The sequence below is a fragment of the Wolbachia endosymbiont (group B) of Eupithecia inturbata genome, assembly GCF_964030915.1.
In the GTDB taxonomy this organism is placed as follows: domain Bacteria; phylum Pseudomonadota; class Alphaproteobacteria; order Rickettsiales; family Anaplasmataceae; genus Wolbachia.
On the sequence record NZ_OZ034987.1, the window covers coordinates 517,919 to 633,261 of the forward strand.

95 protein-coding genes, 1 other RNA gene, 14 pseudogenes and 1 riboswitch (2 of these 111 running past the window's edge) are annotated in these 115,343 nt (G+C 34.0%); of the genes and pseudogenes, 48 read left to right on the plus strand and 62 right to left on the minus strand.

Translation table 11 applies throughout. The features are described 5' to 3' along the window. The 4 genes and pseudogenes from ACQH21_RS02525 to ACQH21_RS02540 all read right to left on the minus strand — a co-directional run. Positions 1-1,129: pseudogene (locus ACQH21_RS02525) on the minus strand (IS256 family transposase) (it extends 102 nt beyond the left edge of the window). A gap of 105 nt (positions 1,130-1,234) precedes the next feature. Next, positions 1,235-1,609 carry a holo-[acyl-carrier-protein] synthase gene (locus ACQH21_RS02530; protein ID WP_007302804.1) on the minus strand — a complete coding sequence of 125 codons (375 nt, stop codon included), beginning with the start codon at positions 1,607-1,609 and terminating at the stop codon, positions 1,235-1,237. After that, positions 1,606-2,865 carry a proline--tRNA ligase gene (gene proS / locus ACQH21_RS02535; protein ID WP_425384432.1) on the minus strand — a complete coding sequence of 420 codons (1,260 nt, stop codon included), beginning with the start codon at positions 2,863-2,865 and terminating at the stop codon, positions 1,606-1,608. The genes ACQH21_RS02530 and proS overlap by 4 nt, the downstream gene beginning before the upstream one ends. Positions 2,866-2,920: 55 nt before the next feature. Next, positions 2,921-3,562 carry a WH2 domain-containing protein gene (locus ACQH21_RS02540; protein ID WP_425384433.1) on the minus strand — a complete coding sequence of 214 codons (642 nt, stop codon included), beginning with the start codon at positions 3,560-3,562 and terminating at the stop codon, positions 2,921-2,923. Here ACQH21_RS02540 and ACQH21_RS02545 point away from each other — a divergent pair. Further along, positions 3,549-3,746 (plus strand): hypothetical protein, encoded by a 198-nt coding sequence (locus tag ACQH21_RS02545; RefSeq protein WP_425384434.1) that lies wholly within the window; start codon positions 3,549-3,551, stop codon positions 3,744-3,746. The genes ACQH21_RS02540 and ACQH21_RS02545 overlap by 14 nt on opposite strands. Positions 3,747-3,840: 94 nt before the next feature. On the opposite strand, the pseudogene ACQH21_RS02550 reads toward ACQH21_RS02545, so the two are convergent. Together ACQH21_RS02550 and ACQH21_RS02555 are read right to left on the minus strand one after the other, a co-directional pair. Further along, a pseudogene (locus ACQH21_RS02550) lies at positions 3,841-4,994 on the minus strand (IS3 family transposase). Between the two features lie 29 nt (positions 4,995-5,023). Further along, positions 5,024-5,503, minus strand: coding sequence for a hypothetical protein (locus tag ACQH21_RS02555; RefSeq protein WP_425384435.1), 480 nt, complete (start codon positions 5,501-5,503; stop codon positions 5,024-5,026). Between the two features lie 319 nt (positions 5,504-5,822). On the opposite strand from ACQH21_RS02555, the gene ACQH21_RS02560 reads away from it, so the two are divergent. Both ACQH21_RS02560 and dxr read left to right on the plus strand, forming a co-directional pair. Further along, positions 5,823-6,317: a hypothetical protein gene (locus ACQH21_RS02560; protein ID WP_010406678.1), complete on the plus strand. Its 495-nt coding sequence runs from the start codon at positions 5,823-5,825 to the stop codon at positions 6,315-6,317. 27 nt (positions 6,318-6,344) lie between these two features. Continuing rightward, positions 6,345-7,520, plus strand: a complete 1,176-nt coding sequence (gene dxr, locus ACQH21_RS02565) for a 1-deoxy-D-xylulose-5-phosphate reductoisomerase (RefSeq protein ID WP_425384436.1) — start codon at positions 6,345-6,347, stop codon at positions 7,518-7,520. Between the two features lie 298 nt (positions 7,521-7,818). Here the strand turns inward: dxr and ACQH21_RS02570 are convergent, their stop codons facing one another. From ACQH21_RS02570 to pgsA, 19 genes and pseudogenes are all read right to left on the minus strand, one after another. Beyond that, positions 7,819-8,673, minus strand: a complete 855-nt coding sequence (locus ACQH21_RS02570) for an ankyrin repeat domain-containing protein (RefSeq protein WP_425384437.1) — start codon at positions 8,671-8,673, stop codon at positions 7,819-7,821. Positions 8,674-8,741: 68 nt separating this feature from the next. Further along, positions 8,742-9,500, minus strand: coding sequence for a phosphate ABC transporter ATP-binding protein PstB (gene pstB / locus ACQH21_RS02575; RefSeq protein WP_010401422.1), 759 nt, complete (start codon positions 9,498-9,500; stop codon positions 8,742-8,744). Next, a complete protein-coding gene (dapB, locus tag ACQH21_RS02580) occupies positions 9,497-10,291 on the minus strand; it encodes a 4-hydroxy-tetrahydrodipicolinate reductase (protein ID WP_010401420.1) in 795 nt (264 codons plus the stop codon). The genes pstB and dapB overlap by 4 nt, the downstream gene beginning before the upstream one ends. A 413-nt stretch (positions 10,292-10,704) precedes the next feature. Next, positions 10,705-10,902: a hypothetical protein gene (locus ACQH21_RS02585; RefSeq protein WP_149168885.1), complete on the minus strand. Its 198-nt coding sequence runs from the start codon at positions 10,900-10,902 to the stop codon at positions 10,705-10,707. 125 nt (positions 10,903-11,027) lie between these two features. Next, entirely contained in the window at positions 11,028-12,299 is a 1,272-nt protein-coding gene (locus ACQH21_RS02590; RefSeq protein WP_425384438.1) for a hypothetical protein, read from the minus strand. Between the two features lie 131 nt (positions 12,300-12,430). Then, positions 12,431-13,018 carry a hypothetical protein gene (locus ACQH21_RS02595; protein WP_425384439.1) on the minus strand — a complete coding sequence of 196 codons (588 nt, stop codon included), beginning with the start codon at positions 13,016-13,018 and terminating at the stop codon, positions 12,431-12,433. A 74-nt stretch (positions 13,019-13,092) separates the two neighbouring features. Further along, positions 13,093-14,256, minus strand: a complete 1,164-nt coding sequence (locus ACQH21_RS02600; RefSeq protein WP_425384440.1) for a phage major capsid protein — start codon at positions 14,254-14,256, stop codon at positions 13,093-13,095. A 902-nt stretch (positions 14,257-15,158) separates the two neighbouring features. Further along, complete coding sequence (gene pyrF, locus ACQH21_RS02605) at positions 15,159-15,839, minus strand: orotidine-5'-phosphate decarboxylase (RefSeq protein ID WP_425384441.1); 681 nt, start codon at positions 15,837-15,839, stop codon at positions 15,159-15,161. Positions 15,840-15,882: 43 nt separating this feature from the next. Beyond that, positions 15,883-16,383 (minus strand): hypothetical protein, encoded by a 501-nt coding sequence (locus tag ACQH21_RS02610; protein WP_010401397.1) that lies wholly within the window; start codon positions 16,381-16,383, stop codon positions 15,883-15,885. Beyond that, a complete protein-coding gene (locus ACQH21_RS02615; protein ID WP_425384442.1) occupies positions 16,370-16,894 on the minus strand; it encodes a hypothetical protein in 525 nt (174 codons plus the stop codon). Before ACQH21_RS02615 ends, ACQH21_RS02610 begins: the two co-directional genes overlap by 14 nt. A gap of 353 nt (positions 16,895-17,247) precedes the next feature. Next, positions 17,248-18,478, minus strand: a pseudogene (locus ACQH21_RS02620) (IS256 family transposase). A 266-nt stretch (positions 18,479-18,744) separates the two neighbouring features. Then, a complete protein-coding gene (locus ACQH21_RS02625; RefSeq protein WP_319606746.1) occupies positions 18,745-19,425 on the minus strand; it encodes a thiamine diphosphokinase in 681 nt (226 codons plus the stop codon). After that, the gene (locus tag ACQH21_RS02630) at positions 19,397-19,681 is read right to left on the minus strand and encodes a SemiSWEET family sugar transporter (protein ID WP_017532519.1); all 285 of its coding nucleotides are present in this window, start codon (positions 19,679-19,681) and stop codon (positions 19,397-19,399) included. Before ACQH21_RS02630 ends, ACQH21_RS02625 begins: the two co-directional genes overlap by 29 nt. Continuing rightward, a riboswitch (TPP riboswitch) is annotated at positions 19,670-19,772 on the minus strand. Its footprint overlaps the gene before it by 12 nt. Positions 19,773-19,848: 76 nt before the next feature. Next, positions 19,849-20,718, minus strand: a complete 870-nt coding sequence (locus ACQH21_RS02635; RefSeq protein WP_264687197.1) for an SPFH domain-containing protein — start codon at positions 20,716-20,718, stop codon at positions 19,849-19,851. Then, positions 20,702-21,760 (minus strand): M23 family metallopeptidase, encoded by a 1,059-nt coding sequence (locus ACQH21_RS02640; RefSeq protein WP_425384443.1) that lies wholly within the window; start codon positions 21,758-21,760, stop codon positions 20,702-20,704. Before ACQH21_RS02640 ends, ACQH21_RS02635 begins: the two co-directional genes overlap by 17 nt. Then, the gene (locus ACQH21_RS02645; protein ID WP_264687196.1) at positions 21,757-22,497 is read right to left on the minus strand and encodes a YebC/PmpR family DNA-binding transcriptional regulator; all 741 of its coding nucleotides are present in this window, start codon (positions 22,495-22,497) and stop codon (positions 21,757-21,759) included. Before ACQH21_RS02645 ends, ACQH21_RS02640 begins: the two co-directional genes overlap by 4 nt. 7 nt (positions 22,498-22,504) lie before the next feature. Then, positions 22,505-23,191 (minus strand): outer membrane protein assembly factor BamD, encoded by a 687-nt coding sequence (gene bamD, locus ACQH21_RS02650; RefSeq protein ID WP_264375545.1) that lies wholly within the window; start codon positions 23,189-23,191, stop codon positions 22,505-22,507. A 67-nt stretch (positions 23,192-23,258) separates the two neighbouring features. Next, entirely contained in the window at positions 23,259-24,215 is a 957-nt protein-coding gene (locus tag ACQH21_RS02655) for a hypothetical protein (protein ID WP_006012402.1), read from the minus strand. A gap of 99 nt (positions 24,216-24,314) precedes the next feature. Then, entirely contained in the window at positions 24,315-24,857 is a 543-nt protein-coding gene (pgsA, locus tag ACQH21_RS02660) for a CDP-diacylglycerol--glycerol-3-phosphate 3-phosphatidyltransferase (protein WP_010404788.1), read from the minus strand. 121 nt (positions 24,858-24,978) lie between these two features. Here pgsA and ACQH21_RS02665 point away from each other — a divergent pair, with 121 nt between their 5' ends. The 3 genes from ACQH21_RS02665 to grxD are packed head-to-tail and all read left to right on the plus strand — an operon-like array spanning position 24,979 to position 26,910. Then, positions 24,979-26,298, plus strand: coding sequence for a malic enzyme-like NAD(P)-binding protein (locus tag ACQH21_RS02665; protein ID WP_425384444.1), 1,320 nt, complete (start codon positions 24,979-24,981; stop codon positions 26,296-26,298). Positions 26,299-26,336: 38 nt separating this feature from the next. After that, positions 26,337-26,555 carry a BolA/IbaG family iron-sulfur metabolism protein gene (locus ACQH21_RS02670; RefSeq protein ID WP_264377690.1) on the plus strand — a complete coding sequence of 73 codons (219 nt, stop codon included), beginning with the start codon at positions 26,337-26,339 and terminating at the stop codon, positions 26,553-26,555. A 16-nt stretch (positions 26,556-26,571) separates the two neighbouring features. Next, complete coding sequence (gene grxD, locus ACQH21_RS02675; protein WP_425384445.1) at positions 26,572-26,910, plus strand: Grx4 family monothiol glutaredoxin; 339 nt, start codon at positions 26,572-26,574, stop codon at positions 26,908-26,910. 57 nt (positions 26,911-26,967) lie between these two features. Here grxD and ACQH21_RS02680 read toward each other — a convergent pair whose 3' ends face one another. Then, positions 26,968-28,509, minus strand: coding sequence for an ankyrin repeat domain-containing protein (locus ACQH21_RS02680; protein ID WP_425384446.1), 1,542 nt, complete (start codon positions 28,507-28,509; stop codon positions 26,968-26,970). On the opposite strand from ACQH21_RS02680, the pseudogene ACQH21_RS02685 reads away from it, so the two are divergent. Then, positions 28,490-29,109 (plus strand): annotated as a pseudogene (locus ACQH21_RS02685) (IS256 family transposase); the annotation flags it as partial. The gene ACQH21_RS02680 and the pseudogene ACQH21_RS02685 overlap by 20 nt on opposite strands. A 77-nt stretch (positions 29,110-29,186) precedes the next feature. Here the strand turns inward: ACQH21_RS02685 and ligA are convergent. After that, positions 29,187-31,142, minus strand: a complete 1,956-nt coding sequence (gene ligA / locus ACQH21_RS02690; protein WP_425384447.1) for an NAD-dependent DNA ligase LigA — start codon at positions 31,140-31,142, stop codon at positions 29,187-29,189. A gap of 154 nt (positions 31,143-31,296) precedes the next feature. Here ligA and ACQH21_RS02695 point away from each other — a divergent pair, with 154 nt between their 5' ends. The 5 genes and pseudogenes from ACQH21_RS02695 (at position 31,297) to ACQH21_RS02715 (ending at position 37,187) form a co-directional block, all read left to right on the plus strand. Next, positions 31,297-32,025, plus strand: a complete 729-nt coding sequence (locus ACQH21_RS02695; protein WP_425384448.1) for a hypothetical protein — start codon at positions 31,297-31,299, stop codon at positions 32,023-32,025. Positions 32,026-32,285: 260 nt separating this feature from the next. After that, positions 32,286-33,414: pseudogene (locus tag ACQH21_RS02700) on the plus strand (IS256 family transposase). Between the two features lie 275 nt (positions 33,415-33,689). After that, positions 33,690-34,103: a hypothetical protein gene (locus ACQH21_RS02705; RefSeq protein WP_265022727.1), complete on the plus strand. Its 414-nt coding sequence runs from the start codon at positions 33,690-33,692 to the stop codon at positions 34,101-34,103. Positions 34,104-34,278: 175 nt separating this feature from the next. Continuing rightward, positions 34,279-34,812, plus strand: coding sequence for an HK97 family phage prohead protease (locus ACQH21_RS02710; RefSeq protein WP_264374754.1), 534 nt, complete (start codon positions 34,279-34,281; stop codon positions 34,810-34,812). A 101-nt stretch (positions 34,813-34,913) separates the two neighbouring features. Beyond that, a complete protein-coding gene (locus ACQH21_RS02715) occupies positions 34,914-37,187 on the plus strand; it encodes a hypothetical protein (RefSeq protein WP_425384449.1) in 2,274 nt (757 codons plus the stop codon). Here ACQH21_RS02715 and ACQH21_RS02720 read toward each other — a convergent pair. The 3 genes and pseudogenes from ACQH21_RS02720 to ACQH21_RS02730 form a co-directional block, all read right to left on the minus strand. After that, positions 37,171-38,397, minus strand: coding sequence for a CCA tRNA nucleotidyltransferase (locus ACQH21_RS02720; protein ID WP_425384450.1), 1,227 nt, complete (start codon positions 38,395-38,397; stop codon positions 37,171-37,173). The two genes, ACQH21_RS02715 and ACQH21_RS02720, sit on opposite strands and share 17 nt — an antisense overlap. A 218-nt stretch (positions 38,398-38,615) precedes the next feature. Then, positions 38,616-39,846 (minus strand): annotated as a pseudogene (locus ACQH21_RS02725) (IS256 family transposase). A 97-nt stretch (positions 39,847-39,943) separates the two neighbouring features. Then, positions 39,944-41,269 (minus strand): phosphomannomutase/phosphoglucomutase, encoded by a 1,326-nt coding sequence (locus tag ACQH21_RS02730; RefSeq protein WP_010407162.1) that lies wholly within the window; start codon positions 41,267-41,269, stop codon positions 39,944-39,946. A 129-nt stretch (positions 41,270-41,398) separates the two neighbouring features. Between ACQH21_RS02730 and ACQH21_RS02735 the strand changes: the two genes are divergently transcribed. From ACQH21_RS02735 to ACQH21_RS02755, 5 genes and pseudogenes are all read left to right on the plus strand, one after another. Further along, a complete protein-coding gene (locus ACQH21_RS02735; RefSeq protein WP_425384451.1) occupies positions 41,399-43,255 on the plus strand; it encodes a hypothetical protein in 1,857 nt (618 codons plus the stop codon). A gap of 193 nt (positions 43,256-43,448) precedes the next feature. Next, positions 43,449-44,978, plus strand: a complete 1,530-nt coding sequence (locus tag ACQH21_RS02740) for an actin-bundling T4SS effector WalE1 family protein (RefSeq protein ID WP_425384452.1) — start codon at positions 43,449-43,451, stop codon at positions 44,976-44,978. Positions 44,979-45,212: 234 nt separating this feature from the next. Next, on the plus strand, positions 45,213-45,920 hold the full coding sequence (locus ACQH21_RS02745; protein ID WP_064085243.1) for a uroporphyrinogen-III synthase: 708 nt from the start codon (positions 45,213-45,215) through the stop codon (positions 45,918-45,920). Beyond that, positions 45,920-46,702 carry an exodeoxyribonuclease III gene (locus ACQH21_RS02750; RefSeq protein ID WP_265041715.1) on the plus strand — a complete coding sequence of 261 codons (783 nt, stop codon included), beginning with the start codon at positions 45,920-45,922 and terminating at the stop codon, positions 46,700-46,702. The genes ACQH21_RS02745 and ACQH21_RS02750 overlap by 1 nt, the downstream gene beginning before the upstream one ends. A 92-nt stretch (positions 46,703-46,794) precedes the next feature. After that, a pseudogene (locus tag ACQH21_RS02755) lies at positions 46,795-48,025 on the plus strand (IS256 family transposase). On the opposite strand, the gene ACQH21_RS02760 reads toward ACQH21_RS02755, so the two are convergent. Next, a complete protein-coding gene (locus ACQH21_RS02760; RefSeq protein WP_425384453.1) occupies positions 48,005-49,261 on the minus strand; it encodes a hypothetical protein in 1,257 nt (418 codons plus the stop codon). The pseudogene ACQH21_RS02755 and the gene ACQH21_RS02760 overlap by 21 nt on opposite strands. A 393-nt stretch (positions 49,262-49,654) precedes the next feature. Here ACQH21_RS02760 and ACQH21_RS02765 point away from each other — a divergent pair, with 393 nt between their 5' ends. Both ACQH21_RS02765 and ACQH21_RS02770 read left to right on the plus strand, forming a co-directional pair. Then, positions 49,655-52,324: a 2-oxoglutarate dehydrogenase E1 component gene (locus ACQH21_RS02765; protein WP_425384454.1), complete on the plus strand. Its 2,670-nt coding sequence runs from the start codon at positions 49,655-49,657 to the stop codon at positions 52,322-52,324. A 208-nt stretch (positions 52,325-52,532) separates the two neighbouring features. Beyond that, a complete protein-coding gene (locus tag ACQH21_RS02770) occupies positions 52,533-53,306 on the plus strand; it encodes a hypothetical protein (RefSeq protein ID WP_213863778.1) in 774 nt (257 codons plus the stop codon). Positions 53,307-53,379: 73 nt separating this feature from the next. Here the strand turns inward: ACQH21_RS02770 and ACQH21_RS02775 are convergent, their stop codons facing one another. From ACQH21_RS02775 to ACQH21_RS02785, 3 genes are all read right to left on the minus strand, one after another. Continuing rightward, positions 53,380-53,973 (minus strand): TIGR02217 family protein, encoded by a 594-nt coding sequence (locus ACQH21_RS02775; protein ID WP_425384455.1) that lies wholly within the window; start codon positions 53,971-53,973, stop codon positions 53,380-53,382. 53 nt (positions 53,974-54,026) lie between these two features. Further along, complete coding sequence (locus tag ACQH21_RS02780; RefSeq protein ID WP_425384456.1) at positions 54,027-55,553, minus strand: hypothetical protein; 1,527 nt, start codon at positions 55,551-55,553, stop codon at positions 54,027-54,029. Between the two features lie 191 nt (positions 55,554-55,744). Further along, on the minus strand, positions 55,745-56,485 hold the full coding sequence (locus ACQH21_RS02785) for a DsbA family protein (protein ID WP_425384457.1): 741 nt from the start codon (positions 56,483-56,485) through the stop codon (positions 55,745-55,747). Between the two features lie 338 nt (positions 56,486-56,823). On the opposite strand from ACQH21_RS02785, the gene ACQH21_RS02790 reads away from it, so the two are divergent. From ACQH21_RS02790 to ACQH21_RS02805, 4 genes are all read left to right on the plus strand, one after another. Further along, positions 56,824-58,707: a DUF3857 domain-containing protein gene (locus ACQH21_RS02790; RefSeq protein ID WP_425384458.1), complete on the plus strand. Its 1,884-nt coding sequence runs from the start codon at positions 56,824-56,826 to the stop codon at positions 58,705-58,707. 47 nt (positions 58,708-58,754) lie between these two features. Further along, positions 58,755-60,242, plus strand: a complete 1,488-nt coding sequence (locus ACQH21_RS02795; RefSeq protein ID WP_425384459.1) for a UbiD family decarboxylase — start codon at positions 58,755-58,757, stop codon at positions 60,240-60,242. Positions 60,243-60,282: 40 nt separating this feature from the next. Beyond that, positions 60,283-60,810: a phospholipase D family protein gene (locus ACQH21_RS02800; protein ID WP_007301949.1), complete on the plus strand. Its 528-nt coding sequence runs from the start codon at positions 60,283-60,285 to the stop codon at positions 60,808-60,810. Positions 60,811-60,894: 84 nt separating this feature from the next. Beyond that, positions 60,895-61,437, plus strand: a complete 543-nt coding sequence (locus ACQH21_RS02805) for a hypothetical protein (RefSeq protein WP_064085547.1) — start codon at positions 60,895-60,897, stop codon at positions 61,435-61,437. A gap of 214 nt (positions 61,438-61,651) precedes the next feature. Here ACQH21_RS02805 and lgt read toward each other — a convergent pair whose 3' ends face one another. The 3 genes from lgt to ACQH21_RS02820 all read right to left on the minus strand — a co-directional run bounded on the left by lgt (position 61,652) and on the right by ACQH21_RS02820 (position 63,899). Next, entirely contained in the window at positions 61,652-62,443 is a 792-nt protein-coding gene (lgt, locus tag ACQH21_RS02810; RefSeq protein WP_010402205.1) for a prolipoprotein diacylglyceryl transferase, read from the minus strand. Positions 62,444-62,449: 6 nt separating this feature from the next. Then, positions 62,450-62,899, minus strand: a complete 450-nt coding sequence (gene smpB, locus ACQH21_RS02815) for an SsrA-binding protein SmpB (protein WP_425384460.1) — start codon at positions 62,897-62,899, stop codon at positions 62,450-62,452. A gap of 88 nt (positions 62,900-62,987) precedes the next feature. Beyond that, a complete protein-coding gene (locus ACQH21_RS02820) occupies positions 62,988-63,899 on the minus strand; it encodes an ankyrin repeat domain-containing protein (protein WP_007301945.1) in 912 nt (303 codons plus the stop codon). A gap of 103 nt (positions 63,900-64,002) precedes the next feature. Between ACQH21_RS02820 and ACQH21_RS02825 the strand changes: the two genes are divergently transcribed. Further along, entirely contained in the window at positions 64,003-64,524 is a 522-nt protein-coding gene (locus ACQH21_RS02825) for a Na+/H+ antiporter subunit E (protein WP_425384461.1), read from the plus strand. On the opposite strand, the gene ACQH21_RS02830 is transcribed toward ACQH21_RS02825, so the two are convergent. Then, on the minus strand, positions 64,517-64,933 hold the full coding sequence (locus ACQH21_RS02830; RefSeq protein WP_007301944.1) for a hypothetical protein: 417 nt from the start codon (positions 64,931-64,933) through the stop codon (positions 64,517-64,519). The genes ACQH21_RS02825 and ACQH21_RS02830 overlap by 8 nt on opposite strands. A 266-nt stretch (positions 64,934-65,199) precedes the next feature. Here ACQH21_RS02830 and purN point away from each other — a divergent pair, with 266 nt between their 5' ends. Then, on the plus strand, positions 65,200-65,766 hold the full coding sequence (gene purN, locus ACQH21_RS02835) for a phosphoribosylglycinamide formyltransferase (protein ID WP_007301943.1): 567 nt from the start codon (positions 65,200-65,202) through the stop codon (positions 65,764-65,766). Here the strand turns inward: purN and ACQH21_RS02840 are convergent. From ACQH21_RS02840 to ribF, 4 genes are read right to left on the minus strand one after another with little or no spacing between them, the layout of a single operon-like run. Then, on the minus strand, positions 65,760-67,082 hold the full coding sequence (locus ACQH21_RS02840) for a M16 family metallopeptidase (protein WP_139686396.1): 1,323 nt from the start codon (positions 67,080-67,082) through the stop codon (positions 65,760-65,762). The genes purN and ACQH21_RS02840 overlap by 7 nt on opposite strands. Next, on the minus strand, positions 67,069-68,397 hold the full coding sequence (locus ACQH21_RS02845; RefSeq protein WP_064085260.1) for a M16 family metallopeptidase: 1,329 nt from the start codon (positions 68,395-68,397) through the stop codon (positions 67,069-67,071). Before ACQH21_RS02845 ends, ACQH21_RS02840 begins: the two co-directional genes overlap by 14 nt. A 4-nt stretch (positions 68,398-68,401) precedes the next feature. Continuing rightward, entirely contained in the window at positions 68,402-68,878 is a 477-nt protein-coding gene (lspA, locus tag ACQH21_RS02850) for a signal peptidase II (protein WP_007301940.1), read from the minus strand. After that, the gene (gene ribF / locus ACQH21_RS02855) at positions 68,875-69,807 is read right to left on the minus strand and encodes a riboflavin biosynthesis protein RibF (protein ID WP_064085258.1); all 933 of its coding nucleotides are present in this window, start codon (positions 69,805-69,807) and stop codon (positions 68,875-68,877) included. Before ribF ends, lspA begins: the two co-directional genes overlap by 4 nt. Positions 69,808-69,875: 68 nt before the next feature. Here ribF and ACQH21_RS02860 point away from each other — a divergent pair, with 68 nt between their 5' ends. Then, entirely contained in the window at positions 69,876-70,247 is a 372-nt protein-coding gene (locus tag ACQH21_RS02860; protein ID WP_006015443.1) for a glutaredoxin, read from the plus strand. A 95-nt stretch (positions 70,248-70,342) separates the two neighbouring features. Then, positions 70,343-71,215, plus strand: coding sequence for a hypothetical protein (locus ACQH21_RS02865; RefSeq protein ID WP_007301937.1), 873 nt, complete (start codon positions 70,343-70,345; stop codon positions 71,213-71,215). A 261-nt stretch (positions 71,216-71,476) separates the two neighbouring features. On the opposite strand, the pseudogene ACQH21_RS02870 reads toward ACQH21_RS02865, so the two are convergent. The 4 genes and pseudogenes from ACQH21_RS02870 to ACQH21_RS02885 form a co-directional block, all read right to left on the minus strand. Then, a pseudogene (locus ACQH21_RS02870) lies at positions 71,477-72,707 on the minus strand (IS256 family transposase). A 93-nt stretch (positions 72,708-72,800) separates the two neighbouring features. Beyond that, the gene (lepA, locus tag ACQH21_RS02875) at positions 72,801-74,597 is read right to left on the minus strand and encodes a translation elongation factor 4 (RefSeq protein ID WP_264687177.1); all 1,797 of its coding nucleotides are present in this window, start codon (positions 74,595-74,597) and stop codon (positions 72,801-72,803) included. Between the two features lie 81 nt (positions 74,598-74,678). Beyond that, the gene (locus ACQH21_RS02880) at positions 74,679-75,497 is read right to left on the minus strand and encodes a hypothetical protein (RefSeq protein WP_265042140.1); all 819 of its coding nucleotides are present in this window, start codon (positions 75,495-75,497) and stop codon (positions 74,679-74,681) included. A gap of 277 nt (positions 75,498-75,774) precedes the next feature. Further along, complete coding sequence (locus ACQH21_RS02885) at positions 75,775-77,151, minus strand: malonyl-CoA decarboxylase (RefSeq protein ID WP_425384462.1); 1,377 nt, start codon at positions 77,149-77,151, stop codon at positions 75,775-75,777. Between the two features lie 281 nt (positions 77,152-77,432). Between ACQH21_RS02885 and ACQH21_RS02890 the strand changes: the two genes are divergently transcribed. Beyond that, complete coding sequence (locus tag ACQH21_RS02890) at positions 77,433-78,125, plus strand: TerC family protein (RefSeq protein WP_029237607.1); 693 nt, start codon at positions 77,433-77,435, stop codon at positions 78,123-78,125. 246 nt (positions 78,126-78,371) lie between these two features. On the opposite strand, the gene ACQH21_RS02895 is transcribed toward ACQH21_RS02890, so the two are convergent. The 6 genes from ACQH21_RS02895 to ccmC all read right to left on the minus strand — a co-directional run bounded on the left by ACQH21_RS02895 (position 78,372) and on the right by ccmC (position 84,930). After that, a complete protein-coding gene (locus ACQH21_RS02895) occupies positions 78,372-79,178 on the minus strand; it encodes an ankyrin repeat domain-containing protein (RefSeq protein ID WP_425384463.1) in 807 nt (268 codons plus the stop codon). A 272-nt stretch (positions 79,179-79,450) separates the two neighbouring features. Further along, on the minus strand, positions 79,451-81,013 hold the full coding sequence (guaA, locus tag ACQH21_RS02900; RefSeq protein WP_425384464.1) for a glutamine-hydrolyzing GMP synthase: 1,563 nt from the start codon (positions 81,011-81,013) through the stop codon (positions 79,451-79,453). A gap of 227 nt (positions 81,014-81,240) precedes the next feature. Continuing rightward, positions 81,241-82,716, minus strand: coding sequence for a type II secretion system protein GspD (locus ACQH21_RS02905; protein WP_264377143.1), 1,476 nt, complete (start codon positions 82,714-82,716; stop codon positions 81,241-81,243). Between the two features lie 673 nt (positions 82,717-83,389). Then, positions 83,390-83,671 carry a hypothetical protein gene (locus tag ACQH21_RS02910; RefSeq protein ID WP_425384465.1) on the minus strand — a complete coding sequence of 94 codons (282 nt, stop codon included), beginning with the start codon at positions 83,669-83,671 and terminating at the stop codon, positions 83,390-83,392. Beyond that, positions 83,619-83,879, minus strand: a complete 261-nt coding sequence (locus ACQH21_RS02915) for a hypothetical protein (RefSeq protein ID WP_425384466.1) — start codon at positions 83,877-83,879, stop codon at positions 83,619-83,621. The genes ACQH21_RS02910 and ACQH21_RS02915 overlap by 53 nt, the downstream gene beginning before the upstream one ends. Positions 83,880-84,219: 340 nt before the next feature. Next, positions 84,220-84,930 carry a heme ABC transporter permease CcmC gene (gene ccmC, locus ACQH21_RS02920; RefSeq protein ID WP_425384544.1) on the minus strand — a complete coding sequence of 237 codons (711 nt, stop codon included), beginning with the start codon at positions 84,928-84,930 and terminating at the stop codon, positions 84,220-84,222. A 142-nt stretch (positions 84,931-85,072) separates the two neighbouring features. Between ccmC and ACQH21_RS02925 the strand changes: the two genes are divergently transcribed. The 3 genes and pseudogenes from ACQH21_RS02925 (at position 85,073) to ACQH21_RS02935 (ending at position 87,565) form a co-directional block, all read left to right on the plus strand. After that, the gene (locus ACQH21_RS02925; protein WP_010402159.1) at positions 85,073-85,891 is read left to right on the plus strand and encodes a pyruvate, water dikinase regulatory protein; all 819 of its coding nucleotides are present in this window, start codon (positions 85,073-85,075) and stop codon (positions 85,889-85,891) included. A gap of 69 nt (positions 85,892-85,960) precedes the next feature. Next, positions 85,961-86,089, plus strand: coding sequence for a type B 50S ribosomal protein L36 (gene ykgO / locus ACQH21_RS02930; RefSeq protein ID WP_006015378.1), 129 nt, complete (start codon positions 85,961-85,963; stop codon positions 86,087-86,089). Between the two features lie 245 nt (positions 86,090-86,334). Beyond that, positions 86,335-87,565 (plus strand): annotated as a pseudogene (locus ACQH21_RS02935) (IS256 family transposase). Here the strand turns inward: ACQH21_RS02935 and ACQH21_RS02940 are convergent. Together ACQH21_RS02940 and ACQH21_RS02945 are read right to left on the minus strand one after the other, a co-directional pair. Next, complete coding sequence (locus ACQH21_RS02940) at positions 87,510-88,706, minus strand: hypothetical protein (protein WP_425384002.1); 1,197 nt, start codon at positions 88,704-88,706, stop codon at positions 87,510-87,512. The pseudogene ACQH21_RS02935 and the gene ACQH21_RS02940 overlap by 56 nt on opposite strands. Then, the gene (locus ACQH21_RS02945; RefSeq protein WP_425384003.1) at positions 88,672-89,868 is read right to left on the minus strand and encodes a hypothetical protein; all 1,197 of its coding nucleotides are present in this window, start codon (positions 89,866-89,868) and stop codon (positions 88,672-88,674) included. Before ACQH21_RS02945 ends, ACQH21_RS02940 begins: the two co-directional genes overlap by 35 nt. Before the next feature lie 313 nt (positions 89,869-90,181). Between ACQH21_RS02945 and ACQH21_RS02950 the strand changes: the two genes are divergently transcribed. From ACQH21_RS02950 to ACQH21_RS02990, 9 genes and pseudogenes are all read left to right on the plus strand, one after another. Beyond that, positions 90,182-91,813: a recombinase family protein gene (locus ACQH21_RS02950; RefSeq protein ID WP_425384467.1), complete on the plus strand. Its 1,632-nt coding sequence runs from the start codon at positions 90,182-90,184 to the stop codon at positions 91,811-91,813. Further along, positions 91,743-92,282 carry a magnesium chelatase domain-containing protein gene (locus ACQH21_RS02955; RefSeq protein WP_425384468.1) on the plus strand — a complete coding sequence of 180 codons (540 nt, stop codon included), beginning with the start codon at positions 91,743-91,745 and terminating at the stop codon, positions 92,280-92,282. Before ACQH21_RS02950 ends, ACQH21_RS02955 begins: the two co-directional genes overlap by 71 nt. 36 nt (positions 92,283-92,318) lie before the next feature. Beyond that, positions 92,319-93,191 carry an IS982 family transposase gene (locus ACQH21_RS02960; protein WP_425383942.1) on the plus strand — a complete coding sequence of 291 codons (873 nt, stop codon included), beginning with the start codon at positions 92,319-92,321 and terminating at the stop codon, positions 93,189-93,191. A 14-nt stretch (positions 93,192-93,205) separates the two neighbouring features. Further along, positions 93,206-94,189: pseudogene (locus ACQH21_RS02965) on the plus strand (YifB family Mg chelatase-like AAA ATPase); the annotation flags it as partial. A gap of 77 nt (positions 94,190-94,266) precedes the next feature. Beyond that, on the plus strand, positions 94,267-94,770 hold the full coding sequence (locus tag ACQH21_RS02970) for a hypothetical protein (RefSeq protein ID WP_425384469.1): 504 nt from the start codon (positions 94,267-94,269) through the stop codon (positions 94,768-94,770). A gap of 215 nt (positions 94,771-94,985) precedes the next feature. Continuing rightward, positions 94,986-96,170, plus strand: a complete 1,185-nt coding sequence (gene ftsZ, locus ACQH21_RS02975) for a cell division protein FtsZ (protein ID WP_010406864.1) — start codon at positions 94,986-94,988, stop codon at positions 96,168-96,170. Then, positions 96,170-96,568, plus strand: coding sequence for an EVE domain-containing protein (locus ACQH21_RS02980; RefSeq protein ID WP_064085650.1), 399 nt, complete (start codon positions 96,170-96,172; stop codon positions 96,566-96,568). The genes ftsZ and ACQH21_RS02980 overlap by 1 nt, the downstream gene beginning before the upstream one ends. A gap of 339 nt (positions 96,569-96,907) precedes the next feature. Continuing rightward, the gene (ybeY, locus tag ACQH21_RS02985) at positions 96,908-97,366 is read left to right on the plus strand and encodes an rRNA maturation RNase YbeY (RefSeq protein WP_015587883.1); all 459 of its coding nucleotides are present in this window, start codon (positions 96,908-96,910) and stop codon (positions 97,364-97,366) included. Positions 97,367-97,420: 54 nt separating this feature from the next. Further along, the gene (locus ACQH21_RS02990) at positions 97,421-98,209 is read left to right on the plus strand and encodes a succinate dehydrogenase iron-sulfur subunit (RefSeq protein WP_425384470.1); all 789 of its coding nucleotides are present in this window, start codon (positions 97,421-97,423) and stop codon (positions 98,207-98,209) included. A 3-nt stretch (positions 98,210-98,212) separates the two neighbouring features. Here the strand turns inward: ACQH21_RS02990 and ACQH21_RS02995 are convergent, their stop codons facing one another. From ACQH21_RS02995 to ACQH21_RS03010, 4 genes are all read right to left on the minus strand, one after another. Beyond that, a complete protein-coding gene (locus tag ACQH21_RS02995) occupies positions 98,213-99,349 on the minus strand; it encodes a hypothetical protein (protein WP_019236658.1) in 1,137 nt (378 codons plus the stop codon). Between the two features lie 35 nt (positions 99,350-99,384). Further along, positions 99,385-100,176, minus strand: a complete 792-nt coding sequence (locus tag ACQH21_RS03000; RefSeq protein WP_064085647.1) for a GNAT family N-acetyltransferase — start codon at positions 100,174-100,176, stop codon at positions 99,385-99,387. Further along, complete coding sequence (locus tag ACQH21_RS03005; RefSeq protein ID WP_010406878.1) at positions 100,166-100,591, minus strand: phosphatidylglycerophosphatase A family protein; 426 nt, start codon at positions 100,589-100,591, stop codon at positions 100,166-100,168. Before ACQH21_RS03005 ends, ACQH21_RS03000 begins: the two co-directional genes overlap by 11 nt. Positions 100,592-100,667: 76 nt before the next feature. Further along, positions 100,668-101,645: an NAD(P)H-dependent glycerol-3-phosphate dehydrogenase gene (locus ACQH21_RS03010; RefSeq protein ID WP_064085646.1), complete on the minus strand. Its 978-nt coding sequence runs from the start codon at positions 101,643-101,645 to the stop codon at positions 100,668-100,670. 323 nt (positions 101,646-101,968) lie between these two features. On the opposite strand from ACQH21_RS03010, the gene ACQH21_RS03015 reads away from it, so the two are divergent. Next, positions 101,969-102,739 (plus strand): response regulator transcription factor, encoded by a 771-nt coding sequence (locus ACQH21_RS03015; RefSeq protein ID WP_010406882.1) that lies wholly within the window; start codon positions 101,969-101,971, stop codon positions 102,737-102,739. 355 nt (positions 102,740-103,094) lie between these two features. Here the strand turns inward: ACQH21_RS03015 and rnpB are convergent. The 4 genes and pseudogenes from rnpB to rnhA form a co-directional block, all read right to left on the minus strand. Continuing rightward, an RNA gene (gene rnpB / locus ACQH21_RS03020) (RNase P RNA component class A) lies at positions 103,095-103,444 on the minus strand. A gap of 149 nt (positions 103,445-103,593) precedes the next feature. Then, positions 103,594-104,747: pseudogene (locus tag ACQH21_RS03025) on the minus strand (IS3 family transposase). A gap of 78 nt (positions 104,748-104,825) precedes the next feature. Next, a pseudogene (mutL, locus tag ACQH21_RS03030) lies at positions 104,826-105,128 on the minus strand (DNA mismatch repair endonuclease MutL); the annotation flags it as partial. Positions 105,129-105,167: 39 nt separating this feature from the next. Then, positions 105,168-105,679: pseudogene (gene rnhA, locus ACQH21_RS03035) on the minus strand (ribonuclease HI). Between the two features lie 370 nt (positions 105,680-106,049). Here rnhA and ACQH21_RS03040 point away from each other — a divergent pair. From ACQH21_RS03040 to ACQH21_RS03070, 7 genes and pseudogenes are all read left to right on the plus strand, one after another. Further along, positions 106,050-106,982, plus strand: coding sequence for an Rpn family recombination-promoting nuclease/putative transposase (locus ACQH21_RS03040; RefSeq protein WP_425384471.1), 933 nt, complete (start codon positions 106,050-106,052; stop codon positions 106,980-106,982). 147 nt (positions 106,983-107,129) lie between these two features. Continuing rightward, a complete protein-coding gene (locus tag ACQH21_RS03045) occupies positions 107,130-108,548 on the plus strand; it encodes a cytoplasmic incompatibility factor CifA (protein ID WP_425384472.1) in 1,419 nt (472 codons plus the stop codon). A 13-nt stretch (positions 108,549-108,561) separates the two neighbouring features. Continuing rightward, positions 108,562-111,030, plus strand: coding sequence for a cytoplasmic incompatibility factor CifB (locus ACQH21_RS03050; protein WP_425384473.1), 2,469 nt, complete (start codon positions 108,562-108,564; stop codon positions 111,028-111,030). Between the two features lie 76 nt (positions 111,031-111,106). Continuing rightward, positions 111,107-112,260: pseudogene (locus ACQH21_RS03055) on the plus strand (IS3 family transposase). A gap of 50 nt (positions 112,261-112,310) precedes the next feature. Beyond that, the gene (locus tag ACQH21_RS03060) at positions 112,311-113,282 is read left to right on the plus strand and encodes a hypothetical protein (protein ID WP_425384474.1); all 972 of its coding nucleotides are present in this window, start codon (positions 112,311-112,313) and stop codon (positions 113,280-113,282) included. A gap of 880 nt (positions 113,283-114,162) precedes the next feature. Then, positions 114,163-114,294, plus strand: coding sequence for a hypothetical protein (locus ACQH21_RS03065; RefSeq protein WP_425383990.1), 132 nt, complete (start codon positions 114,163-114,165; stop codon positions 114,292-114,294). A 69-nt stretch (positions 114,295-114,363) separates the two neighbouring features. Beyond that, positions 114,364-115,343, plus strand: the 5' portion of a protein-coding gene (locus ACQH21_RS03070; RefSeq protein WP_425383991.1) for an ankyrin repeat domain-containing protein. The gene runs 469 nt beyond the window's last position; only the first 980 of its 1,449 coding nucleotides appear in the window; the start codon lies at positions 114,364-114,366; its stop codon lies beyond the right edge, outside the window.

A 115,343-nucleotide genomic window follows, 5' to 3' on the forward strand; every position in this document is an offset into this window, starting at 1 on the left:
TTTTATAGCACAATATACCAATTTGTACAAGGCATTTGTACTGGTAAATGAACCTTTGGTTTTAGTAAATTTTCTGATTTGTCTGTGCAACCCCTCAATTGGATTGGTGGTATAAATTAGCCTTCTAACAGGGCCAGAATACTTAAAATAACTAGACAAATTTTCCCAATTGTTTTGCCACGATTTTATGACTAAAGGATATTTTTCACCCCATTTTTCCTCCAGTTCAAGTAAATAATTTTCGGCGATTTCTCTACTTGTAGCACGGTATATTTTTTTCAAATCATTCATAAAAACTTTTATATCTTTGCTGGATACGTATTTTAGTGAATTTCTTATTTGGTGCACAATGCATAACTGTACCTCAGCATTGGGAAATACGCTATTTATAGCTGTAGGGAAGCTTTTCAGACCGTCAACACAAGCTATCAAAATGTCTTCTACTCCTCTCTCTTTTAAGTCATTTAATACGCCTAGCCAGAAGTTAGCTCCCTCACTTTCTGCTAAGTAAAAACCCAGTACTTCTTTTCTGCCATTTTGGTCTATTCCTAATATATTGTACATGCATTTACTTATGCAATGTCCATTCTCTTTGACCTTAAAAAACATCCCATCCATAAATACTATCGGGTATACTGATTGTAGGGGACGACTCCTCCATTCATTGATTATAGGCAGTAATTTATCTGTAATTCCAGATATCTCTGCTGCAGATATTTTATGGTCATAGATTTCTTCCACATAGGATGCTATATCCCTGTATCCCACACCGCTTGCAAACATGTTCAAGACCTTTGTTTCAAGTTCTGGATGTAAGCTTGTTTGCCTTTTTTTCACTATCTGTGGTTCGAAACTTCCCTCTCTATCTCTTGGTGTCAATAGTTCAAATACTCGTCTTCAAAGTTTTGCCATTCTTTCCGTTTCTTCGATTCTTTTCTTCTCTTTCATTGGATAAATGATGCTCTATTTCACCTTCTAGACTTGCTTCCAGCAGCCTTTTTACAAATGGTGTTAATGCTCCATCTCTCCCCATCAATGGTTTACCTTCCCTTATTGATGACAGTATATTTGCTTCCAGCTCTTTGTAATCTACCAGGCCAGTCGTTCCATTTTCTATTTTGTAACTCATATATCAAACCTCTATTTTTTGTTTCTATTTTATTTTTATTTCTCGGTTTGACACACTTTTTTGAACATTCCCAAAATTTTTGAAATCGTATGTACTAAACAATATCTACTCAACGCAAATTACAACAAACGCAGTAGCATAATCTTGATCATCACTTAGAGAAAGGTGTATCTTGTAGTCTTTCGAGATGAAATCCTTTGTGATAGCAAGATGTGGTTTTCCCCTGATATTACTGTATATTTCTATATCTTTCATTATAATTCCTTGGCTGAATCCAGTGCCTAGCGCTTTAACAAAAGCTTCCTTTGCAGCAAAGCGTTTAGCAAAATATTTTGCTCTTACTTCTTGGCTATTATATTTTTTGCTTATCTCTATCTCCTTCTTAGTATAGACTTTATTGAGAAATTTTTCCCCGTATTTTTGTGATATTCTCAATATTCTGGGTATATATACTATGTCAGTGCCAATACCGTATATCATTTTGTGCTAAAGCGATTTATTGCTTCTTCAACTTGTATTTCCTCTACCTTGCCAGTTGCTCTATTTTTTACTTCAACTATATTTGAAGTTACTGCTTTCTTTCCAATAATTATTTGCCATGGCAAGCCTATCAGATCCATTCTGGCAAATTTCACTCCTACACTTTCGTCCGTATCATCATAAAGCACTTCATCGCTTTTCAAAGCTTTGTATATTTTATCTGCAGCCTCCGTTACTTTTGTTTGTAAATTGATCAAACCAACTTTAAAAGGAGCTACTGCCTCTGGCCAGATAATTCCTTTATCATCATGGAAAGCTTCTATTATTGCGCCAACAAGCCTTGAAACTCCAATACCATACGAACCCATATGCATGTTAACATTTTTTCCATCTTGGGAAGTAACACTTGCCTTCATAGGTTTCGAATATTTATCACCAAAATAAAAAATATGCCCTATTTCAATACCCTTGCTAACATTTAACTGTTCTTGCGGTATAGGACAACTTTCAGGATCATGCATATCGTCTGCAACTGCATATATGCTCTTCAGGCTTTCAATATCTTCGCTTTCTAGTAATTCAAAAAGTTTATTGTCATAATATAGAGTGCTCTCACCGGTGTTTGCCAATATATGAAATTCATGACTTAAATTTCCTCCAATTGGTCCTGTATCTGCCCTCACTCCAATTGGAGTAAGCCCCATTCGTTTGAAGATTTTTATGTAAGTTTTATACATCAAATTATATGAATTCAGTGCACCTTCGTAATCTACATCAAAACTGTATGCATCCTTCATCAGAAATTCCCTGCCTCTCATAACGCCATAACGAGGTCTTACTTCGTCACGAAACTTCCACTGAATTTGATATAAACAAAGTGGTAAATCTTTGTAACTTTTTACTGTATTTCTAATCAAATCAGTTACCACCTCCTCATGTGTTGGACCAAAAAGCATATCGCTTTCATGCCTATCTTTAATACGTAGCATTTCTTTGCCGTAATCATCGTAACGTCCTGACTCTCGCCAAAGACTTGCTGGCTGCACACAAGGCATCAACACTTCAATTGCACCAATTTCATCTCTGATAATATTTTCAATATTTTTAAGTACCAAAAGGCCAAGCGGCAGCCAAGAATAAATTCCAGATGCTGTCTGCTTGATTAAGCCTGCACGTAATAAATATTGATGAGAAATAATTTCAGCACCAGCAGGGGTTTCTTTTAAAGTTGGCAGGTAATATTGAGATAAGCGCATTTGATAAATCTGATTGTACTAAGTAATCTTAATACAATCAGACCTGTAGGTAAACTTATTTTAAGAAGGGTGCACTACTTCTCTTACCTCGATCTACGACACTTTGAACTTGAAATGGTTTTGCTTTTCCACCAAACAATGTACACATTGAATCAACAGAATCAGATGATTGTTGCACCTCACTATTCACTGAGTCAACATTATTTGCTTGTGCTGCAGGAGAAGCTTCAGATTTCGTTTGTAAACCAGCAGTCTTAGGCGGTACCAGTGGCTTACCTGCTTTTGGTACAGAATGTAACGGAGATGTAGGTTTAGATTTTTCATTATCATCAGATTCATGACCACTGTCAGGACTCTTGCTTCTTTTGTTACTGTCTGATTGCGGGGTTGGAGACTCATCTTCCCACTCACTATCGGGTGTACGATTTTGATCATCATCTTCGTCATCACTTTTGCTATCTGAGGATTTAGTTCCTTCTCCTAGAAGAGGAGAATTCTTCATTGTGGCCCATGCATTCTTCATAAGATCTCCACCTCCGTTATTACTTGGCTTTTTAGCAGCTTCAGGCTGATCGACAACTTTTTTCAACTTAACACCCTGCTTTATCTGTGCAAGCATAGCATTTTTAGCATCCGATTGATTAGCGTTATTACTAACTTCAGCACCAGGCTTATCAGAACCATTGGTCTTTTTCAATGAATTAATTCCATCTGGAGCTGAAGGAGGAGATGGTGGTGAAACAGCACCTTGTGGCAATGGAGGAGGTGGCGGAGGTAGTAGTGGTACAATGGGTATTCCAGACATTACTGGAAATGATGGTGTAGGAGTATTGCTATGTTCAAGTCCTTTTGCTTTCTGTAAACTACTATCTTGTGATTGATTTTGACATACTTCGTTGTTTTGCTGTTGTACGTCGTCCTCTCCATCAATTGACCTTACCCAGAAAAAGTAGACAGAAAGTTAAGACGTTTTTGCTATGAGAATGATGAATCAAAAAGCTCAGGAATGCAATAGTTAATAGTAGAATGTCTACGCTGTTTATTATAAAAAATTTCTATATATTCAAATATTGCGGTTTTAGCTTGTTGTGCAGAGTGTTGTGAAGTATCAATGAGTAACTCTCTCTTAAGTGAACTAAAAAAGCTCTCTGAAACAGCATTATCATAACAACAACCTTTGTGACTCATACTAGAAGTAATATTTTTTGTACTTAGTAAAAATTGATAATTTTTAGAGGTGTATTGCGATCCTTGATCGCTATGAAATAGTAGATTTTTAGCAGATTTGCGCCTACCAATAGCCATGAATAACGCATCTATAACTAATTGCCTATTTACTGCATTACTCATTGACCAGCCAATCACCATGCGTGAATATAAATCTATTATTGCTGCCAAATATAACCATCCTTCATTAGTTTTTATGTACGTAATATCAGTTACCCATATCTTGTTAGGTTGATCAGCGATGAAATTCTGATTTAATATGTTAGGAGTTATAACTCTATTGTCTATTTGTGGTTTTTTACTTTTAAACTTTCGTCTAAGCTTAGCTTGAATGCCATTTTTCTGCATAACATTTTGCACTGTTTTGATGTTATAATTTTTACCTAAAGCCTTTAATTCAGCGTGAATTTTAGGAGCTCCGTATCTGCATTGTGATGCTCGATATACCTTCTGAATATCTTGTATGAGCTCTTCTCTTATTGATTTTTTGTTGTTTTTTTCCTTAGTAATCCATTTATAATAACCACAAGCAGATACGTTCAAAAATCTGCATAATTCCCGTATTTTATAGCAGTTTTCATGTTCTTTTATAAAAGAATATTTTACTCTTTTTGGTTTGCAAAATATCCCAGGGCTTTTTTTAAAATGTCTCTTTCCCTCGTTACTCTTGCCAGCTCTTTCTTTAAATCAAACTTTTCTTTGTCACAATGAGCTACTTTCCCTTTTCCTGGAAACGCATCTACTCCAGACATTCTATCATTGTATGTTTTTACCCATCTGCTTAATGAATCACCGCTAATACCCAAATCTCTTGCTATTTTTGCTGATGATTGACCTGTTTCTTTTACTAGTCTTATAGCTTCAATTTTGAATTCTGCTGTATATTCTTTTCTTTTTGTCATACCACACCTCTTTGAAAAAACGTTTTATTTTACTTCAAAAACGTCTTAACTTTCTGTCTACTTTTTCTGGGTAAGGTCACACCATTATGTTGTCCAGTCATAGGTTTTTTCGGCACAACCTGTTTAGTATTGCTTCTGTCATTTTTAGTTTTGTCACTCGCATTATCTTCTTCTTTTGACTGAGCGCTATTTCTGGTTTCTGGATTCTTAACATGAATACTATTCTTGCTTCCTTCATCTGCAGTTTCGCTATCCACATTATTTTTTTCTTGTATTTTCTTAAATACTAAACTCTCTTCAAAATTGAAAGGTGATTGTTGAACAGGACTCTTAGATTGAACTTTTTTTAATTGAGTGCTATTGCTGGTTTCTGATGGAGTACTACCAAGAGTGTTTTCATTTTTATCGTTATTTTTCGCTGGCTTCCAATTTTTTCCCCAATCTGCAGGTAGTGGAGGTGGGGGTGGTGGCGGAGCTGATGATGGTGTGTTATTATTATTAGTAAGCATTTTTCTTCCTCATTATTAATATTATATTAATGATAATTAAATTATTAGTACTTGTCAATAATTTATGAGTAAGTTAGTATTAAGATAATAAAATAAAAAGGAAAGAGAGAGGAGCAGTCTTCTAAGAAGAAATAGAAGCTATCTTAAACCTCAAGTCATCACTTTGTTACCACAGCACATCATCGATGTTTTGGTATAGAGTAATCAGAATCATAAAAATAGCTTAGTGTTAGCTATTTTTATGATAACCTCTCTTAAACAATTGATATTTTACAGTGTTTTTGGTAAAATAATAGCTTAAGGCTTAGAATAAAAGTTTATGAGTGAAGCACAAGGTCCAAATATTGCAGAATGGCAGGCACAGCAGCAACACCAGGAAGCCGCTAGTGAGAAAAGTGGTTTCGGTCTTGGTCATAGTGACTCTGTTGCAACAATTGTGGATGGAATGAAGTGGATGTTCAACTTTCATGAAGGAGCAATTGCTGCTTATAATAATGTGTTTGAAGGTTTGGTCAGTGGTAGCAGTCTAGTAACGTTATTTGGGAAATCAGGTAATATGTTTGGCATAAAATTTCTTGAAAGTCTTGCTGAATATTTTTCAGGTGGTGGTGGAGAAGATATGCCATCAGAAGGAATGGGTATGGACTACGGTGATGAGGGGCATCATCCGGATGATTATCCCCACTCTAACAATGAAATAGCTCAAAGTGCCGATGGTTTGCATGATATGCATGATGCAGGTGATCATCATGGCCAATCTTTTTCACCTGGTCCTTCACCATCTGTTGGTGATGATCATGAGCTTGGTTACTAAATAACTAAGAAGATTTTATTGTAATTAGTGAAAAAAGTTTCAGTTTTAGGATCAACAGGAAGCATTGGAAAAAAGACTGTAGATTTGCTCTTAAAGAGAAAGGAAGAATATCAGGTGGAAGCACTAAGTGCCAATTCTAACTTTGCTCTGCTAGCACAACAGGCAAATCTACTTAATGCAAAATATGCTGCCATTTCTTATGAAAGGTTCTACAAAGATTTAAAAGAAGATCTACTTGGTACAAACGTCAAAGTAGAAGTTGGTGCTCCAGGTCTAGCAAATGTTGCTTCTCTACCTGTTGATCTCTCAGTTATTGCAATAGTTGGCATCGCAGGCCTTGATCCAGTTATAAAGGTTATAGAAAGTGGTACTAAAGTTATTGCCCTAGCAAATAAAGAAAGCATTGTTTGTGGTGGCAAGTTACTGCTTGAAAAAGCTAAAGAAAGGAGCGTACAAATAATTCCCATCGACTCTGAACACAACGCAATTTTTCAAGTTTTGCAAAATGATGATAAATGTGTAGAAAAGATTATACTCACTGCCTCTGGTGGACCATTTTTAAATTATAGCCTTGAACAATTAAGAAATATCACAGTAAATCAGGCACTAAGTCACCCTACTTGGAAAATGGGAAAGAAAATCTCAGTTGATAGTGCAACAATGATGAATAAAGCACTAGAAATAATAGAAGCACATCATTTGTTTAATATTAGTCCAAATAGAATTGAAGCAGTAGTGCACCCTGAATCGATAGTACATGGAATTGTCGTTTATCACGATGGATTCAGCTTTGCTGTGCTTGCAGAAACTGATATGGAAATTCCCATTGCATATGCTTTGTCTTGGCCAGAAAGATCAACTTTAAATCATAAATTAGATTTAACAAAGCAAGGAAAATTGACCTTTCAAGAACCAGGTCATAAACGTTTTCCTGCACTAAAGCTAAGCATGGAAGTGTTAAATTCTTCTTCTCCACATACAAATAGTATTGTTTTGAACGCTGCAAATGAGATAGCTGTTAACGAATTTTTGAAGTCACGAATCGGCTTTTTAGAAGTAGTAGAGGTAGTAAAATCAACAATAGAAAACTTTGACAAGTACTCTGATATTAACTCACTATCCGACATAACAAGTATCGATTTTGAAAGCCGTATTCTTGCCAATGAAATCATAAAAAGTAAAGGTATCTGTTCAGCAGAGTGATAAAATAAGGTAGACGAGAAAAGACAACTAAATGGGTGTAGCTATCCAGCAAAATTCATTGCAGATAAGACAACATTTTCGATCAAAAAGCTGTATTCCATAATGTCATTCCAGTAGCTGACACTGGAATACAGAAAAGCAGCTAGTTTCAGCTACTCGAATGACAAGACTAGAAAGAAATGGGTGTCATGCCAGTCTGGCATCCAGTCTTTTAGTCATCAAACATTGTAAGGTATTTACCAAATTAGCTGGATTCCAGCATCAAGTGCTGGAATGACACCTTACCTGAACAGATAAATCACTTAGCATGTTCGAAATCAACCTGAGAGAAATTTACATCATTAAGAACTGTATTTGCTCTATACAGACAACCACACCCTATTGCAAAGAACAGCAATGCAGCTGCAGCAAACGGAACTGGGTTGTCAACTACGAAACATAGACCAACAGCAAGTATTCCAGATAACAAAAAAGTACAAGCATAATTAGTTTGTTTCCTTTTTTGAGCGACTGCTTCTATCTTTAGGAATTCTGGTTCTATTGCTTTCTTGACATGTCCTGCAATACAATTTCTTGGACTTTTGTTTTCATAGTTTTTAATATTAGGTTTGATATTTGGATGTGTAAGTAATATTTCTATCATGTTTACATTTCCCAACTTGCAAGCAATGTGTAGAGCTGTATTTTTTTCCTTCTTGCCGGTCTTAATTTCCTCCTCTGCACGAGCATAATTTTGAGGTATAAATCCTTCATTAACAGGTTGTAAATTGTCAAGGTATACACAACCCCCTCTACCCTGATCTACTACTTCTCTCCCCTCAAATTCGTACACTGGATAACCATCATGTTTCTTTGGTTTTCTCTCAATAACAGCTTGCTTGCTTTTAATATTTAAATCGATTTTTTTATGTTCTACAAGCAACTTAGCCATAAGCTCTAAATATTGATGTTCATCGTTATTACTAGTAACAAAAGCTGAAATAATGCACATCAAAGGTGTCATCCCATCCTCAAAAGCGTTAACATTCGCTCCTTCTTTCAATGCTTGTTGAAAATGATTCCAAGCTTCCTCAGGTGTTATTCTTTCACCACTAGCATTTTGAAATTCAATAGCTTTAAACAACTTTTTTGTTGCTTCACTTGTACTAAACATTTTAACCACCTATCACAACAAACTTGATAAAATTATACATAGAAAAAATTAAAATATCAACTATTAAGCTAATGATCCAGAATATACTCCTTCGTTAAAGGAGACTGAGCATTTTCAAAGATTTCTTGAGTACTTCCGAATTCAACAATCTTGCCATTGCAAAAGAAAACTATGCTGTCAGATAATTTTTTAGCTTGCTTCATCGAATGAGTTACCATAATTATGGTGAACCTCAATTTCAATTCTTGTATAAGATTTTCGATTGCATTGGTTGCCATTGGATCAAGAGCAGAGCATGGTTCATCCATTAATAAAATAGTTGGCTTTACTGCAATTGCACGAGCAATGCATAATCTTTGTTGCTGGCCACCAGATAAATTTAGTGCACTATCTTGCAATCTATCTTTCAACTCTTCCCATAAACCAACCTTAGTTAAACTACTTTCTACTATTTCATCTAATTTTTGCTTATTTTTCACCATGCCATGCAATTTAGGCCCATAAGCAACATTATCATATATTGACTTTGGAAAAGGATTGGGTTTTTGAAATACCATACCAACTTTTGCTCTGAGCAATACAACATCCATATCACGTGAATATATATTACCCAGCCCATCGATTACCAGTTCACCAGTCGCTCTACATCCAGGTACGTAATCATTCATACGATTGAAACAACGCAAAAATGTCGATTTACCGCACCCAGAAGGTCCGATAAAAGTTGTGACTTTCTTTTTGCAAATATTCAAATTTATATCGAATAAAACTTGTTTAGAGCCATACCAAAGATTTAAATTTTTAACGAAAGCGTATTTATCGCTCATACTAAATCCTGCATTGAATAAAGTCCTGGTATTTCCTGTTTATTCTCGCACAACCATATTGCTGCTTGAACCGCCCCTCTAGCAAACGTTGTACGATCAATTGCCTTGTGATTTAATTCTACTCGTTCATCGGAATTGACAAACATGACACTGTGATCTCCTATTACTCCACCTCCACGAGATACTGCAAAGCCTATTCCTCCTTTCCCTCTTATATTTGAATTATTATGTGAATATTGATTGAGCTCAAAATCCACTTTTGCAGCGTTAGCAACTGCTTTACCAAACTCTATAGCTGTTCCAGATGGTGAATCCTTTTTTAAATTGTGATGCATTTCCCAAATTTCAACGTCATACTCATTACCTAAAAGCTTGGCAGCTTCTTTTACCAATTTCAGCAACACATTAACTCCAACACTCATATTTGCTGACCATAATATTGGAACTTTAGCAGCATATTCTTTTAAATTTAGACCTTCTATTCCAGTTGTGCCACTAACTAGCGGTTTTTTAAATTTCACGGCCGCCTTAAGGCATTCTAGCATACATTCTTTAGTTGTAAAATCTATTACAACATCGGACGATTCAAATACCTCACTAATAGAACTTGTAATTTTGATTCCTAAATTGCAATTATTGCCTACAATAGGCCCAATATCTAAGCCTATATACTCACTGCCCAAGCGAGCAACAGCACCTGCTATTTCCACTTTGGTATTCGTAATTAATTCATTGAGTATTTTCTTACCCATTCTGCCTAAGCAGCCTATTACTCCAACTTTGATTTTCATAAAGCTTTTTCCACTATGTTAGGCTTTTTTTGAAGCTTTGTCATCTTTATAAGCTTAGCATATTTAGCCTTACACTGATAAAACTATAGCTATACATCGATGAATCTATTGAAAATTGATACGAGGAAGATACAAATTGTAATTAGTCAATTTTCTCCTATGGAGAAAACTTATAAAGAAAAAAAGAGCACCAACTTTGGTGCTCTTTTGTGAAGGATTTGTTTTAATAATAACCGTTTCCTACTATACTCGGATTAGAGACACAATGTCTTTCTGTTGCTAGTGCTCGAGTTGTTGAACTTGGTTATGTAACTTCTGCATCATAAAACTCCTCTGATTCAGTAGTCACTTCCTCAGAGTAAGATCAGATAAATCTTCTCTAAACTTAGAAAGAGATGCAGTAAAAGCATTTATTAACTCTTGTTTTTTTCTTCAATAGTAGTTTTACCTGAAGATTGTCCTTGCTGTGATATGCTTTGTTTCGCAACACTTGTTTCACTTTTTTTACCACCAAACAGCCGCTTACAGCCTGATGAAATTTTTCTTGCAATCCATGAAATTCCTATGTGATCAGCAATCCACTTAAAAAAGTTTTTTATTTTTTTAAACATATTTTACTCCTTAAATTAATAATTTATATTATTATATACAAAGCATAATCTGTCAACTTTTCTTATAGAGAACATATAAAGAAAAAAAGAGCACCAAAGGAGGTGCTCCTTTTGAAGGGTTTGTTTTAACAAGAACCGTTTCCATTTACACTGGGATTAGTGACATAATGTCTCTCTGTTGATGATACTCCAATTGTTGGACTTGGTTGTGTAACTTCTTCATCATAAAACTCCTCTGATTCAGTAGTCACTTCCTTATTGTTAACCATTTGTTGTGCCGTAGTAGGATTAAGATTATGCTGCTCCAACGCTGTACCTTCAAACGGCTGATTAGATATACTATCTACTTTAACCTTTGTTACACCATTTTCCAATCCTAACATTTTTTTCACATGCTCAATATTATTGTCTTGAACTAATATTCTATCACCATCTATATAATTACCATCTTCTTTCTTCTTTAGTACTGATTGTACAAGTACATATTCAGAAACGCCATTGTAATTATTACCACTACCAGTAATGCGATATTCTCCTTTATCACACCTTAGATATACAAGAAGCTGAGGAGAAAGTCCGTCCTCGGTTAAACTATATTTATAATCCTTAACTTTTGTACCCTTTTCTAAATTTAACCATAAGCAATTATCTTCAAGTTCAATATAACCTACTCCTTTAGGCTCATTAGCAACAAGTTCTGGAAGATTAGGTGTTGTAATTTCAAATGGCTTTTTGGACATTCTAGTTATTTTAACAAGCTTTTTGTTCTCATCCAAGCCTACTTTATACATCATTTCTAATGGGTCTTTTGAAATAGTTCCCTTGTCATGCTGTTTCTTCACTGAAGTTATGGATACAGATTTCTTTCCATCATCTACATCTTGACATGAACTATAAGGGCCAGTAATACAAAACTTGTTACTTTCACACTCTACAAATATACGAAATTCTCCAGGTATAACTTTACCATTTTTGTCTTCATTTTTACATTTTTCTTCAAGACGTTTATAATTCTCGTTTGTTATAACAAATAGTAATTTGTTATCGATAAATTCAAAATAACTCTCTGGCTTTGTGCTTTGTTGAATAACATTAGGTTTATTAGGATTTACGTGCCTTCTTGGTTGTTCTGATTTTTCTGGAAAATTTTCTGCTGGCTCGACGTTTGTACCTGTTTTAGATACAGGTTCTTCAGTCTCATTTTGCATAGGGGTGCTAACAGTTGGACTTTTATTTACATTCTCATCTGAAGGTCTCTTTGGTGATATATTTTCTTGAGCAGTATTTGCTTTACTGCTAAATAACCAATTCCAACCTGATGAAATTTTTCTTGCAATCCATGAAATTCCTCTACGATCAGCAATCCACTTAAAAAATTTTTTTATACTTTCCCACATACTTTACTCCTTAAATTAATAATTTAATTATTATATATAAAGTTTAATTTGTCAATTTTCTCCTATGGAGAAAACTTATAAAGAAAAAAGAGCACCAAAGAAGATGCTCTTTTGTGAAGAAAAGATACTCTTTAGAAAGGTGGCATAATAGGTGTTGATGAATTTATAGCTGGCTTATCTAGCACCTTACTAGGTTTACCAGCTTCTGAGCTTAGTACCTTGCTATCACTTGCAGGCACTTTAGATGTAGAACTTACAACTTCAGGTTTCTGAGATATTTTATCTATAGTAACAACTGTACGCTTACTATTTAAACCCAACATCTTTTTCATTCCTTCTAACTCACAAGACAAAGTTTTATTATCATATACCGAGTTCACTATAAAGGATACCGAACTATCGTTCATGACAACAAGTTTGCTATAAACAATTTCGAATATAGCTTCGTCAGATTTGACATTTATATGATATCTTGATGGATCTTTAGAATTAATACCGCTCCCATCTATAATTTCTGGTACATTCTTTTTGTTTGTATGCAGTACTAACTGCTTATTACCATTTTCTTTAATAACACCCCAATGATTGGATTCACCCTTCACTAGTTCAATTACACTATTTTTTTGCGGTTTACTAGACCACAAGTTTTTAATGCTGTTCCAGCCTGATGCAATTTTTCCTGCAATCGACTGAAAAAAGTTTTTTATTTTTTTTAACATATTTTACTCCTTAAGTTAATAATAATTTAATTATTACATAAAAAGTATAATATGTCAATTATTTCATAAAAATTTTAGTACTTGCTTGCAATTTTCAACAATTTAATAGCGCTGGTGTTGACAACTTCCCCGCCAACACGCTTAGTGACAAAAAATCTAACATAAGGTTTGTTTGTATAAGGGTCTCTCAATATTCTCATTCCTCTGTTATCCACGATCTTATAAGCTTGTTTAAAATCTGCTACTGCAATGACTGTAGGTGGCATATCAGCAGATTGATATACTGGTATTCCCATCAAAGTATCTGGTGTTTCAAGCGATAAACTCGGCTGCCAAAGATACTGACCTGTTTCAGATTTTAGTAGCCTCACGTCCTTTAATGTACTCCTGTTCATCAAAAATGATGCATTTTTAGAGTAATGTTCATTTAGAGAGTAGTACAATATCATTATGGCGTCGCTGTCTAGCTTATCAGCTTTAATTTGCTCTATCTTATTATGACCATTTCCATTTTCGTAAGTTAAAATTCCTTTAGGTTGAAAAGTGCCATCACCTTTAATAAAGGCTTCATTCTCCTTCTTACTGAAAGTTTCGGCAACCTTTTCTACAAGCCAATTTTCAACATTGACAAATGCATCATCGAGCAATTTTTGTGATATTTGCGGCTGAGCATAGAGCTCATAAGTTGTGATGGAAATCTTTTGAATTTTAGGTGTACTTGTGTCTTGTGCAAAATCATACTTGGATTTATAGCCACCATCTTCGTCCTCTACGACTTCACCACTCCAACCTGCACCAGCACGGTCACAATCTTCTATAATATAATCCAATGTTTCAGTAGAGATTCTTTGACTAGAACATATTTGCCGCATTGGAGATGAATCAGCTATACGCTTGTTTATCCGTTTTACAATGTGAGGAGTAACTAAATACCCTCCAATATCATTGTCATCTCCACTTAGGGTTTTATGTGATAACCTACTTTCCATTCCTTTGCGGATATAATCAGAAAAATATTTATCACCCATGTTAAAATCTGTGCTAATTTCTGGACGTTGAGCTGAAGTTTCAATAAAATCTAAGCGCTCTTTGCAATTATCAATATTACTATTTATCTTGCATAGCTGCTCAGGTCCTTTGCTTTCGATTTCTTTTAGTTTGCGATCATTTATTAATTTAAATTGCTCCCATGATGAAGCGAGTTCATTAACACGGTGAGCGATATCAGTAAGTGACATAATAGCCTCCTTTAAAAATAAAATTAGAATAGTATTGTAATTTGAAGGTAATCTTTAATCTCAGTACCTTTTCGTTGTTATGCAAACTGCATTCAGAAAAAAGACCGGTGAATGGCAGCTTAGTATAACTCAAACGCTTGTTTACAATATGGATCCCAGTGCTGGGAGGCGCCCTCATGGTAAACAACGTTCATACAACTGTATACGTATAATGCTCGTGCCTGCCATTCACCGGTCTTTTTTCTGGATTCCAGCATTGGCTTCATGGTAGATACAAATAAACGTAAGGCGCTTGGTAACGAGAGAAAAATGATACTGATTACTTGTTGAAGTAAAAAAAGCAGTGTAGTATTACACCACGCTAAGTATTATACTTAATTGTTAGCACTATACAGCATCCATTTTTTTGTGTCAAGCATTTTTTTTTCGCTGCGTATCTGTTCAGAAGAATGTGCAAATAAAGTACGTAGCTGTACAAATTTGCCAAAACAATAAATGGTATCCTTTAATTATCCTCTTTTTATCATTTCAGTCACAGCTGTACGAACATTGTGGCAATTTGCATAGTAAACAGTGTCAAGCACTGCCTTTGTGTTCGAGGCAAAATTAGTTTAACATACTGTTTTCGAAACAAGTAGCTTTGCGTGTCTATGATGTCATCCCAGTGCTTGACACTGGGATCTAGTTTTTGGACATTGTTTTTGACATATGTCCTTAAGGACTATTGTTTACTGCATAATTTGCAAATACTTTTTATATCTGGATCCCAGTGTCAAGCACTAGGATGACACCCATTTAGTTATCTTTTCTCGTCTACCTTGTTTTGCCACCCTGCTGAACGGATACATACCGTTTGTTGCTTTTATTCTATGGTACCTTATCTACCTTGCCGCTCTCCTGCTTCAATCAGTAAGGGATTTCAATATTAATTCTGCACTACTTGCGGGATTGCCGCTTTTTGTAATTGGTCTGCCAATTACGATATAATCAGCTCCTGAATTTATTGCTTCTTTTGGTGTTGCTGTCCTTTTTTGATCATCATGACCTCGATTCATACGGATTCCTGGAGTAATAATTTTAAAGTCTTTACCACATTCTTGGCGCACTTCTTGAGCTTCTAGTGCAGAGCAAACTACTCCATGTAGTCCAATCTTTTTTGCAAGCTTTGCTAGCAAAATTACCTGTGATTTTGCTTCCCTTGCTACTACGAGTTCACTCAGATCTTCATTGCCCATACTAGTTAGTACTGTTACTCCAATTAGCTTTATTTTCTTTCCTTGCACTATACTTAGTGCTTCTTTAAGCATTTTTGTTCCACCACTGATATGCAATGTTAGCATTTCAACATCTAGAGCTTTTATTGCTTCAACTGTTCTAGCTACAGTGTTTGGAATATCATACAATTTTAGATCTAAAAAAATTGGTACATTGCATTTTGCAACTTCTCTCACTCCAGAAGGACCATGTGCAGCAAAAAATTCTAACCCAAGTTTTACCATGCCAACCTTATCACGCAGACCATTAGCCCAAGATATGGCTTCATTCAAATCTTGTGTATCCAGTGCGCATATTATTGGGTTCATTATCTTGTATAATTTTTTTTATAATAAGAGTAATTGTTGCATTTTACAATCCATATTCAGGGATTGGTCCACTTGCAATGCTTTGTACAGACACTGAACACGATAATCTGGTCGGAGTGGGTGAACGACTGGCATATCCAAGATCTTCCTGTAAAGAATCAGACGTTTCCTCCGATGTTTTGGAACCTTTCATTGGCTTGAATTGCACAAGCTGCCCTAATATAAATTTTATTTTCTGAGTCTCCCCTAATATTATTTTTTTGCTATAATCTTTAATTGTTTCATTTTCTCTTATCGATTCTTCTATCTTATCTATCACATATTGAAGTTGTTTTATTTGACTGTCTCGCTCTAAAAGTGAATTTCTTAAATTTTTCACTTCGTTATTACAATCTTGTCTTATTCTGTCTAACTCAAAAGATTGATTTTTAATTAAACCGTCTGCTTTATCTAGCTCTTCAAATTTCCTTTTTAACTCTTGAGATAAGTTTTTATTTTTCTGATCAATTTCTTTAAATTTACATTGTAATTCATCTAATTTCACACAAAGTTCTTCTTTTATGTAATTCTTCTTTTTTCATATATAGTATATGTTTCTCTTTACGTAATTTGTCTATTTCCTTAGATAACTCCTCTTTTTCTTTAGATAATTTCTCTACTTCCTTATATAATTCCTCATATTTATCATTGTCTATTTTTCTTTTCAATTCGATTATAAGTTTTTTCCTCTCAGTTAGATTAGCTTCTTTTTCCTGTAACTGTTTACACAAATATGAGATTTTATGGAGTAGTTCTTTTTCTTGTGCAGCAAGCTCATCTTTCTCCTTCGTTACTTTTTCTAATTCGTCTGTTATTCCAATTATATGGATCATTTTTGCTTCTAATTTCTCCTCCAAAGATTTTTTTTCTTTAAGAAAAGATTTCCTCTCAGCTTCTATTTTTTGACCAAATTTTCTTTCTTCCTCGTATAAATTGTGCTTTTCTTGAGTCAACTCACGCTCTTTGTGAGCAAATTTCTTCTCCACTTTACTAGTGTCAATAATTATTTTATACAAAATCATAAAAGCCAAAACAGATAATACAGCTAAAGCGAGAATTAAAGAACTAGGTACATTAATAAGCGCTAAAGATGTAAGTAACGTGAGAGTAGCCAGAGAACTAGCTATAAAATAAAATGTATTATATTTATTAAGTAAATTGCTCATCACCCATATACAAAACTTCAGCAGTCTTGTATATATTGATTAAAATTGTCTTACCTGTAGAGGAGAACACTTATCACAATTTTACCAGTGATAAACTTTAGTTGATATTCTAACTAAACTCAAAATGCAAGGTGGCATCAGACAGGAGTAGAACATCTACTAGAATATCGGGAATGTTCAAAAAAGTGTGTCAAAGCGAATTTTTAGTTCAACTCAATTTTTAACCTATCAGGAAAAAAGATATCAAGTTGAGATATAGTTAGAGCCCAATTAGGCAAAGCCATAGCCCATTTTTGCTCTATCTTTTTTATAGCACAATATACCAATTTGTACAAGGCATTTGTACTGGTAAATGAACCTTTGGTTTTAGTAAATTTTCTGATTTGTCTGTGCAACCCCTCAATTGGATTGGTGGTATAAATTAGCCTTCTAACAGGGCCAGAATACTTAAAATAACTAGACAAATTTTCCCAATTGTTTTGCCACGATTTTATGACTAAAGGATATTTTTCACCCCATTTTTCCTCCAGTTCAAGTAAATAATTTTCGGCGATTTCTCTACTTGTAGCACGGTATATTTTTTTCAAATCATTCATAAAAACTTTTATATCTTTGCTGGATACGTATTTTAGTGAATTTCTTATTTGGTGCACAATGCATAACTGTACCTCAGCATTGGGAAATACGCTATTTATAGCTGTAGGGAAGCTTTTCAGACCGTCAACACAAGCTATCAAAATGTCTTCTACTCCTCTCTCTTTTAAGTCATTTAATACGCCTAGCCAGAAGTTAGCTCCCTCACTTTCTGCTAAGTAAAAACCCAGTACTTCTTTTCTGCCATTTTGGTCTATTCCTAATATATTGTACATGCATTTACTTATGCAATGTCCATTCTCTTTGACCTTAAAAAACATCCCATCCATAAATACTATCGGGTATACTGATTGTAGGGGACGACTCCTCCATTCATTGATTATAGGCAGTAATTTATCTGTAATTCCAGATATCTCTGCTGCAGATATTTTATGGTCATAGATTTCTTCCACATAGGATGCTATATCCCTGTATCCCACACCGCTTGCAAACATGTTCAAGACCTTTGTTTCAAGTTCTGGATGTAAGCTTGTTTGCCTTTTTTTCACTATCTGTGGTTCGAAACTTCCCTCTCTATCTCTTGGTGTCAATAGTTCAAATACTCGTCTTCAAAGTTTTGCCATTCTTTCCGTTTCTTCGATTCTTTTCTTCTCTTTCATTGGATAAATGATGCTCTATTTCACCTTCTAGACTTGCTTCCAGCAGCCTTTTTACAAATGGTGTTAATGCTCCATCTCTCCCCATCAATGGTTTACCTTCCCTTATTGATGACAGTATATTTGCTTCCAGCTCTTTGTAATCTACCAGGCCAGTCGTTCCATTTTCTATTTTGTAACTCATATATCAAACCTCTATTTTTTGTTTCTATTTTATTTTTATTTCTCGGTTTGACACACTTTTTTGAACATTCCCACCTTTTAACCAATTTTTCAATAAAAATTCAGCCACATCTGTTGTGTGTACATTCTGAATCTTTTTTATACAGGAGGATTTTATGTCCAGAATTCCAGATATTTGACCTTTACTTTAGCTAACAACAGGCGCCTGTAGTTTTTAGAATTAGTGTTAACACGGTTTTTCTACTTTTTTTTTCTTAATGTTTTAACTCAATACACACCATCATCATTTACTGCTTCTAAATATATCATTGCTAAACACACGCCGCTGTGTATTTCTATAGATAACTCATTGCCTAAACTTCGATTAAAGCAAGAATTCTTTCCTGGAAAAGCAAGGTTACTAAGGTACAGTTCCCATTGTAATCCTTTAGTTGATATTTGAGCTTTCGGTATACCAAGTAAGGATATTTTAGTATTTTTTAGCAAAGAGGAAAAATAGCTAATACCTTTTTGTAAGGCGTACCCCACCATGGGAGGCGAAGGCATATAAAAGATACTATCTGTACTTAAAAAAAAGTTAATATTTTGTAGTATATGATCAATTGCTCCTCCAGTAATACCCGTTACTATTGATGGCAATAACTTTACTGTTTTTAAGTGAGCCATTGCTTTAGAAAAGTCGCAATAATCTTGATCAGGTAGATATACTGTATTTAAATTAGCACGTAAATTCGGATTTATACTATCCAAATCTCCTATTACAAGATCAGGTTTTACGCCAATTGATAGAAGCTTATTTGCTCCTCCATCTACAGCAATAACAGGTATATCTTGTTTAAAAAACGATGAATCAGGTATTTCTCCATTTAGTACTACAATAGAACGATATTCTTGCTCCACGCTACAATGTAGCATATGGTTATAAAACGCTTCGTGCAGTTTTTGCATCGTAGTAACATTTTTGAACAATTGATATTATACTGATCACTAATCCAGCAATATTACTGAGTATCACAAAAGTTAAACCCTGACAAATACCGTAAATAAGCCAAGATGATGAACAAATAAGATAATTCACCAACATTAGCATCGATACGTCACGAGTAAGTTTTGTGATATATGCTCTATATACTTGAGGCAATAACCCAATGAGAGATGTAATGAACGCGATGAAGCCAAAGCATTCTTCAATATTTATATACATACATTTTCCTACGTTTGTTTTAACAAGATCAGGTTCAAAGGGTTGTACTTTATGTACTCTCAGCTTTTTTAGAGCACCCCTAATGCGTGTAATTTATAACATCATTTAGTCTATTAATCAAGAAATTAACAGTGACTTGCATTCATGAAACCCAATCGGCTTCTATGCTAATTATTATCCAAACTAATAGTCGGCTGTGCATCCTGCTCAGAGATCAGAGCAACTAGCAAATTGTTTATCAATTGAACCTTTTGTTTTCCATCCAATTGTAAGCTTTTATTTTTTTCAAAATGGGCTATTACTTCTTCGATAATTCCTATTGCATTTTGCACTATATGCCTTCTTGCAGAGGTGATGGCATGTGCTTGTTGACGTCTCAGCATTGCTTGTGCAATCTCAGATGAATACGCCAAATGCGATATTCTCGCTTCTGTAATTTCAATTCCAGCAATATTCAATCTTTGTTGTAGCATTGATCTCAATTCATTTGAAATTTTATCAGAATTTTTACGCAAAGATTCCTCATCGTTTTCGCTATCATACGGATAATTACTTGCCAGTTCTCTAATTACCGAGTCACTTTGCACAAAAACAAAATCATGATAATTATTAACATTATAATATGCCTTCGCAGGACTGCTCACTCTCCAAACAATTACTACTGAAATCTCTATCGGACTTCCATTAGCATCATTAACTTTAATTTTTTCTGTATTGATATTCTGAAATTTCAAAGAAACTCTATATTTACTCGAAAATGGAAGCGTTACGCATATTCCAGACTTAAAATAAGTTCCAATATAATGACCAAAAAACTCTATCACTCTTGCTTCATTAGGATCATTAACGAAAAATCCTTGAGAAAAAGTCAATATTGAAACAGCAGCAACTCCAAGTGCAATTGTGCTGTCATACACAAAAAGTACCAATAAAATTAACCCTAGCGCTATTAGTACAGGAAAAGCCCGAATTTTACTTAGATTTCTATCATTTATTGTATTTTTATCTGTACTGTCTTCATCAGATTGCTTTTTCACTTGCACCCTCTCTGCTGATTATTTCATCTACCTTACTTACAAATAATTTAAACTCTCTTAATTCACGATCAGGCAACTTTATCTCATTGCCATGAGCTATCGTAAGCGGATCAATATGTTTACCATTATATATAACTTCATAATGTAAATGAGGTCCTGTTGCAACACCAGTGCTGCCAACATAAGCAATGATTTGTCCCTGCTTTACTTTAGAGCCTAACTTTACATCGCTACTAAATTTGCTTATATGTGCGTAACAAGTTGAATATTTATTGTTGTGCTTTATTTTGATGTAATTCCCATAGCCACCATTCTTTCCTATATATTCTATTACACCTTCTGCAGTGGCGTGTATAGGAGTGCCAAGTTTAGCTGCATAATCTACTCCTTTATGAAAAGCAATTTTACCATGAATGGGATGCTTTCTATTACCAAAATTCGAGGATATACGAAAATCTCCGTTTAAAGGATTTATAAAAATTTCGCTACTCTTCAAGCTTACCCCCTCTTTATTAAAATACACTTCTTTTGCTTCTTGTGACTCATAATGATACAAGCTAATGACCTTTTTATCTGTTGTCAGTGAAGTATATAAAATTTTTTCTTCAGCCTTCTGATTACTGAGTGATTTTTCACACAGCACCTCCAATTTGCTTTTGGGCACAATGTCTTTTTTAAAATCTACACCATAACCTTTATATATGTCGATTAATCTCATTACTGTATTTGGCGCCAAACCTTCTGCGTCAAAAAAAGAGGATTTTATGTCACTGGATATGAATAACAACTTTCTATCACTTTCTGTCACCAAAGCAGCTTTTTTTTTCCTGATCCCGTGCTGAAGTAACGCTGGAAAGTGGTTTAGGTTGCTTTCTGTTATTCCAGTGCTTGAACAGTTTTTTAATCGAAAATGTTGTATAGCGTGCTGTTTACAATCAATTTCCAGTGTCTGGGCACTGGAATGACAATAGTATTTCTGCGCAAATGTTTCAGTTGCATATGCTGGTAAAATACAAAGCAGTGGAAGTATTACCAGCCTCATAGTTTATCAGCAAAAATAAAATTACCTTCAACATACTGCACATCATCATTATCTTCTAGCTCTTCAACTAATGTAGATAATTTATCAATTAATTCTTTGTCGCTCACTTCAATCAGGTCCTTTGGTTGCCATGAAAGACGAGCAAGTTCTGGTTCTCCAAATTTTGTATAGAAAGCATCACGCACTCTACCAAAATCTTTCACTTCACAAGTTATAACATATAATTCTTCCTTGTTATTTTCCTCAACATTCAATACTTCTAATTCAATTCCATAGTTAAATAAATCTTCAAAATTTATACCCTCTGCTTTATAGACAATTAAGCCTACATGATCGAAAAGGTAACTCACACATCCTGTTTCTCCCAAATTACCGCCTTTGCGAGAAAAGATATAACGTATCTCAGAAGCAGTTCGGTTGCGATTATTTGTCAGAGCATGGACAATAAGTGCAGCACCAGAAGGTCCGCAGCCTTCATATTGTATTTCTTCATAACTTTCTCCAGCAACGTTACCAGCTGCATTTTTTATTGCTGTTTCTATTTTATCTTTTGGTAGATTTTCCTTTCGTGCAGAAAAGATAGCAGAGCGAAGACGTGGATTAAGCTCGGGATCAGGTAGCCCTTGTTTTGCAGCAACTGTTATTTCCCTAATGAGCTTCGTAAATTTTTGCGAGCGCTTTGCATCCTGAGCACCTTTTCGATGTTTTATATTTGAAAACTGTGAATGACCAGCCATAAGAAAACTAATTCACCCCTTCTACTAACATATTTTCATACTGCTCAGCTTCTAAGTCAAGGCCAAGAGCTAAGTGAGCTGTTATTAAATAACTAATAACTCTAGAAGAATATTTAGAATCTTTATTGCTTATCATATCTTGAAAACGCTTAATTGCTGCTAAATATTCACCACGCTTTAGGTAAAATTCACCAATAGAATACTCTTTTTTTGATATATGTTCTGTGATTAATTTTTCTTTTTCTTTGATCTCTTCTATATATTCGCTATTCGGAAAAAGATTAATATATTCAGTAGCTAGCTCTAAAGTTTTATATGCAATTTGTTGCCCAAGCTGCACTTTGTTAATTTGCATGTAATAAGATAATACTCTTAAGTAATATACATATGGCAAATCTTCACCATTTGGATAAACGTATATATAATCATCCATATCACTTGCAGCACCGCTGTATTTACCCATATTATAGTGAGAAACCCCAGACAATAATTTGGCTTTCATTGCCCAATAAGATAAAGGATACAAATCCTCTATCTTTTGAAATGCTCTAATAGCTTGCTTATATTTTTTCTGATCATAAAGCTTAACTGCCTCCTCATATAGTTCAGTTTCAGTGTGTTCAAGATCATTCGCATACGACTGCGTGAAGGGGCAAGTCAGAAGAAAAAAGCATATGATTAAAGTCTTATACATAAGATTTTTTTTGATCAAAATAAAGTATAGACTAAATATTACCTAAATAAACAAATTTTTGGCATTATCATCGAACGAAAAGCGGCTCTTGGCCACCATTACCTATATTGCTCGCACCACCACCTATTGCAACACCCTTTCCACTCACTTCTACGTTCTCTAGCTTTCTACTATAAGAATGTGTGATCAATCCACTTCCTACCATCAAAAGAGCAATACCTACCAGACCTAAAGCAGGCCCAACAGCAGATGATGCTAATGCTACTCCAGAAATCAATATTATTCTCCTGATTAGTAATAAAGAAGAACCAGCGAGCATTAACTTAGCTGCAGACATATTGCTTGTCTTTTTTTCAGATTTCTCATCAAAATCTTGCTCTTTTTCTACTTCATATTTTTTACTTTTCTTGTACTCGCGATAGCAGAAAGTAGCACTCGCTACAAAGTAAAATAGACTAGAAATTGAAAAAGCTACGTCTCCTATTATTCCTTGCTCCAATGCTTCACCTACTATGCTAGCCACAATAACTAATGTAACTAAAGCAGCATCAGCATAGTTAAAGTAATCATCAACGGTACAAGGAAGGTCTCTCTTTTCTTTTTCTACTGTTTTCCCACTTTCAATATTCTCCAATTCTCGTTCTTTTTGTGCTATTTTTCTATTATTATAAATTAAATATAGCGTGCAAATAAGGGATAAGACTGTGAAAGGTAATATAGTATGGCCTAATGAGCTGCTTATAAGGCCAAGTAATACCTGATCGCTACATGTTTTTTCGAGCTCAATTGCCATCAATAATGCAAATGGAACCATTGTTACCAATGATACACATTTCCTATGTAGCTCTCTTTTTTTTAGTGTTAATAGTTCTTGTTCGAGCTTTTTGCTTTTTTCTTCCTCTCTTTCTTTTCTGACTTCTTCATCAACTGTTGGCCAAAAATCCCAGAAAAAATCTTCCATTTTAGCACCTTTTTTACCTTTGGATCTTTTTAAAAAAAACTTAGTGCCTGTAATACTAGTCATATGAACAGACCAACTTATGAACTAATACATTATATAGGATTTTAATTACTAAGTCAATGTTATGAAATTATTAACTTTCTTTGTATACTCTTAAGCAATTTAGTCAATCTGTTTGATGCCAGCTAGAACGTAATTATAGCCTGACCACATAGTCATAACAGCCGCAGCCCATAAGCAAACCACACCTATATATTTAGTTGCTTCATAATCACTCATTATTAACGCTACTATAGCAACCATCTGCAAAAATGTTTTAATTTTCCCAGCCTTACTCACAGGTAAACTAACGTTTGTAGCTATCAAGAACTCCCGCATACCTGAAACTAATATCTCCCTACAAACAATTATAACTGACGGTATAATTGTAATATCATCTATCTTGTGCTTATAAACTAGCATGATTATTGTTGAAGCTACTACTAACTTGTCGGCAATTGGATCAAATAACTTGCCAAAATTCGATTGGACTTTCCATGCACGTGCTAAATAACCATCAAAAAAATCTGTAATGCACGCAAACATAAAGATCAATATTGTTATTAGACTTGCATACTTACTCTCTATATAAAAGCTTGATATTATTGCCGGTATTGCGAGCGCACGAGAAATTGTTAGCAAATTAGGCACGTTTTTCTTAAGCATGTCACATCACCCTACGTAGTAGATAAATTTATACAGAAGTACAATAGAGTTCACAAGCTAATAGTTGAACATTCATAAAAACCCCATATACTTAGGAAATTACTAACAATAAGCTCAAAGCATGAATAATGATTTAGATAACACCACAAAACAAGAAGCACTGAAGTATCATAATAGGGGTGGTAAACCTGGTAAGGTATCGGTTATACCAACAAAACCCTTATCCACACAGCATGACCTATCACTTGCTTATTCCCCTGGCGTTGCAGCTCCATGCCTTGAAATAGCTAAAAATCCTGAGGCTATTTATGATTACACGGCAAAAAGCAATTATGTGGCTGTCATTTCAAATGGCACCGCAGTGCTGGGACTTGGCAATATCGGTCCTCTTGCTTCAAAACCCGTCATGGAAGGCAAAGCTGTTTTATTTAAGCGTTTTGCTGACATTGATGCAGTCGATATAGAAGTTGACACAGAAGATATAGAAAATTTCATCAATGCAGTAAGGTATCTTGGGCCAAGTTGGGGGGGAATAAATTTAGAAGATATAAAATCTCCTGATTGTTTCATAATAGAAAAACGTCTAAATGAATTGATGGATATTCCGGTTTTTCACGATGATCAACATGGAACTGCAGTAATTGTTGCAGCTGGTATAGAAAATGCCCTCGATATTGCTGAAAAGAAATTAGAGAATGTCAAGATCATCATGAATGGAGCTGGAGCAGCTGGTATTGCGTGTTTGGAAATACTAAAGTCCATGGGCGCTAAGAACATAGTACTATGTGACAAACAAGGAGTAATACACAAAGACAGAAAAGAGGACATGAATGAGTGGAAGGGAAAATATGCAATTGACACTAAAGAACGTTCTCTACTTGATGCCATAAAAGGCGCTGATGTATTCATCGGACTCTCTGCAAAGGATGTGCTCAGCGAAGAGATGTTAAAAAGCATGGGTAAAGACCCGATCATTTTTGCTCTTGCTAATCCTGATCCAGAAGTAAGGCCTGAATTTGCAAAGTCTGTAAGGCCAGATGCAATAATTGCAACTGGTAGGTCAGACTATAACAACCAAGTCAATAACGTAATGGGGTTTCCTTATATATTCAGAGGAGCACTTGATGTACATGCAACGACAATAAATGAAGAAATGAAAATTGCAGCTGCAGCTGCAATAGCGAAGCTTGCCCGTGAGCCAGTGCCAAATGAGATATCTGCAGCCTATGGCGGTCGTAAAATGAGCTATGGACGTGAATATATAATACCTACTCCATTTGATCCAAGATTAATTTCTATGGTATCTCCTGCTGTTGCAAAAGCTGCCGTTACCTCAGGTGTGGCAAGAAAGGAAATAGAGGACTGGAATGAGTATGCAAGTCAATTAAAATCTCGTCTTGCTAGTGCTCTCAGCACGCTGAATCTATTGTCTTCACAATAATCAATTGCATATTTTAGACTTATAATTAAAATAAACCAATGACTATTACAATTCATGAATTAGAGAAAATTATCAAACAGTCATTCCCTGACGCTGATATAAAGATTAAGGACCTTGCTGGAGATGATGATCATTACCATTTAAAAATAACTTCCAAGTGTTTTTCCGGAAAGACAAAAATAGAACAACATAGAATGATATATAAAGCTCTTGAAGGTCAGTCTATACATGCATTGCAACTAGAAACTGGAGCTTAAAATTAAGGTGATATTTATGAATAACTTTGAAGAAATAAAAAAAGACATAGCAGAAAATGACGTAGTGCTGTATATGAAAGGCACCTTTGATTTTCCTCAATGCGGATTCTCTGGACTTGTCGTGTCAATTCTCAAAAACTTAAATGTAAAGTTTAAATGCATCAACGTACTTGAGAATGATGAAATACGTCAGTCCATAAAAAGTTTCTCTGATTGGCCAACAATTCCACAATTATATATAAAGGGAGAGTTTGTTGGTGGCTGTGACATAACCCGCGAGATGTATGAAAAAGGTGAGTTACAAAATTTGCTAAAAGAGAAAAAGATTACACAAATACATCAAGAGATGGGCTAATGTACCCCCGTCTCGGTTGTACATGCCCACTTATCTCCTTTACATCACATTTTCAACTTATTGTCTTTGTGCTTTTCTTGATTTAGCATAAGATTCTACTTTTGCCTCTTTTACAGTCGTACCTGGAGCAGTATCTCCGTCACTTTCTAAGCTATCATTAGAAGAAGCACTTCTGTCACTTTTTAAATTGTCATTGGAAATATCCATATCTTTAACTTCTACGTTAGCACTTTGCTTAGCAAGATTTTCAACTGTTTGGAGATTTTCTTTCGGAACTGCTGTCAGTTTTTGGTCTAATTTTGCTTGCATTAAATTTACTATCTCTGTGTGATTTCTTTCGCGAGCTAAGTCTAAAGGTGTTTTATTATCCTTACTTTTAGTTTCTATGCTAGCCCCTTGATCAACAAGAAATTCAACAATCTCTTTATGGCCTCTCTCAGCAGCACGGTGCAATGGCGTCCGTCCTTTCTCGTCTTTAGTTTCTATGTTAGCTCCTTGCTCAACAAGAAATTTAACAACCATTATATGGTTTCTCACAGCAGCATAGTGTAAAAGTTTCCATTCTTCCTTGTCTTTAGTTTCTATGTTAGCACCTTGCTCAATAAGATTTTTAACTGTTTGGAGATTTCCTCTTATAACTGCAACTCTCAAGTCTTTATCTAATTTTGCTTGCGCTAGAAGATGTACCATTCCCGTGTTATTTCTTTCGCGAGCTAAGTCTAAAGATGTTTTATCATCCTTATTTTTAGCTTCTATGGTAGCTCCTTGAGCAAGGAGAAATCTAGAAAGCTCGAAATGGCTATAAGCAACAGCATAGTGTAACGGTGTCCATTTATCATTATCAGCATCATCAACCCCTATTCCTTTACTAAGAAAAAATTCCACTATATCTTTATAACCTTCTTGAGCAGCTATATGTATAGACTTTTTACCTTCATAAATAACTTTAGCATTAATATCAGCTTTTTTTTCATTCACAAGAAATTCAACAATCTCTTTATGGCCTTTCCATGCAGCATAGTGTAAAGGCGTCCATTTATTACCATCAGTATCATCAATCCCCATCCCCTTAGTAAGAAAAAATTCCACTATATCTTTATAACCTTCTTTAGCAGCAGCATGTATAGGTTTTTTACTATTACAATTATCTTTAGCATTAATATTAGCTTTTTTTTCATTCACAAGAAATTTAACAATCTCTTTATGGCCTCTCTCAGCAGCACGGTGCAATGGCGTCCATCCATTATTGTCTTTAGCTTCTATGTTAGCATGTTGACCCAGGAGAAATTTAGAAAGCTCTAAGTGATTATAACGAGCAGCATAGTGTAAAGGTATCCATTTATCATCATCAGCATCATCAACTCCTATTCCTTTACTAAGAAAAAATTCCACTATATCTTTATAACCTGCTTTAGCAGCAGCATGTATAGGCTTTTTATTATCACCATTAGCTTTAGCATTAATATTAGCTTCTTTTTCATTCACAAGAAATTCAACAATTTCTTTACGGCCTTTCCATGCAGCATAGTGTAAAAGTGTCCATCCATCATCGTCTTTAGCTTCTATGTTAGCACGTTGATCAAAATGTATGTATAACATATTAGCAAAATGGCAGAAAAGAAGTTTTGGGTTTTTATTTGGCTGAAAGTGAAGTTCTGGTTGGGAGTACTAAATGACCTAAAGGAGAGAGGAGTAGATGATATTCTGATAGCTTGTGTTAAAAAGCTTTCCTACAGCTATAAATAGCGTATTTCCTAAAGCAGAAATGTATAGTACATCAGATAAGAAATTCACTGAAATATGTATCGAGCAAAAGTTTTCATGAATGATTTGAAAAAAACATATCAAGTAGAGAAATAGCCGAAAATTATTTGCTTGAGCTAGAGGAAAAATGGGGAGAAAAATATACTTTAGTTTTGGGAGAATAATTGGGAAAATCTGTCTAGTTATTTTAAATATTCCGGCCCTGTAAGAAAATTAATTTATACCACAAATCCTATTGAAGGGTTACATAGACAGATCAGAAAATTTACTAAAACTAAGGGCTCATTTACTAGCACAAATGCCTTGTATAAACAGGTATATTGTGCTATAAAGAAGGCAGGAGAGAAATGGACTATGCCTGTACATGATTGGGCATTAACCATATCCCAGCTCGACATTTTCTTTCCTGGTAGATTGAAAATTGAGTTGAGCTAAAAATGCGATTTGAAACAGTTTATTTAACACTCCCATTCTTCTATCAGTTAATTCATTCCCGTCAGATTAAGTTGTGTTTAGCACAATTTGTTCCACTGTTCTTCATCTAAAATTTCCACACCCAATTCCATTGCTTTTTTATATTTTGAACCTGGATCTTCTCCTGCAATTAAATAGTCAGTTTTAGTAGAAAGGCTTGAACTGATCTTTGCCCCTAAAACTTTAGCTCTTACTTTTGCCTCCCCTCTGCTCATAGCACGTAGCTTACCAGTAAACACTATAATTTTGTTATTCAAAAAAGAATCGCTAGAGTTGGAGCTCACGGGAAGAATTTGCAGATATGCAGTAAGATCATTTAACATTTTAATGTTACGTTCCTGAGAAAAAAACGATTTTAAAGATTCAGCTACTTTTTCTCCTATACCATCTATACCTACCAACTCAACATCATTTGATGACATCGAATTATACCAGTTATCATAAGATACATAATAATTTGCGAGCAATTCTGCTGCAACTTGGCCGATAAATCTGATACCCAAAGAAAATATGAACCTATCTAGAGAGATTACTCTTCTGCTTTGTATAGCACTTAATAGATTAGCTATTGACTTCTCGCCCCAACCATGATGCTCTTTTAAGGAAAACTCTTTTAATCTTTCCTCTAAAATAAAAATGTCTGGAATTTGTCTTATTAGTTCCAGATCATAAAAAAACTTTATTTGTTTTTCACCAAGGCCAACAATGTCAAATGCATCTTTTGACACAAAATGTTTTAGTTTTTCTACTATTTGAGCCTTGCAATTAAATTCTTCAGGACATCTTACTGCAACTCCTTCAATCTGCACTTTACTACCACATTCAGGACATATGTCAGGAAACACAAATTCAGGCATATTTGCATGACGAGAACCTTCATCTACTTTGACAATTTGAGGAATTACATCTCCAGCTCTTTTAATTGTTACAACATCTCCTTCTCTTATGTCTTTACGTTTTATCTCATCTTGGTTATGTAGACTTGCTCTGCTAACTAGCACTCCGCCAATATTGACTGGTACCAAATCTGCAACTGGAGTTAAAACCCCCGTTCTACCCACCTGTATAAATATTTTATTTAACTTTGTCTTTGCATAAATCGCAGAAAATTTATATGCAAGCGCTGAGCGTGGCGCTTTGTGTGTACTTCCCAGACGACTTTGTAGCACCAAATCATTCACTTTATAGACTATCCCATCGATATCATAATCCAAGTTATAACGATAATCATAGATCTCGTTATAGAACTTTAGCATTCCATTCAAACTACTTGTTAAGGAACGATGCTCATTTACGCAAAAACCAAGTTTCTCAAGTTTTTCTAGTACTTCACTTTGACTTTTCTCTATTCCACCAATTAAAGAATAAGCAAAATATCTAAGAGGCCTTTTTGCTGTAATGTTCGCATTCAATTGCTTTAAAGAACCAGCAGCTGCATTTCGAGGATTAGCGAATTCATTATTTTCATTTAACTTTAAAAAGTCGCTGTTACTGATATATATTTCACCCCTTACTTCTAGTCTTCCTTGCACATCTTGTAAAAACTTAGGAAAGCCTTTTATTGTTGCAACATTGTGAGTTACATCCTCTCCTACAAAACCGTCACCTCGAGTTGCAGCTTTAACAAATTTCCCATCTTCATAAATTGCAGAAAATGACAATCCATCAATTTTTGGCTCACATAATATCTCTATTTCATCTGCAATTAAAAATCTCTTTATTTTAGACAAAAATTTTTCTACACCTTGTTCATCATAAGCATTCTCAAGAGAAAGCATAGGTTCTTGATGTTCCACCTTAGAAAATCTCTCATCAGGCGGAGCACCAACACTATCTTGTGTTGCATAAGCTTCTGGCTCTATTGCAGCTAACTTTTTTTTCAGTTCATCATATTCAGCATCACTTATCTCTGGCTTACTTTTTTGATAATATAAGATATTATGATAATTAATTTGATTTTGCAGTTTTTCTCTCATCTTTTCCAAGTCAGTCATGATACCAATATAATGCTCTTTGCCGTCAAGTCATGAATTTTTTCAAAAGGTACTATAAATTTATACTACTGCCCTGAAAAGCAATACTAATATTAATATAATTTTTGTACTTGTATATTAATGTTAGTATAGTTTTTAAATTAAGGAGTACATTATGAAAGAATACAATTACAAAAATTTGGCTGACGAATCAAACTTCGGCTCTCAAGTGTATCGTGCAGGAATGTTTGATAAAATTCTTGGTATAAGCAAAACAGCAAAAGAAGCTGCGAATCAAGTAATATCTAAAATGGGTAACGATTTAAAACTAGAAGCTAGAAAAGCAGCTCAAGATGAAGTAAAAAAAATAGAAGGAAAAATGCTAACTTTAGCTGAAGAGAAAGCTAACAAAATAGCTAGCGAAAAAGCTAATCAAATAGAAAAAAAAATATCGACTTCAATTGATAAGACAGTAAAGTCAGTAGAAGCAAACGCTGAAAAAGCAGCAAAAAATGCAGCTGAAAAAGCAGTGAAAAAAGTAGGACCAGAAGTTGCAGATTTGCTAAAGCCAGAAATAAAAATTCAGGTAGAAGAAGAAGTAAAAAAATATACTGAAGAAAAAATTGAAAGCCTTATAAAACCTGAAATTACAAGCAAAATAAATGATCTTGTCACTACACAAAGTAAAGAAGTAAGTACACTTTTAGAAGATGAAATGAATAAATTAGTCGAAGATGCACATAAAAATTTGAATGGGAAAATAGATCAGATTAAATGTGAACTTACAAAAGTAAAATCTGATCTCTTAGAAGCTAGTGCAAACAGTTTCCTTGAGAGCACAAAATTATTGTCGCTTATGGCAGAAAATGAAACATGTGAAAACCAAGATTTAGTGTATTTTTAATCACAATAGGGGTTTTATATAAGGTTTTTATGGGTTTTTTAACCCATAAAAACCTTAGGATAAATGAAGAGAAAAGTATCTGTTAAGTTGCATGGCTACTGTGCAAAATATTGAAGCAAAAAGGTTTCATCCCAGTACTTCCTACCTTGTCATCCCAGTGCTCAGAAACTGGGATCCATTGTTCCTTTCGGGAGTGTTAAATAAACTGTGTCAAACCGAGAAGTAAAGTAATAAATTGATAAAAAAATGGAGGTTTGACAATGAGTCAAGCAAACACAACTACCGGTTTGGTAGACTATAAAGAATTAGAAACAAATATCTTATCATCTATACGAGAAGGAAGACCATTGACAGGAAGAGATGGAGCATTAACACCATTTATAAAAAAACTGCTAGAGGGAAGGCGAGATAGAAAACCATTTGTCGGCTGAAAGCGAAGAAAACAACCGAAGAAATTCAAAGACTTTACGGACAAGTATTTGAACTATTGACACCAAGAGATAGAGAAGGAAGTTTCGAGCCACAAGTAGTCAGAAAAAGGCAAACAACCGAACTTGAAGCAAAGGTTTTAAGTACATATGCCAGTGGCATGGGATATAGCATCGCATGTAGAAGAAATATAAAATATCTGCAGCAGAGATATCAAGTATTACTGACAAATTGTTACCGGTAATCAACGAATGGCGCAGTCGTCCGCTGCAATCTGTATATCCAATAGTGTTCATGGTTTTTTAAGGTCAAGGAGGACGGGCATTGTGTAAGCAAATGTATGTATAACATATTAGCAAAATGGCAGAAAAGAAGTTTTGGGTTTTTATTTGGCTGAAAGTGAAGTTCTGGTTGGAAGTACTAAATGACCTAAAGGAGAGAGGAGTAGATGATATTCTGATAGCTTGTGTTAAAAAGCTTTCCTACAGCTATAAATAGCGTATTTCCTAAAGCAGAAATGTATAGTACATCAGATAAGAAATTCACTGAAATATGTATCGAGCAAAAGTTTTCATGAATGATTTGAAAAAAACATATCAAGTAGAGAAATAGCCGAGAATTATTTGCTTGAGCTAGAGGAAAAATGGGGAGAAAAATATACTTTAGTTTTGGGAGAATAATTGGGAAAATCTGTCTAGTTATTTTAAATATTCCGGCCCTGTAAGAAAGTTAATTTATACCACAAATCCTATTGAAGGGTTACATAGACAGATCAGAAAATTTACTAAAACTAAGGGCTCATTTACTAGCACAAATGCCTTGTATGAATAGGTATATTGTGCTATAAAGAAGGCAGGAGAGAAATGGACTATGCCTATACATGATTGGGCTCTAACTATATCTCAACTTGATATCTTTTTTCCTGGTAGGTTAAAAATCGAGTTGACACAGTTTATTTAACACTCCCGAAAATGCTACCACTGAACAACAAAATATTCAAGGACAGAGCATATAGCTACTTTTACCGTTATCCCAGTGTTGTAAAACTGGGGTAACACCTTCCGCTACGCAAATCACCTACAAAACACAATCTTTTTATTCCCCCAAACAATTAGTTGTGAATTTAAGCAATCATATTAATATAGTAAATATTTACTTAATATACTAGTATTTACCTTGACTAAACAATTATAGTGCTGTATGATTTGTACTTAAGCTTTAATAGTGAGGTGTTGATGGACACACAAGAATTAGAAAACTTACAGAAAAGTTCATCAACAAAATCCCAAGATGCTGAGGAGAAAACATCAGAAGAGTTGGAAAGAAATTTAAACCTGAATGAAGCCAATAATAAAGGTCTAAGAGAAGTTGAGTTGAGAAGACAGAGAGTAGCTGAAACAAGTAAACTGGTTGGATCAATGATTGGAGCATTCTTAGGCACAATGATATATTCTAAAATCTATCAAGAATACGAGGGAGAAACATGGACAGAGTCATTAATGAATGGTTTTATAGCAGCTGTTTCTTTGGGATTTGGCTTCCTTCTAGGAAAAATAATTACTCCTACAAACGAAGCTGTTTCTACAAATCTAGAAAACGCTGCTGTTGAACAACCCAATGTGCAACAAACCCTACCCTTATATATATAAAATGACAAATTTTATAACTAAAAAAGTACTTCCCCATTTTCAAAGCACTGCATACAATAGAATTATATTGCAGTGCCTTATACTCATCCTGAGATATAGGAAAACAATCTATACAACATTTTAAGCTGGCTCAGAGCGCTGGCAAACCCAATACCATAATTTACAAGGAGGACTTATGAATAAGAAATTTCTCTATTCACCATTATCAATAAAAAGCATAGAAGAAAACGGAGTATTTTCTGGCTATGCGAGCGTTTTTAATATAGTTGATAAGCAAAATGATCTGATATTACCCGGAGCATTTAAGAACAACTTAAATAAAAGTCAGATAAAACTTCTTTGGCAGCACAACCCAAGTGAGCCTATAGGTAATATTACGGATATTTGCGAAAATGATGTTGGCCTATATATAACTGCACATTTGCTTTTTGGTATTCAAAAAGCAGAGGAAGCATATTTAATGCTAAAAACTGGAACTATTAACGGGCTTTCGATTGGCTATATACCGATAGAGTATGATGTTGATCATGAAAGCGGAGCTCGAGTGTTAAAACAAGTGGAGCTATGGGAAGTTAGTTTAGTCACTTTCCCTGCAAATTTGTCAGCTCAGGTAATCAATGTGAAGAATCATTACAATGAACAAGAAATGTTAGCAAGAGCAATAGAAAAAGCAAATTCTGTGCTTACGAACATGTGTATTTCTACTTAAAATCTATAAAAATTTTCACACAATTTAACATTTATATTATTATTTATTTAATAATTATATTAATATATATAACTTCAATACTTTAAAAATTAGGTAATTTTATGCTAAATGCTAACAATAAGGTTAATTACGAACCTAGTATTAAACAAAAGGAAAAAAAATACAGCTTATCCACTGTGCTTGCTTGGCTATATCTAAAAACAATTGGACGAATGTTGCCAGAAAAGTGGAATCAATGGGCAAAGAGTATCCTACATTACAATATTGCAGATAATGTGGTTCAGACTGATGATCTTTTAAATTCTAACAGAGAAAAGGAATTGAAGGATGAAAATGAGAGATTAAAAGAAAAGTTGAAAGAAGGTAGTAAGAAGGAGGAAAATCAGTCAAATTTAAATCAGGAATTAACTAAAAAAGAGAAAGAAATTACTAAACTTAAAGAACAAGTAAAATCATTAGGAGAGGAAAAAGAAATATTTGCTAAATTTTTTGCAGCACAAGCACAGCAGATTGAAGACTTAGAATTAGAAAATGAAGAGTTAAAGTCTAAACTTGCAGGACTTAAAAAGAACTATAGTGAATTGGTAGAAATTGCACAAAAAAGAGGAGAAGAATTTTTAGCACAGTTCAAGGAAAAGTCTGAGGAGATATTACATTTGCAGAAAGAATTAATTGAGTGCAGCAAAGAATTTGCAAATAAAACAGAAACGCTCTCAGTAAGGGTAGAAGAAAAAGATGGGAAAATAGTTAGTTTAACGGAATTAAATGAAGTATTAGAACAAGAGAAAAAGGAAATGGAGAATAAAAATAACGCACAACAGCAAATCATACTTGATCAAGAGGAAAAAATAGACAAACAAGGCGCTTTAATTACTTCACTTACTGATAAAAATAAAGACATAAATGAAACTGTGAAGGAAGATAATGAAAGCCTAAGAGCGCAAAACACAGATTTAGAAAGTAAAGTTAGTCAGTTAAAAAACGAATTTGATACTCAAATAAAGCAATTAGAAAGTCAACTTGAGGAGAAACAAGCAGAATTCACACAAGCTGAGGAAAAAATGCTAAATTTAGAAAAAAAATTGGAAAGTGCTCAGCAACAATTAGTGCAAGAAAAGACTAATCTAAATACCATTGAAAAAAAGAAACAAGATTTAGAAAGTGAAATTAATGAATTGAAAGAACAAGCTAAGGACAAAGATGCTGAAGTAGAGAATCTTAAACAACAATTAGAGAAAGAAAAGACTAATCTAAATACCATTGAAAAAGAGAAAAAAGTCTTAGAAAGTGAAGTTGACAAATTGCAGGAAAAATCACAGAAATTAGAAGAAAGTAACGTTGAAATAAAGAAACAAAAGGCAGATTTGGAGGAAAAATTAAAATCTTCACAAGGGAAGAATAAAAAGTTGCAAGAACAAGTTGAACATCTGAGTGCAGAACAAGAAAAAGCGAAAAGTGTTGCAGTATTATCTATTACGGATAGTACAAAAACATTTAATGAAAATTTGACATTAAAAAATCAACAGATTGAAAGTTCAATAGCTGAAGATGGACCACAAGAGTTAAAAGAAAAGTCAAATAATGTTGATACAAAATTAGAAGGGATTGATGAAAAAACTAAAGAACAAGCAAAAGCTAAAGCGCTAGATACAGCGTCTGTTACAAAATCAACTACCAAATCAACTCTTTCAAAATTGCAGAATCTTCCTAACAAGATTTTTAGAGATAAGAGCCTCGATAACTTTTTATCTGATAAAAATAAAGAGTTGAAAAAAGGTTTTCCTGAATTTAAAGGAAAACACTTTTGCCATAACGTGCTTGGTGAAACTATAAAATCTCTATCAAATCAAAGTGATGGTAAATTTGAAAGCAATAAGTTACTTGAATTATTAGAAAGTAATTTGAAAAACTTGGCAAGGGAGATCATAGAAGATCGGGTTAAACAAGTTGTTACACGAGTTTTTGAACAAGAGATTAAAAAAAATTCTGTCATAAAGGTATCTTCTGTTCAAAAGTGCGCAAAAGAGTTGTATTTAAATGAAGAAGATAGTAAATCAATACTAAATTCTTTCACAGATTTTTTGGCTAACAGAAATGATAGCAATAATGACTCAGTCAAAGAATTTATTGTGAAGGAGTTAATAAAAGCTGAAATGAAATGTTTTTCATATAAGATTCAGGGATTACAACTGGCATCAAGTATAAGAGATAAATTTTTATCCCCAGATCAGGGAATGTGTAATCAGACTCAAGGAAGAGTAAACGAGTATCAATTAACAGATAAAGCTAAAAAAGAATACGAATTAACACCTAACTCTTCCATGCGTCACACTACTTCATCAAACATTCAGAGAGTAACTAGAGTAGGCTCTTAGCATAAAGTATCAGCTCCTCCTTTGTTAAAGTGTAGGAGCTGTCTTCCCAGTGTTGTCGTAGCAATTCTAAGTTTCTACCTAAACTTTTTCCTGGTTGGTGACCTATGATTATTAAATCATCCCCAGATAAAGGAAATTTTGGAACATTGAATATATGAGCGAATGAAATATACTCATCAACATTTGCCCCAGACTCAATACCACAAATCTTCATTAAGTCACAATATAATTCCTTACCAAATAAAGATATGTATTTCTTTTGCTCTTTTTCTGAAAGCTCTGTTTTGATATTGTTTGATAATAAAAATAATATTTTTTTCTTTTGCTTATTTGAAAGACGTAAAAACTTGCTCACTTCTTCTCCAAGACTAACTCTATCTTCAGCAGTCCTAATAAGCAACGCTAATTTTGTTAGTGCATCGATTGTGGGATCTAGGAAAGGCGTATGGACATACGCTGAGGGTTTTGTAGGAGGTTTAGTGTTGATAAGAAGTGGTGAAGATAAAATTTCGCATTTTACTTCTTTTGGAATAATTTTTTGTAAAACATCAGATTTTTGCATGCTCTTAAGTGTTGGAGCAGGATCATTGCATTCCAAGAGTTTAAATATTTCTTCTCTTATTCTCTCTCCAGAGAGGTTTTGAATCATGTGCGAATGCTTTTTGCACACATCCAATATTTCATCACTTAAATCTCCTATGCATATTTTAGCGTGAAAACGAAACGCTCTTAAAATACGTAGATAGTCTTCCTTAATCCTATCTTCAGCGTTACCTATAAAGTTTAACTTTCGTGTTTTTAAGTCCTGAATGCCACCAAAGTAGTCGTATATATGGCCATGCTTGTCTGCATAAAGAGCATTAAACGTAAAGTCGCGCCTTGAAGCATCAGCTTGCCAATCATTAGTAAATTCTACCTTCGCATGTCTACCGTCACACTTTACATCATGCCTTAGCGTTGTAATCTCAAAGGATCTTTTATTTAAAATCGCAGTAATAGTTCCATGTTTTAAGCCAGTTGGAATAGTTTTTATATTACGGAGTTTTAACGCTTTAACTGCTTGATTAGGCAGCAGATTAGTAGCAAGATCGATGTCGTGAATGTCACGCTGTAAAATTGAATCTCTAACACATCCACCAACAAGTCTTGCCTCACCACCAAATTTCTCTATGGCCTCAATAATTACACTAGTTTCGTGATCAATTTGCATTTAGGTTACACATACTGAAAATCATGTTACAAAAAATGCGAAACTTTTGCAAAAATCCTCATATAAAAATATATAGGCAGGAGAGTGGTAAAATAAGAGGGTAAAGTGATAGAGTAAATAGTAAGTCTACAACAAATCCAGTGCCTAGAAACTTATAAGTATAAAAGTAATGTTAAAATACAATGGGAATGTTCAAAAAAGTGTGTCAAAGCGAATTTTTAGTTCAACTCAATTTTTAACCTATCAGGAAAAAAGATATCAAGTTGAGATATAGTTAGAGCCCAATTAGGCAAAGCCATAGCCCATTTTTGCTCTATCTTTTTTATAGCACAATATACCAATTTGTACAAGGCATTTGTACTGGTAAATGAACCTTTGGTTTTAGTAAATTTTCTGATTTGTCTGTGCAACCCCTCAATTGGATTGGTGGTATAAATTAGCCTTCTAACAGGGCCAGAATACTTAAAATAACTAGACAAATTTTCCCAATTGTTTTGCCACGATTTTATGACTAAAGGATATTTTTCACCCCATTTTTCCTCCAGTTCAAGTAAATAATTTTCGGCGATTTCTCTACTTGTAGCACGGTATATTTTTTTCAAATCATTCATAAAAACTTTTATATCTTTGCTGGATACGTATTTTAGTGAATTTCTTATTTGGTGCACAATGCATAACTGTACCTCAGCATTGGGAAATACGCTATTTATAGCTGTAGGGAAGCTTTTCAGACCGTCAACACAAGCTATCAAAATGTCTTCTACTCCTCTCTCTTTTAAGTCATTTAATACGCCTAGCCAGAAGTTAGCTCCCTCACTTTCTGCTAAGTAAAAACCCAGTACTTCTTTTCTGCCATTTTGGTCTATTCCTAATATATTGTACATGCATTTACTTATGCAATGTCCATTCTCTTTGACCTTAAAAAACATCCCATCCATAAATACTATCGGGTATACTGATTGTAGGGGACGACTCCTCCATTCATTGATTATAGGCAGTAATTTATCTGTAATTCCAGATATCTCTGCTGCAGATATTTTATGGTCATAGATTTCTTCCACATAGGATGCTATATCCCTGTATCCCACACCGCTTGCAAACATGTTCAAGACCTTTGTTTCAAGTTCTGGATGTAAGCTTGTTTGCCTTTTTTTCACTATCTGTGGTTCGAAACTTCCCTCTCTATCTCTTGGTGTCAATAGTTCAAATACTCGTCTTCAAAGTTTTGCCATTCTTTCCGTTTCTTCGATTCTTTTCTTCTCTTTCATTGGATAAATGATGCTCTATTTCACCTTCTAGACTTGCTTCCAGCAGCCTTTTTACAAATGGTGTTAATGCTCCATCTCTCCCCATCAATGGTTTACCTTCCCTTATTGATGACAGTATATTTGCTTCCAGCTCTTTGTAATCTACCAGGCCAGTCGTTCCATTTTCTATTTTGTAACTCATATATCAAACCTCTATTTTTTGTTTCTATTTTATTTTTATTTCTCGGTTTGACACACTTTTTTGAACATTCCCCGAATAAGTAAATCATCAAAAAAATTTAAATGTATAATTTTAGTTCATCAATGTAATACAACAAAACTTTTTTAGTGAATTCAAAATCTTCTAATGTATTTCCTTCACATCTTGCTGTTATGCAGTTTTGCGTATTTGATACTCTAAGAAGCCACCAACCTTTATCATCAGTTACCTTAATTCCATCAAGCTCTGAAAATACAATGTTTTGCTGCTTTAGTGTCTCCTTTATTGATTCAATTATTTGAAATTTTTTCTCATCCTTCACTACAATTTTCACTTCATGAGTGATATATAACTTTGGTAAATCTTTAATCATCTCAGATAGGCTTTGGTTTTTCTTAAGTAAAATGTCAATGGCTTTAATAGCAGAATATAGTCCATCATCAAAACCTAGCTCAGAAAAGAAAAAATGTCCACTCAGTTCACCGGCAAACTTGGCCCCTTCTTCTACCATCTTTTTCTTAACTAGTGAGTGTCCAGTGGCACAGGTAATTATTTGCCCTCCTAATTTGCTAACGAAATCATGCACTTTCATACTCATTTTTACGTTGGCAATAACCTTGCTTTTTGGGTGTTCCGCCAATACTTCACGTGAAAAAATCATAAACAAGTGATCATTGGAAACAACATTACCTTTATTATCAATCAAGCGTACCCTATCACCATCACCATCAAGTGCAATACCAAGATCACATTTATCTTTCTTGACAATATCTATTAACTGAGCAAGATTTTTCTCTTCTATGGGATCTGGGTCATGCAGTGGAAACGTTCCATCTATAAAGCTATTGGTTACGATGTGTATATGATCTGGTAAAATCTTTTCAATATACCTTACAATTGTTGGGCTATTGCCAAAATCCCAAGCTATTTTTAGTTTTTGTGTAGCGTTATTCTTGAGCGCATTTTTTAATATGTTAACGTACTCACTATATATATTCGTGTTAATTAAGCTTCCAATTTTCGTGCTGTTTTTAATTGTATTGCCTATAATTTCCTTCATTTCTTGATCTGAGTAAACTTTTTTACTACTGAAAAATTTAAAGCCGTTATATTCTCTGGGATTATGAGAAGCAGTGATCATAATCCCAAGATCTGCCTGCATTGTTGCAGCGTAGAGCATAGGTGAAGAACAGAGCCCAACGCGTATAACATTCGCACCGGATAAAATCAAGCCTCTGATTAATTCTTTTTCTATGCTTGGTGAATCTATCCTGCTGTCATAGCCTACACAAACGTTAGCTGCAGTTTGACCGAATTTTCTACCTATTTCATACCCATCACTGATTTGCAGGTCTCTGCCTACCACACCTCTAATATCGTATTTTCTTATAATAGTATTGTCCATACTGCACTTCTTGGAGTGGTTAATATATAACATTCCCGCCAAATACTCAAGTTTATTTAACTATAAGATTAGTTGATTTTTTAAGAAAATATGCTAATATTATAATATAGTTCTCTAAAAATAGAAATTATGCTAAAAGAAAACTTATTTATAGCTGAAAATCAAGGTTTAGATGTAGATGAGCAAAAGAAAAATGATATTTTAAGTTTCATTAAATCTTGCAAAAATTTTCAGGATTTTATCAGAAAACTAGAAGAAGAAAATTTAATATGGTACTTTATTGGTCCTTTACACAAAGATGAGAACATTAAAGAACAGGTAAGTTCAAAGTGGAAAGAGGAGTTTCAAAAGTTTGAGCAATCAATAAATGCAACACATAAAAAATTCGCAGAATCTCTACCAAGTGAAAATTTCTTAGTATATACAACACAAGATAATGAATTTAAAATTAGATTTGAAAATAAAGAAAAACCAATAGAGATTAGCACCCTTTTAAGAGCCAGTGACGAAGGCAAGGTTTATAACCTATCTTTAGGGAAAGATAGTCAAATAACTGCAACCAAAAAAGGCAGCGAAAGGCACTATGATTTTACTGGTTCAAGCTCATGTGAGATGACCATTAACTGGCAAGCTAAGGATTCTAAAGGCAATAGCATAGATTGTAGCATGACTGTAGAAGTAAATTCTAAGGGCATAAAAAGAGTGATTGATGAACCAAAATTTGGAGAAATAACTGACCCAGAAGAGGTATTAAAATTAGTTGAGCAGAATAAAGAAGTTTTTATCAATGGCAAAACTCTATATCAAACTTTCACTGACATGGTCAAAAGTGTGAACGAGCAGCAAACACCAGCAGAGGAAACATTTACAAAAGATTCACCACAGTCAGCTACACCAAGTAGCAGTGGATATTCTTCTCTTAATACACCTTCTTCACGCAGAAGTTCTTTGTCTATTAGTAGTGAATTTAATGGTGAAGATGAAATATTTGAGAGTGATACGTTTAGTGATGAAGAAGAGAACAAACAAGAAGGAAATGAGTTAGAGGAAGAAAACACATATCTCAAGAAGGAAAACGCGGAGTTAAAAAGCCGTAATACGAAGATAACAGAAGAAGGTGAAGCAGAAGCAAGTCAATTAATCGAGGGAAAGCAAGATCTGGAAAAAGAAGTCACAAGACTTAAAGATGAATTGAAAAGAAAGGAAAAAGAGTTAGCTGAAAAGGATAAAGACATAGAGCAATTAGCACAAAAAGTAACCGTACTAGAACAAAGTCAAAAAAATAAAAATGTTGAAATAATAGATTTAACTAATCAATTGAACGATAAAGAAAGTGAGATTCAGTTAACAAATAGAATAAATGAGGAACTACAGGAAAAATTTAAGCAAAGTGAAGCTAAGTTAAGTACACTAGAAAAAAAGAATACAAATTTTGAAAATGATCTCAAGAAAATATTGGTAGAAGGTTCACAAGATAATCACGAAAAGCAGTTGGTAGAAGAATTGACGGAAGAAAAAGGGAAAAACAATACATTGGCTAAAAAGATGAAACAATTGTCTCAAGAATTCAATGAACTACAAAGAAAAAATGAAGATTTAGAGAGGAAAATTCGACAACTTGAACCCGGAAGATCACTTGCGGATGAGTTCAGTGAAGTAAATGCGAAAGTAGCTACTTCAACTGAAGCTGAATATGAAAGTAGAGGAATCGAGGCAAGTAATCACGAAACTACAGTTCCTAAAACACAAGACCAAGGTACAAATGCAGGTATTGATGCATCATCTTCAACAGATCAAAAAAAGACCAAGGAAGAAGAAGCTCGAACAAACATACCACAAAACATTATGGATTGGTCTATTCCAATTCCGAATGATAAACCAGAAGAGCAGGAAACTCCATTAGAGCTAACTAAGGTAAATACAGAATTATCAGATCCAAAATCAACCCCTGCTGAGATTCCTAAAAAATCCACCCCTTCAAAATGATGAGTTTTTGCTTCAACTATAGCTAATCCAAACGAAACATCATACCGCAACAATCACTAATTTTCTGTGCTTTCAAAAAAACACATCAAGCAAAATCATTTGAGAGTAAGTGGACATTGTTAGATGAATTAACCCTAACTTAAGAATCAGATATATACAATATTAGTATGTTTAATTAATAGTGAGGTTTAAAATGTCACCTAGTGAAAAAAACTCTTCAAATTTTGTTGAAACTAAGCAAGATGATCTTAAAATGATTCAAGATTCTTCATTAAATTCAGATATCATTCACGATCCCAAGAAGCTAAAAGACAGAATTATGGATCTGTTAAAAGGAGATACAGAATTCTCCAAGATGAAGCAAGGAGATAAGGCCCTTGTAGTAGGTACAGCAAGTGGATTATTTGCAGCAGTGTTACCATTTTTGGCAGTTGGTGCAACACTTGCTATACCAAGTGCTATAGTTGGTCTTACTCTATTTTTCGCTGCGAAAGTTGCTGTAAAAGCAGTTCAATCTGGATATAAAGGGCTCAAATGGTCAGCAGAAAAAACAGTTGAAGGAGCGAAGCATATTGGCGGAAAAATCAAAGATGGTGCTGTATATGCCAAGAATTCGGTAAAAGAAACTGCAAGTTCTGTAAAACAGGCAACACAAGAGAGAGCTAGCTCTACATTAAGAAAAATGGGGGATAACATTCAAAACCTTGGAAGGAAGATGAGTGATAGTGGTGCAAGCATGTCTAGTTTAGATGGCATCGCATATTCAATAGATAATGAAGATCAAACTGTTATTTTGAAAACAAAAGAAAAAACGAGAAGTTTTAATAGTGTAAAGGAAATGTTTGTCAAGGAAGTTTTTGAAGACAAAGGTGTGAATAGCTCTGCTTTAACTAGGAAAATATTTTCTAAGCTGGGGGAAAAAATATTAGAGAAAGCTTATTCTGTTGATGGTCAACACAGTGCCAAAAAGGACCAGTTGATCAACCGATTGAAGCAGCAAATAGATTTTATCAATAAATTAGATGCTAAGAAGTTGCAACATTTGTTAGCTAAAGATAATAGCAGCCTATATGAAATTTTTTCTGAACATCATGATGAGATTAAGGAAGTTATTAAAGAATACAAGGAAGAGCATACTCGTTTTAATACTTTAGAAAGGCTTAATAAGTCAGCAAAAAGGCATAAAGCAAGTTCTATGAATTCACTGGAAAATAGCTTATCAGGTAGTAGTTCAACGAGTTCTATAAGTACTGTTAGCAGCAAAGCAGAATTATTAAATCCTAATGAGCATAAGGAAGTAAAAGAACCTACTTCATTTTGGAGCAAGTTGTTACCATCACTAAAAGGTGGCAAAAAGCCAGAGGAAGCTACTTATATAAGATATCAAGATTCTGAGTTGGATCAGATACAATCTGCGGAGATAGGAAATAGCCTTTTTTATGTTGCTCCGGAGAAACCGCCAAGAAGCAATTCAATGGGTTCTTTAAGCACTGACAGTACTGCTACAACTTCTAGCTTTGCCAGTTACCGTCGTAGTTCTGATAGTGGGTTCAATTCACCAAGTTCTTCTCCGCAACATGGTATGTTCACTGAGAAAAATGGCAAGTTAAAAACCCAAGCTGACTTAAGAAAGACAGGTTCTTTGGACAAATTGGTGGGACCTTCTTCAACAGTAACTGCTGAAGTCGATGTAGAGCATCAAGCTCCAAAAATGAAGATATAGAGAGTAAACAAAACTATCTATCTTCTTAAAAAAGATGTTACTCACTGAGTAACATCTTTTTTTCATTTGATCAAAAACATTCGCTTATTTAAGATCAGTTTTCTAGCACTGGGCCAATTATGGAGTTTCTCTTGCCTTTTTTTCTAGGTTATGCAAGAAACTTGAAAAATAAAATTTTTATTCAATAATTTGTGTATAAGGGATATCATTTTACTGCTAGCGAAATAAACCAGAATGAAGTCTATTTTATTGACAAGGCCTTTATTAGATTCGTTGAGCACAAGAAGCACGCTAAAAAAATATGGATACAAAGTTTTTATAGAGCCAGTATTCACAATAAAGTACTTAAATCCTGATATATCCGCGCACGAATTTGATGTTGTGATATCTACAAGTAAAAACAGTGTAAAGGCTTTCAGTCAAATATGCAAAGAGGATAACTTTTCGATTATTACAGTTGGTAATTCAACTATGCAGGCTGCAAAAAATTTGGGATTTTCCGATATAATCTCAGCAGACAGCAACGTTGATGGTCTGATATCATTCATAAAATCTCATTATTCAAATGCAATAAAGTTCTTATATATAAGGGGACAAGAAGTATCATGTGACCTAAAAAAAAGATTATCTGAAGAAGGTTTTAACGTAAGAGAAGTTGTACTCTATAAAACAATTACTAAAAGGAGTCTAACTAATAGGTGTAAAAATTTACTATTGGACGGTAAAATTGATAGCGTTGCTTTTTTTTCCTCACAAACTGCAAGGGTATTTTGTTCATTAGTTCTAAAAAGTGGGCTATCTCCTGTGATGAATAATACAGTTGCATATACCATGAGTAAAAACATTGCTGATAGTTTAAAGTTAATCAAGTGGAAAAAAATTATAACATCGAGGTTGCCTACAGGGGAGAGTTTAATTGATATAATTAATAAGGATTGTTGATGCTAAAGATTGCAACTTGGAATGTAAACTCCATACGTAAAAGAATTAACCAACTTTGTAGTTTTATAGTTGATAGTCAGATAGATATAGTTTTGCTGCAAGAGATAAAATGTACAGAAGAGCAATTTCCTTATGCAGAGATAGAAGAATTAGGATATGAATATGCTGTCTATGGACAGGTTGCAAGAAATGGTGTTTGTGTTTTATCTAAATATCCAATACTGGAGAAGTTTAAAATTGATATTGTAGAGAGTCATCAAGAAGCACGTTATATAGAGTGTGTGATAAAACACACCAATAATAAGGTAAGGGTAGGAAGTGTATACGTTCCAAACGGTCAAAGCCCAGACTCTCATACTTTTGAGTATAAACTCAAGTTTTTTGATAACCTATATAAAAGGATGGGCACTTTGTTGAAAAATGAAGAGTTAACTATTATAGCTGGCGATTATAATGTTGCACTGGATGAAATTGATGTTTTTGATTCAAATTTATTAAATGGCCAAGTGTGCTTTCATATAAAAGAGCGTGAGAAATTAAGAGCGATCTTGAATCTTGGTTTTAAAGATGCATTTAGAATATCTCACCTCAACTTACAACAATTCACTTGGTGGAATTATCAAGGCAATTCACTCAGAAACAATCAAGGAATGCGAATAGATCATATGCTATTATCGCCACAAGCTGCAGATAAATTGGAAATATGTTACATAGATGATAGGTTGCGTAAACTAGAAAACCCATCTGATCATACTCCCGTTGTATGTGTTATAAAACAATAAAAGACCTATTACACAATTCAGGGAATGTTCAAAAAAGTGTGTCAAACCGAGAAATAAAAATAAAATAGAAACAAAAAATAGAGGTTTGATATATGAGTTACAAAATAGAAAATGGAACGACTGGCCTGGTAGATTACAAAGAGCTGGAAGCAAATATACTGTCATCAATAAGGGAAGGTAAACCATTGATGGGGAGAGATGGAGCATTAACACCATTTGTAAAAAGGCTGCTGGAAGCAAGTCTAGAAGGTGAAATAGAGCATCATTTATCCAATGAAAGAGAAGAAAAGAATCGAAGAAACGGAAAGAATGGCAAAACTTTGAAGACGAGTATTTGAACTATTGACACCAAGAGATAGAGAGGGAAGTTTCGAACCACAGATAGTGAAAAAAAGGCAAACAAGCTTACATCCAGAACTTGAAACAAAGGTCTTGAACATGTTTGCAAGCGGTGTGGGATACAGGGATATAGCATCCTATGTGGAAGAAATCTATGACCATAAAATATCTGCAGCAGAGATATCTGGAATTACAGATAAATTACTGCCTATAATCAATGAATGGAGGAGTCGTCCCCTACAATCAGTATACCCGATAGTATTTATGGATGGGATGTTTTTTAAGGTCAAAGAGAATGGACATTGCATAAGTAAATGCATGTACAATATATTAGGAATAGACCAAAATGGCAGAAAAGAAGTACTGGGTTTTTACTTAGCAGAAAGTGAGGGAGCTAACTTCTGGCTAGGCGTATTAAATGACTTAAAAGAGAGAGGAGTAGAAGACATTTTGATAGCTTGTGTTGACGGTCTGAAAAGCTTCCCTACAGCTATAAATAGCGTATTTCCCAATGCTGAGGTACAGTTATGCATTGTGCACCAAATAAGAAATTCACTAAAATACGTATCCAGCAAAGATATAAAAGTTTTTATGAATGATTTGAAAAAAATATACCGTGCTACAAGTAGAGAAATCGCCGAAAATTATTTACTTGAACTGGAGGAAAAATGGGGTGAAAAATATCCTTTAGTCATAAAATCGTGGCAAAACAATTGGGAAAATTTGTCTAGTTATTTTAAGTATTCTGGCCCTGTTAGAAGGCTAATTTATACCACCAATCCAATTGAGGGGTTGCACAGACAAATCAGAAAATTTACTAAAACCAAAGGTTCATTTACCAGTACAAATGCCTTGTACAAATTGGTATATTGTGCTATAAAAAAGATAGAGCAAAAATGGGCTATGGCTTTGCCTAATTGGGCTCTAACTATATCTCAACTTGATATCTTTTTTCCTGATAGGTTAAAAATTGAGTTGAACTAAAAATTCGCTTTGACACACTTTTTTGAACATTCCCTCTTGCGATGGTGCAGGATCTTTCTTCATACCGATATCTGCTTGTGTTGCAGGGGTGGCTTTGCTCTTAGCAACTTGATTTTGCTCAAATTTTCCTACTATTGACTTTACTCTACCGTCCTTCTTGCTATTTACTTTTTCTTTTATAATAACCGCTTTTACTTCTGATGCTGCTTTATCAGCAGATTTTTTCAGGATTGGTTTACTTTCAGCTGATTTTTGCGAAGTCACTTCTACTATTATTGGTTTCGTGCTCACTTGTTGATCAACAATATCTAGCCTTTTAGGATTTGACAGTATTTCAGATTTATCTTCTTTAGTTTCTTGCCTAATTTCTTGATTGGTAGCGTTTAGCGCTGGTGGCTCTGGAGCCTGTCTCTTTTTATATCCTCTTCTTGTTCCTGCATTTTTCTTAGGTTTCGTTTTGTGAGTTGGCTCCTTTTTAGCTAACTTTGAGTCTTCCGAATCTTTTGTTGAAGATTTACTACTTTTCTCTTGATAATTTGATATTTCCTCATGTCCAGACTCTTCACTTAATGAACTTTCATAGCCTGAATCTTCAGGAGATACATTCTCTATTTCTGGTTTAAAGTGTACCTTTTTTGAGGCAGTAGGAGGTGGCGGAGGTGCTGTTGTTGGCCGTTTTATTCTCTTCATAACTAATTTTCCTACCGGCTGTTTTCCTCCTTGCAGCTTAGGAGTATCTTCCTTCTGCTTTGATGTCGTTTTATTTTCCGTGCTTACTTCGTATGATTTATGTGCTTTATTGCCTTTTCCACTCTGTTTCGAATCTAAAATTTCTTTAAGTCCTTTCTTGAATAGATTAATTGTACTTAAAATATTTGTGTATTCGGCTGCTTTTTCTATAGTGAAACCTGATAATTCATCACCAACAAAATTTTTTATGTCATTATCATTAGTTGGAATATCTTTTCCCAAGACTCTATCTAATATCCCTTTTAATGTTCCAATAAAACCGAGTGGCTTTGTGCTCAAAGGTTCTACATAATTATTCAAGTCGCTATATATAACAAATTTGGCTACATCTTTTGCGTTGTTTGTAAAATTCTTCAGAGCTTGAGATAAATCTTTCAGTGTTTCATCATATTGTTCATTAATTTTTTTTGTATCCTTCAGCTTTATGACTCTTATCAAAGAATTGAGATTTTTATCATAATTGTCACTTTTAAATAGATCACTCATACCAATTACTGTTTATCGTTTACTCAAATATAAATTCAAAGTATTAAGACCGAGTAAATGTTATATGACTTGTCCTCTGACTCATAAACGCTTGCGTTCCTTAATGTGCACAAAAATTTCAATAATCTTCAATCAGCAATAGTATAGAAATCCAAAAAACAAGTAGCTAACACTGGAACCTAGGAATTATGATTGGGCACAAGTTGATGAGTATAGTTGTTTTATGTTGAAATACAGCATTTATGGAAAGATTAGATGTCAGTCTAGAATGACACCCTTTCTGGAAAACTCGGATTACAGTGTTTGTATAACTTAATAATTAGAAACTAAAGGAGTTCTTTTTTAAAAAACTTAAGGTATACTTATAAGTATTTGATATCTTTTATAGTGATTATGTCGAATTTAAGCTGCCTTTATGGCGATAATGTCGAATTTGTGGAAGAAATTTATAGCCGTTACTTGCAAGGCGATAAATCAATTGGAGAAGATTGGTACAGAATTTTTTCGAGCAATTTAGAAGTTAATAAAGCAGAACCCTGCAGAGCACAGAATGAAGCTAAGGTAGATGTTGATGATTTAGCAAATTTTTTCAGATTTTATGGTCACTTTTTTGCAGACTTAAATCCATTATCACCGAATGTAAATAAGGAAATAGATTATCAAAAATACTTGAATCTTTCTCCTATAAGTGACACTAGAATCTACAGAGATATTTACTGCAAGAATATCGGTTTTGAATTTATGCATATTTCCTCTTATGAGGAAAGAGTTTGGCTGCAGGAGAAAATTGAAAATCAGGTCTATACGCTAAGCCCTCAGGATAAAAAAGAAATACTAAGGCACTTGATTGAATCTGAGATGTTCGAGCAATTTCTCCATATGAAATTTCCTGGATATAAGCGTTTTTCTATCGAAGGTGGGGAGTCAGCCATTGTTGCAATTGAAAGAGTTATTAGTGATTCTGCAGCTTTTGGTATTGAAGAAATAGTTCTTGGTATGGCCCACCGAGGACGGCTCAATGTTCTAACCAAAGTGATGGGAAAAGATTATGCGGCAATGCTGTCTGAATTTCAAGGCAACCTTGCATATCCAAGTGGTCTTGAGGTGTCTGGTGATGTCAAATATCACCTTGGTTACTCTTCTGATCGAGCACTTGCTGGTGGTAAAAAAATACACTTAAGTTTATGTCCTAACCCATCTCACCTTGAGGCGGTAAATCCGGTTCTAGCTGGAAGAGTAAGAGCAAAACAAAATACGAGATCTGTGCTTGGCATATCAATTCATGGTGATGCGGCTTTTATCGGGCAGGGAGTGGTTGCTGAAACCCTGACTTTGAGCAACATTGAAGGTTATAAAGTTGGTGGTATCGTGCATATTGTCATTAATAACCAAGTTGGTTTTACTGCAAATCCTAATTGTGCACGCTCTTCTTTTTATTGTACTGATGTAGCAAAATCAATAGAAGCTCCAATATTTCATGTTAATGGAGATAATCCAGAAGCCGTGAGTTTTGCCGCGAATTTGGGAATGGAGTATGTACAGAAATTTAAAAAGGATGTGGTGATTGACATAATATGCTACCGCAAATATGGCCATAATGAAGGCGATGAACCAAATTTTACTCAGCCACTTATGTATAAAGCAATATCAAGGCATAAAACTCCGGGAACAATTTACGAAGAGAAGCTGGCTGAAGAGAAAGTCCTAATTAGTGATGAAGTAAGTAAATTGCGCAGCGAATTTAGGGTAAGGTTGGATAAAAGTCTTGCTGAGTCAGTGACTTACACTCCAAAAAAAGCTGATTGGTTTGATGGAGTGTGGTCGAAATTGAGAAGAGCAAAGTTGAACGATTTGAGTGAATATTATACGGACTCTGGTGTTTCACCAGATGAGCTAAAAAAATTAGGTGTACACATAAATAGCAATATTCCAAGTAGTTTTAATCTCAATAATAAAGTCAGAAGAATACTTGATGGCAGAATAGACAGTATAAATTCCGGTAGCAACATAGACTGGGCAACTGCTGAAAGTCTTGCATTCGCGTCATTGCTTAAAGAAGGAATAGGAGTGCGCTTGTCAGGACAAGATTCTGGTCGCGGTACCTTCTCGCACCGTCATTCAAGACTTGTTGATCAAGTAACAGAAGAAACGTTTATTCCACTGAACAACATAAGTGAGAAGCAAGCTCGCTTTGAAGTTATAGATAGCGCACTATCTGAGTATGCTGTGATGGGTTTTGAATATGGATATAGCCTTGATTCTCCTTATTCACTTGTGCTCTGGGAAGGGCAGTTCGGTGATTTTGCAAATGGCGCGCAAATTATGATTGACCAATTTATCTCATCTGCAGAAACAAAGTGGTTGCGGTCAAGTGGTCTAGTTCTACTTTTGCCTCATGGTTATGAAGGGCAGGGGCCTGAGCATAGTTCTGCTCGTATAGAGAGGTTTTTGCAGCTCTGTGCAGAGGATAATATGCAGGTGGTTAATTGCTCTACTCCTGCGAATTATTTTCATGCTTTACGCCGACAAATTAATCGAGATTTTCGTAAGCCTTTAGTGGTGTTTACACCTAAATCACTATTGCGTCATAAAAGCGCAGTTTCTAACCTTTCTGACTTTGAAGGAAAATTTCTTACGGTAATTCCAGAGTGTAGAACAGGTTTAGTTGCAAGTGATAAAATACGTAAAGTTGTAATATGTAGTGGTAAAGTTTATTACGACATAATTGAAATGCTTGAAGCACAAAAAATAAACGATATAGCAGTAGTGCGTTTAGAACAATTTTATCCATTCCCGGCCGATAAACTAAACAATGAACTCGAAAAATATAAGAACGCTGAAATTATATGGTGTCAAGAGGAACCAAAAAATATGGGAGGATGGTTCTTTGTCAACCCATTGATAGAAGAGGTATTGTCTGGCCTCAATGCTCAAGCAAAAAGACCTAAGTGCATTGCAAGACCTGCTGCTGCATCTCCTGCATGTGGTTATGCTAATATCCATGCTCAGCAACAAGCAGAAATTTTGAAGCAAGTTGCGCAGGCACAACTGTACAAACACTGAGCGGCTTCAAGCAGACTTATTAATTAGACTCTGGCACTATATATATCTCATATAGATAACTTACAACAATCAAACCTTTTATATACTCATACAAGTATAAAAAGACTTTTATTTTTTTATAAAAGTATAATATTTATTAAGATTTTTATTTATTTTTCTCAAAGTAGTTAATATATTAAATATTAATATTAATTAATATGAGATATATATGAAGACAGAAATATTTGAGAGGCTAATAGGGCAAACTAGACTACGCAGCGATAGCAAGGCTAAAATCATACGGTTAAATAGAGACAAAAAGGCTTTTATAGATGAGGATAAAAAGTCTATCGAATTAGCTGAGGCTATTTTTGCAGAAAATAATATGTTTCGTTTTCGTAAACCAGGTCCTGCTACGGATTACATTTTGCACAAACTAATAAATGATAGAAAGCTTCTCGAGGAAATGAAAGATAGAGGTACAAGTATAATACGTCTTTTTTCTTTGCTATCAATGTATCGTGGTCTTCCTAAGTGCTATGTTGTGAGAAAAGAAGGGTGTATTACTGAGTTTGGAATACTTACTTATATTGACGAATGTTTAGAATCAGTACCTTTAGAAGACTTTATACTTATTGAGTCTGCTTCGTACCTAGAGTACATTTTGTTTGAGAATGATGATATTAGAAATAGGTTAGCTGAAGATTTGACTGAAGATAAAACAAAATTAGATATTTTCGTAAATGGAATTTTAGCAATAAATAGCTCGGATTTAGTATTATCTTGTATCAACACAATCGAGGCTTTTAATGAGGAAGCTAGAAATTTTGTCAATCACATACAGAAAACCAATAGGATGGACTACCTCTTTAAGGAAAATGGTACAACACTTGTAAAGTTAGTTCTAAAAGAATTATTAAAACTTTCTATTTTACAAGAAAGAGAAAACACTACATTAGAATTTCCTCAAATTTCGAGTGTGGAACATTGTAATGGGCGATAGACTTTAAAATGTGCAAGGCTCATTTAAATATGAGCCTCAGTATCGCTTAACTTTTATGGAGCATACTTTAACTTTATTTCACTTCCACCAAGGGAATATTGTTCCAGCTATTTCTGCCATAGTTATCAATAGAAGCGTTTAGGTAATCTGTATCAAATCGTACTGGTACATCAAATTCGAAGCTTGCGGTGATTATTGTGCCTTTTGCTGGTGGTTTCATAAATGCTATTTCTCCAGTTGAATAATTCACTGAATATTTTTCTGTCTTTTCACCATCTAGGTAAATTTTTATTGTATCATGCACTGGCTTTTTAATAGTTCGTGTATGCTTGTCTTTTCCACTTATGTAAGTTTTCATCAGTTGAAAGATCGTTTTTTTATCGTCTCCTATGCCAATTTCTTGATTGATAACTGTAAAGTCTGACCAATCCTTAAAACGAAATCCTATTGCTTTACCTTTTCGTGCCTGAAAAAATGTTATGAGTTCTGTTAGCTGCTCGTTTGACCTAACTCCATAAGCTATGTTATACCTGGCACGTGCACGAGACCAATTGATATTGCGCTGCTCACAACCATTATGAGTTGTTACAACGTCAGTCGAAAATTCCGGTCCTCCAGTAGAGCCATAAGATATATTTTCTGGAAATCTAATTTCTGTGAATGACATATGCCCTCCTGTAAAAATAAAATTGAGTTGATATAGATGAAGTAGGAAAGATCTTAAATTTTTGAAGCTGCTTTATCAATCAGGCTATAAATTTTAAATCCCGTTTCTTCTAAAAAAGTAAAGGTGTTGTTTTCTCCTACCTTACCTTTCAGTTCGTTAATGTCTTGATGACTTTGCATTAACTGATATACACAAACACACGAAACAACTAAAGCAACTCCAGCAAGAGATGCTAAAGGAATTGGTTGAGTAAAAACAGTAGCTATAGCAGATGCTGTGAATGCTATAGCTGTTATTACAGCAGCTATGCTATAAATAGCTTCTCTTCTGTAACTATTGATTAATTTCTTTTCTATTGCCTCTTGTTGTGTTTCTTGCCCTTGTTGATGAGAAATAGTAATTGCTGTATCTGTATGAATTGGCTCACTAGCGCTGGTATCAATTCTCTCTTTTTGTGTTTTTTGTTCTTTATGATCTTGCGCAATTGCTGCTTTGCTAGTTCTGATATTATATTGTTCTTCTTGCTCTGATTGATCAGAAGCAGGAACTCTTTTACCTATTTCAAGAATTTCTTCACTGGAATTTTTTTTCATATCCTTAGAAGTTTCACTCAAGATCTTTGCTGTATTTTCACAAGTTTTATTGTGTGTTTTTTCTAACATTGCTTCATGATTTTGTGAATTCCTTTCATCAATACTTCTATCAGCAGCTCTTTCTTTTAGTGGTTTCTGCTCTGATTGATTAGAAATAGGAGTGCTTTTATTCGAAAAAATCGGCTCACTAGTGCTGCTTTTTTGTCGTACTGGTTGCTCAGAAGCAGAAGCTTCTGTAACCTCACCAAAGATTTCTTCATTAGAAACTGATTGATTTTCTGTTATATCAGAAGGGATTTTGCTAAGAAGTGGCACAAAATGCCTCATGTAATTCACTACTCCTACAGTTTTTTTGCTACTATCTATCTCTAGTTGATTGAGATCTATATCTTGTATAAAAACTGCTGGATCATCATCATGTGCTGTAATTTTAGTTACCGTAACTTTTTGACTGTCTTCCTCTATTGAATAAATATAAAGCTCCACTTTGTACTTGTCGCATATCATTCTACCTTCAATGTTTGAACGACCCCATATAGGTGTAGAACCAGCTCCTGTGGCCATATTCTTAATATTTTTTAAGTACTCATGAAAAGTCTTTTTCTCATCTATCATATTTATTTTAGTTTTTGGATCTTGTATAGGACCATATGGACCTTCTAGCTCAACAAAGTAGCCACCAATAGCAGCGTCTTTTATTACTGCTTTATAGGCCCAACTATCTTGTTTACCATGTTGCTCAACATAATCTGCGCAGTCTTTTCTTAATGATTTTGCAGTAAAATAATGATCTGGTTTTATATTTAACTCATTCAATCCTTGAGCAACGGAGTCAAAAAAGCAATCCCCTGTCTTTATAGCAGCCCCGATTTTTAGCTTTTCAGGATAAGCGCTCTTTAGATTATGCAATAAATCACTTGATTTTTTATTTTCTTTGATTTTTTGAAAAAGAGCAATTGGCTCTCTTACATAGTTAGAATCTCTCATGTTATAACTCCAAAATAATAATTGTATTTTAATAGATTAACCAGCCTAGGAAGGCTAATTACTTAAGGTCGTGCTGTGTTGCAAGCAAACATCACCTACTTTTCTTGAACTAATATGTAGCCTATACATATTGTTACTTACTATATCTTAACTATACTTAAACTCTCTTGTGCTGTCAAGCAGGAAATTTATTAATCTTTTAACTCATTCACTTTTTTACGTAATATATTCAAATCAGTTTTTCCTACAAAAAGACTATCTCCTATTATCAAAAAAGGTGTACCGCCTACTCCCAAATCCCTTACTAAAAGTTTGCTGTTGTTTATCATTTGCTCAATTTTGTCTGCATTATTTTTCATAGAGTTGTTAAAATCGTTCTCGTTAACCCCTATATTTTTCACTATACCTAATATAGTTTCATCTGAAAATTCTCCTCTGTGATCTAGTGCAGCGTAGTGAAAATCTAAGTACTTTTCTTTATCGATAAAATAAGTTGCTAAAGCACCTTTTGCTGCCTTTAAAGAATTGTTACCAAGTATTGGAGCATCCCTAAAGATATACTTAACTTTGCCATCATTGATCAATTGTTTTACATCGTTCTTTATAGCTTTGCAATATCCACAAGAATAGTCAAAAAAACCTACAGCTATGATATTGCTATTTTCATTTCCTGAGTAAGGATAAGTAGAGTCGAATATTTCATTTTTATGCTGAGAAATTTTATTTTTAGTTGCATGAGCATAACTATTTTTAGCTGACTCTTCCTGGAGAGTTTTTAGAACTCTATCAAAATTTTTACTGATGTAATTATCCAATCTCTCACCTATATAATCATCATTTAAGTTCTGACTGCGGTGTGAAAGCCAATTGTTTATTACTGGTAAACTTGCTACTGCAAGTATAAAAATCAATAAAAATGGTATCTTAGACATATACTTACTTAAAGAATACAAATATTAAAGAAATGCTTAATGTTAAAACATTTTTATCAAGAAATGCAAACTTTATAAAATGAAATTTAAGATATTTTTGTAAAGTTCATCATAAGATTTGGTGATGAAAAATTTTGCAGAGTAAGGCATTTATAAAGATTTAGATAGTCTTTACCGCTATTTCTAGCAAATTGTAAGCAAAAAAGTTGATTATCTTGTAATCGCTGCATATAATATCGGTAAGCGCGTCGCTAAGTAATATGAACACACTAAGTCTTACATTTCCGATAGTGTTGTTCGGATATAATAGAATGATTTTTCAATAAATGTAAGTAAAAATGAGGTTTTTAAAAGCTGTCTTTAACTTAGCAATGTTAGCATTTTTTGTAGCTTCGACAGCTGAAGCAAGGTGGAGTAAGTACGAAGATGCTTCTGTCGAGGTTAAGTTTTCTAATGTTAACATTAATGTTAATAGAGATGGTACCTACGAAACGGAAGTAGAGCTTCAAGCAAAAATACTCAAGGAGTCTGGGCGTGATAGATTTTCTCTGTATAGTTTAATCTACAATGATGATAGTGCAGATTTGACTGTTTTAGAAGCTAAAACAGCTTATAACGGAGAGGAATATATAGTCACTGAAGACATGATAGAGGATAAACCGCTAGCTAGTCCTAGTAAAGGCTTCGATCAGCTAAGGCAAGTAACTATATCGTTTCCTAAAATAGAAATTGGTACAGAAGTATATTTAAGGTATAAACAAGTTAACAAAAAGGTTCCTGTTGATAATTTTTATGGCTTGAGCTTTTCTTATCATGGGGATTATTTACAAGCAGAAAATACTAAAATCAATTCTGAATTACCCCTGGAGATTAAAGTTAATGATCCAAGAGAAGTATTAGAAATCGCTGAGGAAAAAAATGATGATATACACTCTATAAGCATTGCTTTAAAGAAAGCAGTTTATGAAAACACAACAAATGAACCACATAATGGAATATTGAACATAAAACACAACACTTGGGTATCACTTTCAAGCTTATCTGAATGGGAGGATTTAGCTAAAAAATTAGCTCCTGGATATCATAGCGTTATCAATCAGCCGCTTCCTGCAACTTTTGAAGCTATAGCAGAATTTGCTGACAATGAGAGTACCGATGAGGAGAAAATTAATGCAGTTACTTCTTTATTGAATGAAAAAGTTCAGTACATGGGAGACTGGCGTACAGTGTCAGGAAAATTTTTTCCGAGAGATTTGGAGAAAATTGCTGATTCTCAAGTTGGGGATTGCAAAGACTTTTCTGCTAGCACGGCTGCTATTTTACAAGAACTTGGTTATAAAGTTCAACCTATTTTAGTTATGAGAGGAACTACTAGCACTTCTAATCCTAAAGCATTACCTAATATGGGTAATTTTAATCATGTGATGCTCAGAGTAATAAATAGAGATGGAAAAATATATTGGATTGATCCAACTAATACCGTCAGTATGGCACAGGGTATTTTCCCAGACATTGCTGATAGGAACGCTCTAGTACTCGATTCTGAGGAAGCAGATTACATAAAGATTCCTGCTGTACAAGGTGAAAATTCAAAAGTGATATCCCATAGTGAATTAACTATAGAAGATAACGTTGTAAATGAATATGGCCAGCTTACCGTGCAAGGGGAAGCAGCCTTAGGCTTAACAGGTGTTGGATTATATTATTCAGATGAGCAGTTAAGAGATTCTGTTTTTCGTATGATTAGTGGAGTATATCTTGATGAAGAAGAAAAGAAGTTCTTAGAATTGCCTGACCTTACCTTGCGTAATGTAGAGGATCTTACAATCAAATATGAGTTTCAGCAAAAAAATAAGATTTTTAAGACAAATTTAGGGCCAGCTTTGAATTTAGGAGATAATTGGCTTAATGATGTTGTCAATACAGCTTCTGACCAAGTGTCAGACCTTTTTATTGGTGTTCCTAAAACTAAGGAAAGCCATATGATAATAAAAGATATCAAAATTAAAAACTGTGAAAATTTGAATTTTGAAATAGATTCTCCTTGGTTATATGTAAATAGGTTCTGTAAATATAAAAATGATGGAACCGAATTTAGCAATTTAATAACCATAAAGAAAAGCTTTATTACCAATGAAGAATTAAAGACTGCTGAATATAAAAACTTAAAAAGCGAATTGGAGAATAATTTTTCTAGAGCCTCTATAATAATAAGTGAATGAGTTGTGCTGGGAAAAGCACTTCTTAAAAGGCTTAAAATTTTTAAAATATGTACAATAACTTACGCGACTTCATCAGAGCATTAGAAGAAAAAAAAGATCTAATTAGAATTAAAAAAGAAGTTTCAACTATTCTTGAAATGACAGAAATTCATCGTAGGGTTTTGTCAAACAAGGGACCAGCTATCATCTTTGAAAATGTTGTCACAGAAAATGGCAAAAATTCAATTCCCGTTTTAGTGAATTTATTTGGTACTATTGAGAGAATTGCATTCGGACTTGGTATAAATTCTGATGAATTAAGGGATCTGGGTAAACTTCTAGCATTTTTGCGATCACCTGAGCCACCAAAAACCTTCAAAGATGCTGTGAAAATGTTTCCTCTACTAAAAGTTGTATTGTCGATGCGGAGCAAAGTTGTAAGCAAAGCTCCATGTCAAGAGGTGGTGCTAACTGGGGATAAGGTGGATCTTAGTTTGCTACCTATTCAGACATGCTGGCCAAACGAGCCTGCACCGATTATCACTTGGCCACTTGTGGTAACAAAAGGACCAACAGCAGACAAGCAAGATAATTTTAATCTTGGAATATATCGTATGCAGGTTGTGAATAAAAAAACGACTCTCATGCGCTGGCTTGCACATCGTGGTGGTGCAGGTCACCATAAACGGTGGAAGGAGAGGGGGCAAAATATGAAGTTTCCTGCGGCTGCTGTGATTGGTAGCGATCCTGCAACGATTATTGCTGCAGTAACTCCGGTGCCGGAGACTTTATCAGAATACCAATTTGCCGGGCTGCTGCGAAAAAAACCACTTGAGCTTGTAAATTGTAAAACTATTCCTCTTCAGGTTCCAGCTCATGCTGAGATCGTTCTGGAAGGATATGTAAGTTTAGATAAGTATAGAGATGAAGGGCCATACGGAGACCATACCGGTTACTATAATGCTGTTGAACAGTTTCCTGAGTTTAACATTACTGCAATTACAATGCGCAAAGATCCAATTTATCTCAGCACTTTCACTGGCAAGCCACCAGATGAACCATCAATTCTTGGTGAAGCACTCAACGAAATTTTTGTGCCGATTCTCATCAATCAGTTTCCGGAGATAGTAGATTTTTATCTGCCTCCAGAAGGTTGTTCATATAGAATAGCGGTAGTGTCGATAAAAAAGGCTTATCCAGGGCATGTAAAAAGAATTATTATGGGCACACTATCTTTTCTCAAACAGTTCTTATACACGAAATTTATTATAGTTGTTGATTATGATATAAATATACGTGATTGGAAGGAAGTAATGTGGGCAGTTTCAACAAGAATGGACCCTGTACGTGATACAATCATGATAGAGAATGCTCCAATTGATTATTTAGACTTCGCTTCTCCTGAAAGTGGTCTCGGAGGTAAAATAGGGTTTGATGCAACAAACAAACTTCCACCTGAAACCAAACGAGAATGGGGAAGAAAAATTGAAATGAGTGAGGAAATAATAAAGAAAGTTACAGAGAAGTGGAAGGAATATGGGTTGACAGATGATTAAACTATGATGTAGACTACCGCCGTGTATTTAGGCGTGGTTTGTGAGGCTTTTATATCTTTTATTTTTGTCGGCATGTTTTTCTCTGTATTACTATGTGGGTCCTACATTCTCGCCTTGCCCAAAAGCAACAGTTTGCTTCTCACCTGAAGAAGACTGTGCTGTACCGATAATCAGCGAGATAGACCAATCTAAAGAATCTATCTTAGTTCAAGAATATACATTTACTCTTGGAACAGTTGCAAAATCTTTGATTAACGCCAAAGAGCGTGGTGTTGATGTTAAAGTCGTCTTAGATAAATCACAACTCCATTCAAAATATAGTGTCATAAGCGAATTGTTTTCAAATGGAATACCGATTTGGATCGATAATAAGCCAAAAATTGCTCATAATAAGGTAATAATTGTTGATAATCAAAAAGTCATCACAGGATCGTTTAACCTCAGTAAGACAGCTGAAAAGGGAAACGCTGAAAATTTATTAATTATTGAAAATTATCCTGAATTAGTCCAGCAGTATGTGAAGAACTGGGAAATACGAATGTCACAATCCTATCAATATGCTCCCTAGATACTTGATATCAAAAAAAGTCTTTTTATTGATAGATTTAATTTCTTGTGATATAATAAATTAAAAGGTTTTAAGGGGTAGGTAATGGATTACATAAATGATGCTGCTGATAGTTACGCTGCCATTCATGATTTTTTTCAAAATAATGGTGTTGGAGATTACAAAGTTCAATGCAATTATGGTGGTGTACCGTATGCTACTGACGAATATGTACATTCTGGAGACAAATTTTGGAGCAATAATTTTATAGACTCACATTTTGGAAGGGAAATAAAAATGTATCCTCAAAGTGAGCTTTTAGCTAAAGAGTATGCTGGGAATACACTACCGGTTTCAATATCACTAGACAAGGATCTAATAAAAATAAAAGAATGTCAGAAAAAAACTAAATTTGTAGAACTAGAAGGGGAATCAGGTGATATAGTATATGATAAGCAAAAGCATATAAAGTGCTACACGACAAAGTTATCATATGACGATGTTTCTGTTCATAATAAAAACGAAGTTTCAATACTGAATATTAGATATGATATGCCAAATGATCTGAGATACAGTTTAAACATAGCCTTTACAAAGGTTAATGATAATCAACCAGGTTTTTGGCAAAAATTTAAAAATATGTTTTAATAAAGTAGCTTCTCAATCAGGAACATTCTGGTGGAAAATGAATATCTACTTAGTAATGAATTTGGTCAGTAGCTACTGAGTTTTTCTTATAGCTATACAACGAAGGTTTGCTGGTCTTACATTTATTCTCTGCAAGACAAAAAATTCACATAATTGTACATAGTATGGAATAAATAAACTTCCACTATATTTTTCGATTAAACTTACCTTTTCTCTATTGAACAGATTTCGTATTAAATCTTAAGCTCAACGCACCTAAATATATAAGCATTCCCAGCAAAATCATAGGTATAGAAAGAAATTGTCCCATAGTTAAATTGAACCATAAATAGCCAATTTGATAGTCTGGCTCGCGGAAAAATTCAACCACAAAACGTGCTATTCCATACCACATAACTGCAATACCAGTTGTTGCACCGTAATACAGTTTCACTCTAGTCAAGAAAAACAGTGAATTTGCAACTACAAAAAGTAGCGCTCCTTCAAAAAATGCCTCATAAAGTTGGCTTGGATGGCGCAATAAATTATCACCATTTTCTGGAAATACCATACCCCACGGCATATTTGTAACCCTGCCAAATAACTCTCCATTTATAAAATTACCTATGCGGCCTAGAAGTAAACCTATCGGAACTCCACAAGAAATTAGATCCAGTGTGTAAAATATAGGAATGTTATGTCTTCTACAGGAGATTATTACTGCAAGCAAAACTCCTATAGCACCTCCATGAAATGACATACCTCCTTCCCAGGTCTTTAGTATTTCGATAGGATTGCTTATATAGAGAACTGGATCATATATCAATACGTACCCAAGCCTACCTCCAAGGATAATGCCTATAATAACGGCTGTTAATAACGAATCGTAAAAATTCTTAGTAAATATTTTTTGATTGTCTAGCTTATGTAAATACCAATATGCAAAAACTATACCCAAAACATATGCTAAAGAGTACCAATATATAGAAACAGGACCGATGCTAAAAATAACTGGACTTAAAGACATATTTTACTACAAATTATTCTTAGACAATCTACTTTTCTCACGTTCCCACTCTCTCTGCTTTATGGTTGCTCTCTTATCATAGAGTTTTTTTCCTTTCACAATGGCAATTTTAGTTTTTGCCAACCCTTTATCATTAAAATAGATAGAAAGTGGCACAACAGTTATTCCAGAGGTTTTGATTTGACCAATTAGCTTATTTATCTCTTTTTTATGCAAAAGCAATTTTCGTTCTCTTTTTGGCTTGTGATTCTTTTGGTTTGCAGCTTTATACTCTGCGATATGCATATTGTTTAGCCATATTTCACCTTTTTTTTCGGTAACGTAAGCATCAGAAATGTTTGCTTTTCTTTCCCTTAGTGATTTCATTTCACTACTTAAGAGGATCATACCTGCTTCAAATTCTTCTAAGATAAAGTATTCAAACCTTGCTTTTCTATTTTCTGCAATAACTTCCATATCTAAAGATATCTTTAAGCTTCAATATATTACAGAACTTTTGGTTTAATTCATAACAAAACAATTATCTCAGTAAATGCAAGTTTGGTTAAAAAAGCTCCAATCTTCCTGCAAGTGTAATTTGTTCCACTCTTCCTACTGCCATTTCAGCCCTAGGACTAGCATTACCTGACAAAGAACTTATCACATCTTTGCAGCCCCATTCAATAGCAAAGTGTAAAGGAGCATATCTATTATTGTTCTGTTTACTAACATATGCCCCACTTTCAATTAAAATATCTCTTATACTTTCATGATCGCTAGCAAAATGCAAAGGAGTGCGTCCACAACTATCCCACACATTAACACATGCTCCATGTTCAATCAGAGTTCTTACTATGTTTTCATTATCACTTTCAGCAGCAAAATGCAAGGGAGTGCTTCTATAATTATCCCACGCATCGACATATGCTCCGTGTTCAATTAGAGCTATTACTATGTTCTCATAGCCACTCTTAGTAGCAAAATGTAGAGGAGTGTGTCCATCATTGTTCTGCGCGTTAACATCTGCTCCACATGCAATTAGAGCTCTTACTACACTTTCATTCCCACCTTCGGCAGCAAGATGTAAAGGTGTACATACATCATTGTCCCACGCATTAACATTTGCTCCACTTTCAATTAAAATATCTAATATGCCTTTGTGGTTCCATTCAGCAGCAAAATGTAAAGGAGTGCATCCATCGCTGTCCCATGCATCAACATATGCTCCATATTCAATTAGAGCTATTACTATGTTCTCATAGCCACTCTTAGCAGCAAAATGCAACAATGTAGTTTCTACAGGATCTAGATCACTATGTGTAGTGAATATATGATTGATATTAAATCCACTATCTTCCCACCTCCGTAAATCAATTCTTTCTAATTTTATTTTTATTCGTTCAACTATGTTGTTCTTGCTTAAACCTGAAGTATCATTTATTTCTTCAAGCATTTTTAGAAAATCATCAAGCGTCATAATCTCCACTACTTATTAAAATAACTTGGTTATTATGTTCTTTGACACAAAAATCAAGAACTTTTTATTTTCCTAAAAAATCATTTAAGTTATACTCCAAATCATGAAAGTCAGTCAAAATATTAAGTTTTTTTCTCTATCATTTGTGATTTTGTCTTCTCTATGGATTACATTGTCTGGTTATTTTGAGCCTTTTTTTATTCTCTGTGGAGTATTTTCTTCTGTGTTCACATTGATTATCTTTAAAAGGTTAATTGATGCTGAAAGTGCCCTTAGTCAAATTCTAAATGATAGTGGTAGGCTGTCACTTTATCAGCTTATAAGTTATATACCTTGGCTAATTTACCAAATTATTTTTTCAAGTATTTATGTAACAAAAAAGGTGCTACGATTCAAATCTACAGTTGAGCCAATTGTTATTGTAAGAGAATGCATAGGACATAATGATAAGACCATTGCATTATTTGCTAACTCGGTTACGATTACTCCTGGAACTTTAACTATCAATGTTGAAAAGAAGCAGAAAACATATTTATCTACCATATGTTTGATAGATAAAGATCTTGAAAGTGGCATTTCTGAAATAGAAGGTAAAGTCTTAAAAATGCTACACCTAGTTAAGTAATTGCTTTAAATAAGTTAACAGCGTCTCTGTATTCTCTTCTTAGGCTTTCAAGCATTTCTTTTGGAAGGCTATCAATAACAGTAGAACATAAATAATTGTACAAATCTTCTAGCCTTGATATGTTATTTTTCTTCTTGCTGTTGAATTTGTACGGAAAAATGCCCTCCATAATTTCAATATCAACAACCTTATTTAAAAATGCATTTTCACTTGTTATGCTTATTCTTGTAAGTATAGTATTAATTTCAGGTTCATTACTCGTATAAATATCTGATAATTCTGCCATTTTAATGACGTATAAAGTTACTACTTTTGATAAACAATTATCAGAATATTCACAATTTTTTATTACCTCCCACTGAGTAACCTGAGACTTGCTTGTTTTTGCATTGCTTGGTAATTTATTCATTGAATTTTCTCCATTTAATTCAGTGTAGTAAATTATACTAATACTTTGTTAAATAAATAATAACGCAGCCATAAAAATATGCATTTATTTACCATAAATTGTATAATATTCCTAAAATTAAATGTTAAAGTTACTTCAAACTGAATGATTTCTTTAATTCCATGTTATCCAGCAGTGTAAAATATTGCTACACAATAGTATTTATTCTAAAATAAACTTTCCTTTTGAGCTATTTTATTAATATCCATTCTTACGGCTGCACTAAAATGAAAAAGATAAAACTCGGAATACTAATTTCAGGTAGAGGATCAAACATGCAGGCTTTAATAGAAGCATGTCAAGATCAGAATTTCCCTGCTGAAACTGTGTGTGTTATCACAAATAATAGTGAAGCTGGAGGCCTTAAAATAGCAAAGCAAGCAGGAGTTTCAGCGTTTGTTGTTGAAGATAAGCCACTTGATACTGATAAAATTCATGAAATACTTGTTCAACATAAGGTTGATTTAATTTGCCTTGCAGGGTTTATGAGAATTATAAAGGCCAATTTCCTGAATAAATGGCATAACAAAGTTATAAATATTCATCCCTCTTTACTTCCGTCATTTAAGGGCCTAAATGCTCAGGAGCAAGCTCTGAAAGCGGGTGTAAAAATTACAGGATGTACTGTGCATTATGTTACTCCTGAAATTGATGCTGGAGCCATAATCGCTCAAGCTACTGTTCCAGTGTTACCAAATGATGATGTTCACAGTCTCTCAGAGCGCATTCTAGCTGAAGAGCATAAGTGTTATGTAAAAGCAGTAAGATCAATAGTAGAAGGTATTAACTATTGACCTTGAGCGTTTCTTCCAACTTCAACAAAAAATAAATTTTCAGGATTCAGTAAAGAACTTGCCAGCTTGTTTACTTTTTCCAATTGAACATCATTAATGATATTTGCATAATTATTTATATGGTTAATATCACGATCATCTATCTGCATACTATCCAGTAACGTTGCTGTATTCGCATTATTGGATAGAAAAGAGAAGATAAGGTTATTTACTAAACTGGTTTTTGCATCCTTGAATAATTGTTCGTCAATTCCTTCCTCTTTTATTCTGCTAAATGTATCTTTTACTGCTGATATAGCTTTGCTAGCAGTGGAACTATCAGTACTCATAAATCCAGATATAATATTTCCATGCTTATTAGGAACATTACGTGCACTAACACCATAAGTAATACCTAGATTTTGTCTCAACTCTTTCATCAGTATTGAGTTTAGACTCATACCACCAAGCGCATTAATCAAAACACTAGCATTATAGTAATTAGGGTCTTCATATGCTATGCCTTTTTGAGCAAAAAGTATTACACTCTGTGGTATATCCATAAAAACGCTCTTACTTTCTGCAGGCCCAAATTCATTTTTTACAGATACCTTCCTAACTTTCGATCTTTTTGATGGTAACTTAGATAAATATTTATCGAGCAGCGTACTAACTTCTTCTTTTGTTGCACAACCAACAATACTAATAACGATATTATCCTTAGTAAAACTACGCTTTATGTATGTTAAAACATCGTCTCTAGTAATGTTCATTATAGTGTCTAGAGTTCCATATGGATCTCTTGAGTAAGGATGTTTTTTGAACAACAATGTATCTAACTCTTTTGCAGCAATAAAATAAGGGTCTTTTTCAAAATTATTAAAGTTTACTTTGACTTTTTCGAATACTCTATTTAACCCCTCAGGATCAACTTTAGGGCGCATTATAGCATCACTCAGTAGTGAAATTGCATCCTCTAGATTCTCAGATAAAGTGTTTAATGAAACCCTAAATGCTTCTAAACCAGCAGTAAAATTTAAACTAATTCCTTTATCCTCAAGCTTTTTCGCAAAATCTTTGGCATCATTTTTTCCTGCTCCTTCTTGAATTACAAGAGAAGTAAACCAAGCAAGCCCCTGCTTTTCTGCACTTTCATACACACAACCTGCATCTTTGAATGATATATTAAGTGAAACTTTTGGTAGATCATGGTTTTCAACAAATAAAAACTTAAATCCTTTATTAGTAGTAACCTCCTCTATATTTAAGTGACTGCTTGCTTGCAAATTAAAGCCTAGACAGAAAAAAAATAGAAATACATATTTACTTATCTTCATTATTACCTCCTTTTGGTAGCAAACGACCAACTAATTTATTAGTAGAAAAGATAGCGTGAACTTTATTATTTACATCCTCTAGATTGACATCATTAATTTTGCTATATGAAATGTCTATTTCATCAAGTGGAATACCTAGTGCTAGACGTGGTATATAAAACATTGCTATATTAGTTAAATCAGATAGATTATCAAGCTGTGCTGCTTTGTATTTAGACTTTGTACTTTGCAACTCTTCACTTGTTATTCCTTCAGAGTTAAAGTGATTAATAGAATTTTCTAACTCTCTTGCAACAGCATCCAAATTCACCCCGCTTTTTGGAGTTACCCGAATCTCAATGTAACCATTACTAAAAGCTAAGCTATTATAATAAGCAAACACTTCTACTGCTACATTCTTATCTAGAACTAAATCTTTATATAGCTTACTAGACTTGCCATTCCCCAAAACATCAACTGCCAAATCAACAGGAAAAGTTTCACTTATTTGCTCAAATAAAGGAACACTATAGCGAAAGTATAAAACTGGCTCTTTTACTTCAGTGCTTTCTAAAATTACCGATATATCTGCATTATGTATTGAATCTTGGTTCGGATAATGCTTAACTACAGGCTCAGCTTTAATTGCACCATATTTTTCCTTTGCTAATCCCGCTACTTCTTCAAATTCTACATCACCAACAACGAGCAGTATAGCATTACCTGGATGATAATAGTTATCATGAAACCTTGTTATGTCATCTTGATTGTAAGTTTTAATATCGCTCTCCCAACCAATAACAGACCTACCATAGCCATTACGATAAAATGCACTGTTCATTTCCTCCCATAGTAAAGCTTCAGGATTATTATCAAATCTCATCTTTCTTTCTTCTAATACGATATTTTTTTCTCTATCTATTTTGTCTTGAGTAACATCAAAATTGCCCATTCTATCTGCTTCAATTTCCATTGCTAGTGGTAAATCTTTTTTGAGAACTAATTCGTAGTAGCAGGTGTATTCTTTAGTGGTAAAAGCATTAAATTGGGCCCCAATGCTGCCCAAAGTGGATTCTATGTCTTTAAATTTTCCTGTAGTTTCAAACATTAAGTGTTCAAAGTAGTGAGCCAAGCCTGCTTTGCCAATTGGGTCATCCATTCCCCCAACTTTATATATTATTGCATGAAAAACAGCTGGAATTCGGTGATTAGGTACTACATAAACATCCAATCCGTTACTGAGCTTAGCATGCTTTATGATTTCAGCTTCCAAAGAAATCGGACAAATGAAAAAAAACACAGATAGTATAAAAAAACTAAAGAATTTGCGAAGCATTATTTCATTCCTCATTTTGCTTAGAGATAGACCTATCATATATATACCACTTATATAACAATGTACACATTCCACAAACTATAGATAGATCTGCTAAATTAAAGGCTGGCCAATACCAATCATTGATATGAAAATATATGAAGTCATATACAGCTCCCCAATAGATTCTATCAATTACATTTCCGATCGCTCCACCAATCATCAGAGAAAAACTAAGGTAAATTGACTTATCATTAGATTTATATATCAAGTATGCAAGTATACCAATTATTAATATTGAACATGCTGAAAAAAAGAAGCTGCCATGCGGCAGAGTACTACACATTCCAAAGCTAATTCCTGAATTCCAAACTTCAACTAATTTCATAAAACTAGTAATCTCGATTGACTCCCCCTCATCAATCAAAGAGTTTATATACAATTTACTTGTTTGATCGAATGATACTATAATCAATATAATAACTAAACATATCCTTTTCATAAATTTATCTTTAACTGGTAAGCCTTCATTATATCACGATCTATCTGTTTTGTTAACTCGTTAATACTATGGAATTTTTTTTCTGCCCTAATAAATTTTAAAAGTTGTATATCAACCTTAAAATTGTATACATTTTCGTTGAAGTCAAATATATGCATTTCTACTATAGGTTTTTTTAAGTCCTTAAATGTAGGTCTCATACCAATGTTGACTACTCCATATAGCCAACTTGAACTATTTTCAGAAAATGCAACTTTGGCGTAATATGTACCAAACTTAGGTTTTATCATGTAATCTTCTATCGGAATGTTTATGGTTGGAAACCCTATTTCTCTACCTCTACATGCACCTTTTGTTACAATACCAGAAACTTGATAAGACCTACCAAGCAATTTATTAGCAATTTCTATTTCTCCTTTTTGTAAACACTCCCTGATTGAGGAAGAAGAGCAAATTTTTCTATCGATTATCAATGGCTCTAATTTAGTTAAAGAATATTCATACATCTGAGAATATTTTTCTAGAGTTAATATGTTACCCAATCGTTTGTGACCAAAAGTACAACTTTCTCCAACAGTTATATGTTTAGCACCATACTTCTTTACCAAAATCTTACCAATAAAGTCATCGCAGCTAACCTCAGAAAAACCTCTACTAAAATTAATAATATACAAGTAATCTATACCATAGCTGCTGATTAGTTCCTTTTTTTGTTCTTGATCTATTAACCTAAAATTGTTCCTACTAAATAAAACAGTTGATGGGTGAGGCTCAAAAGTTAAAACTGCAGAGGGTAATCCTCTTTCTTGTGCTACATTCTTTAGATTGGAAATTGCAAACTTATGTCCTAAATGAACGCCATCGAAATTTCCGAAAGTTAGTGCCACATTATCTTTTATCCCTTGCTCACAGTTGTAAATAATTTTCATACAATTTGATATTTTATATATATTTTTTATATATAATAGTTGTATTTTATAAACTATGGAGATAAATCGTGAAAAACACTAAAGGAAAAGTTGTAATATATGTGAAGAAGTACTGCCCATTCTGCAAGAAAGCAAAAGAGTTATTGGATGAAAAAGGTGTGAAATACGAAGAAATTGATGTACTTAGAAACTCGGATTTGTTTGACGGTATAAAATCAAAATATAACGTCAGGACAGTTCCACAAATTTTTATTACTGATGAAAATGGTGATTATGTACATCATATTGCTGGATGTGACAAATTGATGGATCTTGAAAAAGAAGGAAAGTTGGATAATATGTTAAATAACAATGAAGATAGCATTAATGCAACAGCTTACACAAGCGGCAGTGATGAACACGAGGGATGTAATATAATACATAATGAAGATTTTATGTGATTTTTTTGTCTTACTGTTGCTGGCATACCCACTTTAAACAATTTTTAATGAATTAAAAATACAATTCATCTAGTGAGTTTTTTTAGTGGGAAAAAATGATAAAAAATATTATAATTGTTAGCAAAAACTTAATTAGTATTGAATTAATTAACAAACAAGATTTAGAGAGTTTCATCAAGATTTTCACAGTGCTTGATAAGCATATAGCAGCTAAAACTCTTTTTACAGAAGAAGTGACAATAGAGTATAAACAACACAATTGCATAGAAGTTGTTGAATTGATAAAAGATACAGGTTTTACATATCATGATGTTGAGAATGTGTTAAATCACCTAAGTAATCATGGAATGAAAGTACCAAGTAGCGTTATAGCAAGCACCCTTTCTTCTTCATACAATCACGCACTTGAGTCTAAGGATGTAGCATTTGCCTGTTCTAAAGGGTTGCCACAATTTTACATCAGGGTAAATAAGAATACCTTTATAATGACTCCTATAAGTGAAGAGAATCTGGAATTGAATTCGCAAAATAGCAAAATGCTTATAGAGTCATTAAAGAGCGAAAAAAGCACTTATGATTGCATAGTGGAAGAAAATATCATCAAAGTTATAGTGCATTCTGAAATACATCAGGCTATAAACTCGATTATAAAATCACTGATAAAGTCTTGCCTTTTAGCAAGAGATGAAGAAGAAAAATTCAAAGAGAAATTGAGACAACTTGCTTTTAAAGATCAAGCTTTCGTTGAGTATTCTAGCATCAAAACCATTCATAGATATCCGAATAACCATCCTCTGAGAAAGCATGAAAGTGTTATTAAAGATATAGAAAATATTTTATGTGATTTCATAATAAATGAGAACAGCGGGTTTGCTATAGAGCGGTTAAATAGACTGGGCTCAGAAGTCTCTCCAAATACTCCAAGAATCATCACTAAAACTATAGATAAGCTTGTTAAGTTTCACTAAAATGTTGTTGGAATGGTTTTAGCCAATGTCTACATATATCTGATTTTTACTGATTGAGTGGAGCAATTGAGCTGCTCTCTGTCATCCCAGCGTTTAACACTGGGATGATTTCGTTGTATGGTATCTTATATAGTGTTTTACAAATTCACATAGCTATTTCAAATTTACCCATATCAATGTCAGTAAATTTATTGAGAAAATATCACTTAGTTCTTTAAATTTATGTTGGGAATGTTCAAAAAAGTGTGTCAAAGCGAATTTTTAGTTCAACTCAATTTTTAACCTATCAGGAAAAAAGATATCAAGTTGAGATATAGTTAGAGCCCAATTAGGCAAAGCCATAGCCCATTTTTGCTCTATCTTTTTTATAGCACAATATACCAATTTGTACAAGGCATTTGTACTGGTAAATGAACCTTTGGTTTTAGTAAATTTTCTGATTTGTCTGTGCAACCCCTCAATTGGATTGGTGGTATAAATTAGCCTTCTAACAGGGCCAGAATACTTAAAATAACTAGACAAATTTTCCCAATTGTTTTGCCACGATTTTATGACTAAAGGATATTTTTCACCCCATTTTTCCTCCAGTTCAAGTAAATAATTTTCGGCGATTTCTCTACTTGTAGCACGGTATATTTTTTTCAAATCATTCATAAAAACTTTTATATCTTTGCTGGATACGTATTTTAGTGAATTTCTTATTTGGTGCACAATGCATAACTGTACCTCAGCATTGGGAAATACGCTATTTATAGCTGTAGGGAAGCTTTTCAGACCGTCAACACAAGCTATCAAAATGTCTTCTACTCCTCTCTCTTTTAAGTCATTTAATACGCCTAGCCAGAAGTTAGCTCCCTCACTTTCTGCTAAGTAAAAACCCAGTACTTCTTTTCTGCCATTTTGGTCTATTCCTAATATATTGTACATGCATTTACTTATGCAATGTCCATTCTCTTTGACCTTAAAAAACATCCCATCCATAAATACTATCGGGTATACTGATTGTAGGGGACGACTCCTCCATTCATTGATTATAGGCAGTAATTTATCTGTAATTCCAGATATCTCTGCTGCAGATATTTTATGGTCATAGATTTCTTCCACATAGGATGCTATATCCCTGTATCCCACACCGCTTGCAAACATGTTCAAGACCTTTGTTTCAAGTTCTGGATGTAAGCTTGTTTGCCTTTTTTTCACTATCTGTGGTTCGAAACTTCCCTCTCTATCTCTTGGTGTCAATAGTTCAAATACTCGTCTTCAAAGTTTTGCCATTCTTTCCGTTTCTTCGATTCTTTTCTTCTCTTTCATTGGATAAATGATGCTCTATTTCACCTTCTAGACTTGCTTCCAGCAGCCTTTTTACAAATGGTGTTAATGCTCCATCTCTCCCCATCAATGGTTTACCTTCCCTTATTGATGACAGTATATTTGCTTCCAGCTCTTTGTAATCTACCAGGCCAGTCGTTCCATTTTCTATTTTGTAACTCATATATCAAACCTCTATTTTTTGTTTCTATTTTATTTTTATTTCTCGGTTTGACACACTTTTTTGAACATTCCCCTTTATGTTTTTGGATATATATTAATCATTTATTTTCAAAGCCTCAATAAAAGCATTTTGTGGGATGTTTATGTTTCCTACAGAATGCAATCTTTTCTTACCTTTCTTCTGCTTTTCAAGCAGCTTCATCCTTCGTGTGACGTCTCCACCATAGAGCTTGGCTGTTACATCTTTTCTATACGGGTTAATCGTTTCTCTAGCAATAATTTTTCCGCCTACTGCCGCTTGAATCGCGATTTTATATTGCTGGCGTGGTATCAAGTCTTTCAAACGTGCACATATTTCACGGCCTCTTTTTTCTGCCCTGCTTTTATGAACAATGCAGGCTAACGCATCCACAGGTTCTCCATTAACTAAAAAACTTAATTTATCTATCTGACTTTCCTGATAATCGGATATTTCCCAATCTAAACTTGCATATCCCTTGGAAATTGATTTTAGTCTATCGTAAAAATCAAAAACAACCTCAGACAGCGGTAATTTATACTTCAGTAGTGCTGTTGTCGTATTACCAACATAAGATAAATCCTGCTGTTCTCCTCTCCTCTCTTCACACAGAGATAGAATCTCTCCTAAATATTGATCAGGTACCATTATAGTTGCAGTGATCCACGGTTCTTCCACTATTTCAATTTTTGTAGGGTCTGGCATATCGCTTGGGTTATGGATATTTAAAACTTTACCATTTTGTGTTGCAACTTTATATATAACACTCGGTGCAGTTGCTGTTAGATCTAAATCAAATTCTCTTTCGAGTCTTTCTTGAATGACTTCAAGATGTAGCATTCCTAAGAAACCGCAACGAAATCCATAACCTAGGGCATTTGACGTTTCAGCATCAAATGTAAAACTAGCATCATTTAAATGTAATTTTTCTAGTGCTTCCCTTAAATATTTAAAATCATCTGTGTTATTGGGAAAAATACTGCAAAATACTACAGGATGTACTTCTTTAAAGCCAGGTAATGCCTTGCTGCACGGCCTTTTCTCTTCAGTAATAGTGTCTCCTACTTTGCAGTCTGCTACTTCTTTCATTGAAGCAGTTATAAAACCAACTTCACCTGCTGAAAGTTCACCAGTCATAACTTTTTTAGGAGTGAAAATACCGATATTATCGACCTGATATGTAGCATTATTAGACATCATAACGATTCTCATGCCTTTTTTTAGTACTCCATTTTTAACTCGCACTAAAATTACTACTCCTAGGTAAGGATCATACCAACTATCAACTAAAATTGCTTGCAGTGGAGCATTTGTATCACCTTGAGGAGCGGGAAGTTTTGTCACTATAGCTTCAAGTACATCCTTTATCCCAAGACCAGTTTTTGCCGATATCAAAATTGACTCAGTTGCATCAATTCCGATTACCTCTTCAATCTGAAGCTTTATCCTTTCTGGATCTGCAGCAGGAAGATCGACTTTATTAAGCACAACTATTATCTCATGATTATTGTCAATTGCCTTGTAGACATTTGCCAGAGTCTGAGCTTCAACTCCTTGGCTGCTATCTACTACCAAAAGTGAGCCTTCACATGCGGCTAAGCTTCGGCTGACTTCATATGAAAAGTCAACATGACCTGGTGTGTCCATGAGGTTGAGGCAATATTTATTACCATTATTTGCAGTGTAATTGAGTCTTACCGTTTGTGCTTTGATTGTGATTCCGCGTTCACGCTCTATATCCATTGAGTCAAGTACCTGATTGGTCATTTCCCTTGTCTCAAGACCGTTACATTCTTCTATCAAACGATCAGCAAGAGTTGACTTCCCATGATCTATATGTGCTATTATTGCAAAATTTCTTATATTGTTCATAGATCTACTTATTTAAGTAGATCTATTTTACATTTTAAGTATTACAAGAGCAATTACTTATCTTCCTTTTTGCTGAAAACATTAAGCTGGCGTCTGTACTGGTCGGAAGTATTCAGTAGTTGATGGTTGACTCAGTTTGCTACTTGCCTCATTCTTTTCCTGCTTGCATGTTTTTACTGCATCAGCAAGGCTTAGGTAATCATTACCAACTTTAATTCTTACATCTTTATTTTCTTCTAAATCTTTATCATCTGGCTTATCACTTGCTATTTTAATAGTGCCATCGCTATTAGCACTTAATATAATGATAAATTCCCTTTCATCTATATACCAATTAAACTTTATTCCATATTGAGCTGCAGTACCTAAATTATAACACCTCACTCCATTTTTATCTACAAAGCCACAGACAACTTCTTCTTGATCGCCATTTAAAATACGAATTTCATGAATATTGTTTTTTTTACGAAAATCATTATTTAAAAACTCGCTTATCTCAATATTTATGCTTTTACTGTTGTCTTTTAGATTGATTACTGCATCACACAAACTACAATTATCATATTTTTCAATTGATACTGCATCAATAGTGCCGTTTTCTATATACTTTCTAAACTTTTCTTCAATTTTCTTTTCTAATTCTTCTTGCCTTGCTTCATTTTGTTGTTGCATTCCTTTTAGCTTTTCTTCCATTTTTTTCTGAAGTGATTCGATATCACAAATTAACGTGGATTCATCAATGCCGAGTATCACGTATGCTTGGCCCAATCCTGTCTTCAATCCTTCAATTATGATTACCATCTCTAAGATAGACCCTAAGTTTTGATAATGTATATTAATTTTTTCACTACTTAGGCTACCTCGATTGCTATCCCAGTCGATAGCAATGTTAGTAAACATAGAATTAAGGCCTTCATAAATATCTTTCAATAGACTTGATTTCTCTGAGTTTATTCCATCACGTTTAATACTACTAACATAATCATTAAATGACTTTATTTCTTCAGAATATGTAAAGACACTGTACAGTTCTTTACGTGTTACTCTATCTTGTATTTTTTGTTTTATTTTTTTTAATATCTCACTACTAATACATTTTACCTCATAAAACTATTCAATATTATATACATAAACATTAGGGAATGTTAGCACTTTCTATATGCTTGCGCACTTCCTATTATTCCTTTAACATAGCTGACACTTTTTTTGAATGAGAAACCACTTTATTAATCATATAATTCTCATGATTGTTATCTATTTTAGGCAGCTCATACAGATAATTCACCATTATTCCGGCTGACTGACTAATGCCTTTTTCAGAAGTATCAGCCATCCAGTTTAGTTGTTTGATTGATGCACCATTGCTTAAATGAAAGTGTGCTACTGGATCATAAGCACCCCCACCACTGCTTTTAACCTTTAGCAAATAATGTGCACAAAGTTTCAGTAGGGACTGTTTTTCGCATTCAATGTTAGTTTTTATGCTTTCTAAAATTTCTGTACCTGATTGTTTTATATTAAGCTTACCTAATAAAGCTACGTCTTGATTTTTTAGCCATTTTGTAAATCCAGGAACTGGAGAAAGAGTTGCATACACTTTTACGCTTTTAAATTCTTGCGATAGTTTTTCTACGACTCTCTTTATTAAAAAGTTACCGAGGCTAATTCCAGATAAACCAGTTTGAGTGTTTGATATTGAATAGAATATAGCAGTACTTGCACTGCTTGGGTCACTTGAGGGCACTGACTCATCCAAAAGGTGTTGAATACTATCTGAAATCTCATTCATCAATGCAACCTCTACAAAAATTAGAGGTTCGTTTGGTATTTTGTAATGAAAGAAAGCAAAACAGAGACGATCAGAATCTAGCCTATTTTTTAGGTCACCCCAAGAAGAAATTTTATGTACAGCTTCATATTTTATAAGTTTTTCCAACAATGATGCAGGTGAATCCCAGGTGATTTGATGAAGATCAAGTAGATCAACATCAACCAAAGTACAGAGTATATTTTTTAATTCATTTTCTAGTGGGTTTAGATTTTCATATTGGTTCTTTAGCTTAAGCACATCAGAACGCATATCAACAATAAACTTAAGACCTTCTGGTAAGGAGATAAACTGCTTCAATATTTTAGAGCGTGGTGATTCAAGGACTTTTATTAAGTCTTGTTCAAACTTATAGCTCGACTCAGAATCTTGATTTTTCTTATATACTTTTATTTCTTCATCTATTTTCGTTTTATCCGGATTGAACTTTTCTGACAGGGTTTGTAAAAATTTTATTTGACCTGCCTCTGATAAACTCAAGTACAAATTACCAAGAGATACGGTGTTCTTACGTGCTGAGACTTCACCCCCCTTTGGGTTTAAGCATTCGTTCATCTTCAAGACTAAACTATCGACATCGCGACTACTACTTAAATCAGGGTTAATATTGCCAACCCATGATCTTACAGCGTTTGCTACTTCACCTAGTATCTTAAAAAAGCTCTTTGGTGCTTTCTGATCTTCAACTTTCACTATATCAGTTTTTGCTAATGATTCTTTTGTCATATTTCCTTTTATCGTGTATCTATCTTAATTTAAAGAAAAATCTTAGTCTACAAAGAAGGCATATACTTTCATGGTACAACTATTTTATAATCTATTTAAAATTTTCGTAAAGAGAGTTAGATTTTTAATTTTATTATTCTTCTTATAAAAGTACTTTTATTATAAAAATGACCTTTTTTCTCTTCCTTTTTCGGGTAAGGCTGATTTTTTAATTACCTAGGCGAAGTTACTTAATTTTTACACATCTATTGTAAAGTACAAAATCTGACTTTGGAATGAAAATGCTAGCTGATGCTTGGACTTTATTGATACTTACGCTACTTGAAACTATACTTGGTATAGACAATTTAATCTTTATTTCTCTAGCAATAGATAAGGTGCCAAATCTGCTGAGAGAAAGAGCCCGCCTTATAGGTTTTGGCTTGGCGCTATTGATGCGTTTTGTAATACTATTTTTTACATCATATATATTATCAATGCAAAAGCCTATATTTCACACTGTATCTCTGGATATCTCAGTAAAGGATTTACTTATGATTGCAGGAGGGTTATTCCTTATTGTTAAAAGCTCTATGGAGTTATGGAGCGACATTTTTGTACATAAGGAGAATAAAACAAAGGCAAATGTTAAATCACAATTTTTTTTAGTTGTGCTACAAATTATATTAATAGATTTAGTTTTTTCGGTTGATTCGATATTAACTGCCATAGCATTAACTCACAATATGATAATCATTGCCATAGCATTTACATTTTCCATACTAGCGATGCTATTTTCATCAAGTTATACCGCTCAGGTAATAAAATCCAACCCAAGCTTAAAAGTAATTGCCATTCTATTTATTTTACTCGTCGGTGTATATCTAACACTTGAAGGGCTTCACATAGAACTACCAAAAGCATGTTTGTATTCTTCATTTATGTTTGCATTGCTTGTGGAAGCTATAAGCAAAATAAAGAAAATACAGCCTTGAAACTATTTTACACGAAGCAAAAATCCAATCAGTGCGTGACGTACAACTGTGCGAACATTTTCTAGCAGGAAGGTGTCATTCAGCTTCGGTGTCATCCCAATGCTTGACACTGGGATCCATTTTTCCATCATCAAAAACATTGTATTTTTACATTACTTTTATGCTTACCAACTTAACTGGATGCCAGTGCCCAGACACTGGCATCCTACAGATAATGTTCATACAGCTGTGCGTCACGCGCTCCTGTCAAGCAGCTCCTTGCTGTTCATTTGTTGTTAAAACGGCAGATGGTTCTTCTGCTTCACCAACTTTAGTACTAGGCTTTAACAATGCATATGTAGCACAACCAACTACCAGTGCTGCTGCTGTAACTGCAACCACTGCTATAACGATAGGTATCAACTGAGCTGCAATTATTCCAGTTGTAAAAAGTGCCACTGCTATAGCAGTGCCTAATAATCCAGTTACTCCACCGGCAATCTTTGCTTTATTACGCGCTTTTACAAAAGAGCCTCCTCCTGCGTCTAATAGAGCTTTTACTACGTCTTGACTCTTAGCATGATCTAAAGGAGTCTTTCCATCTTTATCTACTGCATTAACTTTTGCTCCTTCTTTGAGTAAAACCTCTACTATCTCTGTGTAAGCAGCAAAGTGCAAAGCAGTGTACCCACTTTTATCTCTCACATTAACATCTGCTCCTGCTCCGATTAAAACCTCTACTACCTCTTTGAAACCATACAAAGCAGGATAGTACAAAGCAGTGCACCCATTTTTATCTATCACATTAACATCTGCTTTTGCTCCGATTAAAAACCCTACTGTCTTTTTGTAACCATTCTCAGCAGCTATAATTAATAACGTCCACTTTTCGTATGGGTAAATATCAAATACATGATTTACATCAAAATTACCTTTCTCCCACTCTTGATATAGATCTTGATTCTGTTTCTTTAGTTCTTCTTGTATTTTCTTAATTATATTATCTTTATTTAAATCTTTCTTAGCCTCAATCGTCCTCAGTACTGTTTTCAGTGATTCATATTCTCTTGTCATGATTTTACCTTCAATATCAAACGATATGTTTAATTATTACATGATTATGATAAAAAGTTGATTAAAACAAGCTAATAACTGGGATTGTGAATAGTAAATTAGATTCAAGTAGCCTCTGTGGTGTCATTCAACTTCGTTGTCATCCCAGTACTGGGATCCAGGAACCAGCGTCACGCGCTGGAATGACATTAAATAGTTTTCCTTAAAATTTGAGTTATGCAAGCAGCCTCTTTGGTGTGATTCGAGTAGCTGAAACTGGAATGAAATTATTGCTACTCCCACTCAATAGTTGCTGGTGGCTTGGAAGTTAAATCATACACAACTCGATTTACTCCGGAAACTTTGTTAACAATTATACTACTGACGTCTTGCAAAAACCTCCAAAATACTAACGAATGTTGATCTTTATTTTCAAATGGAAATGCATCAGCTGTCATGCCATCAGATGAAGTCACAGCCCTTAAAGCGCAAACATATCCGTATGTACGATTATCTCCCATAACTCCCACAGTTTTTACTGGTAACAGTACAGCAAAAGCCTGCCATATTTTATCATACAGATCATAATTTTTCATTGTGTTGATATATATTTCATCTACTTCTTGCAATATTCGTACCTTTTCTTCATCAACCTCACCTATGATCCTCACTGCAAGTCCAGGCCCAGGAAATGGATGTTGAAATATTATCTCATCTGAAAGCCCAATTTCTTTGCCAAGCAGCCTTACTTCATCTTTAAAGAGATAGCGTAAAGGTTCTACTAGTTTCAGATTCATTTTTTCTGGCAACCCACCAACATTGTGATGAGATTTAATTGTACTAGTGTTTCCTGAAGCGTGCCCTGATTCAACTACATCAGAGTAAATGGTGCCTTGCATTAAAAAATCCACATCACCTATTTTTTTTGCCTCTTCTTCAAATACTTCGATAAAAGTATTGCCGATAATTTTTCGCTTTTCTTCCGGATCAGTTATTCCCCTTAACCTACTTAAAAACAAGTTTGATTTATCAACGTAATTTATTGGAATTTCTTTTAACATAGCAGTGGTCTGGCTCTTACGCAATAACCCAGTATCGATAAAAATACAGTTTAATTGTTTTCCTATAGCTTTGTGTGTAAGAACTGCTGCAACACTTGAATCAACCCCCCCACTTACTGCAGCAATTACTTTTTTCTCCCCTACTAAGTTTTGAATTTTTTCCTTCTGTTTTTCAACGAATGACTTCATTGTCCAATCTCTCTCACAATTTGCAATATCTAAGAAATTAGAGAGAAGTTTACTACCATTTGTCGTAGGCTTAACTTCAGGATGGAACTGAGTACAGTAAATCTTCCGCTGTTCGTTGGCAATTATTGCGATTGTTTGATTTATTATACCTGAGGCAATAGCAGTAAATCCTTGCGGTATAGTTTCGACACTGTCTGCATGGTTCATTAGCACATCGACTTCGGAATTAACGTCCCAAGTATCCTTTATAATTGGGGATTCTTTTAGTATCTTGATTTTAGTTTTGCCAAATTCCTGATTGAATTCTTTTCTTACCTTTGCCCCGAAATAATGACAAATGAGTTGCTGTCCATAACATATTCCAAGTATAGGAGTGTTTATTGTTTCGTTAAGTTTTATAATTTTATGTGCTACTTCACTTACTTCAGAGCAATTGTCATTTACAGATTGCGGTCCTCCAGAAAAAATAAATCCATTGAATTTTGATACTGTTTCGAAATCGATATTGCTTGGAAATATTTCACAGTAAACGCCCATTTCCCTGATTTGTCTTGCAATAAGCTGTGTAAACTGTGAACCAAAATCAATAACGGCAATTGCTGACAATGTGCTCCTCCATATTATTTAAAGCAATATTTGATAATAAAGAAAACAATAAAGTAAGTAAACTAAGACCTGTTTAAAAACTTTAATATATGACTAAAGTAACTTAAATTTACCGCAACAGATTTGTGATTAAGCTGTCTTAATTATCATTCTGATACTCTCTTCTTATCATAATAGCAACCCCAACATCTTTCCTTAAGTTGATGCCATTGCCTGAACGGATACGTTTAATATATATATAAATTCCTATCTTTTATATCTAATAAACCAAGTGTTGGTACGATTGTTGCTTTCAGGAAGATGACGGTTTCTACTGTCTTAGCCAGTTTTTTTGACTTTTGATGCAATAAGTTTTGGTTATCTTTTCTATGCTCTATAAGCCCACCAATTACCATAACTTCGCCGCTCTTAATTTTTAACGTAGAGTGCATTTCTCTGGTTTCAATAATTGGAATGTCACTATTTAATTTCATTTTATTCTGCTGTGCGACATATTCTATATTTGGGTCTTTAGTGTAATCGTTAATTCTTGATAAGGTTGGATGTATATCCATGAATATTTCATTAGTATCAATGTTAATGCTTGGGTGGATTATTAACACCACACCTATTGGAGTGCTATTCATCTTGGTAATTAAGGCATGATTGGAGTTTCCGGTATCTTTCTGTATATCGGAAGTAAAATAGATATGGTTTTTAGTAAATGAAATCATTGCTTGCTGATTATTTATAGCATGTACTCTAGGGCTTGAAATTACGGTTGAAGTGCCAAATTTATTTAAAATTTTTACTAAATCTCCTAAATCACTCACACTAGAGTTAATTGCTAGGTCAATAATAGAGTTACCTTGATTTGTTATAGATTTGGTTTCATTATGCAAATCATTTAAGTTGATACCAGAAAGGTATTTATCGTCTAATAAAACTTCAACTATTTTGGCCTCGATCATTACTTGAGAAGACGCCAATTTCTTAACTTTATTAATATATTCTTCAACAGCTTTGTGAATATCTTTTCTAGCATTTAGAATAATGACACCAGCTTCTCTGTTGGATGAAAGAAACTCACCATCATCTACTCCGTTAACATCCATTATTGCATTTAAGCCTTTTTCTAATGAATTCCATAAATCACTACTATATTGAGATTTCATATAGTTTCTATCACCATCACTGTCGGTAATATTGTTACCAATGATAAAACTCCTTTGCGCAGAGTGTTGAATATTGATGAAGTCTACGTAATAATTTTGTGCATATGGCAAATCTTGTTCAATTCTAATTACACCATTATTCATTGAGTAACGCAATTTGGCGCTGTTGGCTATATTCTGAATTACTTCGTTTATGTTCTTATCTTTTAGCTTTAAAATAATATTACCTGATATTTTGGGATCTATGTCTAAGTTAACGTCAGAAAGTTTTCCTATCTCAATCAGTAAATCCTTTACTGGTACTTTTTCATCAACATTAATCGAAAGAAACTGATTACTGGTTGTAAGATCGGGAAACTCTACCGGTAAAGGTATCATTTCTGGTATTGCTGGTTCGTTATTCTTCAAAGGAGTATTATATTGTTGCAACGAATAATCGTGCTTATAATTGTCTATATTAACAGAATGTTGCTTGTTAGGTAGATGTGTACAAGAAATAATGAAAAGGAGTATTAAACATTTTAAAATAGCCATGAGGGCAGCATACAAATCTATACTAATAGTTTTCTATAAAAATGTTAAAAATGTATTTAATTGTATCCGTTCAGGGGAGTGGTTTAAGAAATGATAGATAGGAGATTATGAAAAGGGTTTAGCCGTATGGAAGTGGGATGAAAAGAAGCACTGGTTTCACATGCGTCTGAACAGACACCATTTTACAGCATTTTAAATTTGTCCTGTGCAATGTTTGTACAGTTGCGATAAAAATTACTTGACAAATTTTGACAGCTTTGTTATTTTGATAGTGAAGATATTCTAGAGCTCGAAATCTATCTTCGTTTGCAGACTTTTCAACTTCATTAATCTATAATCTCTAGTTAAAGTATATTGTACTTATGTATAGATAACTTCTATCATAGCTATATACATTTTTCTGAGTTTTTTTGTATTACTTAGGAGGATCATCATGTTTAAAATCATGGATTACGCATATCATTGACATAAATGCCTTAAAAGGACAGATGGTACCTACGTCCTCTTTATATAGATTATGTATTTGTTCAGATACGACTAAATTGTGTCTAGTGTAGAAAAAATTAGACAAATTCAGCCTTATATAGAACCAAATTCAACGGAAGTAGAATTATCCTCATTTCCATAATAGTAAGGATTTGCTTCTTGCGTATTATTAACAGCAGTTTTTAATAGTACTTCCTTATCACTATTCCATGCTAACTTTCTCCATAATTGGAATATAATCCTTACACTTTTGATTATCTCCACAATCCTTGATTTTACTATCATCATTTAGATAACGCTTCAATGCATCATAGTATACTTTAGTGTTATTACCCTCTTTATCTATCATTTGTCCTAAGGTATTAACAAGTATCAATGGTGCAACTTGTTTTGCTTTTACAACACTTGTTTCACTGGACTCTCTAAAGAGATTAGGACATGCTCCTCTGGAAAAAAAAGCTCTTGTTGAATTCTGGATTACCATAGTAAACGTTCGGGTAACAGAAACTCTTAATCTCTTCTTCTTGACACGCTAACTCTATTTGATCATCCACACATTTTTCACATTCTATATTACCAAGCCAGGATATTGAATTAAGATCCTCTGTAAAGGCAAATTTAAAATTTACTGCACCATAATTACCATTTGCTCCCTCTTCTATATATTTTGCAATCTTAGGATTACTGTACATCTCAGGATATAATTCCTTTAGTAAATCAGATGCACTAAAACCTTGACAACCTATCTTATTATCAACTTTATAAAAATGAGAATATGGCCCACAATTTTCATACTTGGAACAATCTGAGGTTACTTTTCGAGATGTAATTTCTCCATTTTCATTCTCTCCTTCATCAGTAACAGGTTCGCCCGTATCAATTTCACCTTCTCTATCGGTAACAGATTTATCTATACCACTTCCTTTTTTACATTCTTCAGCTATTTTTTTATACCACTCAGTCTCTGCTGATGATTGCTCTACATTTTAATTTCCGTAGCTGTTCACAACATTACACTCTGGAACTATATACCTAATATCGCATGCTGATTTCTCTCTTTATCTTCTGCAAATTAATTAAATGAAGGGCATTAAGTATCCACACTACTAAAAAAAGTGTGGTACAAAATATAAACATTGCAATGAGTGGCAGCAGTAAAGAACCTTCTATTGCTACTCCACCTTTTCTAAAAATACTTGCTGGCTGATGAAGAGTAGACCATAAATTCGCAGAAAATTTTACTATGGGAATATTTATAGCACTAAAAATGGCAAATACTGCTGATGATTTCTCTGCTCTTGCTTGATTATCAAAAGCTCTCCACAATGAAAGATAACCAACATACAGAAAAAACAAAATCAGCATTGAAGTAAGCCTTGCATCCCATACCCACCAAGTACCCCATGTTCCTTTTCCCCAGATGCTACCTGTGATTAAGCATATTGCCGAAAAGACTGTCCCTGCAGGAGCAGCGGCATGTGCTAAGACACTAGCAACACTATTGTTCCATACCAACGAAATGAAACTGAGTGATGCAATGAGTCCGTATATTCCAAGAGCAAGCCATGCAGAAGGCACATGAAGATACATAATTCGTACAATTTCTCCTTGTTTATAATCTCCTGGGGAGAAGAATAATGCCAAGAACATTCCAATTAAAAAACATGCGAAACAAATAACCCCAAGCCAAGGTAGAGCTTTTTTAGCAAAAGAAGTGAAATTTGTAGGCTTTAATAAAAACATTCGTTTTGAGAATAATTGTGTTAAGAATTTATCAATTAGTTTGAGTTTTATCAACAAGATAGTTTTTCTATATTTACGTAGTATAATAAATTAGCACAATTTCAGTAGCAGATTGCTTGCTATTATTTTTAGTATAACGTTGATGATCCTTAAAAAGCTTAACCTACACTTAGTGTCAGATTCAAGTGGTGAAACTGTTATATCAGTTGCAAAATCAGCTCTGAAACACTTTCGTTCTGTAGAAACGATCGAATATGTTTGGTCTTTCGTAAAAGGAGAAGAGCAGATTGACAAAATTTTAGAGGAAATTAATAGAAAAAGTGATGAGCATAATTTTGTTATATGCACTATTACTAATGATGAGCTAAGAAAATATCTAAAAAATAATTGTATAAAGCTAAAAATTCCCTACAGAGCGATATTATCACACATTATTAGGGAAATCTCATCCTATCTTGAAATTGAAAAAGACGAAAAACTTGACTTACATGCTGAGATAAATAACGAATATTTTCAGCGCATTGAGGCAATAAACTATACCATTAATCATGATGATGGACAAAATATTCAAGATATTGATAAAGCCGATATAATTTTGGTTGGAGTTTCACGCACATCAAAATCTCCCACCAGTATGTATTTAGCTTACCGAGGCTATAAAGTTGCAAATGTTCCTTTTGTTAGCGAGATACCCTTTTACGTCGACTTAGCAAAATTAAAAAATAAACTGACTATAGGAGTAACAATAGACGTAAGAAGGCTAATAGAAATACGCAAAAATAGACTGACTTCAATTAATAATGAAGGTAATAATATATATGCTGACCCTAGAAAAGTAGAAAAGGAAATTAAAGAAGCAGAGGAGTTCTTTAAGCAAAATAATTGGCCAATTATTGATGTCACGCAAAGGTCAATCGAAGAAGTATCAGCAACAATTATACAGTATTTTAATAAAATGTGAAAAATTTATCAATTGACTAACTCTCTGTCAGTGATCATAATGTAAGGTAATTCTATTCTTACTGTAGATATGAAAGTTAAAGGGTCACTAAAATCTCATCGTAACAGAGATAAAAATTGTAAAGTTGTGAAAAGGGGTGGTAAGGTTTATATTATAAATAAGGTAAAGCCAAGATGTAAAGCGCGTCAAGGTTCTTAGCTTTTTGTTTTCCTTTTTATGTCATATGTTTTTCATATGGAAGCATGGTTAGAAAGAAACAAAAATTGTTGTATTTAACCATAGCACTGCCCATTTCTTCTCTTACATTATATTTTGGTATTAACATGATTACAGGCAGACGTGGCTTGTTAACATTAATTAACTTAAAAAGAGGGAATGTTCAAAAAAGTGTGTCAAACCGAGAAATAAAAATAAAATAGAAACAAAAAATAGAGGTTTGATATATGAGTTACAAAATAGAAAATGGAACGACTGGCCTGGTAGATTACAAAGAGCTGGAAGCAAATATACTGTCATCAATAAGGGAAGGTAAACCATTGATGGGGAGAGATGGAGCATTAACACCATTTGTAAAAAGGCTGCTGGAAGCAAGTCTAGAAGGTGAAATAGAGCATCATTTATCCAATGAAAGAGAAGAAAAGAATCGAAGAAACGGAAAGAATGGCAAAACTTTGAAGACGAGTATTTGAACTATTGACACCAAGAGATAGAGAGGGAAGTTTCGAACCACAGATAGTGAAAAAAAGGCAAACAAGCTTACATCCAGAACTTGAAACAAAGGTCTTGAACATGTTTGCAAGCGGTGTGGGATACAGGGATATAGCATCCTATGTGGAAGAAATCTATGACCATAAAATATCTGCAGCAGAGATATCTGGAATTACAGATAAATTACTGCCTATAATCAATGAATGGAGGAGTCGTCCCCTACAATCAGTATACCCGATAGTATTTATGGATGGGATGTTTTTTAAGGTCAAAGAGAATGGACATTGCATAAGTAAATGCATGTACAATATATTAGGAATAGACCAAAATGGCAGAAAAGAAGTACTGGGTTTTTACTTAGCAGAAAGTGAGGGAGCTAACTTCTGGCTAGGCGTATTAAATGACTTAAAAGAGAGAGGAGTAGAAGACATTTTGATAGCTTGTGTTGACGGTCTGAAAAGCTTCCCTACAGCTATAAATAGCGTATTTCCCAATGCTGAGGTACAGTTATGCATTGTGCACCAAATAAGAAATTCACTAAAATACGTATCCAGCAAAGATATAAAAGTTTTTATGAATGATTTGAAAAAAATATACCGTGCTACAAGTAGAGAAATCGCCGAAAATTATTTACTTGAACTGGAGGAAAAATGGGGTGAAAAATATCCTTTAGTCATAAAATCGTGGCAAAACAATTGGGAAAATTTGTCTAGTTATTTTAAGTATTCTGGCCCTGTTAGAAGGCTAATTTATACCACCAATCCAATTGAGGGGTTGCACAGACAAATCAGAAAATTTACTAAAACCAAAGGTTCATTTACCAGTACAAATGCCTTGTACAAATTGGTATATTGTGCTATAAAAAAGATAGAGCAAAAATGGGCTATGGCTTTGCCTAATTGGGCTCTAACTATATCTCAACTTGATATCTTTTTTCCTGATAGGTTAAAAATTGAGTTGAACTAAAAATTCGCTTTGACACACTTTTTTGAACATTCCCTTTTTTTATAGTCAAAGTAAAAGGGTTAATACGATAACCATATGATGATCTTTGCCAACCAAGGGTTTGTATTACATCATCACGTTCAATACTTAATCCTAATTTCTCAGCAAGTGTAGCTTTGATTGTTCTTTGCATTTTATTTAATGGTTTTCTGATTTGATGTTCTAAATCTGCTTCTAAACTAAGTCCCAAGAGTTTTTCTAACTGATTAATATTGAGAAGTGTATGTTTTTCAGGTGGTAACTCTTTCTCACAGTCATGTAAAAATTGCTTGAACAATATTCGAAAAATATTAAGGCATGATGCAGCTTTTTTATTTATAACTTCAACGCTATTAACATATACCATACCTTTAACTACCTGTAACTCCAAAAGCTTTATTGGCACAATTGGTTCAACACGTTTAAGCGAAATATATGAAGCTGGTAAAACTTGCAAAGAAGTATTTTCTACTACCTCTGGTACTCCTTTTTTAGCTGCCTCTTGGAATATCTCAGTTACAGTCTTATACTGGCAAAACAGTTCTACCATTCGCACTACATATAGGCTCAATAATAGATTAGGTATATCTTTTTTTAGAGTAATGAGAACTGTCGGATGGACTCTCAGTTTATCTATGGTTAAAAATATCGCATCAGTACAAAAATCAAGGATTATTAGATTTACAATATGACCTTGATCACAAGTATAATAAACTCCTTTTTCCATTTTTCCCCACATAAGTCTTGAATCATTCAACTTTGTTTCAAACCAGTCTATGATTTTCTCTATATTTAAGTATATGGATAAGAGATGAAATCTCTGTTTTTTATAAGTATTAGGCAAAATATGACGAGAACAGTTTTCACAAATAGCGTCATCACATGCTTCATCAAAGTCTGGATCGATAAAAATCTCATTGCTACAACTTGGATCAATTACATTTGGCCAATCAAGATGATCTTCTTCACGAGAGCAAACAATATAGTACCTTTCTTGCATTTTTATCAATCCAAGATCAAATAAGTATCTTGCTGCTTTAATGTGATTTTGACTTGGATTAACCCAAGAACTATTTGAACTTAAAAGATCAGCAATTTGCTCGTGAAAGGATTTTAAGACCATAAGATTGTTCCATATGTTTCTTCAGGTCCTCTCTTTCTTTTTTATTGAGCGGATGCTCTGAATAATAAATTTCCCCACTTGATTTGAAAGAAAATGTTACCTTTTTGTTTTGGAACATTACTTTAGCTGATTGAATAGATTGTAGTATATTGCCAATAGATGGCTTTAAAATATGTAACTCTGGTGCAATAGAATCATACGGCTTTACACTTAAAGTAAGATATGTATTACTATTCTTAAAATAATCTGACTTAAAATTTAACTCAAATATACAAATATTAGGATCAGAACCCTCTATACATGCTTGAAGAAATTTATGCACTTGTAGTGGAAAGTTCTTATCTTGTATATTTACAAAAGTACATTCACAGTTAAAATAACCACTTGCAATACTATTTGCTATTTCCACAGCCTTGTTAGTATTTTTAGCACAGAGATTAACCTGAGTGCCATCAAGCGAAAAATCTAAAATCATCCACTCAGGTTTATGACCATGAACAACTTTATTTGAGTTAAGCAGTAAATCCATGTCACTTCCTCGACGTACAAACATATATATTCGATCTTGATGATGGAAAAAACCCTGCAACTGCTCATCATCCTTAAGTATCTGCTCTACGGATTCTTGTGACATAAATTCCTTAAATGAAGTATTTATTTGTCTTGGTGGTTTCTGTAGAGCAAATGATACGAAGCCTTTCTTTTGTACTTTATCAAAGTGATAGACAGATTTTAGAAGTTCGCAATTTATGTGAAATAGTAAAAACAACAAGGATCTTTTATCGTACTTAGTATTATTTTTTATTAGGTACGATCTCATTAACTCTTGAGTGAGGGCAAATCTTGCTACTTCACTGACTGTAGCCTCAAGCTTTGTACGATCAAAGTAGCTAATGAGATAATAGTTAAAAAGAGAGTCAGAGTAACTGGTAAGTATCTTACGTTTTTGCTGAGTGGATCTATCATCATAATCTCCGTCCTGAAAAAGTTGCCCATTCAAATGCTTTTTAAAGCAATGCTGAAAAGTGATGCTCAGTTGTTTACCAGAAAGGGAATCTAACCAAGATTGACGTATATTAGAATCCTGAAAACGATCTAATAAAAGGTTAACAGGAACTTCTAAATCGCTTTCCCAAAATTCATGGCTTGGATGAACATTCATATTACATAAAATAAGCTATATTATACATAATATGACAATTCAAGCAAAGATTTTTTGGACATAATTTTTTCAAATCTTGTATATTTAATTAAGGAGAATTTGTGTGAACTAGATAGCTTTCTTAAATAAGGTGTGCGTTGATTTAGTTTAATAGAAGTCTCCTAACCTTATAAAAAAACTCACAGGAAGAAAAACATGCAAAAAGGGGAATTAACTATTAATTGCCGTTATGAACCTCACAGATTGGCGAGTACATATTTGGCAGATGCTTATGAACAATTATTGAAATATAAAATAAAGGAGGTGAAAGAAAATGACAACAGTAAGCTTGTATGCAAGAGTTTCATCAAGACAACAAGCACAAGAGAATACGATAGAGAGTCAGATTGTAGAATTGGAGCGTCGCATTAGTAGCGATGGACATGAATTATTAGATGAGCATAGGTTTGTTGATAATGGTTACAGTGGATCAAATTTAGAACGTCCTGGCTTAGAAAATTTACGTGATAGAGTAGCAGAAGGTAAGATTGATAAGATATATATTCATTCACCTGATCGGCTATCACGTAAATTTTCATATCAAATGATCTTACTCGAAGAGTTTAAAAAGGCTGGATCTGAAATAGTATTTTTGAATCATAAGTTTGATGATAATCCTGATTCCCATTTATTTCTACAGATTCAAGGAGCAATAGCAGAGTATGAACGTGCAAAGATTATGGAACGAAACCGTAGAGGTAAACTTCATGCGGCCAAAGCTGGGTGTATAAGTGTGATGGGTAGGGCGCCTTACGGTTATCGCTACATAGCAAAACATGTAGGTGAAGGAAGTGCTCAATTTGAGGTTGATGAAGAAGAGGCAAATATAGTGCGTAAAATATTTAGTCGGGTTGGCCAAGAAAGAGCAAGTATAGGAGAAGTTGTACATGAACTGAATAAGATACCGGTAATAACACGAACAGGAAAAAGGTATTGGAAAAGGAGCACTATTTGGAACATGTTAAAAAATCCTGCTTATATAGGACAAGCAGCTTATGGTAAAACTAAGACATGCTCAAAACCACAAGTAAAAAAGTCAAAAAAAGGAACTTGTGGTAAACTAAAAAGTGGTCGCTTTAATAGTGATAAAGAGAATTGGACTTATATTCCAGTACCAAAAATAATCAATGAAAATTTATTTGATTCAGTGCAAACACAATTAGCTGAAAATAGACAAAGAGCAAGAGTACGGCAAAGAAGAGAAACATATTTATTACAAGGTTTAATGGTATGTCAACGTTGTCAATATACTTATTGTGGTACAAACCACGTTCATAAAAAGTCGACATATTATTACTATCGTTGCTCTGGTACAAACTCTAGCAAATTTAATGGCAATAAAATCTGCGATAATAAATCAATACGCACTGATATATTAGATGGAGTTATATGGGAAGAAGTCAAGAGTATCTTGAAAGAGCCAGATAGAATTGCAAATGAATATCAACGTAGATTATCAGAGAACAAAAAACCTTTACATAATCAAACACGTGAAAAGCAAGAAAGTAAGCTAAGATTAAGTATCAAAAAATTTATTGATAGCTATGCTAAAGGGTTTATAAGCCAAGAAGAATTTGAACCAAGAATCACAACAATGAAACAGAATTTGAAAGAAATTGAAGAAGAGAAAGAAAGAACACTCGATCAAAAGAAGTTACAACAAGAATTGAGCCTTGTTACAGATAGCTTGAAAAACTTTTCCTCAAGTGTTGAATCAAAGCTTGATCAAGTAGATTGGCAGACTAAGCAAAATATTATTAGAATGTTAATTCATCAAATTGAAATCAATCACAATCACTTGTATATAGTATTTCGCATAAAAAATCTTGCAAATTTTGATCAAAATAGCCATAATAGAATTATGCAATGTTGTACTAGCAGTCAATATTGTTGGACTGCCGGATAAAACTGTTGCAGAATCTAAAGAGCGCATCAGAGCGGCATTAAACTCAATTAATTTACTACTACCTCCAAAAAGAATCACAGTTAATCTTTCCCCTGCGGATTTGCTTAAAGAAGGTAGTCATTATGACTTAGCTATTGCTGTTGGATTACTTGTTGTAATGAATGTGATACCAGTTGAAAAAGTTCAGTCTTATATAATTATGGGCGAGCTTGCACTAGACAGCAGAGTCATACCAATCTCAGGAGTACTTCCAACAGCAATCAATGCAAAACAGGCAAATAAAGGAGTAATTTGCCCAAGGGGAAATGGAGTAGAAGCTTCATGGGTAAAGAATGTTTCTATTCTAGCTATAGAGAAATTAACCGATATTATCAGACATTTTAAGGGTGAGCAGTTAATTCAGCCGGTAACTTTTAACTACCCCAGTTGCGGATTAGAAATCAGTGAAAAAGCCAGGAAAATAGGGTAACCTCGGAAAATTATTTACAAAATAGAGAGGTTACCAATGAATGAAAATATAACAGAATTATTTTGCCTGATCGACGATTTTTGCAATTCAGTTGACAAGAATTTTGCAGAAAAACTTCTACCAAGTAGCAAAAAACCAACCAGGACGCCAGAGATTACGCATTCAGAGATTCTTACCATAATATTGCTATATCACCAATCCAAGTGCGACAATTTTAAAATTTTCTATGTGCATTATTTGAAATTATTATACGAATCAGCGTTTCCAAAATTGCCATCCTATAGTAGGTTTATTAGGCTAAAATCTAGGGTTTTATGGTATTTAGTGCTCTTAATGCAATGGTTTTGCGAACAGTCAAAAGTGACAGGGATTTCGTACATAGATGCAACATCTATCGCTGTTTGCCATCCAAAAAGGACCTCGAGAAATAAAGTTTTCAAAGGGTTGGCAAAGATTGGAAAGACTACCTATGGGTGGTTTTTCGGTTTTAAACTACATCTAGTAATCAACGAAGCTGGCGAAATTCAAGGGGTTACGGTGACAAAAGGCAACATTGATGATAGAAAACCTGTGCCAAATTTAACTCAGAAATTGACTGGATTATTGTTTGGAGATAAAGGATATATCAAAAAAGATCTTTTTCACGAATTATTCGATAGAGGGTTAAAGCTTGTAACCAGTATAAAAAAGGGTATGAAAAACTCATTAATGGCGCTAAATGAGAAGATTTTGTTAAGAAAAAGATCGATTATTGAGACAGTTTTTGGCTCTCTGAAAAACAACTTTGAGATTGAGCATACAAGACATAGATCACCGATAAATTTTTTGGTACACATTTTTTCTACGCTTGTTTCATATTCCATGCAGCCGAAAAAGCCCTGCATTTCTAAGCTTTACTTCGTTGGCTAATCCGCAACTGAGGTTTTAACTATAGCGCTGCACCCAAAGAAAAAAATTCAGTTCCAGATATAAAGGATATTAAAGGTCAAGTTGTTGCAAAAAGAGCAGCTGAAATTGCAGCAGCAGGTGGACACAATATGCTCCTTGTTGGACCTCCTGGTACTGGAAAGTCAATGCTTGCTAAGCGATTTATAGGGCTATTACCCGATTTGACTGAACAAGAGATGATTGATGTTAATATCATCTCTAGCATAACAAAAGCCGGTAACGAAACATTTAAAGTAACTCGTCCCTTTCGTGAACCTCATCACTCATGCTCGATGTCAGCGATGATAGGGGGAGGGAAAAATGCAAAGCCTGGGGAAATCACCATGGCTCACAATGGTGTGTTATTTCTTGATGAGCTACCTGAATTTCCAAGGCTTGTACTTGATTCTCTACGTCAACCACTTGAAGATAGAAAAGTTACTATTGCACGTGCAAATGCTCACATTACTTATCCAGCTAATTTTCAACTTATAGCTGCAATGAATCCCTGCAGGTGCGGTTATTTAGGTGATGCAAGTAGATCGTGCAACAAAGCTCCAAAGTGTGGCACAGATTACAAAAACAAAATATCAGGACCATTGCTTGATAGAATAGACATATGCATTGAAATGCCAAACGTTAGCATACTTTCTCCTGAAATCTCTGTGGAGGGAGAAAGTACCGAGTTTATAAGAGGAAGGGTGATAGCAGCGAGAAAAATTCAAACTGAGCGTTATAGTAAATTTAATATTCGTTGCAATGCAGAAGTCAGTGGTGAAGCATTAAATAAATTCACTGAACCAGATCAGGAAGGGTTAGAATTGCTAAAATACGTACTGAAAGAAAATTACATTTCCAATCGAGGCTATACACGTGTATTAAGAGTCGCAAGAACCATTGCAGATCTTGCGAAAAGTGAGGAAATAAAAAGAGCACACATCGCAGAAGCGCTGAATTACAGAATAAGAATGTATAAATAAATTAATCTGCTTGACAGACAACTTTTTTTTGCCATATACTACCATTAGTGAAATTTTAATATTTTTGGAGTAAAGTTATGAGAAGAATTGAAGAAATAAAAAATAAATACAGAAGTGAAGGGCTTTGGTCAGCAGCTAAAGAAGTTCCTGTGCAAGGTTGGGTTCTTGTAAAAGAAAATCCGAGTGAAACAGTTGTTACTTTTGTAGCAATTGCAGCAGTAGCTTCGCTTACGGCTGCTTATTTCTTAAGTCCAGCTTATGCAACTTTTGTTGGTACAGTTGGAACAAAAGCTGCAACACTTGTTAATCCTGCGATTACTGCAATGTCTAATTTTGCAGTTGCTCATCCACTCATTGCTAGTTTGATAGTTCTTGCTGCAGTAGCAGCTTTAATAACTGCACCTGTGTATGCATATATGAACAGTAGTAAGGCAGGGCAACTTGCTAAGCTTGAGAAAAATTTCAAGGATGGTTGCGAACTAGATAGTAATAATTGGAAGTTTAAAGAAGGTACTACACCATTAACGCTCTTGGATGGTATTACTAGTATTAATCTTTCAGAAACACGCATCATATCTTAGTGTAACAAAACAAAAAGGGATAGAAACCTATCCCTTTTTTCTATTGGTTAAAATTCGAAAATCACTACGTCTATTGATTAGTGATATTTCTAGTGTTAAGAATAAGTAAATCTTGTTTACTGTTTGCGTATGTCAAAATGAAAAATGTTTGCATATTGTTAAAAAAGCAGTAACTTGTTATCAAGTGAATTCACTAATATTTGAGTAAAATTTAAATGTCAATCGACCTTAGTTTACCAGAGCTACCTGTATTACACCCAAGGATTACCGTTGTGGGAGTGGGTGGTGCTGGTGGAAATGCTGTGAACAACATGATTCAATCCAATTTGCAAGGAGTAAATTTTGTTGTAGCAAATACCGATGCTCAAGCGTTAGAGAAGTCATTATGTGATAAAAAAATTCAACTTGGTATTAACTTAACTAAGGGCCTTGGTGCTGGTGCTTTGCCTGATGTTGGTAAAGGTGCAGCAGAAGAATCAATTGATGAAATTATGGAGCATATAAAAGATAGCCATATGCTCTTTATCACAGCAGGGATGGGTGGTGGTACTGGAACAGGTGCTGCACCGGTAATTGCAAAAGCAGCCAGAGAAGCAAGAGCGGTAGTTAAAGATAAAGGAGCAAAAGAAAAAAAGATACTGACTGTTGGAGTTGTAACTAAGCCGTTCGGTTTTGAAGGTGTGCGACGTATGCGCATTGCAGAGCTTGGACTTGAAGAGTTGCAAAAATACGTAGATACACTTATTGTCATTCCCAATCAAAATTTATTTAGAATTGCTAACGAGAAAACTACATTTGCTGACGCATTTCAACTCGCCGATAATGTTCTGCATATTGGCATAAGAGGAGTAACTGATTTGATGATCATGCCAGGACTGATTAATCTTGATTTTGCTGATATAGAAACAGTAATGAGTGAGATGGGTAAAGCAATGATTGGTACTGGAGAGGCAGAAGGAGAAGATAGGGCAATTAGTGCTGCAGAGGCTGCGATATCTAATCCATTGCTTGATAATGTATCAATGAAAGGTGCGCAAGGAATATTGATTAATATTACTGGTGGTGGAGATATGACTCTATTTGAAGTTGATGCTGCAGCCAATAGAGTGCGTGAAGAAGTGGATGAAAATGCAAATATAATATTTGGTGCTACTTTTGATCAGGCGATGGAGGGAAGAGTTAGAGTTTCTGTTCTTGCAACTGGCATTGATAGCTGTAACAACAATTCATCTGTTAATCAAAACAAGATCCCAGCAGAGGAAAAAAATTTTAAATGGCCTTATAATCAAATTCCAATATTAGAAACAAAAGAATATGCTTCAACTGAGCAAACAAACGAAAGAGTTAAGTGGGGTAGCAATGTTTATGATATACCAGCTTATTTAAGAAGAAAAAAATAATGCAATTTTGGCTACTCAAGTCAGAGCCAAGTGAATACTCGTGGCAAAAAATGGGAAAGGAGCAGGTGACGCAGTGGAATGGTGTATGCAATTATCAAGCTCAAAATTACATGAGAGCTATGAAATTAGGCGATCTTGCATTTTTTTATCATACAGGTAAAGAGAGAGTTATACTTGGAATAGTTGAAGTATTAAAGGAGTATTATCATGTTTATAATTCCAAATTTGGACTAGTGAATGTAAAATTTTTGAAACCTTTAAGTAACCAAGTGACGTTAAACAGTATAAAACAAAACCCACTTTTGAAAAATATGGTTATATTAAAACAATCACGTTTATCAGTTTCTCCAGTTTTAGAGACTGAGTGGAATGAAATAATAAGGATGAGTGATGTGTAATACCTGTTGCCAAACAATATTACCTCAGCACACAACATACAGCTGTATGAGTGTTTGTTTCGAAGTAGCCGATTTTGCATCAAACACAAAGCAGTGCTTGACACTGGAATCCAGCTGTAATGCAACCACATTAAAAATGTTGTGTTTTAATATAGCTTTTATATTCACTCACCTAATGTCTAATCAGAATTCCTGGATCCCAGTGCTCCGACACTGGGATGACATACTTCTAGTGTACAATATTCGTATAGTTGTGTGTATGATACGATGGTCTATAATTCTTCTTTTTTGGGTTCCAATGTCAAGTGATGGGATAATGTCCTTTCTGGTGCTTTATTCATGTTAGAAGTAAATATTCTTGATAAGAGGTGGCATAGTATTACGAAGGACCCACAGAGTTTTGTATTAAATATTATTAATGCTTCTCTAAAAGAATTAAAAATAGATCATTATAAACCAAATATATCAATAGCTCTCGCTGATGATAACTTGCTACATCAACTTAATCTTAAGTTTAGAGAAATAGATAAGCCAACTAATGTACTATCATTTCCATGCGAACAGTTATCTAGTGAATGTGATCTAGGAGACATAGCAATTGCAGTAGATACAATAGAAAGAGAGTCTCATGAGTACTGTATATCTATCCTCACTCACACTGCACACATGTTAGTTCATGGATTGCTGCATTTACTTGGCTATGATCATCAAAAAGAAGATGAAGAAATTATAATGAAAAGTTTAGAGAGCAAGATTTTAGCTTTGCTTGAATTTGAAAAGGAAAAGTATGGTAGATAATACCAAAATATGTTATTTACAAAAAAGGGGTTTTAGCTGTAAAAGGTAAGCAATATGGTTCAGTTTTCTTTACCAAAAAATTCTAAAGTTAATAAAAAGAGCAAGATTTATCCTACTCCTACTGGAGCAAAAAATATTAGAAGATTTCAAATTTATCGTTGGTCTGCTGATGATGATAAAAATCCAAGAATAGACACATTTTTTATCGATATGGATAATTGTGGCCCTATGGTACTTGATGTATTAATAAAAATAAAGGATGAAATAGATTCAACCTTAACTTTTAGACGCTCTTGCAGAGAAGGAATATGCGGATCTTGTGCAATGAATATTGATGGTACCAACACTCTTGCATGCACTAAATCTATACATGATATAAAAGGTGAAGTAAAAATATATCCACTACCTCATATGTATATAGTAAAGGATCTAGTTCCAGATCTAAGCCAATTTTATGAGCAATACAAATCGATTAAACCTTGGTTACAAACAGATAAATCTGCCTTACAAAATAAAGAATACTTTCAATCTCCTGAAGATAGAAAAAAATTGGATGGTCTGTCTGATTGTATACTATGTGCTTGCTGTTCGACTGGTTGCCCAAGCTATTGGTGGAATGGTGATAAATTTTTAGGGCCAGCGGTATTACTGCAAGCTTATAGATGGATTGCTGACAGTCGTGATAATAAGAAAGAAGAAAGACTTGCTTCTTTAAACGACCCATTTAAGTTGTATCGTTGTCATACAATAATGAATTGTACAAAAACCTGCCCGAAAGGGCTTAACCCAGCAAAAGCGATAGCGAAAGTAAAACAGCTTATGGTAGAGAGAGAAGGAATTTGAGTGTTATTTCTGGCACTCTTCGTAAGAAAATAGTAGACCCTCTGAAGCATAGGGTATTGTTAATACTCTAAACGTTCTTCCGTTCATGAAATGTATTGTTTCACCATATGATTCCAGTAATCTTTTAAACAACTCATGTCTTTGATTATTAATAGTTTGAAAATCCTTTTTTCCTAAAAGCTTTTTAGATTCAAATAGGTGAAGCATAATCTCGTGATAAGTTGGATAAGACTCCAAAAATTTTGGATCAAACTGAAAAGTTTTTATAAAAGCATTATTATAAAATTTTAGCTTTTGATTCTTACTATATATCGCTACAGCAATCGATAGCTTCTCAAGCAAACTTTCTTGTGCAGCTAAACAATTGCTTAGCTCAGTATGTAATTTTTTTTCATCACTAATATCTTTTCCATACATTACTATGCTATTAGAATTTTGCACTGGAACTTCAACAAAATTAAAAACCTTAGGTTCGTTCTTGTAAGTTATTACACACTCTCCTGGTTTTACGTTATAGGAGCCACTCGCAACAGTAAATTTTTTAGAGCTGCCTATATATTTATCATAAAATAAGTTATAAAACCTTACTTTTTTATTCTTATTGTGCTTCAGTATTGGAAATGGTAAAGAGTCAAAAATTTTTTTATAGTTCTCCAATTCTCGCATAAGCTTACTATTTTCTAACTCAAGTTCATTAGCTTTTATCTTATAATCGGAGATATTCCTTATCCATAACAACACACCAATCACATTATTAGAATAATCTATTATGCTTTTACCATAACATGTGCAATAAACCTCACTGTCTTTTGACTTTAAATCTAGAGTAAAAGATTTATTTATTTCCTTTGCCTCAGCAAAACTTTTAATTAAGCTTTCTGATTGCTCAAAAAAATTTACAAACTCATTAAATGAATAAAAAACAGTATTAAGCAAAATTAGTAAATTGGGAGAAAATTTTTCTATACGTTTTTTTGCGTCCCAAATATAAAATCCATCATTCACAGTATCTATTAAATTATTTATGATAACATTTTGATGTTGTAAGTCCTTAATTTTATTACTAATTTTTAATTTAGAATATGAGAAAAAGAAGAATACTAGAATTAGTAGTAAAACTATTTCATACAAAAAAAACATAGTATTCTAAAACAAATATAAAAATTTGTAACCTCTCAGCAAAGAGATTGTACTGAAGAGGTATATAAGTGAAGATTGCCCAATACCCTAAAGCCTAATCTCTTATAAAGGTTTACAGAAGGTTTCATGCAATGTGCTACTATGTATTTGCACTCAAATTGCCTAGCTATCTTTATTCTTTCTAGAACCATTTGAGTTCCTATTCCACGACCCCTGTAAATTGGTAAAACTCCATCGCTATAAAAACCAGCTATGCTGTCTTGAATATAAAGACCGCATGTTCCAACAATTTCGTTATTTAGCATTACAAGAAAAAATCTTAACCTTGAGCTCTTATCATCATAATTCGATAATTGGCGAAAAAATGTGCTAACAATACTAATTCTATGATAAAAAATTTTAGAAGTGTGTAAATCTAATTGCTCTAAGAGCTCACTACTATTTACAACATTGAACTTCAAATTTGGAACAGCATCATCAGGCAAAAAATAATCTTTTATATTGAGTAAAACTTTTTTTGGTGTGCTAACGTGTTTTATTTCGCATTTTTCTAAAATACCCCCTATTTTTATACGTGGACTTATTATCCATGTTGCTTCTATATTTCGTGCTTTGAGATAATCTAGAGTTCTGCATATGGAAAGCTCAGTACATTGATCTTCACAAAACACAAAATTAAATAACGATTCTCTGGTACCATTTACTGTAAATATAACATTATCAAATTCGTCATGTATTTCCCACTTGGACAAATTCGTTGCATAAAGTATATAATCCTTTAGGTTCTGAATAATTAAGCTTGAATAACAAATTTTTTTATTCTGCATAAACCAACAATAAACAATAAAAGGCTCCTATAAAAACAAAGGCTAAAATTGCAGCTACAACATCATCTAGCATAATACCTAAAGGACCTTTTGTATTTTTATCAATCAAATTTATAGGCCACACTTTTATTATATCAAAAAACCTAAAGGAGAAAAAGCACACCAACAATACAGAGCTATTCATTTCTTGTTCTAATAATATTGAAACTAGAAGTACTGTCAGCAATTGACCAACTACTTCATCAATTACTACCTCTTTTGGATCATGCGGAGCTTTGTAATGTTGTATATAATTGCCTGTAGACCATAATCCAACTAAGAATAAAAAAAAAATAATTGCTGTACCTAAAATTCTGTCATTGAGTAATATAGGAACAATTGGGTAAGCAGCCAAGCTGCCTATAGTACCTGGCATGTGTTTTACCGTGCCAGATAGCCACCATGTTGATATTAATTTATATAAAAATTTCACAATATACCGAAATATAAAACTAATTTACAAGAACAGAAATAGTATCTTCTATAGAAGTATTTTCATATAGCAATCTATAGATCGCTTCACATATGGGCATTTTTATCTTTAGCTTTTCTGCTAAATCAAATGCAGACTTAGCAGTGTTAAAACCTTCAATTACCGACTTACCTTCTGATAAAATCTGCTGAGCACTAGAACCATTACTATTAGCTACTTTAGATCCAAAAGATAGATTTCTTGAATTTAATGATGTGCATGTCACAACCAAATCGCCTAAGCATGCTGGTCCAAGTAGTGTATTTATATCTACATTGCCGTCACCAACTTTTGCTGAGTATAAAGCCTTAATTTCACTCATACTTTTCGTAATTAATGCTGCATGAGCATTAAACCCAAACCTACCTAGAACAACCCCACATGCTATAGCAAAAACATTCTTTAACGCTGCACAAACCTGTATTCCTATAACATCGCTACTAAGGTACAATTTAATATTTTCTTGCTGTAGCTCTGATACTAATTTTAAACCTAATACTTCATTTTGACATGCAAGAACCATCGAATATGGTAATTTTCTTGCAACTTCTATAGCAAAGCTAGGACCAGAAAAAACAGCAAGAGGATTATTAGGTAAAACTTCATTGACTACTTCACTAGGTAATTTTAATGTAGATTTTTCTATTCCCTTACAAGCCAAAATTATTGCTACATTTTTTTTTAGGTTACAATCATTCAATTGATGACATATCTCCCTTAGAGACTGAGTGGGAACAGCTAGAATTATTACTGAAGCATTAACTGCATCTTCAATAGCTAATTTTACTGATACATTATCAGAAATTGGACAATCAGGTAGCTTGTCACTTTCTCTTTTCTCTTTAATTGATTCAAATATGGCCTTATTGCGAGTCCACAAAATTACATTTTTCTTACTACTTAATGAAATCGCAATTGCTGTACCCCATGCGCCAGCACCTAAAACTGATATTACCACTCAATATTCCTGAAAGTATTACTTATAATTTAAAACTGTAGAATAAGTAAATTAAAAATATAACATAAAAGTATAAAATAGTTTAAATATCTATTAACCTAAGTATTCTTTTAATAAAAATAGCTTCTATTCAATATTTACTAAAAATAGTATTATTATAGTATATCTATTGTATTTTAGATCTATTTGTATAATTTTGGAACGACACATTAACTATTAATTAATAAGTGTAATTTCTATTATTCATTAATAAAAATTTGATTTGTTACTTTCCTTGGTTATATATATTACTAAAATTATAAATTATTTATGGGGTGTAAAATATGCGTATATTATTAATTGAAGATGATCAAGTAAGTGCAAGGACTGTAGTTAATGCCTTAACTTCTGATGGACATTTTTGCGACGTTGTTACTTCTGCACAAGATTATAACAATAATATGGTTTCCTCGGGTGGAGACTGTTACGATCTAGTTATTCTAGATATACACCTGCCTGGTGATATTGATGGATATGATATACTGTTAAGATTAAGAAGTGCAAAAATCAAAGTTCCTGTTTTAATACTTTCGTGTATCTCCGCTGCCAACCATAAAGCTAAAGGACTTGGGTATGGTGCCGACGATTACTTAACCAAGCCATTTCACAAGAGCGAATTATTAGCTCGAATTAAGGCCATAGTCCGACGTACTAAAGGCCATCCCGAATCAGTGATAAAGATTGGTAATATGAATATCAATTTTGATCACAGGATTGTTGAGGTAAAAGGCAAAACAGTTCACCTTACTAACAAAGAGTATTCCATGATAGAATTGCTGGCATTGCGTAAAGGAGCAGTGTTGACAAAAGAAATGTTTTTAAACCATCTTTACAATGGCTTGGACGAACCTTCAGACAACAAAATAGTTGATGTTTTTATGTGTAAATTACGTAAAAAACTTGAAAGTGCAAATGATGGAATAAGCCACATAGAAACCGTTTGGGGTAGAGGATATGTTCTAAAAGAGTATGTTGACGATGAAGAATACTCTAGTGTTAATATAAGCGAAAGCAGTAGTGACTATCAAGCAGAACAAGTGAAGGACAACGCATGAAATGCTTTATTCACCCATTCATTGAAGCAACAAAATAGGTAGATGAAATAAGATAAAAACCAATCGTAAAAGTGAGGTAACATGGTTAGTCTTTTAGAACTTTACAAAGACTTGCAGCAAAAAATAGAAAAGTTGGAAGCTAAGCTAAAAAGTTATAGGTAAGAAAATAAGGTTTTAGAGATAGAGAATGACGAGTTAAAGGAAAAGCTCGGTTAAAATTCAAGCTTTGTTAAGTTCAAAAGGAAATAAAAAAAGAGATAAGCCAAGAAGTAAAAGGAATATAGGTGGTCAAATTGAGCGTACAGGATATGTGAAATGTTTGATACATTTACATAGTATGGCTGACATTCATGCATTGCCTAGGTGAAATATAAGCCGAGTTCTGTTTATGTAGCTATTTATCTGGAGTAAATGTTACCATTTACTTCATGCGATTTACCCGAGTAGATATGAGAAAAACATAGAATCTACTTCTATTTAATCTTGCTCCTAGTGTTGGTTACTTGACTACCAATGTTGCCATTGTTATGGTGCGCTCTTACCACACCTTTTCACCCTTGCCTAATAATATTTTAGGCGGTAATTTTCTGTAGCCCTATAACTGGAGTTACCTCCGGCGGGCGTTACCCGTCACTACCTTTTCTTGGAGCTCGGACTTTCCTCTGCTGTGTTTATCACACAACAGCAGCTACTTATTTCACCTAGAAATTATACTTTAACATTAAAATCACAAAAGCAAAAGAAAATTTCCTAACAGTCTACATACTAAAAACATTCAGACAAATAGCTAAAGGTGATATTCCGGTACATTGACCTTACCCAGAAAAAGTAGACAGAAAGTTAAGACGTTTTTGCTATGAGAATGATGAATCAAAAAGCTCAGGAATGCAATAGTTAATAGTAGAATGTCTACGCTGTTTATTATAAAAAATTTCTATATATTCAAATATTGCGGTTTTAGCTTGTTGTGCAGAGTGTTGTGAAGTATCAATGAGTAACTCTCTCTTAAGTGAACTAAAAAAGCTCTCTGAAACAGCATTATCATAACAACAACCTTTGTGACTCATACTAGAAGTAATATTTTTTGTACTTAGTAAAAATTGATAATTTTTAGAGGTGTATTGCGATCCTTGATCGCTATGAAATAGTAGATTTTTAGCAGATTTGCGCCTACCAATAGCCATGAATAACGCATCTATAACTAATTGCCTATTTACTGCATTACTCATTGACCAGCCAATCACCATGCGTGAATATAAATCTATTATTGCTGCCAAATATAACCATCCTTCATTAGTTTTTATGTACGTAATATCAGTTACCCATATCTTGTTAGGTTGATCAGCGATGAAATTCTGATTTAATATGTTAGGAGTTATAACTCTATTGTCTATTTGTGGTTTTTTACTTTTAAACTTTCGTCTAAGCTTAGCTTGAATGCCATTTTTCTGCATAACATTTTGCACTGTTTTGATGTTATAATTTTTACCTAAAGCCTTTAATTCAGCGTGAATTTTAGGAGCTCCGTATCTGCATTGTGATGCTCGATATACCTTCTGAATATCTTGTATGAGCTCTTCTCTTATTGATTTTTTGTTGTTTTTTTCCTTAGTAATCCATTTATAATAACCACAAGCAGATACGTTCAAAAATCTGCATAATTCCCGTATTTTATAGCAGTTTTCATGTTCTTTTATAAAAGAATATTTTACTCTTTTTGGTTTGCAAAATATCCCAGGGCTTTTTTTAAAATGTCTCTTTCCCTCGTTACTCTTGCCAGCTCTTTCTTTAAATCAAACTTTTCTTTGTCACAATGAGCTACTTTCCCTTTTCCTGGAAACGCATCTACTCCAGACATTCTATCATTGTATGTTTTTACCCATCTGCTTAATGAATCACCGCTAATACCCAAATCTCTTGCTATTTTTGCTGATGATTGACCTGTTTCTTTTACTAGTCTTATAGCTTCAATTTTGAATTCTGCTGTATATTCTTTTCTTTTTGTCATACCACACCTCTTTGAAAAAACGTTTTATTTTACTTCAAAAACGTCTTAACTTTCTGTCTACTTTTTCTGGGTAAGGTCAATTGAAGGTAAAGCTTCTCCCCTAAACCCAAGGTGCTTGATTTCTATTAACTTACTATCGCTTAATTTTGAAGTGGCATGCCTCATAAATGCTAGTTCTAAGTCGTCCTTTTCTATTCCATTTCCATCATCTGTCACAGTTATAAGGTTACGTCCACCACTTTCTATTTTGATCTCTATCTCTGAACTTCCAGCATCTATTGCATTTTCTACTAATTCCTTTACTACACTTGCTGGCCTTTCTATTACCTCTCCCGCTGCTATACGGTTTATGGTTTTTGTGTCTAAAAGAATTATTGCCATAGAGTCTTTAATTGAAAGTAAAATATATCCTTCATTTGTCTAAGATTTATATTTCTTTTTTGGTGATTTCTGGATCTCATAATTTCTATACTTCAGCTTTTTAGTTGCTTTTCTAGCAAGCCTGTCTGCCTCCTCATTGTAAATATTGCCATTGTGAGCCTTAACCCACTTCCAATTAATATCATGCCGCAAAGCAATTTCATCCAGCTCTTTCCATAATTCCATGTTCTTTGCTTGCTTTTTATCGGCTGTCTTCCAACCATTTATTTTCCACTCACTCTGTTATACCTTGTTTAATATAAAGGCTATCAGTGAATAAAATAACCTTACAAGAAACTTTTAACGTCTTTAGCCCATTAATTACAGCCTTTAACTCCATCTTGTTATTTGTTTTCACCTCCAGAGATACGTTTTTTGATAAAGACACTTTTATCTTCATACATCATCACGGCTGCCCATCCACCATGGCCAGGGTTTCCAGAACATGCTCCATCTGTATATATTGTAACCTCCTTTTTCTCGCCCATACTAATAGGATATAGATTTAACATAAGTTTGCTAAGGTGTGGGAGGTTAATGAACCTGTCCTCACGATGTTGGGTAAATCGTAATTGAGCTTTTGGGCTCGTGTTTTTATTATGAGGTTAACCTCTCACACCAAAAATAAGTGTTTTTAAAGCTCTTTATAGCTACTAAATCTATAAATTCATTTTCTGGTCTTTTAAGGTGCTTTACAGAAGGGTTGATAAAAGATGTACAAGTGGACGTCTAAAGCAGAAGATGCTATTCTTAGGCCATCTGTGACAGTCGTTTTTTTCTCTAACATACCCAAAGTTTAAAAAAATAAGATTTAAACACAAAAGAGTTGAATATTTCTTCACAATTGTGTATAATTATTAATGCTTTTTAAGTGGATTTTCTATGGCTTTATCTAAATTTCTTGATGCACGCAACGATTATGCCTTCAAAAGAATATTTGGCACCGAGAAGAATAAAGATATCCTCATTCATTTCTTGAACGATATTTTAGGCTTTACTGGTTTAGCTGCTATTCACGATGTTGAATTCTTAGCTACCATTTTAGACCCTGAAATTGCCGCTAAAAAGCAGAGTATTGTCGATGTTCTTTGTAAAGACTCTCAAGGTTCAAGATATATTATAGAAATGCAGTTCACTAAGACCAAAGGCTTCGAAAAGCGTGCTCAATACTATGCTGCTAAAGCCTACTCAAGTCAAGCTGATCAAGGTGATGATTATCATAACCTCAAAGAAATTATCTTTATTGCTGTTGCTGATTGTATTATTTTTCCAGATAAGGCTGAGTACAAATCTAATCATGTCATTTTAGATCAAAATAGCTTTGAACATGACTTAAAGGATTTTTACTTCGTATTCATAGAATTACCAAAATTTACAAAGACAAAAGAGGACCAACTAAAAAATATAGTAGAAAAATGGTGTTATTTTTTTCGATATGCAGGAGAAACAAGGGAAGAGGATCTAGATAAGATAGTTGGTAGTGATGTAATAATAAAACGAGCTTATGAAGAGATGAATAAGTTTAATTGGTCAGAAGAAGAGTTACTAGCATATGAACAAATGAAGAAACGCATAATGGATGAGATTGCTGCTTTTGCTCAAAAATTTGATGAGGGTCTTAAAGTTGGTCAAGAAAAAGGTAGACAAGAAGGTAGACAAGAAGGCATCCAAATCGGCCATGAAAAAGGCAGAAAAGCAGAGAAAATTGAGGTCGCAAAGAATCTACTTAAAGCAGGAGTTTCTATTGACATTATAACTCAAACTACTGGTCTTTCTGTTGATTATATTGAGAAAATTCAAGAAAAGAAGTTTTAGCCATAACGTTTTTTTATTAAACTCTCTATTCTAGTAATTTTAATATTGCAATCCATTCTAATGTCTGTATAATGCCTTATTTTACATAACACTGTTAATACTTAATAGGAGGGGTTAATGCCAACACAGAAAGAGCTTCGGGCTACGATGTCCAAAAAATTACAGGAAGCTATTAAACATCCAGATCCAACAGTTACTGCCGGGAGGAAGTCAGCTATCAAGAGATGGGTGGGAGTCCTTCATGACAACTTTATGGAGCATATAAAATACTTCAAGGATGATAAGCTGGAGTTTTTGCGTAATGTATTCCAAGATGAAGGTTGCTGGTCAGGTGTAAGGTTGGATAATGCTGCTTTAGGTCAAAGGTTTACTGAAGAGAAAATAGGTGGGGTAGATAATCCACTTTCAGAATATGATATAGCTTGTAGGTATTGCGTAGTAGATAAAATTCACCATCTCTTTCAAGAGCAGTTTGAATCTTACAAAGGTAGTTTTTCCTCGAATGCAGTTGATGGTTATGGTAATCCTGTAACTGACATATACATAAGAAACTCATTGTTGAACGGTATGAAAAGGGAAGATCCTGTATTAAGTTTCTGGATTGATAGAGAATCTGGGGAATTAAAGCAGTATGATGCAGTAGAAGGTTTTGATAGTGCTGTAAAACTTAAGTGGAGTGAAGGGGTAGAGTATTTTTATAATCATTTAAAAGAAGAAGATAAGGAAAAGAAGCTCACAGAAGCTATTCTTGCTCTTTCTCGTCCTCAATCTGTTGAGAAAGACGCCCCTATTTTAGATTTTTGTGTAAATAAGATAGTCGATAAAGATACTCTTTTACAGAAATTATCACAGAAAGATAAAGGAGTATATTCCCTTTTTGCTGAATTAATAGAGTCATGTTTTTTTGATACGGTTCATGATTTGGTACAGTGCTGGTGTTATAAAGAAGTTTCAGCAGGAGGAGACTGTTCGGACAAAATATTCTCACAGGATGAGTATGACCTCCTTCTTTACTCACTTTCAAATATGATGTTGAAAAATCCTGAGTCAAGCGTTCAAGCTAGGTCTATTATTATGGAAATTTGGCAGTGTGGCCGCTTTGTTGAATACAGAAAGGCTTCTGTTAATATTTCTAATTATATAGTTCCTATACAGGACATGCTTGCAGGGTTAATAATTAACTGGAAACGAGAAGACATTTATAAGTCTGATGAGGAAAAAGAAGTAGAGAAAAGAGAAATATTAGATGTAATATTATTTGCTAAAGATTGCTTTCCTGAAAAGTTTGAGTTCTTTAAAAAATTAATAACAAGAAATCTTAGATTATGTGGTAGGGAAGGAATGGAAGAAAGTATAAACTACGATGATTTGGCAAAAGAATTGTTTTCTGAGTTAGAAAAAACAACTTTACCTCCTGGAGGTGATGGTCCTAGGTATAATTTACGGACACGATCTCAAGCTCATGATAGTAAGAAAACATCTTTGCCACTTGATGGTTCTGGTGATGGTCCACAGTCCAAGTTTGAAGCTCCTAGTGTGAGTGGTGTTTCTAGCCGTAGAAAATAGAGGGGTATCTTATATGAATAATGGTGATGGACTTATTAGGAGTTTAGTGGATGGAGATCTTGAAGGTTTCAGACAAAGGTTTGAATCTTTTTTAGATCAATGTCCATCTTTCTTGTATCATGTGAGTGCAGGTCGTTTCCTTCCTGTATTCTTTTTTAGCATGTTTGCTACTGCACATGATGCTGATATCTTGGATGCAAATGAGAGAGTCTATTTTCGTTTTGATAATCATGGTATTGATATAGATGGTAGGAATAGAAATACAGGAAACTTAAAGGTTGCTGTTTTAACTCGTAGTCGTAACGGACAGGGAGTTGTCAAGTGTTACAGCATTTCTGATCGCCCTAACAGTGACGGGTTAAGGTTTAGTACAAGGGAGAGAAATGCTCTAGTGCGAGAGATTAAACGGCAAAATCCAAATTTAAGGGAAGAAGACTTAAATTTTGAGCAATACAAAGTATGCATGCATGGAAAGGGCAAGAGTCAGGGAGAGGCAATTGCAACAGTATTCGAGGTGATTCGTGAAAAGGATTTTAGAGGTAGAGATAAATTTGTCAAGTATTCAGCATCTGAGATTAGTCTTCTTAGACAATTCTTAGGAGATCACGGATTGACAATTCAGGAAATAAAAGGAAGACAACTCAATCAAAATCAGCTCAGACAACTTGATAGATCAGTCAATTTTGCACAGGTAGCACAAGGTCAACAAAGGATTGACAACTTTATGGGAATACTAGCAAATAACCAAAGACAAAATGTAGAACGTAGAATGCACAGGGAAGTTTTGCCATACATCACTGACATCTATGATAATTGCAGACAAGCGCTAGAAAATAATATTGAAAATCGCAGCAGTCAAAAGTTTGAGAGTCACGGGTTTTTATTAGGTTTCTTAGCAAATTTTAGTCATCGCTACACAATAGGCATCGATCTTGACTTATCTCCTAGAAACTCACATGTTGCATTTCTTGTACGTCATCAAGCAGAAAGAGAAAATGTTCCTATTGTTGTCAATCTTGCTACAAGGGCACCGTCCAATATCGCATTAAACCGCGCCAGAAGTCACGCTGAAAGATTGCATGTTTTTTCATTTATACCTATCCATACTGAATCAAGAAATACTGTCTGTGTTGGATTAAATTTTAATTTAAATCGAATTCCTTTTAGGGTTGATACAGTAGGGCTTCAACAGGGTAGGTTTCCTTTAGTACAAAGATTGTTTGAGTGTTTGGAGAATGAAGGAATTAGAGAAAATATTAGAGATTTCTTGCTTCAACATCTTCCTAATGAAATACCAAGAAATGCAGAGAATTATAATAGAATATTTGATTGCATAACTGGTTTTGCTTTTGGAAGTAGTGCTTTTGATAATGGGTATATACCAATACAAAGGAATGGAAAAAGAAGTAGGTTGCAAGCAACAAAACATATATTCAGATATGATGATCCAGATTTAAGAAGATGTTTAACTATGGTCTTTCATGTTCAAGGTTTGCCTATAGTCATACTTGACGTTAGAGCTTACAATATGCAACAACAAGGGGCAATCAATTTAGAAAATCTTAATGTTGGTAGAAATAATCCTAACGTTTATAGAGTGTCATGTATACTTAACAATCAAGATAATCAAGTGCACTTAAATACCCGTGTAGATAATCTTGGTTTATATCGCGGTTATCAAAATGCAAATAATTTTCTTGCTGGTGATCTTATACAAGTGCCTAATGCTGAAAATGTACATGGTATTTCAGAAAGGGTTATGAATGATGGCTGGCAAAATAGAGATCAGCATAGAGTATTACTGATGGCTATTTCTATAGTATTAATGCCAGAGAATATGAACGGTGATGCAATAATAGATGTAGATAGCAATGACAAGTTTAGGTCTATGTTACATGGTGTATTTTATGCTAGTGACGATCCTGATAAAGTGCTTGCTATGTATAAAATTGGTCAAACATATAGTTTGAAAAGGAGGCAGGAAGAAGAAGGAGAAAGGGTAATGCTCACAAGAATTACAGAACAGAGATTAGACCTTTTATTATTAAGACAATCTACGGAGAATGCTCCAGATACTCACCCGATTGTATATGTATTAGGATTTGCTGATAATGCAGAAGAAGTAGCACAAAAGGAGAATAACGCAAAAGATCGAATAAAAGAACTTATGAACAAGCAAAGGGGATATTTGCCTATTACTCCTGGAAATGAGGTGGTTTTATCTTCTGCTGTATTTAATGCAGGTGCACAGAGAGTAGAAGATCTTATATCTATTCCACAAGAACTATATATACATAGGCTTGACCGCAGTACTAGAGGATTAGTGGGACCTGAAAGTGTTATTGATGAAAATCCACCAGAAGGTCTATTATCAGATCAGACTCGTGAAAATTTCAGGCGCTTTTACACGGAAAGAAAACCAGGACAGAACTCGATTTTTTTGCTTGATATAGATGATAATCTGCACGTTCCATTTAGTTGACCTTACCCAGAAAAAGTAGACAGAAAGTTAAGACGTTTTTGAAGTAAAATAAAACGTTTTTTCAAAGAGGTGTGGTATGACAAAAAGAAAAGAATATACAGCAGAATTCAAAATTGAAGCTATAAGACTAGTAAAAGAAACAGGTCAATCATCAGCAAAAATAGCAAGAGATTTGGGTATTAGCGGTGATTCATTAAGCAGATGGGTAAAAACATACAATGATAGAATGTCTGGAGTAGATGCGTTTCCAGGAAAAGGGAAAGTAGCTCATTGTGACAAAGAAAAGTTTGATTTAAAGAAAGAGCTGGCAAGAGTAACGAGGGAAAGAGACATTTTAAAAAAAGCCCTGGGATATTTTGCAAACCAAAAAGAGTAAAATATTCTTTTATAAAAGAACATGAAAACTGCTATAAAATACGGGAATTATGCAGATTTTTGAACGTATCTGCTTGTGGTTATTATAAATGGATTACTAAGGAAAAAAACAACAAAAAATCAATAAGAGAAGAGCTCATACAAGATATTCAGAAGGTATATCGAGCATCACAATGCAGATACGGAGCTCCTAAAATTCACGCTGAATTAAAGGCTTTAGGTAAAAATTATAACATCAAAACAGTGCAAAATGTTATGCAGAAAAATGGCATTCAAGCTAAGCTTAGACGAAAGTTTAAAAGTAAAAAACCACAAATAGACAATAGAGTTATAACTCCTAACATATTAAATCAGAATTTCATCGCTGATCAACCTAACAAGATATGGGTAACTGATATTACGTACATAAAAACTAATGAAGGATGGTTATATTTGGCAGCAATAATAGATTTATATTCACGCATGGTGATTGGCTGGTCAATGAGTAATGCAGTAAATAGGCAATTAGTTATAGATGCGTTATTCATGGCTATTGGTAGGCGCAAATCTGCTAAAAATCTACTATTTCATAGCGATCAAGGATCGCAATACACCTCTAAAAATTATCAATTTTTACTAAGTACAAAAAATATTACTTCTAGTATGAGTCACAAAGGTTGTTGTTATGATAATGCTGTTTCAGAGAGCTTTTTTAGTTCACTTAAGAGAGAGTTACTCATTGATACTTCACAACACTCTGCACAACAAGCTAAAACCGCAATATTTGAATATATAGAAATTTTTTATAATAAACAGCGTAGACATTCTACTATTAACTATTGCATTCCTGAGCTTTTTGATTCATCATTCTCATAGCAAAAACGTCTTAACTTTCTGTCTACTTTTTCTGGGTAAGGTCAAGTTACTTGCAAGGTACTAGAGCACAGGTAATAGAAACATTAAAGTCAAGAATAAGGGGAGGTGATAATTCCATTCCTACAGCACAAGAGATAAGAAGACAAATAAGAGATATTCTTGGAAATCAAGGGATAGAAGTAAATGATCTACTTACACTAGAATTTGCGACGAGAAATGGACATTATGATTACTGGCTTCAACAAATTGATATAGCTCACGCTGGAAGATTGCGATATCAGCTTCGTACTGAAGGTAATCACACTTTTGAAGTAGCTAATTTGGCAAGGAATGACGGTAACGAGCACATTGTTAGAGTATTAAATCAATTTAGGGAAAATGAAGAACAACAGCGTTTAACTTTAATCATTACTTTAAATAATACTCATTGGGTTACACTAGTGATTGAACGTCAAAATGGGAACTATGTTGGGTACTATGCTGATTCAACTGCTACTGCTGTTCCAGGTGGTATTATCGATATCATTCAAAATAACTTAGGAAATAATATCAGGATTAATAATGTTTCTGTTCGTCAGCAAACAGATGGTTGGAATTGTGGTTTATGGGCATTAGAAAATGCTACAGATATTAATAGAGTCCTAAATGAAAATCCTGGAGAACAAGTTCAGAATGTTGTAAATATTATGCGTGATTTTCTTGGAAGAGGCCACCCAAACAGAGATAGAAATTACTTTCAGAACATAAGAGTGAGCATTTCACAATTATTCAGGAATGATCCGGGATTTCAAGATGTGCAATTGCAAGCATACATTCAAAATAGAGAACAAATTGATCCATTACTACGTACTTATCTAGAATTAGGATATCACAGAGTGGGAGGAGGGTGTGGACCAGTAGAAGCACCTATATCGCTTAGTGTTAGTGATTCCAGTAATTTTGGTGGCCTGCCACAATCGAGTTTAGAAGGTCCTGAAGCTAGTCGTGTTTCTGACCTTAGCAAAGGTAAAGGCGGTAGGTAGAGGTAATCGGTAGATGAAAGGAGTGTAACAAAAACCTTATGCATCAAGTAGAGATTGTGAGCAAATTTAAAGAAGTTAAGATGGGTAACCTGTTTTTTTCTACTTGCAGCAATGTTTCAAAAAGTATATGTGTCGAGTTGGGTAAAGTTGAAGGAGGTTCTTAAATGAGCAACTATTAATTTGGTAGTATATAGCATTAATAAATTTAAACAATGTGACCATTTTCAGTGGTTAAAATCAATGAGCGTGAGAACATTTTTCTTTGGAATCAATTGGTCTACCAAACGATACATACGAACTTTTCTTTATAATAATTTTACTATGCGCTAAAACTAGCCATATTAGCTCATTTCATCCATATCTACATACGAACTAATTTGCTCAAGCTTATAGAAATAATTTAAATCCTCTATTTTTATAACCTTATTTTTACGCGGCTTGTTCTCACAAATATACGACCTTTTTTGCAATCTTAGGAAGAGTCAATAATTCAATTCCTTATAACACTAGCTAGCATGGTATCTTCACTAAAATATTTTTTTAAAAAGTTAGTTGACTTATAAATAATTCTCTACTAATACTAGCATATGTTTGTTTATTCTGCTGAAGTAGCTCCGCAGGTTACTGTATAAGCTTCAGCAGTTTTTGTACTCCTTTAAAGCATCATATTCCTATATATTAAATATAGCTGGTGTTCTCAATTTTGTTGATCTATAGTAAAATTGGCTAAAACTTCCAGTAATAAACAACTTTTAACCTAGCAGTACTCACCATAAAAACTTAACAAAAATATGAGTAGTAAAAAGATTATGTTGAAATTAGTTTGACACATACTACACATTCTATATAATATATTCTATATCTAGAGCTAGCAGGTAATATGGGTACAGGGTCAGTAAAATATATTGCAGAACCTATCAGTGAACAAAGCAAACACACTGATGAGCAAAAACTGAAGTGTGACCTAAGTGCTGGACAAGAGTGTTCAGAAATAGGTAGCCCAAAAACATAAGCAACTGAATTACCAGTAGATAGTTATTATGAATTCATTAAGCGAGGTTTACTTTGGGCTGATAGAAGTTTGATAGATGATAAAAAATACTTAGAGGATTTAATAGATGAGTGGCTTATTCATGCACCTAACTTAAAACTGGAAGAGAGTCAAAAAAAGTTAAATCAAAAATTACTCAATAGTATTATAAAAGATTTTAATATGGGGAATTATGACTCATTTTCAAATCTTAAGCAGTTTTTAGAAAGTAACGAGAAAAATAAAGACCTGAAGTACGTTCTTAATCTAAAAAGAGGGCATCTAGGAACAACAGTATTGAATGTGTTTGTCGCACACGATGAAGCCATTCATCCTCTTCTCAAAGCTGGTGCTGATCTAAATATGCAGGATAATAAAGGTAAAACACTTTTGCATGATACTGCTATTTATTCCAGTGAGTATGAAGGTCTAAAGTATCTCTTAGATGCAAAAACTGATCCAAATATACAAGATAAAAAAGGTAATACACCTTTACACTATTATGCTGCTAATTGTAATGATTATAGCAGAAAGGTTATGGATTTACTCATAAGCAAAGGAGCTGATTTAAACATAAAAAATAACAATGGAAAAACCCCACTGCAAATTGCAATTGATAGCAACAATATTATAGAGTGTTTTTTAACTGACAACCAAAAAAAGTTAAGAGACCAACTACGTAAAATGGTTAAAGCTACAGATTCTGATGAAGATTGGGATAATCCTTATGGTCCAGGTGTTGAAGATCTGAAAAAATTTTTAGATAAACATAAAAATAACCAAGATTTAAAGATAGTTTTAAATGTTAAGGGTGATAGTTCAATTTGGCCGTTTTGTCAATTTCCTGATGTAAAAGCTTTACTCTTAAAAGCAGGAGCAACTGACTTTGTAGGTAATAAGCAAGATAATTGTGAAAAATGTGATAGTCTCTTATCAGAGATGTATCAAACAAATCAACTTGCTAAGCTAAATAAGTTTTTGAGTAAGGTAGTAAAAGCTAAAAGCATGATTGAACTACAGGAAGTTGTAAA

Excerpts from the sequence above, each read along its gene's own strand:
- ACQH21_RS02925 (WP_010402159.1), top strand. The coding sequence starts at position 85,073 with ATGATCCTTAAAAAGCTTAACCTACACTTAGTGTCAGATTCAAGTGGT.
- ACQH21_RS02735 (WP_425384451.1), top strand. The coding sequence starts at position 41,399 with ATGCTAAAAGAAAACTTATTTATAGCTGAAAATCAAGGTTTAGATGTA.
- ACQH21_RS02795 (WP_425384459.1), top strand. The coding sequence starts at position 58,755 with ATGTACAATAACTTACGCGACTTCATCAGAGCATTAGAAGAAAAAAAA.
- ACQH21_RS02775 (WP_425384455.1), bottom strand. The coding sequence starts at position 53,973 with ATGTCATTCACAGAAATTAGATTTCCAGAAAATATATCTTATGGCTCT.
- ACQH21_RS03040 (WP_425384471.1), top strand. The coding sequence starts at position 106,050 with ATGGCTTTATCTAAATTTCTTGATGCACGCAACGATTATGCCTTCAAA.
- ACQH21_RS02945 (WP_425384003.1), bottom strand. The coding sequence starts at position 89,868 with ATGAATGTTCATCCAAGCCATGAATTTTGGGAAAGCGATTTAGAAGTT.
- ACQH21_RS02950 (WP_425384467.1), top strand. The coding sequence starts at position 90,182 with ATGACAACAGTAAGCTTGTATGCAAGAGTTTCATCAAGACAACAAGCA.
- ACQH21_RS03045 (WP_425384472.1), top strand. The coding sequence starts at position 107,130 with ATGTCCAAAAAATTACAGGAAGCTATTAAACATCCAGATCCAACAGTT.
- ribF (WP_064085258.1), bottom strand. The coding sequence starts at position 69,807 with ATGAAAATTATTTACAACTGTGAGCAAGGGATAAAAGATAATGTGGCA.
- ACQH21_RS02980 (WP_064085650.1), top strand. The coding sequence starts at position 96,170 with ATGCAATTTTGGCTACTCAAGTCAGAGCCAAGTGAATACTCGTGGCAA.
- ACQH21_RS02750 (WP_265041715.1), top strand. The coding sequence starts at position 45,920 with ATGCTAAAGATTGCAACTTGGAATGTAAACTCCATACGTAAAAGAATT.
- ACQH21_RS02805 (WP_064085547.1), top strand. The coding sequence starts at position 60,895 with ATGGATTACATAAATGATGCTGCTGATAGTTACGCTGCCATTCATGAT.
- ACQH21_RS02940 (WP_425384002.1), bottom strand. The coding sequence starts at position 88,706 with ATGGTCTTAAAATCCTTTCACGAGCAAATTGCTGATCTTTTAAGTTCA.
- ACQH21_RS02995 (WP_019236658.1), bottom strand. The coding sequence starts at position 99,349 with ATGTTTTTTTTGTATGAAATAGTTTTACTACTAATTCTAGTATTCTTC.
- ACQH21_RS02585 (WP_149168885.1), bottom strand. The coding sequence starts at position 10,902 with ATGTTTAAAAAAATAAAAAACTTTTTTAAGTGGATTGCTGATCACATA.
- pgsA (WP_010404788.1), bottom strand. The coding sequence starts at position 24,857 with ATGCTTAAGAAAAACGTGCCTAATTTGCTAACAATTTCTCGTGCGCTC.
- ACQH21_RS03050 (WP_425384473.1), top strand. The coding sequence starts at position 108,562 with ATGAATAATGGTGATGGACTTATTAGGAGTTTAGTGGATGGAGATCTT.
- ACQH21_RS02760 (WP_425384453.1), bottom strand. The coding sequence starts at position 49,261 with ATGAGTGATCTATTTAAAAGTGACAATTATGATAAAAATCTCAATTCT.
- smpB (WP_425384460.1), bottom strand. The coding sequence starts at position 62,899 with ATGGAAGTTATTGCAGAAAATAGAAAAGCAAGGTTTGAATACTTTATC.
- ACQH21_RS02740 (WP_425384452.1), top strand. The coding sequence starts at position 43,449 with ATGTCACCTAGTGAAAAAAACTCTTCAAATTTTGTTGAAACTAAGCAA.
- ACQH21_RS02625 (WP_319606746.1), bottom strand. The coding sequence starts at position 19,425 with ATGCAAAAACTGCACGAAGCGTTTTATAACCATATGCTACATTGTAGC.
- ACQH21_RS02785 (WP_425384457.1), bottom strand. The coding sequence starts at position 56,485 with ATGTCTAAGATACCATTTTTATTGATTTTTATACTTGCAGTAGCAAGT.
- ACQH21_RS02895 (WP_425384463.1), bottom strand. The coding sequence starts at position 79,178 with ATGACAAGAGAATATGAATCACTGAAAACAGTACTGAGGACGATTGAG.
- ACQH21_RS02680 (WP_425384446.1), bottom strand. The coding sequence starts at position 28,509 with ATGTTATACATACATTTTGATCAACGTGCTAACATAGAAGCTAAAGAC.
- ACQH21_RS02790 (WP_425384458.1), top strand. The coding sequence starts at position 56,824 with ATGAGGTTTTTAAAAGCTGTCTTTAACTTAGCAATGTTAGCATTTTTT.
- ACQH21_RS03005 (WP_010406878.1), bottom strand. The coding sequence starts at position 100,591 with ATGCCAGGTACTATAGGCAGCTTGGCTGCTTACCCAATTGTTCCTATA.
- ACQH21_RS02845 (WP_064085260.1), bottom strand. The coding sequence starts at position 68,397 with ATGCTTCGCAAATTCTTTAGTTTTTTTATACTATCTGTGTTTTTTTTC.
- ACQH21_RS02730 (WP_010407162.1), bottom strand. The coding sequence starts at position 41,269 with ATGGACAATACTATTATAAGAAAATACGATATTAGAGGTGTGGTAGGC.
- ACQH21_RS02915 (WP_425384466.1), bottom strand. The coding sequence starts at position 83,879 with ATGTACAGTAATCCTAAGATTGCAAAATATATAGAAGAGGGAGCAAAT.
- ACQH21_RS02910 (WP_425384465.1), bottom strand. The coding sequence starts at position 83,671 with ATGGTAATCCAGAATTCAACAAGAGCTTTTTTTTCCAGAGGAGCATGT.
- ACQH21_RS02600 (WP_425384440.1), bottom strand. The coding sequence starts at position 14,256 with ATGTCACTTACTGATATCGCTCACCGTGTTAATGAACTCGCTTCATCA.
- ligA (WP_425384447.1), bottom strand. The coding sequence starts at position 31,142 with ATGACTGACTTGGAAAAGATGAGAGAAAAACTGCAAAATCAAATTAAT.
- ACQH21_RS02695 (WP_425384448.1), top strand. The coding sequence starts at position 31,297 with ATGAAAGAATACAATTACAAAAATTTGGCTGACGAATCAAACTTCGGC.
- ACQH21_RS02770 (WP_213863778.1), top strand. The coding sequence starts at position 52,533 with ATGAAGACAGAAATATTTGAGAGGCTAATAGGGCAAACTAGACTACGC.
- pstB (WP_010401422.1), bottom strand. The coding sequence starts at position 9,500 with ATGAGCGATAAATACGCTTTCGTTAAAAATTTAAATCTTTGGTATGGC.
- ACQH21_RS02780 (WP_425384456.1), bottom strand. The coding sequence starts at position 55,553 with ATGAGAGATTCTAACTATGTAAGAGAGCCAATTGCTCTTTTTCAAAAA.
- lgt (WP_010402205.1), bottom strand. The coding sequence starts at position 62,443 with ATGTCTTTAAGTCCAGTTATTTTTAGCATCGGTCCTGTTTCTATATAT.
- ACQH21_RS02640 (WP_425384443.1), bottom strand. The coding sequence starts at position 21,760 with ATGAGGCTGGTAATACTTCCACTGCTTTGTATTTTACCAGCATATGCA.
- ACQH21_RS02645 (WP_264687196.1), bottom strand. The coding sequence starts at position 22,497 with ATGGCTGGTCATTCACAGTTTTCAAATATAAAACATCGAAAAGGTGCT.
- ACQH21_RS02765 (WP_425384454.1), top strand. The coding sequence starts at position 49,655 with ATGTCGAATTTAAGCTGCCTTTATGGCGATAATGTCGAATTTGTGGAA.
- ACQH21_RS02705 (WP_265022727.1), top strand. The coding sequence starts at position 33,690 with ATGGACACACAAGAATTAGAAAACTTACAGAAAAGTTCATCAACAAAA.
- ybeY (WP_015587883.1), top strand. The coding sequence starts at position 96,908 with ATGTTAGAAGTAAATATTCTTGATAAGAGGTGGCATAGTATTACGAAG.
- ACQH21_RS02890 (WP_029237607.1), top strand. The coding sequence starts at position 77,433 with ATGCTAGCTGATGCTTGGACTTTATTGATACTTACGCTACTTGAAACT.
- ACQH21_RS02840 (WP_139686396.1), bottom strand. The coding sequence starts at position 67,082 with ATGAAGATAAGTAAATATGTATTTCTATTTTTTTTCTGTCTAGGCTTT.
- ACQH21_RS02555 (WP_425384435.1), bottom strand. The coding sequence starts at position 5,503 with ATGCTTACTAATAATAATAACACACCATCATCAGCTCCGCCACCACCC.
- ccmC (WP_425384544.1), bottom strand. The coding sequence starts at position 84,930 with ATGTTTTTATTAAAGCCTACAAATTTCACTTCTTTTGCTAAAAAAGCT.
- ACQH21_RS02560 (WP_010406678.1), top strand. The coding sequence starts at position 5,823 with ATGAGTGAAGCACAAGGTCCAAATATTGCAGAATGGCAGGCACAGCAG.
- ACQH21_RS02830 (WP_007301944.1), bottom strand. The coding sequence starts at position 64,933 with ATGAATAAATTACCAAGCAATGCAAAAACAAGCAAGTCTCAGGTTACT.
- ACQH21_RS02710 (WP_264374754.1), top strand. The coding sequence starts at position 34,279 with ATGAATAAGAAATTTCTCTATTCACCATTATCAATAAAAAGCATAGAA.
- pyrF (WP_425384441.1), bottom strand. The coding sequence starts at position 15,839 with ATGAACCCAATAATATGCGCACTGGATACACAAGATTTGAATGAAGCC.
- bamD (WP_264375545.1), bottom strand. The coding sequence starts at position 23,191 with ATGTATAAGACTTTAATCATATGCTTTTTTCTTCTGACTTGCCCCTTC.
- ACQH21_RS02530 (WP_007302804.1), bottom strand. The coding sequence starts at position 1,609 with ATGATATACGGTATTGGCACTGACATAGTATATATACCCAGAATATTG.
- ACQH21_RS02570 (WP_425384437.1), bottom strand. The coding sequence starts at position 8,673 with ATGTTTAGTACAAGTGAAGCAACAAAAAAGTTGTTTAAAGCTATTGAA.
- ACQH21_RS02655 (WP_006012402.1), bottom strand. The coding sequence starts at position 24,215 with ATGACTAGTATTACAGGCACTAAGTTTTTTTTAAAAAGATCCAAAGGT.
- ftsZ (WP_010406864.1), top strand. The coding sequence starts at position 94,986 with ATGTCAATCGACCTTAGTTTACCAGAGCTACCTGTATTACACCCAAGG.
- ACQH21_RS02970 (WP_425384469.1), top strand. The coding sequence starts at position 94,267 with ATGAGAAGAATTGAAGAAATAAAAAATAAATACAGAAGTGAAGGGCTT.
- ACQH21_RS02595 (WP_425384439.1), bottom strand. The coding sequence starts at position 13,018 with ATGTTAAAAAAAATAAAAAACTTTTTTCAGTCGATTGCAGGAAAAATT.
- ACQH21_RS03000 (WP_064085647.1), bottom strand. The coding sequence starts at position 100,176 with ATGCAGAATAAAAAAATTTGTTATTCAAGCTTAATTATTCAGAACCTA.
- lspA (WP_007301940.1), bottom strand. The coding sequence starts at position 68,878 with ATGAAAAGGATATGTTTAGTTATTATATTGATTATAGTATCATTCGAT.
- ykgO (WP_006015378.1), top strand. The coding sequence starts at position 85,961 with ATGAAAGTTAAAGGGTCACTAAAATCTCATCGTAACAGAGATAAAAAT.
- lepA (WP_264687177.1), bottom strand. The coding sequence starts at position 74,597 with ATGAACAATATAAGAAATTTTGCAATAATAGCACATATAGATCATGGG.
- ACQH21_RS02880 (WP_265042140.1), bottom strand. The coding sequence starts at position 75,497 with ATGTTTACTAACATTGCTATCGACTGGGATAGCAATCGAGGTAGCCTA.
- ACQH21_RS02960 (WP_425383942.1), top strand. The coding sequence starts at position 92,319 with ATGAATGAAAATATAACAGAATTATTTTGCCTGATCGACGATTTTTGC.
- ACQH21_RS02825 (WP_425384461.1), top strand. The coding sequence starts at position 64,003 with ATGAAAGTCAGTCAAAATATTAAGTTTTTTTCTCTATCATTTGTGATT.
- ACQH21_RS02670 (WP_264377690.1), top strand. The coding sequence starts at position 26,337 with ATGACTATTACAATTCATGAATTAGAGAAAATTATCAAACAGTCATTC.
- ACQH21_RS02885 (WP_425384462.1), bottom strand. The coding sequence starts at position 77,151 with ATGACAAAAGAATCATTAGCAAAAACTGATATAGTGAAAGTTGAAGAT.
- ACQH21_RS03065 (WP_425383990.1), top strand. The coding sequence starts at position 114,163 with ATGGGTACAGGGTCAGTAAAATATATTGCAGAACCTATCAGTGAACAA.
- grxD (WP_425384445.1), top strand. The coding sequence starts at position 26,572 with ATGAATAACTTTGAAGAAATAAAAAAAGACATAGCAGAAAATGACGTA.
- dapB (WP_010401420.1), bottom strand. The coding sequence starts at position 10,291 with ATGAAAATCAAAGTTGGAGTAATAGGCTGCTTAGGCAGAATGGGTAAG.
- ACQH21_RS02630 (WP_017532519.1), bottom strand. The coding sequence starts at position 19,681 with ATGTATATAAATATTGAAGAATGCTTTGGCTTCATCGCGTTCATTACA.
- proS (WP_425384432.1), bottom strand. The coding sequence starts at position 2,865 with ATGCGCTTATCTCAATATTACCTGCCAACTTTAAAAGAAACCCCTGCT.
- ACQH21_RS03015 (WP_010406882.1), top strand. The coding sequence starts at position 101,969 with ATGCGTATATTATTAATTGAAGATGATCAAGTAAGTGCAAGGACTGTA.
- ACQH21_RS02820 (WP_007301945.1), bottom strand. The coding sequence starts at position 63,899 with ATGACGCTTGATGATTTTCTAAAAATGCTTGAAGAAATAAATGATACT.
- ACQH21_RS02720 (WP_425384450.1), bottom strand. The coding sequence starts at position 38,397 with ATGCAAATTGATCACGAAACTAGTGTAATTATTGAGGCCATAGAGAAA.
- ACQH21_RS02715 (WP_425384449.1), top strand. The coding sequence starts at position 34,914 with ATGCTAAATGCTAACAATAAGGTTAATTACGAACCTAGTATTAAACAA.
- ACQH21_RS02665 (WP_425384444.1), top strand. The coding sequence starts at position 24,979 with ATGAATAATGATTTAGATAACACCACAAAACAAGAAGCACTGAAGTAT.
- purN (WP_007301943.1), top strand. The coding sequence starts at position 65,200 with ATGAAAAAGATAAAACTCGGAATACTAATTTCAGGTAGAGGATCAAAC.
- ACQH21_RS02745 (WP_064085243.1), top strand. The coding sequence starts at position 45,213 with ATGAAGTCTATTTTATTGACAAGGCCTTTATTAGATTCGTTGAGCACA.
- ACQH21_RS02990 (WP_425384470.1), top strand. The coding sequence starts at position 97,421 with ATGGTTCAGTTTTCTTTACCAAAAAATTCTAAAGTTAATAAAAAGAGC.
- ACQH21_RS02865 (WP_007301937.1), top strand. The coding sequence starts at position 70,343 with ATGATAAAAAATATTATAATTGTTAGCAAAAACTTAATTAGTATTGAA.
- ACQH21_RS02590 (WP_425384438.1), bottom strand. The coding sequence starts at position 12,299 with ATGTGGGAAAGTATAAAAAAATTTTTTAAGTGGATTGCTGATCGTAGA.